This window comes from Actinoplanes sp. URMC 104, from assembly GCF_051386375.1.
GTDB lineage: Bacteria > Actinomycetota > Actinomycetes > Mycobacteriales > Micromonosporaceae > Actinoplanes.
Genome location: NZ_JBPQTO010000004.1, coordinates 1,024,824 through 1,139,051 on the forward strand (window position 1 = coordinate 1,024,824; position 114,228 = coordinate 1,139,051).

General features: G+C 72.5%; 101 protein-coding genes, 3 tRNA genes and 3 pseudogenes (2 of these 107 running past the window's edge). 50 read left to right on the forward strand and 57 right to left on the reverse strand.

Annotation, left to right across the window (positions count from 1 at the left end; all coding sequences use genetic code 11):
- The 4 genes in view from ACSNN8_RS18635 to ACSNN8_RS18650 are tightly spaced (at most 11 nt apart) and all read right to left on the reverse strand, a layout consistent with a single transcriptional unit that may run on beyond the window.
- On the reverse strand, positions 1-1,146 hold the 5' portion of the coding sequence (locus ACSNN8_RS18635; protein WP_436650473.1) for a formimidoylglutamate deiminase. The gene continues 177 nt to the left of window position 1, outside the view; only the first 1,146 of its 1,323 coding nucleotides appear in the window; its start codon is at positions 1,144-1,146; its stop codon lies beyond the left edge, outside the window.
- Positions 1,143-2,315 carry an allantoate amidohydrolase gene (locus ACSNN8_RS18640; RefSeq protein WP_436650474.1) on the reverse strand — a complete coding sequence of 391 codons (1,173 nt, stop codon included), beginning with the start codon at positions 2,313-2,315 and terminating at the stop codon, positions 1,143-1,145. The genes ACSNN8_RS18635 and ACSNN8_RS18640 overlap by 4 nt, the downstream gene beginning before the upstream one ends.
- A complete protein-coding gene (gene hutU / locus ACSNN8_RS18645) occupies positions 2,312-3,952 on the reverse strand; it encodes a urocanate hydratase (protein ID WP_436650475.1) in 1,641 nt (546 codons plus the stop codon). Before hutU ends, ACSNN8_RS18640 begins: the two co-directional genes overlap by 4 nt.
- Positions 3,953-3,963: 11 nt before the next feature.
- A complete protein-coding gene (locus tag ACSNN8_RS18650; protein WP_436650476.1) occupies positions 3,964-4,791 on the reverse strand; it encodes a MurR/RpiR family transcriptional regulator in 828 nt (275 codons plus the stop codon).
- 64 nt (positions 4,792-4,855) lie between these two features.
- Between ACSNN8_RS18650 and ACSNN8_RS18655 the strand changes: the two genes are divergently transcribed.
- Together ACSNN8_RS18655 and ACSNN8_RS18660 are read left to right on the forward strand one after the other, a co-directional pair.
- Positions 4,856-5,533, forward strand: a complete 678-nt coding sequence (locus tag ACSNN8_RS18655; protein WP_436650477.1) for a sulfotransferase domain-containing protein — start codon at positions 4,856-4,858, stop codon at positions 5,531-5,533.
- A gap of 23 nt (positions 5,534-5,556) precedes the next feature.
- The gene (locus tag ACSNN8_RS18660; protein WP_436650478.1) at positions 5,557-6,753 is read left to right on the forward strand and encodes a lycopene cyclase family protein; all 1,197 of its coding nucleotides are present in this window, start codon (positions 5,557-5,559) and stop codon (positions 6,751-6,753) included.
- Here ACSNN8_RS18660 and ACSNN8_RS18665 read toward each other — a convergent pair.
- Positions 6,741-7,397 (reverse strand): nucleotidyltransferase domain-containing protein, encoded by a 657-nt coding sequence (locus ACSNN8_RS18665; RefSeq protein ID WP_436650479.1) that lies wholly within the window; start codon positions 7,395-7,397, stop codon positions 6,741-6,743. The two genes, ACSNN8_RS18660 and ACSNN8_RS18665, sit on opposite strands and share 13 nt — an antisense overlap.
- 25 nt (positions 7,398-7,422) lie before the next feature.
- A complete protein-coding gene (locus ACSNN8_RS18670) occupies positions 7,423-8,856 on the reverse strand; it encodes an MFS transporter (RefSeq protein ID WP_436650480.1) in 1,434 nt (477 codons plus the stop codon).
- A 63-nt stretch (positions 8,857-8,919) separates the two neighbouring features.
- Between ACSNN8_RS18670 and ACSNN8_RS18675 the strand changes: the two genes are divergently transcribed.
- Together ACSNN8_RS18675 and ACSNN8_RS18680 are read left to right on the forward strand one after the other, a co-directional pair.
- A complete protein-coding gene (locus ACSNN8_RS18675; protein ID WP_436650481.1) occupies positions 8,920-9,528 on the forward strand; it encodes a TetR/AcrR family transcriptional regulator in 609 nt (202 codons plus the stop codon).
- A 30-nt stretch (positions 9,529-9,558) separates the two neighbouring features.
- On the forward strand, positions 9,559-10,089 hold the full coding sequence (locus ACSNN8_RS18680) for an N-acetyltransferase family protein (protein ID WP_436650482.1): 531 nt from the start codon (positions 9,559-9,561) through the stop codon (positions 10,087-10,089).
- 60 nt (positions 10,090-10,149) lie between these two features.
- On the opposite strand, the gene ACSNN8_RS18685 is transcribed toward ACSNN8_RS18680, so the two are convergent.
- Positions 10,150-11,112, reverse strand: coding sequence for an expansin EXLX1 family cellulose-binding protein (locus ACSNN8_RS18685; protein WP_436650483.1), 963 nt, complete (start codon positions 11,110-11,112; stop codon positions 10,150-10,152).
- Between the two features lie 83 nt (positions 11,113-11,195).
- On the reverse strand, positions 11,196-11,993 hold the full coding sequence (locus tag ACSNN8_RS18690) for an MOSC domain-containing protein (RefSeq protein ID WP_436650484.1): 798 nt from the start codon (positions 11,991-11,993) through the stop codon (positions 11,196-11,198).
- 138 nt (positions 11,994-12,131) lie between these two features.
- Between ACSNN8_RS18690 and ACSNN8_RS18695 the strand changes: the two genes are divergently transcribed.
- A complete protein-coding gene (locus ACSNN8_RS18695) occupies positions 12,132-14,315 on the forward strand; it encodes an HAD-IC family P-type ATPase (RefSeq protein WP_436650485.1) in 2,184 nt (727 codons plus the stop codon).
- A 3-nt stretch (positions 14,316-14,318) separates the two neighbouring features.
- Here the strand turns inward: ACSNN8_RS18695 and ACSNN8_RS18700 are convergent.
- The 6 genes from ACSNN8_RS18700 to ACSNN8_RS18725 form a co-directional block, all read right to left on the reverse strand.
- Positions 14,319-14,402: transfer RNA gene (locus tag ACSNN8_RS18700), tRNA-Leu, on the reverse strand.
- A gap of 185 nt (positions 14,403-14,587) precedes the next feature.
- Positions 14,588-15,064 (reverse strand): thioredoxin-dependent thiol peroxidase, encoded by a 477-nt coding sequence (gene bcp, locus ACSNN8_RS18705; protein ID WP_436650486.1) that lies wholly within the window; start codon positions 15,062-15,064, stop codon positions 14,588-14,590.
- A 31-nt stretch (positions 15,065-15,095) separates the two neighbouring features.
- A complete protein-coding gene (locus ACSNN8_RS18710) occupies positions 15,096-16,085 on the reverse strand; it encodes a hypothetical protein (protein ID WP_436650487.1) in 990 nt (329 codons plus the stop codon).
- Positions 16,082-16,834, reverse strand: a complete 753-nt coding sequence (locus ACSNN8_RS18715; protein ID WP_436650488.1) for a DsbA family protein — start codon at positions 16,832-16,834, stop codon at positions 16,082-16,084. The genes ACSNN8_RS18710 and ACSNN8_RS18715 overlap by 4 nt, the downstream gene beginning before the upstream one ends.
- Positions 16,831-17,337, reverse strand: coding sequence for a MauE/DoxX family redox-associated membrane protein (locus tag ACSNN8_RS18720; RefSeq protein ID WP_436650757.1), 507 nt, complete (start codon positions 17,335-17,337; stop codon positions 16,831-16,833). Before ACSNN8_RS18720 ends, ACSNN8_RS18715 begins: the two co-directional genes overlap by 4 nt.
- A gap of 78 nt (positions 17,338-17,415) precedes the next feature.
- Complete coding sequence (locus ACSNN8_RS18725) at positions 17,416-17,952, reverse strand: sigma-70 family RNA polymerase sigma factor (RefSeq protein ID WP_436650489.1); 537 nt, start codon at positions 17,950-17,952, stop codon at positions 17,416-17,418.
- A 151-nt stretch (positions 17,953-18,103) separates the two neighbouring features.
- On the opposite strand from ACSNN8_RS18725, the gene ACSNN8_RS18730 reads away from it, so the two are divergent.
- The 4 genes from ACSNN8_RS18730 to ACSNN8_RS18745 all read left to right on the forward strand — a co-directional run bounded on the left by ACSNN8_RS18730 (position 18,104) and on the right by ACSNN8_RS18745 (position 25,779).
- Positions 18,104-19,765, forward strand: coding sequence for a copper resistance CopC/CopD family protein (locus ACSNN8_RS18730; RefSeq protein ID WP_436650490.1), 1,662 nt, complete (start codon positions 18,104-18,106; stop codon positions 19,763-19,765).
- Positions 19,766-19,887: 122 nt separating this feature from the next.
- Positions 19,888-24,630, forward strand: coding sequence for a hypothetical protein (locus ACSNN8_RS18735; protein WP_436650491.1), 4,743 nt, complete (start codon positions 19,888-19,890; stop codon positions 24,628-24,630).
- A 238-nt stretch (positions 24,631-24,868) separates the two neighbouring features.
- Positions 24,869-25,462 carry an oligoribonuclease gene (orn, locus tag ACSNN8_RS18740; RefSeq protein WP_436650492.1) on the forward strand — a complete coding sequence of 198 codons (594 nt, stop codon included), beginning with the start codon at positions 24,869-24,871 and terminating at the stop codon, positions 25,460-25,462.
- Between the two features lie 241 nt (positions 25,463-25,703).
- Positions 25,704-25,779: transfer RNA gene (locus ACSNN8_RS18745), tRNA-His, on the forward strand.
- A gap of 54 nt (positions 25,780-25,833) precedes the next feature.
- On the opposite strand, the gene ACSNN8_RS18750 is transcribed toward ACSNN8_RS18745, so the two are convergent.
- On the reverse strand, positions 25,834-27,906 hold the full coding sequence (locus ACSNN8_RS18750; protein WP_436650493.1) for a sigma-70 family RNA polymerase sigma factor: 2,073 nt from the start codon (positions 27,904-27,906) through the stop codon (positions 25,834-25,836).
- A gap of 209 nt (positions 27,907-28,115) precedes the next feature.
- Here ACSNN8_RS18750 and ACSNN8_RS18755 point away from each other — a divergent pair, with 209 nt between their 5' ends.
- Positions 28,116-29,492, forward strand: a complete 1,377-nt coding sequence (locus ACSNN8_RS18755) for a pectinesterase family protein (RefSeq protein WP_436650494.1) — start codon at positions 28,116-28,118, stop codon at positions 29,490-29,492.
- On the opposite strand, the gene ACSNN8_RS18760 is transcribed toward ACSNN8_RS18755, so the two are convergent.
- Positions 29,438-29,704, reverse strand: coding sequence for a hypothetical protein (locus ACSNN8_RS18760; protein WP_436650495.1), 267 nt, complete (start codon positions 29,702-29,704; stop codon positions 29,438-29,440). The genes ACSNN8_RS18755 and ACSNN8_RS18760 overlap by 55 nt on opposite strands.
- Here ACSNN8_RS18760 and ACSNN8_RS18765 point away from each other — a divergent pair.
- From ACSNN8_RS18765 to ACSNN8_RS18780, 4 genes and pseudogenes are all read left to right on the forward strand, one after another.
- A pseudogene (locus tag ACSNN8_RS18765) lies at positions 29,652-29,786 on the forward strand (RICIN domain-containing protein); the annotation flags it as partial. The gene ACSNN8_RS18760 and the pseudogene ACSNN8_RS18765 overlap by 53 nt on opposite strands.
- Before the next feature lie 88 nt (positions 29,787-29,874).
- A pseudogene (locus ACSNN8_RS18770) lies at positions 29,875-29,976 on the forward strand (RICIN domain-containing protein); the annotation flags it as partial.
- Between the two features lie 75 nt (positions 29,977-30,051).
- Positions 30,052-30,960: a pectate lyase family protein gene (locus tag ACSNN8_RS18775; protein WP_436650496.1), complete on the forward strand. Its 909-nt coding sequence runs from the start codon at positions 30,052-30,054 to the stop codon at positions 30,958-30,960.
- Positions 30,961-31,223: 263 nt separating this feature from the next.
- Positions 31,224-32,434: pseudogene (locus ACSNN8_RS18780) on the forward strand (IS110 family transposase).
- Between the two features lie 57 nt (positions 32,435-32,491).
- On the opposite strand, the gene ACSNN8_RS18785 reads toward ACSNN8_RS18780, so the two are convergent.
- Both ACSNN8_RS18785 and ACSNN8_RS18790 read right to left on the reverse strand, forming a co-directional pair.
- Positions 32,492-34,348 carry a CHAT domain-containing protein gene (locus ACSNN8_RS18785; protein WP_436650497.1) on the reverse strand — a complete coding sequence of 619 codons (1,857 nt, stop codon included), beginning with the start codon at positions 34,346-34,348 and terminating at the stop codon, positions 32,492-32,494.
- A 1-nt stretch (position 34,349) separates the two neighbouring features.
- Positions 34,350-35,066 (reverse strand): hypothetical protein, encoded by a 717-nt coding sequence (locus ACSNN8_RS18790; RefSeq protein ID WP_436650498.1) that lies wholly within the window; start codon positions 35,064-35,066, stop codon positions 34,350-34,352.
- Between the two features lie 151 nt (positions 35,067-35,217).
- Here ACSNN8_RS18790 and ACSNN8_RS18795 point away from each other — a divergent pair, with 151 nt between their 5' ends.
- A complete protein-coding gene (locus ACSNN8_RS18795; RefSeq protein ID WP_436650499.1) occupies positions 35,218-36,042 on the forward strand; it encodes a S1 family peptidase in 825 nt (274 codons plus the stop codon).
- On the opposite strand, the gene ACSNN8_RS18800 is transcribed toward ACSNN8_RS18795, so the two are convergent.
- Entirely contained in the window at positions 36,043-36,582 is a 540-nt protein-coding gene (locus ACSNN8_RS18800) for a glyoxalase superfamily protein (protein ID WP_436650500.1), read from the reverse strand.
- A gap of 163 nt (positions 36,583-36,745) precedes the next feature.
- On the reverse strand, positions 36,746-37,645 hold the full coding sequence (locus tag ACSNN8_RS18805) for a LysR family transcriptional regulator (RefSeq protein ID WP_436650501.1): 900 nt from the start codon (positions 37,643-37,645) through the stop codon (positions 36,746-36,748).
- 66 nt (positions 37,646-37,711) lie between these two features.
- On the opposite strand from ACSNN8_RS18805, the gene ACSNN8_RS18810 reads away from it, so the two are divergent.
- On the forward strand, positions 37,712-38,494 hold the full coding sequence (locus tag ACSNN8_RS18810; RefSeq protein WP_436650502.1) for an inositol monophosphatase family protein: 783 nt from the start codon (positions 37,712-37,714) through the stop codon (positions 38,492-38,494).
- Between the two features lie 37 nt (positions 38,495-38,531).
- Here ACSNN8_RS18810 and ACSNN8_RS18815 read toward each other — a convergent pair whose 3' ends face one another.
- The 5 genes from ACSNN8_RS18815 to ACSNN8_RS18835 form a co-directional block, all read right to left on the reverse strand.
- Complete coding sequence (locus ACSNN8_RS18815) at positions 38,532-39,308, reverse strand: hypothetical protein (RefSeq protein ID WP_436650503.1); 777 nt, start codon at positions 39,306-39,308, stop codon at positions 38,532-38,534.
- A gap of 134 nt (positions 39,309-39,442) precedes the next feature.
- Positions 39,443-39,754: a hypothetical protein gene (locus ACSNN8_RS18820; RefSeq protein ID WP_436650504.1), complete on the reverse strand. Its 312-nt coding sequence runs from the start codon at positions 39,752-39,754 to the stop codon at positions 39,443-39,445.
- A 50-nt stretch (positions 39,755-39,804) separates the two neighbouring features.
- A complete protein-coding gene (locus tag ACSNN8_RS18825) occupies positions 39,805-40,266 on the reverse strand; it encodes a permease-like cell division protein FtsX (protein WP_436650505.1) in 462 nt (153 codons plus the stop codon).
- 76 nt (positions 40,267-40,342) lie between these two features.
- Positions 40,343-42,319, reverse strand: a complete 1,977-nt coding sequence (locus tag ACSNN8_RS18830; protein WP_436650506.1) for an endo-1,4-beta-xylanase — start codon at positions 42,317-42,319, stop codon at positions 40,343-40,345.
- A 199-nt stretch (positions 42,320-42,518) separates the two neighbouring features.
- The gene (locus ACSNN8_RS18835) at positions 42,519-43,760 is read right to left on the reverse strand and encodes a YncE family protein (RefSeq protein ID WP_436650507.1); all 1,242 of its coding nucleotides are present in this window, start codon (positions 43,758-43,760) and stop codon (positions 42,519-42,521) included.
- Between the two features lie 126 nt (positions 43,761-43,886).
- Here ACSNN8_RS18835 and ACSNN8_RS18840 point away from each other — a divergent pair, with 126 nt between their 5' ends.
- From ACSNN8_RS18840 to ACSNN8_RS18885, 10 genes are all read left to right on the forward strand, one after another.
- Positions 43,887-44,417 carry an RNA polymerase sigma factor gene (locus ACSNN8_RS18840; protein WP_436650508.1) on the forward strand — a complete coding sequence of 177 codons (531 nt, stop codon included), beginning with the start codon at positions 43,887-43,889 and terminating at the stop codon, positions 44,415-44,417.
- Complete coding sequence (locus ACSNN8_RS18845; protein WP_436650509.1) at positions 44,410-45,135, forward strand: hypothetical protein; 726 nt, start codon at positions 44,410-44,412, stop codon at positions 45,133-45,135. Before ACSNN8_RS18840 ends, ACSNN8_RS18845 begins: the two co-directional genes overlap by 8 nt.
- Before the next feature lie 150 nt (positions 45,136-45,285).
- Positions 45,286-46,356, forward strand: a complete 1,071-nt coding sequence (locus ACSNN8_RS18850; protein ID WP_436650510.1) for a type III PLP-dependent enzyme — start codon at positions 45,286-45,288, stop codon at positions 46,354-46,356.
- A gap of 112 nt (positions 46,357-46,468) precedes the next feature.
- The gene (gene mptB, locus ACSNN8_RS18855) at positions 46,469-47,878 is read left to right on the forward strand and encodes a polyprenol phosphomannose-dependent alpha 1,6 mannosyltransferase MptB (protein ID WP_436650511.1); all 1,410 of its coding nucleotides are present in this window, start codon (positions 46,469-46,471) and stop codon (positions 47,876-47,878) included.
- Positions 47,875-49,026, forward strand: a complete 1,152-nt coding sequence (locus ACSNN8_RS18860; protein ID WP_436650512.1) for a glycosyltransferase 87 family protein — start codon at positions 47,875-47,877, stop codon at positions 49,024-49,026. Before mptB ends, ACSNN8_RS18860 begins: the two co-directional genes overlap by 4 nt.
- Before the next feature lie 604 nt (positions 49,027-49,630).
- A complete protein-coding gene (locus ACSNN8_RS18865) occupies positions 49,631-50,194 on the forward strand; it encodes a hypothetical protein (RefSeq protein ID WP_436650513.1) in 564 nt (187 codons plus the stop codon).
- Between the two features lie 173 nt (positions 50,195-50,367).
- Positions 50,368-51,141 carry an EAL domain-containing protein gene (locus tag ACSNN8_RS18870; RefSeq protein ID WP_436650758.1) on the forward strand — a complete coding sequence of 258 codons (774 nt, stop codon included), beginning with the start codon at positions 50,368-50,370 and terminating at the stop codon, positions 51,139-51,141.
- Positions 51,142-51,221: 80 nt separating this feature from the next.
- Positions 51,222-51,950 carry an ABC transporter ATP-binding protein gene (locus ACSNN8_RS18875; protein WP_436650514.1) on the forward strand — a complete coding sequence of 243 codons (729 nt, stop codon included), beginning with the start codon at positions 51,222-51,224 and terminating at the stop codon, positions 51,948-51,950.
- 1 nt (position 51,951) lies between these two features.
- Positions 51,952-53,259, forward strand: coding sequence for a hypothetical protein (locus ACSNN8_RS18880; RefSeq protein ID WP_436650515.1), 1,308 nt, complete (start codon positions 51,952-51,954; stop codon positions 53,257-53,259).
- A gap of 392 nt (positions 53,260-53,651) precedes the next feature.
- Entirely contained in the window at positions 53,652-55,109 is a 1,458-nt protein-coding gene (locus ACSNN8_RS18885; protein ID WP_436650516.1) for a recombinase family protein, read from the forward strand.
- Positions 55,110-55,689: 580 nt separating this feature from the next.
- Here ACSNN8_RS18885 and ACSNN8_RS18890 read toward each other — a convergent pair.
- Positions 55,690-56,568, reverse strand: coding sequence for a replication-relaxation family protein (locus ACSNN8_RS18890; protein WP_436650517.1), 879 nt, complete (start codon positions 56,566-56,568; stop codon positions 55,690-55,692).
- A 949-nt stretch (positions 56,569-57,517) separates the two neighbouring features.
- On the opposite strand from ACSNN8_RS18890, the gene ACSNN8_RS18895 reads away from it, so the two are divergent.
- Positions 57,518-57,760, forward strand: a complete 243-nt coding sequence (locus ACSNN8_RS18895; RefSeq protein ID WP_436650518.1) for a GntR family transcriptional regulator — start codon at positions 57,518-57,520, stop codon at positions 57,758-57,760.
- Positions 57,761-57,997: 237 nt separating this feature from the next.
- Here ACSNN8_RS18895 and ACSNN8_RS18900 read toward each other — a convergent pair whose 3' ends face one another.
- From ACSNN8_RS18900 to ACSNN8_RS18915, 4 genes are all read right to left on the reverse strand, one after another.
- Positions 57,998-60,661, reverse strand: coding sequence for a PHP domain-containing protein (locus ACSNN8_RS18900; protein ID WP_436650519.1), 2,664 nt, complete (start codon positions 60,659-60,661; stop codon positions 57,998-58,000).
- A gap of 233 nt (positions 60,662-60,894) precedes the next feature.
- Positions 60,895-61,299 carry a hypothetical protein gene (locus ACSNN8_RS18905; protein ID WP_436650520.1) on the reverse strand — a complete coding sequence of 135 codons (405 nt, stop codon included), beginning with the start codon at positions 61,297-61,299 and terminating at the stop codon, positions 60,895-60,897.
- Between the two features lie 17 nt (positions 61,300-61,316).
- Positions 61,317-63,191 (reverse strand): hypothetical protein, encoded by a 1,875-nt coding sequence (locus ACSNN8_RS18910; protein WP_436650521.1) that lies wholly within the window; start codon positions 63,189-63,191, stop codon positions 61,317-61,319.
- Between the two features lie 413 nt (positions 63,192-63,604).
- Complete coding sequence (locus ACSNN8_RS18915; RefSeq protein WP_436650522.1) at positions 63,605-64,741, reverse strand: DUF222 domain-containing protein; 1,137 nt, start codon at positions 64,739-64,741, stop codon at positions 63,605-63,607.
- 289 nt (positions 64,742-65,030) lie between these two features.
- Between ACSNN8_RS18915 and ACSNN8_RS18920 the strand changes: the two genes are divergently transcribed.
- Positions 65,031-65,501: an NUDIX domain-containing protein gene (locus tag ACSNN8_RS18920; RefSeq protein WP_436650523.1), complete on the forward strand. Its 471-nt coding sequence runs from the start codon at positions 65,031-65,033 to the stop codon at positions 65,499-65,501.
- On the opposite strand, the gene ACSNN8_RS18925 is transcribed toward ACSNN8_RS18920, so the two are convergent.
- From ACSNN8_RS18925 to ACSNN8_RS18945, 5 genes are read right to left on the reverse strand one after another with little or no spacing between them, the layout of a single operon-like run.
- Complete coding sequence (locus ACSNN8_RS18925) at positions 65,491-66,546, reverse strand: VWA domain-containing protein (RefSeq protein WP_436650524.1); 1,056 nt, start codon at positions 66,544-66,546, stop codon at positions 65,491-65,493. The two genes, ACSNN8_RS18920 and ACSNN8_RS18925, sit on opposite strands and share 11 nt — an antisense overlap.
- A complete protein-coding gene (locus ACSNN8_RS18930; protein ID WP_436650525.1) occupies positions 66,546-67,514 on the reverse strand; it encodes a vWA domain-containing protein in 969 nt (322 codons plus the stop codon). The genes ACSNN8_RS18925 and ACSNN8_RS18930 overlap by 1 nt, the downstream gene beginning before the upstream one ends.
- A complete protein-coding gene (locus ACSNN8_RS18935) occupies positions 67,511-68,398 on the reverse strand; it encodes a DUF58 domain-containing protein (protein WP_436650526.1) in 888 nt (295 codons plus the stop codon). Before ACSNN8_RS18935 ends, ACSNN8_RS18930 begins: the two co-directional genes overlap by 4 nt.
- Before the next feature lies 1 nt (position 68,399).
- A complete protein-coding gene (locus tag ACSNN8_RS18940) occupies positions 68,400-69,398 on the reverse strand; it encodes an AAA family ATPase (protein ID WP_436650527.1) in 999 nt (332 codons plus the stop codon).
- A gap of 19 nt (positions 69,399-69,417) precedes the next feature.
- Entirely contained in the window at positions 69,418-70,248 is an 831-nt protein-coding gene (locus ACSNN8_RS18945; RefSeq protein ID WP_436650528.1) for a S1C family serine protease, read from the reverse strand.
- Positions 70,249-70,348: 100 nt separating this feature from the next.
- On the opposite strand from ACSNN8_RS18945, the gene ACSNN8_RS18950 reads away from it, so the two are divergent.
- From ACSNN8_RS18950 to ACSNN8_RS18975, 6 genes are all read left to right on the forward strand, one after another.
- Positions 70,349-70,834 (forward strand): TspO/MBR family protein, encoded by a 486-nt coding sequence (locus ACSNN8_RS18950; RefSeq protein ID WP_436650529.1) that lies wholly within the window; start codon positions 70,349-70,351, stop codon positions 70,832-70,834.
- Between the two features lie 97 nt (positions 70,835-70,931).
- The gene (locus tag ACSNN8_RS18955; RefSeq protein ID WP_436650530.1) at positions 70,932-72,683 is read left to right on the forward strand and encodes a YncE family protein; all 1,752 of its coding nucleotides are present in this window, start codon (positions 70,932-70,934) and stop codon (positions 72,681-72,683) included.
- Positions 72,680-73,138: a sigma factor gene (locus ACSNN8_RS18960; RefSeq protein WP_436650531.1), complete on the forward strand. Its 459-nt coding sequence runs from the start codon at positions 72,680-72,682 to the stop codon at positions 73,136-73,138. The genes ACSNN8_RS18955 and ACSNN8_RS18960 overlap by 4 nt, the downstream gene beginning before the upstream one ends.
- Positions 73,135-73,818, forward strand: coding sequence for an anti-sigma factor family protein (locus ACSNN8_RS18965; protein WP_436650532.1), 684 nt, complete (start codon positions 73,135-73,137; stop codon positions 73,816-73,818). The genes ACSNN8_RS18960 and ACSNN8_RS18965 overlap by 4 nt, the downstream gene beginning before the upstream one ends.
- A gap of 72 nt (positions 73,819-73,890) precedes the next feature.
- On the forward strand, positions 73,891-74,982 hold the full coding sequence (locus ACSNN8_RS18970; RefSeq protein WP_436650534.1) for a hypothetical protein: 1,092 nt from the start codon (positions 73,891-73,893) through the stop codon (positions 74,980-74,982).
- A gap of 105 nt (positions 74,983-75,087) precedes the next feature.
- On the forward strand, positions 75,088-76,671 hold the full coding sequence (locus ACSNN8_RS18975) for a hypothetical protein (protein WP_436650535.1): 1,584 nt from the start codon (positions 75,088-75,090) through the stop codon (positions 76,669-76,671).
- A gap of 18 nt (positions 76,672-76,689) precedes the next feature.
- Here the strand turns inward: ACSNN8_RS18975 and ACSNN8_RS18980 are convergent, their stop codons facing one another.
- Genes ACSNN8_RS18980 through ACSNN8_RS19005 form a run of 6 tightly spaced genes read right to left on the reverse strand, consistent with a single transcriptional unit; the run spans position 76,690 to position 80,808 of the window.
- Positions 76,690-77,844 (reverse strand): hypothetical protein, encoded by a 1,155-nt coding sequence (locus ACSNN8_RS18980; RefSeq protein ID WP_436650536.1) that lies wholly within the window; start codon positions 77,842-77,844, stop codon positions 76,690-76,692.
- The gene (locus tag ACSNN8_RS18985) at positions 77,841-78,380 is read right to left on the reverse strand and encodes a SigE family RNA polymerase sigma factor (protein ID WP_436650537.1); all 540 of its coding nucleotides are present in this window, start codon (positions 78,378-78,380) and stop codon (positions 77,841-77,843) included. Before ACSNN8_RS18985 ends, ACSNN8_RS18980 begins: the two co-directional genes overlap by 4 nt.
- A 57-nt stretch (positions 78,381-78,437) precedes the next feature.
- Positions 78,438-79,265, reverse strand: a complete 828-nt coding sequence (locus tag ACSNN8_RS18990; RefSeq protein ID WP_436650759.1) for a GDSL-type esterase/lipase family protein — start codon at positions 79,263-79,265, stop codon at positions 78,438-78,440.
- 52 nt (positions 79,266-79,317) lie between these two features.
- A complete protein-coding gene (locus tag ACSNN8_RS18995; RefSeq protein WP_436650538.1) occupies positions 79,318-79,578 on the reverse strand; it encodes a hypothetical protein in 261 nt (86 codons plus the stop codon).
- Entirely contained in the window at positions 79,553-80,371 is an 819-nt protein-coding gene (locus tag ACSNN8_RS19000; RefSeq protein ID WP_436650539.1) for a cytochrome c oxidase assembly protein, read from the reverse strand. Before ACSNN8_RS19000 ends, ACSNN8_RS18995 begins: the two co-directional genes overlap by 26 nt.
- Positions 80,368-80,808, reverse strand: a complete 441-nt coding sequence (locus tag ACSNN8_RS19005) for a DUF2243 domain-containing protein (RefSeq protein ID WP_436650540.1) — start codon at positions 80,806-80,808, stop codon at positions 80,368-80,370. The genes ACSNN8_RS19000 and ACSNN8_RS19005 overlap by 4 nt, the downstream gene beginning before the upstream one ends.
- Positions 80,809-81,025: 217 nt before the next feature.
- Between ACSNN8_RS19005 and ACSNN8_RS19010 the strand changes: the two genes are divergently transcribed.
- Positions 81,026-81,469, forward strand: a complete 444-nt coding sequence (locus ACSNN8_RS19010; protein WP_436650541.1) for a hypothetical protein — start codon at positions 81,026-81,028, stop codon at positions 81,467-81,469.
- On the opposite strand, the gene efeB is transcribed toward ACSNN8_RS19010, so the two are convergent.
- Genes efeB through efeU form a run of 3 tightly spaced genes read right to left on the reverse strand, consistent with a single transcriptional unit; the run spans position 81,462 to position 84,684 of the window.
- Complete coding sequence (gene efeB / locus ACSNN8_RS19015) at positions 81,462-82,709, reverse strand: iron uptake transporter deferrochelatase/peroxidase subunit (protein WP_436650542.1); 1,248 nt, start codon at positions 82,707-82,709, stop codon at positions 81,462-81,464. The two genes, ACSNN8_RS19010 and efeB, sit on opposite strands and share 8 nt — an antisense overlap.
- A gap of 2 nt (positions 82,710-82,711) precedes the next feature.
- On the reverse strand, positions 82,712-83,842 hold the full coding sequence (gene efeO, locus ACSNN8_RS19020) for an iron uptake system protein EfeO (protein ID WP_436650543.1): 1,131 nt from the start codon (positions 83,840-83,842) through the stop codon (positions 82,712-82,714).
- A gap of 8 nt (positions 83,843-83,850) precedes the next feature.
- Entirely contained in the window at positions 83,851-84,684 is an 834-nt protein-coding gene (gene efeU, locus ACSNN8_RS19025; protein WP_436650544.1) for an iron uptake transporter permease EfeU, read from the reverse strand.
- A gap of 109 nt (positions 84,685-84,793) precedes the next feature.
- Between efeU and ACSNN8_RS19030 the strand changes: the two genes are divergently transcribed.
- Positions 84,794-85,720, forward strand: a complete 927-nt coding sequence (locus tag ACSNN8_RS19030) for a M56 family metallopeptidase (RefSeq protein ID WP_436650545.1) — start codon at positions 84,794-84,796, stop codon at positions 85,718-85,720.
- On the opposite strand, the gene ACSNN8_RS19035 is transcribed toward ACSNN8_RS19030, so the two are convergent.
- Positions 85,717-86,094: a BlaI/MecI/CopY family transcriptional regulator gene (locus tag ACSNN8_RS19035; protein ID WP_436650546.1), complete on the reverse strand. Its 378-nt coding sequence runs from the start codon at positions 86,092-86,094 to the stop codon at positions 85,717-85,719. The two genes, ACSNN8_RS19030 and ACSNN8_RS19035, sit on opposite strands and share 4 nt — an antisense overlap.
- Before the next feature lie 223 nt (positions 86,095-86,317).
- On the opposite strand from ACSNN8_RS19035, the gene ACSNN8_RS19040 reads away from it, so the two are divergent.
- A complete protein-coding gene (locus ACSNN8_RS19040) occupies positions 86,318-86,986 on the forward strand; it encodes a GAF domain-containing protein (RefSeq protein ID WP_436650547.1) in 669 nt (222 codons plus the stop codon).
- 17 nt (positions 86,987-87,003) lie between these two features.
- Here ACSNN8_RS19040 and ACSNN8_RS19045 read toward each other — a convergent pair.
- Positions 87,004-87,079 (reverse strand) — tRNA-Lys (locus ACSNN8_RS19045).
- Positions 87,080-87,223: 144 nt separating this feature from the next.
- Here ACSNN8_RS19045 and ACSNN8_RS19050 point away from each other — a divergent pair.
- The 5 genes from ACSNN8_RS19050 (at position 87,224) to ACSNN8_RS19070 (ending at position 92,718) form a co-directional block, all read left to right on the forward strand.
- On the forward strand, positions 87,224-88,462 hold the full coding sequence (locus ACSNN8_RS19050) for an Ig-like domain-containing protein (protein WP_436650548.1): 1,239 nt from the start codon (positions 87,224-87,226) through the stop codon (positions 88,460-88,462).
- 125 nt (positions 88,463-88,587) lie between these two features.
- Positions 88,588-89,802 carry an Ig-like domain-containing protein gene (locus ACSNN8_RS19055; RefSeq protein ID WP_436650549.1) on the forward strand — a complete coding sequence of 405 codons (1,215 nt, stop codon included), beginning with the start codon at positions 88,588-88,590 and terminating at the stop codon, positions 89,800-89,802.
- Positions 89,803-89,904: 102 nt separating this feature from the next.
- Complete coding sequence (locus ACSNN8_RS19060; RefSeq protein ID WP_436650550.1) at positions 89,905-90,291, forward strand: hypothetical protein; 387 nt, start codon at positions 89,905-89,907, stop codon at positions 90,289-90,291.
- 186 nt (positions 90,292-90,477) lie between these two features.
- A complete protein-coding gene (locus ACSNN8_RS19065) occupies positions 90,478-91,350 on the forward strand; it encodes an MHYT domain-containing protein (protein WP_436650551.1) in 873 nt (290 codons plus the stop codon).
- Between the two features lie 345 nt (positions 91,351-91,695).
- On the forward strand, positions 91,696-92,718 hold the full coding sequence (locus tag ACSNN8_RS19070; protein WP_436650552.1) for a 3-oxoacyl-ACP synthase III family protein: 1,023 nt from the start codon (positions 91,696-91,698) through the stop codon (positions 92,716-92,718).
- Here the strand turns inward: ACSNN8_RS19070 and ACSNN8_RS19075 are convergent.
- Positions 92,681-93,028 carry a PRC-barrel domain-containing protein gene (locus tag ACSNN8_RS19075; protein WP_436650553.1) on the reverse strand — a complete coding sequence of 116 codons (348 nt, stop codon included), beginning with the start codon at positions 93,026-93,028 and terminating at the stop codon, positions 92,681-92,683. The genes ACSNN8_RS19070 and ACSNN8_RS19075 overlap by 38 nt on opposite strands.
- Positions 93,029-93,058: 30 nt before the next feature.
- Positions 93,059-93,496: a response regulator gene (locus tag ACSNN8_RS19080; protein WP_436650554.1), complete on the reverse strand. Its 438-nt coding sequence runs from the start codon at positions 93,494-93,496 to the stop codon at positions 93,059-93,061.
- Between the two features lie 898 nt (positions 93,497-94,394).
- Between ACSNN8_RS19080 and ACSNN8_RS19085 the strand changes: the two genes are divergently transcribed.
- A complete protein-coding gene (locus ACSNN8_RS19085) occupies positions 94,395-95,318 on the forward strand; it encodes a hypothetical protein (protein ID WP_436650555.1) in 924 nt (307 codons plus the stop codon).
- Between the two features lie 204 nt (positions 95,319-95,522).
- On the opposite strand, the gene ACSNN8_RS19090 is transcribed toward ACSNN8_RS19085, so the two are convergent.
- From ACSNN8_RS19090 to ACSNN8_RS19105, 4 genes are all read right to left on the reverse strand, one after another.
- Positions 95,523-98,138, reverse strand: a complete 2,616-nt coding sequence (locus ACSNN8_RS19090; RefSeq protein WP_436650556.1) for a lipopolysaccharide biosynthesis protein — start codon at positions 98,136-98,138, stop codon at positions 95,523-95,525.
- A 219-nt stretch (positions 98,139-98,357) separates the two neighbouring features.
- Positions 98,358-99,419 carry a magnesium and cobalt transport protein CorA gene (locus ACSNN8_RS19095; protein ID WP_436650557.1) on the reverse strand — a complete coding sequence of 354 codons (1,062 nt, stop codon included), beginning with the start codon at positions 99,417-99,419 and terminating at the stop codon, positions 98,358-98,360.
- 18 nt (positions 99,420-99,437) lie between these two features.
- Positions 99,438-100,181, reverse strand: a complete 744-nt coding sequence (locus tag ACSNN8_RS19100) for an ABC transporter permease (RefSeq protein WP_436650558.1) — start codon at positions 100,179-100,181, stop codon at positions 99,438-99,440.
- 3 nt (positions 100,182-100,184) lie between these two features.
- Complete coding sequence (locus tag ACSNN8_RS19105; protein ID WP_436650760.1) at positions 100,185-101,156, reverse strand: ABC transporter ATP-binding protein; 972 nt, start codon at positions 101,154-101,156, stop codon at positions 100,185-100,187.
- A 77-nt stretch (positions 101,157-101,233) separates the two neighbouring features.
- On the opposite strand from ACSNN8_RS19105, the gene ACSNN8_RS19110 reads away from it, so the two are divergent.
- The 3 genes from ACSNN8_RS19110 to ACSNN8_RS19120 all read left to right on the forward strand — a co-directional run bounded on the left by ACSNN8_RS19110 (position 101,234) and on the right by ACSNN8_RS19120 (position 104,866).
- Complete coding sequence (locus tag ACSNN8_RS19110; RefSeq protein WP_436650559.1) at positions 101,234-102,178, forward strand: helix-turn-helix transcriptional regulator; 945 nt, start codon at positions 101,234-101,236, stop codon at positions 102,176-102,178.
- Positions 102,179-102,659: 481 nt separating this feature from the next.
- Entirely contained in the window at positions 102,660-103,490 is an 831-nt protein-coding gene (locus tag ACSNN8_RS19115) for an LLM class flavin-dependent oxidoreductase (protein WP_436650560.1), read from the forward strand.
- Between the two features lie 620 nt (positions 103,491-104,110).
- Entirely contained in the window at positions 104,111-104,866 is a 756-nt protein-coding gene (locus ACSNN8_RS19120) for an SGNH/GDSL hydrolase family protein (protein WP_436650561.1), read from the forward strand.
- A 3-nt stretch (positions 104,867-104,869) separates the two neighbouring features.
- On the opposite strand, the gene ACSNN8_RS19125 is transcribed toward ACSNN8_RS19120, so the two are convergent.
- Positions 104,870-105,400 carry a GNAT family N-acetyltransferase gene (locus ACSNN8_RS19125; RefSeq protein ID WP_436650562.1) on the reverse strand — a complete coding sequence of 177 codons (531 nt, stop codon included), beginning with the start codon at positions 105,398-105,400 and terminating at the stop codon, positions 104,870-104,872.
- 25 nt (positions 105,401-105,425) lie between these two features.
- Between ACSNN8_RS19125 and ACSNN8_RS19130 the strand changes: the two genes are divergently transcribed.
- Positions 105,426-106,898 (forward strand): beta-N-acetylhexosaminidase, encoded by a 1,473-nt coding sequence (locus ACSNN8_RS19130; RefSeq protein WP_436650563.1) that lies wholly within the window; start codon positions 105,426-105,428, stop codon positions 106,896-106,898.
- 4 nt (positions 106,899-106,902) lie between these two features.
- On the opposite strand, the gene ACSNN8_RS19135 is transcribed toward ACSNN8_RS19130, so the two are convergent.
- Positions 106,903-108,108 (reverse strand): cytochrome P450, encoded by a 1,206-nt coding sequence (locus tag ACSNN8_RS19135; RefSeq protein WP_436650564.1) that lies wholly within the window; start codon positions 108,106-108,108, stop codon positions 106,903-106,905.
- A 155-nt stretch (positions 108,109-108,263) separates the two neighbouring features.
- Between ACSNN8_RS19135 and ACSNN8_RS19140 the strand changes: the two genes are divergently transcribed.
- Together ACSNN8_RS19140 and ACSNN8_RS19145 are read left to right on the forward strand one after the other, a co-directional pair.
- On the forward strand, positions 108,264-110,312 hold the full coding sequence (locus ACSNN8_RS19140; RefSeq protein ID WP_436650565.1) for a peptidase: 2,049 nt from the start codon (positions 108,264-108,266) through the stop codon (positions 110,310-110,312).
- 377 nt (positions 110,313-110,689) lie between these two features.
- Positions 110,690-111,232, forward strand: coding sequence for a hypothetical protein (locus tag ACSNN8_RS19145; RefSeq protein WP_436650566.1), 543 nt, complete (start codon positions 110,690-110,692; stop codon positions 111,230-111,232).
- Here ACSNN8_RS19145 and ACSNN8_RS19150 read toward each other — a convergent pair.
- From ACSNN8_RS19150 to ACSNN8_RS19160, 3 genes are all read right to left on the reverse strand, one after another.
- Positions 111,211-112,194 carry a helix-turn-helix transcriptional regulator gene (locus ACSNN8_RS19150; RefSeq protein ID WP_436650567.1) on the reverse strand — a complete coding sequence of 328 codons (984 nt, stop codon included), beginning with the start codon at positions 112,192-112,194 and terminating at the stop codon, positions 111,211-111,213. The two genes, ACSNN8_RS19145 and ACSNN8_RS19150, sit on opposite strands and share 22 nt — an antisense overlap.
- Before the next feature lie 122 nt (positions 112,195-112,316).
- On the reverse strand, positions 112,317-113,258 hold the full coding sequence (locus ACSNN8_RS19155) for a hypothetical protein (RefSeq protein ID WP_436650568.1): 942 nt from the start codon (positions 113,256-113,258) through the stop codon (positions 112,317-112,319).
- An 11-nt stretch (positions 113,259-113,269) separates the two neighbouring features.
- Positions 113,270-113,890, reverse strand: a complete 621-nt coding sequence (locus ACSNN8_RS19160; protein WP_436650569.1) for a hypothetical protein — start codon at positions 113,888-113,890, stop codon at positions 113,270-113,272.
- 257 nt (positions 113,891-114,147) lie between these two features.
- Here ACSNN8_RS19160 and ACSNN8_RS19165 point away from each other — a divergent pair, with 257 nt between their 5' ends.
- On the forward strand, positions 114,148-114,228 hold the 5' end (the start) of the coding sequence (locus tag ACSNN8_RS19165) for a nitrate- and nitrite sensing domain-containing protein (RefSeq protein ID WP_436650570.1). It continues 3,048 nt past the right edge of the window; only the first 81 of its 3,129 coding nucleotides appear in the window; the start codon lies at positions 114,148-114,150; its stop codon lies beyond the right edge, outside the window.

Sequence of the window (114,228 nt, forward strand, 5' to 3'; positions counted from 1 at the left end):
GGTCCCCGCCGTGCGGACGCTGTCGAGCCGTACGCAGACGAAGTCCGCCCGTTTGCCGACGGCGATCTCGCCGGCGTCGAACCAGCCGATCGCGCCGTGGTTCGCCGCGGCCGCGACCAGCTCGGCGGGAGCGAAGCGTCCCCGCCGCTCGGTCGCGAGCCGGTCGTTCATCTCGAGCCCGCGCAGCTCCTCGAACTGGTCGATCACCGCGTGGCTGTCGCTGCCCAAGCTCAGCCGGGCGCCCGCGTCGGCCAGGCGCCGGGCGGGGCCGATGCCGTCGGCCAGGTCGCGTTCGGTGGTCGGGCAGAAGCACACGTGGTGACCACCGAGGATGTCGATGTCGCGGTCGGTGAGGTGGGTGGCGTGCACGGCCACTGTCATCGGCTGCCAGACGCCGTGCGCCTCCAGCAGTTCGGCGGGGGAGCAGCCGTGGACGGCCCGGCACTGCTCGTTCTCGGCGCGCTGCTCGGACAGGTGCACGTGGACGGGCCGGCCCTCGGTGCGGTACGCGAACGTCGACATCACGTCCGCCGGGACGGCCCGCACCGAGTGCAGCGCCGCGCCGATCCGCGCATGCGGAGCAGAGCGCAGGCCGGCGACCCGCGCGGACCAGCCGTCCAGGTCGCCGTCGCCGTAGCGGCGCTGCACCCCCTCGAGCGGCTTGCCGTCCACCGAGGACGTCAGATACAGCGTGTCCAGCAACGTGATCCGGATGCCGGCGTCCGCGGCCGCGGCGATCAGCGCGTGGCCCATCGCGTTCGGGTCGGCGTACGGGGTGCCGTCCGGTCCGTGGTGCAGGTAGTGGAACTCGCCGACCGCCGTGATGCCGGCCAGCGCCATCTCGGCGTAGACGGCCCGGGCGAGCGCGTAGTAGCTGTCCGGGTCCAGGCCGGCCGCGACGGAGTACATGAGGTCGCGCCACGTCCAGAAGCTGCCGCCGCCCGCGTGCGTGCGCCCGCGCAGCGCCCGGTGGAAGGCGTGCGAGTGCGCGTCGGCGAACCCGGGCAGCACGAGCCCGGGCAGGGACGTGCCCGAGCGCTGCGCTCCGGTGGTCACGGCGGTGATGACGCCGTCGGTCACCTCGATGCTGACGTCCCGGGCGAGGCGCCCGCCCGTCCACGCGTACTCGGCGAAGTGGACCGTCATGTGAGGTCGCCCAGCACGGAGGCCAGCGCGCCGATGCCCGCGACGCAGTCCGCCTCCTCGGCGTGCTCGGCGGGGGAGTGGGAGACGCCGGTGGGGTTGCGGACGAACAGCATCGCGGTCGGCACGTGCGCCGACAGCACGCCCGCGTCGTGCCCGGCGCCGGTCGGCAGGACGGGCACGTCGCCGAGCAGCGAGGCGATCCGCGCTGCGAGCGACTCCTCGAAGGTCACCTCGGCGCTGAACGACTCGGGCGTCACGGTGATCTCGGTGCCGTCGCGGCCGGCCCGCTCGTGCGCCCGCTTCACGATCGCCTCGACCAGCGTGTCGAGTGTTCCGGTCTCCGCCGCCCGCGCGTCCAGCCAGCCGCGCACCAGCGACGGGATCGCGTTGGTGGCGTTGGGCTCGACCTCGACGCGCGCCATCGTCGCGTGCGCGCCGTTGAGCCGGGCTTCCTTGTTCGCGGCGAGCACCGTGTACGCGAAGGTCAGCATCGGGTCGCGCCGGTCCGCCATGCGGGTCGTGCCCGCGTGGTCGCCGATGCCCGTGAAGTCGAACCGCCAGCGCCCGTGCGGCCAGATCGCGCTGGCCACCCCGACCGGCACCTCGAGCGCGCGCCCCTGCTCGATGTGCAGCTCCACGAGCGCCCCGATGCGGCTGGTCAGCCCGGGCAGGCGGCCGGCGGGCGTGTCGCCGAGGGCCTCGCCGAACGTGATGCCCTCGCGGTCGGTCAGCGCGGCGGCCCGCGCCGGCTCGATCGCGCCGGTCAGGAGCCGGGAACCCAGGCACGGTACGCCGAACCGGCCGCCCTCCTCCTCGACGAAGGCGACCACGGCGATCGGCCGCCGCGGCACGTGCCCGCGGCGGCGCAGCTCGTCCACGGCGAGGAAGCCGCTGACGATGCCCAGCGGCCCGTCGAACCCGCCGCCGTGCGGCACCGAGTCGAAGTGCGAGCCGGTGAGCACGGCGTCGTGCCCCCACTGGTCACCCCACCAGGCGAACAGGTTGCCGTTGCCGTCGTCGGTCACCGGCATGTCGCGCCGCGCGGCCTGGTTGCGGAACCAGTCGCGTAGCACGAGCTCGGGCTCCTCCAGCGCGTACCGCAGATAGCCGTTGCGGACCCGGCCGATCGGCGCGATTCCCGACCAGAGCTCGGCAAAGGTCGCCGTCACCGGGCCTCCTGTCGCATGGGGATGTGCACGTGCGCGGCGGCCTCGGACTCGTACCCGGCGTCCACGTGCCGGATGACGCCGGTGCCCGGGTCGTTGGTGAGCACCCGCTCGATCTTCTGTCCGGCCAGCGGCGTGCCGTCGGCCACGCACACCTGTCCCGCGTGGATCGAGCGGCCGATGCCCACGCCGCCGCCGTGGTGGATCGACACCCAGCTCGCGCCGCTGGCGGTGTTGAGCAGCGCGTTGAGCAGCGGCCAGTCGGCGATCGCGTCGGAGCCGTCGAGCATCGACTCGGTCTCGCGGTAGGGCGAGGCCACAGAACCCGAGTCGAGGTGGTCGCGGCCGATCACGACCGGCGCCTTGAGCTCGCCGCTCGCCACCATGTCGTTGAACCGGACGCCCGCCTTGTCGCGCTCGCCGTAGCCCAGCCAGCAGATCCGCGCGGGCAGGCCCTGGAAGGCGACGCGCTCCCCGGCCATCTTGATCCAGCGCGCGAGCGGCTCGTTGTCGGGGAACAGATCGAGCACCGCCTTGTCGGTGGCGGCGATGTCGGCCGGGTCGCCCGAGAGCGCGGCCCAGCGGAACGGCCCCTTGCCCTCGGCGAACAGCGGCCGGATGTACGCCGGGACGAAGCCCGGGAACTCGAAGGCGCGCTCGTAGCCGGCCAGCTTGGCCTCGCCGCGGATCGAGTTGCCGTAGTCGAACACCTCGGCGCCGGCGTCCAGGAAGCCCACCATCGCGGCGACCTGCTTGGCCATGCTGCCGCGGGACCGGTCGGTGAACTCCTCGGGCTTGGTGCGGGCGTACTCGGCAGCGTCCGCGAGCTCGACGCCGACCGGCACGTACGACAGCGGGTCGTGGGCGCTGGTCTGGTCGGTGACGATGTCGACCTCCACCCCGCGGGCCAGGATCTCGCCGAACACCAGCGCCGCGTTGCCGACCACGCCGATCGAGACCGCGCGCTTCTCCTTCTTCGCGGCGACGGCGCGCGCGAGGGCGTCGTCCAGGTCGTCGGCGATCTCGTCCAGGTAGCGCGTCTCGACGCGGCGGCGCAGGCGGGTGGGGTCGATGTCGACGATCAGGCAGACGCCGCCGTTCATCGTCACGGCCAGCGGCTGCGCGCCGCCCATGCCGCCGCACCCGCCGGTCAGCGTGAGCGTGCCGGCGAGCGAGCCGTTGAACCGCTTGGCGGCGACCGCGGCGAACGTCTCGTACGTGCCCTGCAGGATGCCCTGCGTGCCGATGTAGATCCACGAGCCGGCGGTCATCTGGCCGTACATGGTCAGGCCCTGCTGCTCCAGCCGGCGGAACTCGGGCCAGGTCGCCCAGTCACCCACCAGGTTCGAGTTCGCGATCAGCACGCGCGGCGCCCACTCGTGGGTGCGGAAGACGCCCACCGGCCGCCCCGACTGCACCAGCAGCGTCTCGTCGCCGGCCAGCTGGTCGAGCTCACGCACGATCGCGTGGTAGGACGGCCAGTCCCGCGCCGCCCGGCCGGTGCCGCCGTAGACCACCAGGTCCTCGGGGCGCTCGGCCACGTCCGGGTCGAGGTTGTTCATCAGCATCCGCTTGGCGGCCTCCTGCGGCCAGCCCTTCGCGGTGTACGCCGCGCCGCGCGGCGCCCGGATCTCCGACATGTCGCCCTTCCTCACCCTTGAAAGATCTGCCGGCGGGCAGCCGCCGCCTCGAACTGCTCCAGCCGCTGCTGCACCGGTTCGGGGTCGGCGTCGCACATCGCCTGCAGCAGCACCATCGCCATCGCCATCGGCCCCGTGTGCAGGTCGAACACGAGCCGCGTGCCCACCGCGGCCGGCAGCACGACGTCCGCGTGCTCGCCGACCGGGCTCACCGCCGAGTCCGTGATCGCCACCACCGCGTACCCCATCGCCTTGGCCTCTGCGACCGCGTCGAGCGACTCCCTCGGGTAGCGCGGCAGCACCAGCGCCAGCATCGCACCGGCGCCGCTCGCGCGGGCCTGATCGAGCCGGTCCAGCAGCGACGTGCCGCCCGCGTCCAGCACCCGCACGTCCGGGTGCACCTTGCTCGCGAAGTAGCCGAAGTAGCCCGCCAGCGGCGCCGCGGCCCGCAGCCCGAGCACCGGCAGGGTGCTGCTCGCCACCAGCAGAGAGGCCCCCCGCCGTACGTCCTCGAGCCGTTCGAGCTGCTCGCAGAGCCGCCCGAGGTGGACCGCCTCGGCCGCCACCGCCCGCTGCATGGCGTTGCGGTCCTCGCCCCGGTCGCCGTCGCCGTCCCCGGCAAGCTCGCGCAGCACCCGGCGCAGCGCCGGATAGCCCTCGTAGCCCAGCGCGATGGCGAAGCGCGTGACCGAGGGCTGGCTCACCCCCGCCAGGTCCGCGACCTCCGCCGCCGACAGATACGCCACCTTGCCCGCGTGCTCGACGAGGCAGTGCGCGATCCGCCGCTGAGTGGGCGTGAGCCGCACCCCGGCGAAGAGGCTGACCACTCCTTCATTCACAACCTCACCCTATGCATAAAATCTTTCACAGCGCTAGCCCTCCGCCGGTCGTACGGTCGGTGGCGTGCTGGTCTGGGTGGCGTCGTATCCGCGGTCGGGCAACACGTTCCTGCGCATCGTCCTGCACCGGCTCTACGCCGCGGAGACGTCCGTCATCTACGACGTCGACGGCGTCGCCGAGCGGCTGGGCCGCGCCCTCGTCGGAGCCCGCGACCGTCCCGCGCCGCTCGACGAGCTGCGCGCCTCGGGCGAGGTGCACCTGGTCAAGACCCACCGCCCGCGCGACGCGGACGTCCGCGACGACGATCGGGCGATCTGCTTGGTCCGCGACGGCCGCGACGCGCTGGTGTCGTGGGCTCGGCTGGAGAGCGAGAAGGACGGCCACGACTTCCGGACCGAGCTGCGGTCGATGATCGACGGCTCGCGCGGAGCCCGCGGCTGGGGCGAGAACGTGCTCAGCTGGCTGCGACCGCCGGTCCCGCACCGCGTTCCGCTGCGCTACGACGAGCTCGTGCGCGATCCCGCCGGAGCCGTCGCCCGGGTCGTCGCGGCGCTCGGGCTGCCGCTCCGGCTGGTTCCGGGGGCGACGATCCCGTCGTTCGCCGAGCTGCACGCCACCGACCCCGGTTTCTTCCGCCGGGGGCGGACCGGCACGCACCGCGACGAGCTGCCGCCCGAGCTCGAGGAGCTGTTCCTGAGTCGCTCGGAGAACGCCGAGGCGCTGGCGCTGCTGGGCGCGTGACCGGCGCCTGGCAGGCTGGGCGGGTGAGATCACCCGTGGACGTGGACCTGGCGCTGGTGGGCGGCGGTGGCGCGGCCTCGCTCGTGCTGGCGGCGCTGGGGCGGGAGGAGCCGGGCGTACGGGTGGCGATCGTCGACCCCGTGCACAAGCGCGGGCAGGACCGGACGTGGGCGTTCTGGGGCACGCCGGGCACGGCGCTCGACCCGCTGCTGAGCGCGAGCTGGGACGAGGTCGACGTCGTCACGCCGGGCGGGCGGCGGGTGCTGCCGTTGCGGCCGCTGCGGTACGCGATGTTGCGGTCGGCGCCGCTCTACGAGCTGGCCGGGGCGGCCGAGCAGAAGCTGGGCGCGGTGCGCATCACGGCGCCCGCGGGCGGCGTCGCCGACGACGGGGAGCGGGTGGTGATCGCGGGCCCGGACGGCACGCCGCTGGTGCGGGCCGCGTGGGCGCTGGACTCGCGGCCCCGCAAGCCGCGCCGGCCCGGGCGGACCAACTGGCTGCAGCACTTCCGGGGGTGGTGGCTGGAGGCGGACGCGCCGACGTTCGAGCCGGGGCGGGCCGTGCTGATGGACTTCCGTACGCCGCAGCCGGCCCGCGGGGTCTCGTTCGGCTACGTGCTGCCGGTGAGCGACCGGTTCGCGCTGGTCGAGTACACGGAGTTCTCGCCCGTCGTGCTCGGCGGGGACGCGTACGACGAGGCCTTGCGGAACTATGCGGGCCTGCTCGGGCTGGACCTGACGGCGCTGCGCGTGCGCGAGGTCGAGGACGGCGTGATCCCGATGACCGACGGGCCGTTCGACCCGCGACCCTCGCCGCGGGTGGTGCGGCTCGGCACCGCGGGCGGGGCGACGCGGCCGTCGACCGGGTTCACGTTCTCGGCGATGGTCCGCCAGGCCGACCAGATCGCCCGCGCGGTCGCCGCCGGCCGCCCGCCCGTGCCTTCGCCGCCGTACCCGGCCCGGCACCGCTGGATGGACGCCGTGCAGCTGCGGGCGCTCGACCGGGGGCTGGTCGACGGGGTGGCGTTCTTCGACCGGCTGTTCGACCGCAACCCGCCGGACCGGGTGCTGCGCTTCCTCGACGGCACCACCTCGGTCGCCGAGGACCTCACGCTGATGTCGTCGTCGCCGCTGCTGCCGATGATGCGCGCGGCCGCGGGCGACGCCGCCGGCCGGGCTCGCGCCGCGGTGCGCTCCGGCGCCCGGCGTCAGGCGCGGTAACCCTCGAAGAGCGGGCCGCCCGCGCGGTCCAGCACCTCCGCCGCGAGCGCCGACGGGTCGTCGCGGGCCGCCAGCCACCGCTCGGCGAGCTGCGGGTCGAACTCGCGCAGCTCGCGCAGCAACCACTTGCCGTGGCTGAGCCACCGGCCGCCGGCCAGCAGGGCGGTCCGCGCCACCTCCGTCCACAGGGCGGCGGTGAGCACGGCGCGTTCCCCCGGGTCGACGGCGTACGTGTGATCGTCGAGCAGGTCGGTCAGCCCGTACCGCAGCCGGTCCCGCTCGGCCCCGGTCAGCGGAGGCGGCCCCTCGGCGAGCACCCGCGCGCACCGCTGCGGAAGGTCGCCCGGGTCGCCGAGCAGCGGCACGCCGTGCGCGATCATCCGATGCGTGCTGGGCTTGCGCGCCGCGTGCTCCCGGCGCAGGTACTCCGCCAGTTTCTCCGGCGTTTGCACGAACAACTCCACCGGCCAGCCGCGGAAGCGCAGGCTCTCCCGATACCCCGGCCCGTCGGCGAGCAGCACGACGATGTCGAGGTCGGACCCCGCCGTCCGGTGCGGCCCCACCACGCTGCCGGTGAGCAGCGCCCACACCGCCCCCGGAAACCGCGCGGCGACGAGGTCCCGCGCGTCCGCCACCGGATCCATGCCCACCAGGGTCGCAGCCGCCGCTTCACCCGGCGACGACGGGCCGCCGCGTGCGCAGCATCGCCCATCCGACCAGCGCCGCGGCCACCAGCGTGAGCAGGAGGCCGGCGACCGTGACCGCCTGCTCGAACTCGGCGGACTGCCGCGCGCTCCAGGGCGAGGCGCTGACGGCGCCGGTGAACAGGGCCGCCAGGACGGTGCCGGCGACCGCCACGCCGACCCCCGAGGCGACCTCGCCGGCGGTGTCGACGAGGGCCGCACCGATCGACGTACGGTTCTCGGGCAGGCCGCGCAGCACGTTGACGCCCGCGACGGCGCCGACCACGCGGATCGCGGCGGCCACCAGCATCAGCGCGAGCGCCACCCAGACATAGCCGAACCGGCCGAGCAGGCCGTAGACGCCCAGCCCGGCCACGACCGCCGCGGAACTGAGCCCGGCGGCCCGGTCGAGCCCGACGCGATCGACGAACCGGTTCACGAACGGGCCGGCGAGCACCAGCACGAGGACCTGCGGCAGCATCCCGGCGGCGGCCAGCGCGGGCGACCACCCCCAGTCGAGCTGCAGCTGCAGGGTCACCAGATAGCCGAGGCCGGCCACCGCCAGCCCGGTCGCCGCCTTGTGGGCCAGCCCGGCCGAGACCAGCGGCCGCGCGACCAGCCGCAGGTCGAGCAGCGGATGCCGGGCGGCGCGCTCGCGCAGCACGAACACGACCGCGGCGACGAGGGCCGCGGCGGTGACCGTCCACGGCTGCCACGAGCGGGCGCCCTCGCCGACGAACAGGGTCGGCGCGACGAGCGTCAGCACGATCGTCGTGGTGCCCAGCGCGGCTCCGGGGACGTCGAGCGGATCGCGGTGAAGCTCGGTGGGCTCGTCCGCGGCGATGCCGGCCCGGATGCCGACGATGGCGAGGGCGGCGATCGGCACGTTGACCAGCAGCAGGACCTGCCACGGTGCGACGGCGAGCACGAACCCGCCCGCCGTCGGGCCGACCGCGAGCCCGACCAGGCCGACGGTCGAGATGAGGGTCATGGCGCGGACGCGCAGGCCGTTGTCGGCGAACAGCCGGAACGCCAGCGCGATCGAACCGGGGGTGGTCATCGCGGCCGCCACACCCATGGCCGCCCGCACGGCGATGAGCTGCTCAGCGGTGGTGACGAAGGCCGTCGCCAGGCTCGCCAGCCCCAGCAGGGCCAGCCCGGCGAGCATGATCCGTCGCCGGCCGTAGCGGTCGGCCACCGCCCCGAACGCCACCATGAGGCCGCCGAAGACCACCGCGTACGCGCCGGTCGCCCACTGCAGTTCGAGGGTCGAGGCGTGCAGCTCGCGGCCGATCGTGGGCAGCGCGACGGTGAGGATCGAGTTGTCGAGCATCTCGAAGAGGAAGACCGCGGAGAGCCCCGCCAGGGCCACCCAGGCCGCCCGGAGCGTCCCGGGGGCGCGCTTGTCGATCACTGTCATCCGTCGAGCATGCGCCCGAATCTTATACCGAGTCAATAGTTTTACCGGATATATGATGCGGCCATGGGACTTCGGGAGCGCAAGAAGGAGCAGGCCCGCCGGCAGATCTCCCGGGCCGCCACGGAGCTGATCATCGAGCGGGGCTTCGACGCGGTGAGCGTGACCGACATCGCGCTGCGGGCCGGCGTCTCGCGGATGACGGTCTTCAACTACTTCCCGCGCAAGGAGGACATGTTCTTCGACCGGGTCCCGCTGATCCGCGACCGCATCACCGCGGCGGTCCGCAACCGCGCCGCCGGCCGTACGCCGCAGGCCGCGCTGCGCGACCTCGCCCTGCAGCTCGCCGACGAGGACCATCCGCTGCCCGGCTATCCCGTCGACGTGGTGACGTACTGGCGGGTGGCGGCCGGCTCGCCCGCCCTGCGGGCCCGCGCCCGCGAGATCGCCCAGGAGCTCGAGGAGCTGGTGGCCGACCTGCTCGCGGAGGCCGGCGACCCGCGCCCCCGCATGTCGGCGGCGCTGGCCGCGGCCGCGTTCCGGGTCTGCCTGCGCGACGCGGCCGAGCGGCTCGCGGCCGGCGAGACCGGCGCCGCCTTCCTCGCCGAGCAGCGGGCCCGCATCACCCGCGCCTTCGACGTCGCGGCCGCGGCCGCCGCCGAGATCGACCCCTGAGGTGAACTGCCGAGCCCGGAGGATGGCGGGATGACAAGAACGTTCGTGGTCGACCCTCCGCTCACCGCGGAGCTGCGGGAGAGCATCGTCGCGCTCTGGGTGGAGGTAACCAACGCCGGCGGGGCGGTCGGGTTCGTGGCGCCGGTGGACGCGGCCGAGGTGGCGCCGGTGGCCGACGCCGCCCTCGCGGGAGTGCGCGAGGGCGTCGACCGGCTGCTGATCGGCCTGGACGGCGGGGAGCTGGTGGCGCTGCTGTTCGTGGTGAGCAACCGGTTCCCGCTCAAGGAGCACTGGCGGGTGCTCAAGCGGGTCATGGTGACGCCGCGACGGCAGGGAAGCGGCTACGGCGCCGCGCTCATGCGCGAGGCCGAGCGGCTCGGCCGCGCCGCGGGGCTGGAGGCTCTGCAGGTCACCGTGCGGGCCGGCGCCGGCACCGAGGGGTTCTACGAGCGGCTGGGCTATCGCGAGGTCGGCCGCATGCCGGCGGCGCTGCGGGTGGCGCGCGGCGACGACCGCGACGAGATCTATCTGTGGCTGCAGCTCGACGGCTCCCCGGCATAGGGGACGGCCCGGCCGGGCGCGACGGGGGGATCGCGTCCGGCCGGGCCGGTGGGGAACTGCTCAGTTGCAGCGTGCGGCGTCGCCGGCGGTCAGGTCGGCGGCGATCTGAGCGGGCTGGGTGGTGGGGACGGTCGTCGACTCGAGCAGCGTCGCCGCCGCGGGAGCCGAGGTGGTCGGGGCCGGCTTCGGGGCCTTGGTGGGGGCCGCCTTGGCCTTGGGGGAGGCCGAAGTCTTCTCGGCCCGCGGGGTGGCCTTCTTCTTGGGGGTGGTGCCGGACGACGGCTGGCGGACGATGCCGCCGGCGAGCTTGGCGCCGGTCTTCTGGGTCTTCCCGACGGCGAGCTTGATGTTGCCGACGGTCACCGAGTTGCCGTACACGTCGGTGATCTTGACCTTGAAGGGGCCGTTGCCCGCGCCGCTGGGCAGGGTCCAGTAGTTGAAGTCCTCGCGGGACGCCGTCTTGAAGCTGCCGCCCTTGCTCGCGATCTTCACGGAGGCGAGCTGGTTGGCGTGGTTGTCGATCAGCACGCTGAGCCAGTACTGCGACGAGCCCTCCTTGACCCGTACGGAGAGGAAGCCCGGCACGGCCGCGTTCGGCACCGTCTTGTAGGTGATCGGGATGATGCCGTCGGACTGCACGCCGATCTTCTTGAACGCCGTGAGGCTCAGGTCGAGGTGGCCGGCGGGGCACTCCGGGCACGAGTCGATGACCTTGACGCGGGTCTTGCCCTTGGGGCCGGTGACGTCGATGTACGTGCCGCAGGCCGCGCCCTCGGAGTACTGGTTGTGCTGTCCGAGCGCGACGAACAGGTCGTCGGCGGGCGGGCTCGGGAACGAGCAGTTGCCCAGCGTGCCGTCGAGCGAGAAGTACGTCGCCTTGCCCTTCTTGGCCGTGGTGGACGGCGGGGCGGCGCACGCCGAGCCGCTGTTCTGGAGCACGAGCGCGACTCCCAGGACGGCGGCGAGGACGGTGGCGCCGCCGGCGGCGAGCCAGCGGGGCGAGAACAGGCGAGATCCGGTCACGGAGAGGGATCCTGCGCGGCCCGCGACCGTGGCGGCAACTTTCCTAAGACACCCTTAAGGCTCCGGTGGCAGGCTTCACCCGATCATCGGACCTCGATCGGGTCGCCCACCCGTACGGTGCCCGGCATGTCCGGAATCAGGTTGATGGCGAAGAGCAGCCCGTCGTCGAAGCGCCGCCGCTGCCCCAGCATGCGCAGCGGCTGGCGGCCCTTCTCCGCGGTCTCCTGATCGATGGTCGTGACCAGGCAGCGGGAGCACGACTTCGCCGCGCGGAACAGCACGTCGCCGATCCGGAGCCGCCGGCCGAGCCAGCCGTCCTCGGCCCACGCGGGCGCGTCGCCGACCACCAGGTTGGGGCGGAAGCGGGTCATCGGCACCGGCTCCTCGCCCGCCTCGGCCAGCCAGTCGTTGAGCGCGGACAGCGAGCCCTCGTTGGCCAGCAGCAGCGGGAAGCCGTCCGCGAAGCTGACGTGGTCGTCCGGCCGGGCGTGCGACTCGATGACGCGGCCGGTCGGGTCCGCCTGCCAGACCAGGCGGGCGTCGCGGCCGAGGAAGCGGCTGCTCCACTCCTTCTCGGCGACGCGGGCGGGGACGGGGTCCTTGCGCTTGAAGACGCGCACCTGCTCCTCGGCGCCGTCGACCGGCTCGTCCACCGACAGTGACGGCAGGCCCGGTGCGCCCAGTTCGAGGCCGCCCGGACGCTCCGTCACGGTCAGCAGCGCCAGCCGGGGCTCGTCGCGCTGGGTGATGCCCACGCCCTCGGCGTCGACCATCAGCCAGCGGCGGTCGCCCGCCAGGCCCCACGGCTCCACAACGGCGGCTGTGTGCTCGAGGCGGTGACACCCCTTGACCGGGTGCGTGTAGAGGGCCGTTATCCGCATGTCCGAAGCCTTTCACGCCGGGTCCGTCGGCGGCTCGGCGTTCCCGCTCGGGCTGTGTCCCACGTCATGACTCCATCGTCGCCCACCTCTCGACGGCATACCCCCAGGGGGTATACCTTGCGGAGGGAGGTGGTTGTCATGACCCACGATCACGGCGGGCACGAACCGCACGGCGGGCACTCGGGCGGCAAGCACGCGGGGCACGACCCGGACGTGTTCCGGCGCAAGTTCTGGCTGAGCCTCGCGCTCACCGTCCCGCTCGTGGGGACCAGCGACATGGTCATGGAGTGGTTCGGCTACTCGCTCGAGTTCCCCGGCATCGCGTGGACCGGCCCGATCCTCGGGACGGCCGTCTTCCTGTACGGCGGATGGCCCTTTCTCACCGGCGCGCGCAGCGAGATCCGTGACCGCGCTCCCGGCATGATGCTGCTGATCGCGATGGCGATCACCGTCGCGTACGTCGCCTCGCTCGCCACCAGCCTCGGACTGTTCGGGCTCGACTTCTGGTGGGAGCTGGCCGCGCTCGTCACGATCATGCTGCTGGGCCACTGGCAGGAGATGAAGGCGATCGGCCAGGCGCAGGGCGCGCTCGCGGCGCTGGCCGCGCTGCTGCCCGACGAGGCCTCCCGCGTACGGCCGGACGGCACGATCGAACAGGTGCCGGTGGCGGCGCTGCGCGTCGGCGACCGGGTGCTCGTGCGCTCCGGTGCCCGCGTGCCCGCCGACGGCCGCATCGTCGAGGGCTCCGCCGAGATGGACGAGTCGATGATCACCGGGGAGTCCGAGCCCGTTTCCCGTACGCCCGGAAGCCGTGTCGTCGCGGGCACGGTCGCCACGGATTCGGCCGTACGCGTGGAGGTCGACGCTGTGGGCGAGGACACCGCGCTCGCCGGCATCGGCCGCCTGGTCGCCGAGGCGCAGGCTTCCAGTGGCCGCGCCCAGGTGCTGGCCGACCGGTTCGCCGCCTGGCTGTTCTCCGTCGCCACAGCCGCGGCCCTGCTTACCTTCGTGACGTGGTGGGCGCTCGGCGACCTCGACCAGTCGGTGGTGCGCACCGTGACCGTCCTGGTCATCGCGTGCCCGCACGCCCTGGGCCTCGCCATCCCCTTGGTGATCGCGCTGTCGACGGCCCTGTCCGCCCGCGCCGGCATCCTCGTCAAGGACCGCCTGGCGCTGGAGCGCATGCGCGGGGTCGACGCCGTCCTGTTCGACAAGACCGGCACCCTGACCAAGGGCGCGCACACCGTCACCGGCATCGCCGCCACCGCCGGCCACACCGGGGACGAGGTGCTCCGCCTGGCCGCCGCGGTCGAGAGCGACAGCGAGCACCCCTTGGCCAAGGCCCTCGTCTCGGTCGCCCGCACCCGCGGCCTGGCAACTTCCGCCACCGGTTTCCGCTCGCTCACCGGCCGCGGCGTCCAGGCAGTGGTGGACGGCCAGGCGTACGCCGTGGGCGGCCCCGCCCTGCTCCGCGAACTGGCCGCACAGACCGCGGAGGCCCGCGCTGCCGCAGAGCCGCGAACGCCAGCCGTGCAAACGGGGGACGCCGGGCTCACCGAGGCGCGTCCCACGGCCGCGGCCCTCGCCAGTACGCAGTCCGCGGCCGCTGTGGGATTGCGATCGAACGAGCCGCGCATCCCTGACGACCTCGTCGAGCCCGCCGAGGCGTGGTCGCGGCGCGGTGCGGCGGTGCTGCATCTCGTGCGGCTCGGCGACGAGGGGCCCGAGGTGATCGGGGCGTTCGCGCTCGAGGACGAGGTTCGCCCGGAGGCTCGGCAGGCGATCGAGCAGCTCCGGCGGCAGGGCATCCGGAAGATCGTGATGATCACCGGGGACGCCCGGCCGGTCGCCGAGGCGGTGGCCGCGGACCTGGGGCTCGACGAGGTCTTCGCCGAGGTGCTGCCGGCCGACAAGGATCAGGCGGTGGCGGCCCTGCAGGCGCGCGGGCTGACGGTGGCGATGGTCGGCGACGGCGTGAACGACGCGCCGGCGCTGGCCCGCGCCGACGTGGGCCTGGCGATCGGCGCCGGCACCGACGTGGCGATCGAGTCGGCGGGCGTGGTGCTGGCGTCGTCGGATCCGCGCGGCGTCACCAGCGTCATCAGGCTGTCGCGGGCGTCGTACCGCAAGATGGTCCAGAACCTGGCCTGGGCGGCCGGCTACAACGTGGTCGCCATCCCGCTGGCGGCGGGCGCGCTGGCGTGGGCCGGCATCACGCTGAGCCCGGCGGTCGGCGCGGTCCTGATGAGCGCGTCCACCATCGTGGTGGCTCTCAACGCCCAGTTGCTCCGCCGGGTCCGCCTGGCACCGGCGGAGCAGTGAGGGTGCGGAAGGGGGGACTTGAACCCCCACGCCCTTTCGGGCACGGGCACCTAAAACCCGCGCGGCTGCCTATTTCGCCACTCCCGCCCGCTGCGCCCCTCGGGGCGCCACGTCCCAGGCATTCTAGACGCTCGCCGGCGCAGCAGGGGACACCCGCGCACAGCACGGCGGCCGCCTCGCGGATCATGCCGCGTGACAGCCGCCGTGGGCCCGGGAAGAACCGGTGAGGGTCCTGCCGTAGTCATCGGCCGCCGGAGCCCCGACTGTAGGAATCAGTCGATGCCGAGGTCGCGGCGCAGCTTGGCGACGTGCCCGGTGGCCTTGACGTTGTAGAGAGCCCGCTCGATGGCGCCCTCCTCGTCGATCACGAAGGTGGACCGGATGACGCCCATGACGGTCCGGCCGTAGTTCTTCTTCTCACCGTAGGCGCCGTACGCCGTCAGCACGCTCTTGTCTTCGTCGCTCACCAGCGGGAACGTGATCGCGTCGCGCTCGCGGAACTTGGCGAGCTTGGCCGGGCTGTCGGGGCTGATGCCGACGACCTCGTAGCCGGCCGCCTGCAGCGAGCCCAGCGAGTCGCGGAAGTCGCACGCCTGGGTGGTGCAGCCGGGCGTCATGGCGGCGGGGTACGCGTAGAGGACGACCTTGCGTCCGCGCAGGTCCTTGAGGGTGAGCCGGTCGCCGTTGTCGGTCGGCAGGCTGAAGTCGGGCGCGGGGTCGCCGGCGGCGAGCCGGGCGGTCTCAGTCATGGCTCGAACGATAGACCGCCGCGCTGTGGGCTCAAGCGGCGACGGCGGCGGCCTCGGCGGGCTCGGGTGCCTCGGGCAGCGCCGCTCGCAACCGCAGCACGCCGGCCAGCGCGAGCCCCGCGCCCAGCCCGAGGGCGAGCGCGACCGCGAGCCGGGCGACCCACCCCGGCCCCACCGTCGGCGTCACCGCCGCGAAGAAGATCCGCGTCTCGTTGAAGCCGCCGAACAACGCGACCACCGCACCGGCCAGCGCCAGGAAGAACGGCGGGTGGCGGTAGACGGCCGCCAGCCCGAGCAGCCCGGCCAGGATCAGCACCGGCGGCGGGGTCTCCCCGTCGAGCGTGCGCAGCACCGCGTACGCCGGCGGGGCCAGACCGGCGACCAGCGCGAACACGCGCACCGTCCCCGGCCACCGCTGGGCCAGCGCCGCCGCCACGAGGGCCGCGAGCGCCGCCCCGGCCCACCACATCCAGGTCGGCGGCGGCGGTTCCCAGTCGAGCGTGCCGCGGATCTCGTACGTGCTCGTCTGCACGCGCAGGGGCACGGTCCAGTCGCGCAGGCGGTGGCTGCGCGACGGGTCGGCGACGGCCTGCTGCGGGCGGTCGCTGCTCAGCCAGTGCGTCCGCTGGTCGTGCCAGCGCACCGTCGTCGCGTCCGAGATCTTGCGCCAGGACGGCGGCGCGGTGGGGTCGGCGGTGGCCGGCACCGGCGTGTCCCCGGCGAGCGTCTCGTTCACGTACGACGCCGGCGAGTTCACGTTCTGCCAAATGCCGTCGGGCCGGACGTCCAGGTACGGCTCCCCGGCGTACCCGAGGACCTCCACCGAACGGCCCGAGTCGTTGGTCAGCTCGAGCCGGGCCCCGGCCTCGACGGCGCGCACCCGGACGCCCGGCGCCGAGGTGGAGGTGACGCTGGTCCGGTACGCCGTGGCGCCCGGGATGTCGCCGCCGTGCGCGAGCGCGGGCGTGGCCGGCGCGAGCACCGCACCGGCCACGACCACGATCAGCAGCAGCCGTCTCACCCCGCGGCCGCCGTGACGGCCTGGGTGAACACCTCGGTGGTGGGCAGCGTCTGGTTGGGCCCCTCGACCTTCTTACCGTTCACCACGATGGTCGGCGTGCCGTTGTAGCCGCGCGCCGAGAACGTCTCGGTGACCTTGGTGACCCACGAGTCGTACGTCTTGTCGTCGACCGCCTTGGCGAAAGTGTCGCCGAGCCCGACCGACTTGCCCAGCTCGATGAGCTTGGCGTCGTCGAGCCCGTCGCTGCCCTCCTCGGGCTGGTTCTCGAACAGCACGTTGTGGTATTCGATGAACTTGCCGTCCACGGCCGCGGCCGCCGCGGCGCCGGCCGACCTGGTCGAGTACTGCGTGCCGTTCGAGGCGCGGTCCAGGATGGAGACCGGGTGGTAGCGCACGGTCACCTTCTTGTCGGTGACCATCTGCGCGATCGCCGGCCCGGTCTGCTGCTCGAACTGGTGGCAGATCGGGCACATGAAGTCCTCGTAGATGTCGACGGTCACCGGCCCGGAGCCGACTGCGAACGCCGTGCCCTCGTCCACCGCCACGCTGGGGGTGCTCACCTGGGACGCGTCGGTCTTCTTCTCCTGGTTGGCCAGCACGCCCCAGCCGATCAGGCCGGCGATCAGCAGCACCGCGACCACGCCCACCGACGTCCAGATCGTCACCTTGCGGCGCCGGTCGGCCGCCTTCTGCTGCTCGACGATCCGCCTGGCGGCCGCCCGTTCGCGTCCCCTGTCGCCCTTGCTCATCTCTCTCCCAGTGCCGAGCCGTCCAGAAGCAGGCCGTCGAGCGAGAACCTGGTGCGCGGCTTCCACAGCAGAATCCCGGCCAGCGCGAGGAAGCCCACGTCCCGCGCGATGTCCAGGCCGTACTGCGCGGTTCGCCCGCCGGTCAGCTCGCCGCCCTTGCTGAAGCAGCCGCAGTCGATCTGCAGGCCGCGCGCCCATGCCGAGACGATGCCCGCGATGAAGATCACCAGCACCACCGCCGCGATCGCCGCGCTCAGCCGCGTCGCGATGCCGACCAGCAGCAGCAGGCCGAGTGCGATCTCCAGGAACGGCTGCACGGCCCCGATCACCTTGGCGGTGTCGTAGGACATCAGGTCGTACGCGTTCACCGCGCGCGCCGAGGCGGCCAGGTCGGTCACCTTGAGGCCGCCGGCGATCAGGAAGACCGCCGCCAGGCCGAGGCGCGCGAGGGTGGAGATCCACGGCCAGGCCGCCGCGAGCCGGGGCTCCTGCTGCAAGTCCATGGTCACGTCCCGTTAGTCGACACAACTGTCCCGCCGGTTCCCCTCATTCTGCTGGGGTTCGGCTGGGAATCGGCTGAATCAGACGGCGCGGGCCTGCGAGACGGCCGTCACCAGCTCGTCGCGGGCACGCGCCACCCGGGACCTGATGGTCCCCACCGGGACATCCTCCACCTCGGCCGCCTCGGCGTAGGAGAGTCCAAGGACCTGAGTGAGCACGAAGGCCGTACGCCTCTCGTCGCTCAGACGCCCGAGCAGGTCGGCAGTGGTGAGCCGGTGGGCCGGGTCGGGGGACGGCGTGCCGGTCCACGCCTCGGCGGCGAGCCGCGCGTCGAGCCGGCGGCGGCGCACCACCGCGCGCAGGTGGTCGGCGCAGGCGCGGCGGGCGATGCCGAGCAGCCACGTGCGGGCCGTCGACCGGGCCTCGAAGGCGGGCAGCGCCTTGAACGCGCGCAGGAACGTCTCCTGCGTGAGGTCGTCGGCGGAACCGGCGTCGACCAGCGCGGCGCTGAACCGCCAGACCTCCGCCTGGGTGGCGCGGACGAACGCCGCCAGGGCGGTCGCGTCCCCCGCACGGGCGGCGAGGGCGAGCGCGGTGGTTTCGTCCAAGCCGTCCATGGCCCGACATCGTACGCCGGTGATCGCCCGCGACTTTGACCCGCATTGGGCGGGGGTCGCCCCGATCGGGCAGCATGTCGGCATGACCGACTGCACCGGAGCGGGCGAAGCGAGCGTAGGGCCAGGAGGGCATGCCAGTGCCGGCTCAGTCATGATGGTTGATCGTCGCCGGGTTTGTCGCGTTTTCGCGGCTTTCGCGGGGTTGTTGGTCGGGCTGTTCACGGTGCTGGCCGGGCCGGCGGCGCCGGCGAGCGCGCACGCCGCCCTGGTCGGCAGCGACCCGGCGAACGGCACGATCGTGCCCGACGCGCCGAACAAGGTGACGCTCAACTTCAGCGAGTCGGTGCAGCTGCTCGCCGGCAAGATCCAGGTGCTCGCGCCCGACGGCTCCCGCGCCGACCAGGGCGAGCCCACCGCCGACGGCGCCTCGGTCACGATCCCGCTGCGCTCGGGCGGCGGCCGGGGGACGTACCTGGTCAGTTTCCGGGTGATCTCGGCGGACAGCCATCCGGTCGGCGGCAGCGTCACGTTCTCGGTCGGCGCCGCGTCGGCCACCCCCACCGCGACGGTCGACGACACCACCGTGGACCCGGTCGTGCGCGGGCTGATCCCGGTGGGCAAATACCTCGGGTACGCCGGTCTGGTGCTGCTGGTCGGGCCGGTGCTCGTGCTCGCGCTGCTCTGGCCGCACCGGCTGAGCCGCCGCGGTCCCGGCCGCGTGGTGTGGACGGGCGTCGGCCTGGTCCTCGCGAGCACGCTGCTCGGCATCTGGCTGCAGGCGCCGTACTCGACGGGTTCCGGGCTCTTCGACGTCCGCGTGGGTGACCTCCGCGACGTGCTGGGCAGCACGTTCGGCGCGATCATGCTGGTCCGGCTCGGGGTCGTCTGCGCCGCCGCGCTGCTGCTGCGGCCGCTCCTGCGCGGCAACGACGCCGACTCGAAGACCGATCTGGCGCTGCTGGGCGTGCTCGGCGTCGCCGCGCTGGCCACCTGGCCGCTCACCGGGCACCCGACCGCCTCCCCGGTGGCCGGGGTCTCGGTCGTGGTCGACGCGATCCACCTCGCGGCCATGTCGGTGTGGCTCGGCGGGCTGGTCATGCTCGTCGGCTTCCTGCTGCGCCGGGCCGACCAGCGCGAGCTGGGCGCGATCCTGCCGATCTGGTCGCGCTGGGCCGCCACGGCGGTGGCCGCGCTGATCGTGGCGGGCGTCATCCAGGCGCTGATCGAGGTGTCCTCGTTCGACGGGCTGTTCTTCAGCACGTACGGCCGGCTCATCCTGGCGAAGGTGGGCCTGGTGGCGATCGTGCTGGCCGCCGCGTGGCTCTCCCGCCGGCTGGTGCGCTCGAAGGTCGCCGAGGAGTCGCCGAAGCGCCTGCGCCGCATCGTGTGGGCGGAGCTGGCGGTCACGGCCGTGGTGCTCGGCGTGACGTCGGCGCTGGTGCAGATCCAGCCGCCGCGCTCGGCGCAGGCCGCCGAGTCGGGCCCCGTCTCGACCACGGTCACCAAGACGCTGACCAGCCCGAAGATGGCCGTGCAGATCGACGTCTTCCCGGCGGCGGTGGGCAACAACAGCATCCACCTGTACGCCTACACGCCGGACAACAAGCCGCTGACCGTCGTGGAGTGGACCGCCACGGCCGCGCTGGAGTCCAAGGGGATCGAGCCCATCGAGATCCCGCTGCTGCGGATCACCGACTTCCACGCGGTGGGCGACATCGCGCTGCCGGCGGCGGGGGAGTGGACGTTCAAGATCACCGCCCGGACCAGCGACATCGACCAGTCGACGCTCTCCACGACCGTCACCGTCAACTGACCGCTCCGCCCGGATCGTTGTCATTTCGATCAGCGATTTAGCCACTGTTTGACCAGTTTGGGGTTATTTGGATCTGTATGGTCTGGCCAGTACCGCCTGAGCGTTAAAAGGGGGAGAGGCCGATGCGGGTGTTCCGCACCATTCTCGGGATGCTGGCGCTGACCATCGGGTTGCCGTCGCTGCTGGCCGGGGCCGGCCTCTGGGCAGCCATGCAGCACCGCGACCAGGGCGGCGCGTTCAGCGGCGACCTCCAGCGGCTGTCCACGCCGGGCTACGCGTTCGTGATCGAGGACGTGGACCGCCTGCTGCGGACGGACGCCCCCTTCACCAGGATCGGCGACACCGAGCTGCGGCTGGTCGCCCGCAACCAGGACGGCCCCGCCTTCCTCGGCCTGGCCCCCACCGCCGCGGTGCAGCAGTACCTGTCCGGGGCGCCGTACAGCGTCGTGCGCACGGTCGACATCGGCACCGGCGCCCTGCCCGTCGCCACCACGACCGTCACCGGCCGCCAGTCGCCGCGCGGGCTGCCCGGCCACGCCTCCTTCTGGACGCGGATGGACACCACCGGCCAGATCTCGTGGACCCCTGCCGACGTACGCGGTGGCCCGTACAGCCTCGTCGTGATGAGCCCGAACGCCATGTCCGGCCTCCAGCTGCGCGCCACCGCCGAGCTGCGCCCCGGCTGGCTCAACTCGAGCGCCTGGGGCCTGCTGACCCTCGGCACGCTGCTCGTCATGGTCGGCATGACCGTCCTGGCCTGGCCCGCCCGCCGGCGCGAGATCGTCTACGTCGTCGAGCCCAGCCAGGTCCCCGAGCTCATGCGCGCCATCGGCGCCCCCCTGCCCGCCCTGCCCTCCACCGGCCGCCCCGCCGGCGCCCACCGTCCCCGCTCCCTGGCCGACGCCCGCTCCACCTCCGCCCGATCCGCCCCCGCCTGGCCGCCCACCCGCGAGCTGGCTCCGCCCGTCCCCACCTCCCCCGCCCCCGCCCCCTCTTCTTCCCCGGCCTCGCCCACCCTCGCCCCCGCGGCCTCTTCCGCCTCCGGCTCAGCTTCGCCCGTCTCTCCCGCCGCCGGCCCCGGCATGCCGCCGGACCCCGACGAGTACGCCGCCGCCACCGCCATCCCTTCCCGCCCCGCCCCCGGCGAGCCGCTGCAGCTGCTCGGCTCCACCCCCGGCTCCCTGCCCGTAGGCGACGCGCCGTCACCCCTGGCCGTCGAGCTCCCCTCCCGCCGAAGCAGCAAGCGCCGTACCGAGCCCCCCGCCGACATCCCCCTCTTCCAGTCGTCCGCCGTCAACGCCTGGGTGGCCGAGACCGCCCCCGTGCGAGCCCGCGAAACCGAGGCCCAGGCAGCCGCCCGCATGGCCGAGGCAGCCCGCCGCCGCGCCGCCGCCGACCCGGCGGAGACGCCCACCGCGCCTGCCGCCGACGAGGCCGCCGCCAGCTCCGCCGCCCCGGCCGCCGGTTCCGCTTCCCCGACCGCCGGCTCTGCCGCCCCGGCCGCTGGTTCCGCCGCCCCGGCCGCCAGTTTCACCGCCCCGGCCGCCGGTTCCGCTTCCCCGACCGTCGCTGAGGGCGCTGCCCGCTACGAAGCGGCCACCGCGGTCGACGCAGAGGACGCCGCCCGCGCTAGCACCGCCGCTTCGGCGCCTGCCGGTCCGGTTGCTCCCGCTTCGGCCGGCAAGGCCACCGGATCCGCCGCTCCGACGGGCACCGCTTCCGCCGCTCCGACGGCCACCGGCTCCGCCGCTCCGACGGCTGCCGGTTCTGCTGCTGCGGCCGCTGCGGGTTCCGCTGTCCCGGCATCGGCCGGCAAGGCCGCTGGTTCTGCCGCTCCGGCCGCCGCCAGTTCCGCCGCCCCGGCTGCTCCGCAGCCCGCTGCTACTACTGCCGCTCCGGCCGCTGCTGGCTCCGCCTCTCCGACGTCCGCCAACCCGGTGGCTGCCGGTTCCGCCGCTCCGGCGGCGGGAGACTCCGCGAATGCCTCCGCCGCCGGCTCGGCCGCTGCGGCGCGGTCGTCCTCGGACACTGACCCGGCCGCTGCCTCTACCCCGGCTGCTGCTCGGGCTTCCGCCGGTGGGCCGGCCAACTCCGCCGAGAGCACGACCGCCTCGGCTCCGGCGGACACCACCCAGCCGGCCGACTCGATCGACGCGGTGGCCGCTGCCTACGCGGCCGGCGCCGCCGACGCCCGCGCCATCCGCGGGGAGATCGACGCGGAGTTCGCCGACGACCGCGACCCGCGCGTCGCCAACCAGCGCGTCTCGATCGTCACGGGCCCCCGGGCCACCGACTGGACCGCGATGGGCATGCCGCGCACCGAGCCCTCGCGCGGCGACCGTTCTGCTTCGGCCGGCCGTTCTTCGGGCGGCCGTCCCGCCGAGGCCGGTAGTTCCGCTGGCGCCGGTCGTCCGGCCGAGGCCGGTCGTCCCGTCGAGGCCGCCGGATCTGCCGACGGCGGCCGGTCCGCCGACCGTCCCGCGCCGTCCCGTCCTGGCCCGCGCCCGCCCGCCGTCTCGCCGTCCGCTGTTCCTTCGGCCGGGGCCGGTAGGAGTTCCGTGCCCGCGACCGGTTCCAACGGCGCGGCCTCGGGTAGCCACCAGGACACCCCCACCACCGACCGCCCCACGTCTCTGGCCGATACCCGGCCCGCCGGCATTTCGCAGCCCGCCAGCGCGTCGGCGGCGGCGCCCGCGAAGACCATCACCGAGCCGGCCACCTCGTCCGCCAGTGAGGTACGCCCGGCGCGGGGAGCCGACATCGAGCTCACAACCGAACCCGGTCGCTCGGTGTCGGCTCCCGAGCCGGCCTCCGCCCGTCCGTCACCCGGCGCCCGCCCGGCGAAGCCCCAGCCTGGCTCGTCCCCCGCGGGGAACGCCGACGCTGCGCGCACCGCCCAGGGCCCGTCCCTTGACGGGACCGCCGACGCGGCACGCACCGCCCAGTCCGGCTCCTCCCCCGACCGGAACGCCGACGCCGCACGCACCGCCCAGTCCGGCCCGTCCCCTGACGGGAAGGCCGACGCTGCGCGCATCGCCCAGCCCGGCTCGTCCCCTGACGGGAACGCCGACGCAGCGCGCACCGCCCAGTCCGGTCCGGTTGCCGGCGGGAATGCTGCCGCCGCGCGTGCCGTGCAGTCCGGCGCGGATGCCGGTCGTGACGCCGAAGCCGGACGGAACGCTCAGCCGGTCGGAGCCGCGCGGACCGACGCCGGCCGCCACGCGCGGTCGAGTGGGTCCGACGAGGCGACGGTCGCCGCTGACCGGAACGGCGAGGCGACCGCAGAAGCGCGTCAGGTCGACGTGGCCGGCAACGTGGCTGCCTCGTCGCAGGGTGCCGCCGCCAAGCCGCACTCCGGGGCGCGCACGGATGTCGCCGTGGGCACCGCCCGAGTGGAGATGGCGGGCGCGGGGGCCGACGACGCGGCGCGGACCGAGAGTGCTGCCGTGAGCGGTGCCCGCCCGGAGCCCGGCAAGGACTCGACCGACGCGGAGACCGACACGGACGAACGACCGGACGGCACGGGAGCTGCGAAGGCGACGACCGCGCCGGCGCCGCCGCGGCCTACTGTTCCTCGGCCGCCTGCGCCGTCCCGGCCGATGGTGCCGTCGCCTGCTCGGCCCGGCAATGCGGAGCAGCCCGTCTCGGCGGACAGCCGCCCTGGCAGTTCGCGGGACGAGAGCCGCTCCGCCGGTCCGGTCCCGGCGGTCGCCCAGGTATCGCCGGCCGCCCCGCAGGCAAGCCGCGCGCCCGGGCTGGCCCCCGCGGCGGCCACCTCTGACCCGGCCACATCTGCGGGGCAGGCTCGCGTGGCGCAACCGGCCCAGGCGGTTGCTTCCGCGGATGTTCAGACGATGGCCCGCGCCGAGCGCCCCGGCGCCGACCGTGCGTCGTCCGCACCCGCAACCACGTCCGCCTCCCCTGCGCAGCGCCCCAAGCCGGCCACCCCCACGGACAACGGCCGCCCCGACGCAGGCCCGGCTCAGCCGGCAGCCCGGGCCGAAGCCGCCACCCAGGCGGCCTCGCACCCGGAAGCGCAGGCGGCACCGCACGCGGTGGCCGCGGTCCAGACCGCACAGGGCGCGGAAGCTGCAACCCAGACCGCGCCCACCGAGGCGGCCGACCGGGCCGAGGCGGCCGACCAAGCCGAGGCGGCCGGCCGGACCGAGGCCGCGGCCGGCGACGCCGGGAGCGACGAGCAGACCGGTGCCGCCGATCAGGACGCGGCGGCGGGGAAGGGCCAAGGACGGGCGGAGTCGGAGCGGGATTTGTTGGCTCAGGCTCAGAGCCGGGTCGAGGGCGGCGCCCGGGCGTCGTTCGGGGGGCGGCTGCCGGGGGTCGGGCCGGGACGGCCGGCTCCGGCTGCCTGGCGCAAGGCTGCGCAGACGGTGGCGGCGCGCGCGGCGGCGGCAGCGGCGGTCGGGTCGGAACCGGCCGCTGACATGATCGACGACGCGGAGGACGCCGCCGAGGCCAAGCCGGCCAAGCCGAAGGCCAGGGCCACCCGCCGTACGGCGAAGGCCAAGACCGAGGCTGAGGCCGAGCCGGCCGCGGACACCGAGGGCGAGAAGCCGGCCAAGAAGGCCACGCCGGCGAAGGCGGCCAAGGCGGCGGGGAGGACGGCGGCCAAGGCCACCCCGGCGAAGCCCGCACCGCGGACGACCAGAGCGGCCGGCGCGGTGCGGCCGGCCCGGCCGGCGGAGGACGTGCCGCTGCGGACGAGCACGGGGGCCATCCCCGCGGCCAGCGGCACCCCGGCGGGCTGGCTGGCGGCCTACCAGCAGGAGGCGGCCGAGCTGCTGGCGGGCAACACCCAGCGACGCCGGCGCCGGCCCACGACCGAGGACGATCACTCGCAGGACTGATGGGACACGCACCGAAAGGGCCCTCCGCGCTGCCGACGCGGAGGGCCCTTTTTACCGGGGGGAACGGAGTAACCGAAGGGGGGCTTCGTCCGTTAAGCCCAGTTTAGCCCCAAGAGTCGCCGAGTGGGAAGTCCTCGCCCGAAAGCGGACAAACTGCGCCGCTGCGTGCCGCGTGCCCGGACGGGTAACGGGCGACGACGTGACAGCGGTCCATGCCCGGGCGGCGTAGGCTGTCCGGGTGGCTGATCATTTGGTGTGGATCGACTGTGAGATGACGGGTCTCGACCTGGGCAAGGACAAGCTCATCGAGGTCGCGGCCCTGGTCACCGATGCCGACCTCAACGTGCTCGGCGAGGGCGTCGACCTGGTCATCCACGCCGACGACGAGTCGCTCGACGCGATGCCGCCCGTCGTTCGCGACATGCACGCCAAGTCGGGCCTGACCGATGAGGTACGCCGGTCCGCGATCACCATGGCCGAGGCCGAGGAAGCCGTGCTCGCCTACGTGCGGGAATTCGTGCCGAACCCGCGTACGGCCCCGCTGTGCGGCAACTCGATCGCCACCGACCGCGGCTTCCTGGCGCGCGACATGCCGGCCCTCGACGCGTTCCTGCACTACCGCATGATCGATGTCTCCTCGATCAAGGAGCTGTGCCGCCGCTGGTACCCGCGGGTGTACTTCGGCCAGCCCGCCAAGGGGCTGTCGCACCGCGCGCTCGCCGACATCCGCGAGAGCATCCGCGAGCTCGAGTACTATCGCCGCGCGATCTTCGTGCCGCTGCCCGGCCCCGACGTCGAGTCCGCCAAGGCCATCGCCGCCGACCTGCAGTAGGAGCCCGGCCCGCGGCAAGGAGCCCGGCCCGCGGCAAGGAGCCCGGCCCGCGGCAGGAGCCCGGCCCGCGGCAAGGAGCCGGCCCGCGGCAAGGAGCCCGACCCGCGACAAGAGCACGGCCCGGGGCAAGGGCCTGCAGTAAGCCCCATCACCCGACCGTGCCGGGAACCCGCTCGACGCCCCCGCCCGGTGTGTGGCTATGATTGTCGAGCACCACGGGGATGCGTCTCCGTGCGCGATGGTGGTCGTAGCTCAGTTGGTAGAGCACCTGGTTGTGGTCCAGGGGGTCGCGGGTTCAAGTCCCGTCGATCACCCCACGCGGCAAACGAAGGCCCGGTCATTCGTGACCGGGCCTTCGTCGTTCCGACCGGTCACCCACCGTCCATCGAAGCGCCCCCGCCCCCGGTGAGGAACGACGTGGCGGGCAGCCGCCCCGCGGCGGTCCGCGGCCCCTCGGCGCTGGACGGGTCCGTCGACCGGAATCGATCAGCCGAGAAGCCGCTCTGCTGCCAGCTGTTCCCGCTCGCCGTCGACCCCGCGGCCAGCCCGGCGGGCTCCCCGGCGTTGTCCACGGCGACGTTCGCCCGCAGCACGGCCGCGCCCCCGGGCAGGGCGAACCCCGACCCCCGGTTGCGGAAGGCGGTGTTGCCGACCAGCGTCAGCCCGCGCGTCGCGCCGCCGTCGTCGGTGAAGCCGTGGTTGCCGTTGTCCCAGGCGGCGTTGTTCCGCAACCGGTGGCTCGCGGGCGCGCCGGTCAGCACGAAGCCGTTGCCTCCGTTGTCGTACGCCCAGTTGCCCTCGACGACCACGGGGCTGTCGAAGTTGAGGTCGAGGCCCGAGCCGCGGTTGCCGGAGAACCGGTTGCCGCGGACGACGTTGCCCGCCCCGGACCCGAACTGCAGGCCCAGCCCGATCCCGTCGGAGCCGCTGAAGTCGCTGTCCAGCACGCGGTTGCCCCCGGTGCCGGGGTCGCGCAGCATCATTCCGGCCCGCGTGTTGCCGCGCAGCGTGAGCCGCTGGAACACGTTCCCGCGGCACCCCGAGCAGACGTACGCGTGGCTCGTCGCGTTCCTGATCTCCAGGCCCTGCACGGTCCAGTACGAGGCGGTCTGGTCGATGGCCCAGTCGGTGCCCGGCAGCCGGCCCGCGTCGATCACCGGCCGCTCGTCGCGGTAGTTGCTGAGCACGATGCGCCGGGCCGCGGTGCCGCTGGTCGTGATCTCCACTTCCGACGCGAGCCGGTACGTCCCGCCGCGCAGCGCGATCGTCTGGCCGGGCCGCACCCGCGACGTGGCCTTCTCGAGGGTCGCGTACGGCTTGCCGATCGTCCCGTCCCCGCTGCGGTCCGACCCCGTGGGCGCCACGTAGAGGTCCGCCCGCTGCACCCCGGCGCCGATCACCCGCGCGGGCGTCCGGGTGGCGGTGGCCCTGGGCCGGGCCACGGCGCCGGGCAGCGAGGGCCGTACGGCTGCCGGCGGCGGGGCGACGACGGCGCGCGGCGGGTCGAGGGGTGTCTCGTGAACCGCGTACACGATCCCGCCGCCGACCGCGACCGAGGCCACGGCGGCCGCCGCGAGCAGCTTGGGCGGCAGCAGCGACGACGACAGCTTCGCCGAGGACAGGATGCCCGAGATCAGGGCCGCCGGCACCGGCAGCGCCGCGATGCCCAGCAAGAGCTGCTCGGGGGCGACCAGCCCGTGCTGCCCGAGCGTGCACTGCGGACAGTCCCGCACGTGGCGCACGAGCCGCTTGCGCCACAGCGGGCCGGCCACCCCGTCCCACCGCTTCGCCTGGGCCATCAGTGCCGGGCAGCGCGGCCGTGACCGCAGCGCCCGCACGACGCCGCGCGCCGCGTCGAGCTGGGCCTTCATCCGCTGCACGCGCACCGCGGCGTGCTTGGGCTGCACGTCGAGGGCAGCGGCCAGCTCCGTACGCGTCAGCTCGCCCGCCGCCTCCTGCCACCACAGCCCGAGCAGCCGCTTGTCGTCGTCGTCCAGCCACCGGGTGGCCTCGATCAGCTCGCGCCGCTGGTCGGCGACGACCAGCTCGGCGGTGGTGCGCTCGGCGAAGTCGCTTACCGGGTCGGGCACGTCGACGGGCGTCGGCATCGGCCGCACCCGGGTGGTCCGGCGCGCGCGCAGGTGCAGCTGGATCTGCCGGTACGCGATCGCGATCAGCCATGACCGGAAGAGATCAGGCTCGCGGAGGCCGCCGAGCCCGCGGACGGCCCGCAGCATCGTCTCCTGCACGAGGTCGTCGACGTCCGGATGCCCGTCGAGCGCCCGCCCGACGATGTTGTAGATCAGCGGCAGGTGCTCAGCGATCAGCTCGTCGCGCGCCGCCACGTCGCCGTCCTGCGCCTGCCGGACGAGGCGGGTGACGTCCGGAGCGATCTGACTCTGCGTCAACGTGCCCGCCTCCTGCGCGAATCGAAGATTGCCCATGTGCGGGCGGCTTGAGCTGCCGAAAGAGAAATTTTGGCGATTTCTGTTGTCGTCCGACCGGCCGAGCATCTACCAGGGTGCCGCCGATTCCCCGCGGTGGCGACAGCGCAGCGTGACCATCCGGGAGCGCTCCCATCATGCGAGAACCCCTGCGAGAGGACAAGAGGTTGTTCCGATCACCCCTCAGACGGCGCCTCCTCGTCGCCGCCGTGGCGATCACGATCCCCACCGCCGCGATCGCCCACAGCGTCCTGCCGTCGAGCGCGGCGACCCTGCCCGCGGCCGGCGGCGCCTACCAGCTCAAGGTCACCAAGAGCGGCATGTGCCTCGACGTGCCCGGCGCCTCCACCGCCAACGGCGCCCTGCTCCAGCAGTGGGGCTGCACCACCGGCGCGAGCTGGCAGCAGTTCAAGCTGGTGGCCACCGGCTCGAACTACCTGCTGCAGACCGCCGGCGGCAAGTGCGTCGACGTGCCCGGCGGATCCACGACCAGCGGCACGCGGCTGCAGCAGTGGGGCTGCGCGAGCGGGCAGGCCAACCAGCAGTGGCGGCTGGCCGCGAGCGGCACCAACACCTTCCAGATCATCAACGTCGGCAGCGGGCTATGCATCAGCGACAAGGACGCCTCCACCGCGTCCGGCGCCGCGATCGTCCAGGAGACGTGCACCGCCAACACCAACAAGCAGTGGGCGTTCGTGCCGATCGGGTCCACGACCACCGCCACCGTGGCCAAGGACGGGACCGGGCAGTACACGACGGTCCAGGCGGCGATCGACGCGATCCCCGCGAACAACACCACCCGGCGGGTCATCACGATCAAGGCGGGCACCTACCGCGAGATCGTCAGGGTGCCGGCCACCAAGCCGTACGTGACCCTGCAGGGGCTCGGCGGCAGCGCGAGCCAGACGGTGATCGTCAACAACCGCAGCAACGCCGGCGGCTACGGCACCTCGGGCAGCGCCACCGCGTTGCTCGACGGCCACGACTTCGCCGCGAGCAACCTCACGTTCGCCAACGACTACGGCGAGGGCAGCCAGGCGGTGGCGGTCAACCTGAACGCCGACCGGTCGGTCTTCGACAACGTGCGTTTCCTCGGCAACCAGGACACGCTGCTGGTCAACAACAACCGGTCGTACGTCAAGAACTCGTACGTCGAAGGCACGGTGGACTTCATCTTCGGCGGCGCGACTACCGTCTTCCACAACAGCACGATCCACGAGAAGCGCACCAGCGGCGGCCCGATCACCGCGGCCGGCACCGACGCCGCCAAGACGTACGGGCTGCTCTTCTACAAATGCACGATCACCGGCGCGGCGAACAACGTGACCCAGCTCGGCCGTCCGTGGCGCCCCGCCGCCCAGGTCCTCTACCGCGAGTCCAACCTCGGCGCCACGATCAGGACCGCCCAGCCGTGGACCGACATGTCCACCAACTCGTGGAAGAACGCGCGGTTCCTGGAATACCGCAACACCGGCTCGGGCGCCGGCGCCAACAGCAACCGGCCGCAGCTCAGCGACGCGCAGGCCGCCACCTACACCCCGCAGAAATACCTGACCGGCACCGACGGCTGGAACCCGGTCGGCTGAGAGAGGCGCATCGTGAAGAAGAAGATCATCGCTGGGCTGGCCGTCGTCGTGCCGGCCGCCGTCATCGGCATCTCGGTGCTGCCGTCCTCGGCCGCGACGCTGCCGGCCACCGGCGGCACGTACACCCTGGCGGTCACCAGGAGCGGCAAGTGCATCGACGTGCCGGGCGCCTCCACCGCGAACGGCGTGCTGCTGCAGCAGTGGGGCTGCACGACGGGCGCTGCCTGGCAGCAGTTCAAGCTCGTCGCGGCGGGCTCCACCTACCTGCTGCAGAACGTCGCCAGCGGCAAGTGCATCGACGTGCCCGGCGCGTCGACGACCTCGGGCACGCAGCTCCAGCAGTGGGGGGTGCGCGAGCGGGCAGGCCAACCAGCAGTGGCGGCTGGTCGCGAGCGGCACCGACACCTTCCAGATCGTCAACGTCGGCAACAGCCTGTGCATCAGCGACAAGGACGCCTCCACGGCGTCCGGCGCCGCGATCATCCAGGAGACGTGCACCGCCAACACCAACAAGCAGTGGGCCTTCAACCCGATCTCGGCCGCCACGCCTGTTCCGACGGTGAGCGGGCGCGTCTGGCCGTCCACACCGGACGGCTTCGCGTCGACCGGCGGCGGCACGACCGGCGGCGCCGCGGGCCCGACGGTCACCGTGAGCACGATGGCCGACCTGCAGAAGTACGTCACCGCCACCACGCCGTACGTCATCAAGGTGACCAAGGCGATCACCATCACGCCCAAGGGCACCGAGCTCAAGGTGCAGTCGAACAAGAGCATCGTGGGCGTCGGCAAGGCCGGCGAGATCGTCGGCGGCGGGTTCTTCCTCGGCACCGGCGTGCGCAACGTCATCATCCGCAACCTGACGATCCGCGACACCGCGATGACCGAGGACGACCCGGACGACAAGGAGTTCGACTACGACGGCATCCAGATGGACACGGCCGACCACATCTGGATCGACCACAACACGATCACGCGGATGAACGACGGCTCGATCGACAGCCGCAAGGACACCTCGTACCTGACCGTGTCGTGGAACGTGCTGTCGGACAACAACAAGGCGTTCGGCATCGGCTGGACCGACAACGTGACCGCGCGGATGACGATCCACCACAACTGGATCCACGACACCAACCAGCGCAACCCCAGCGTCGACAACGTCGCGCTCGCGCACCTCTACAACAACTACCTGCAGAACATCACGTCGTACGGCAACCTCTCGCGTGGCGGCACCAAGCTGGTACTCGAGAACAGCTACTTCGACAAGGTCGCGAACCCGTACTACAACGACACGTCCGCCGCGCAGCTCAGGCAGAGCGGCAGCATCGTCGCGAACAGCTCGGGCAAGCAGCAGACCAACGGCTCCGCCTTCGCGCCGGGCAGCTACTACTCGTACACCCTCGACCCCGCCGCCACCGTCCCGGGCCTGCTCCGGACGTACGCCGGCCCACAGGCCACGATCGGCCTGTGACGTGACGCCGGCCGGAGTTGGGGAGCTCCGGCCGGCTCACCCCGTTACCTTTTTGATCGTCCCCAGCCGGGGACTGCTCGGTCGCTCGGCCCGGTATGACTTACCGCCCCTGTCGTAGGGATGATCCGGGGGGTGTTGTCGCCGGGCCGGGTGGCGTCGATGGACCGCTGATAGGGACACGGCCACCCACGGTGCTGGGGTAGGTCTCTTCGTAACGTGGCTGCCGGCAGTCGACGCCAGACTGGCGATCGAGATGACGGGTGATGTCGCGGGGAGGCGATGCGGTGCACGGCGACTACCAGGTGTTCCTGGGTCTCGATGTCGGTAAAGAAGGTCACCACGCCGTCGCCCTGGACCGCGACGGCAGACGCCTGCACGACGCGGCGCTGGTCAACACCGAGGGCAAGCTGCGGCAGGTCTTCGACAAACTCGCCAAGCACGGCCCGGTGCTGGTGGTCGTCGACCAGCCCGCCTCGATCGGTGCCTTGCCGGTCGCGGTCGCCCGCGCCTGCGGTCACCAGGTCGCCTACCTGCCGGGCCTGGCGATGCGCCGGATCGCTGACCTGCACCCCGGCAACGCGAAGACCGACGCCCGCGACGCCTATGTCATCGCCGACGCCGCCCGCACCCTGCCACACACGCTGCGCCGCGTGGACGTGGGCGACGACGCCCTCGCCGAGCTGAAAGTCCTGGTCGGCTTCGACGACGACCTGGCCGGGGAAGCGACGCGCCTGGCCAACCGCATCCGTGGCCTGCTCACCCAGATCCACCCCGCCTTGGAACGTGTCTTGGGGCCGAAAGTGCAGCACAAGGCCGTCCTGGAACTGTTGTCGCGCTGCGGTGGACCGGCCGGGCTGCGCAAGGCCGGCCGCCGCAAACTGCTCTCGATCGCGTCCAAGAACGCGCCCCGCATGGGTGAACGCCTCACCGAGCAGATCATGACCGCGTTGGACGAGCAGACGGTCACCGTCCCCGGCACTGCCGCGGCAGAGACGATCCTGCCTCGGCTGGCCGACAGCCTGCGCGACGTCCTGCAACAACGCGACCAGCTCGCCGCCGAGGTGGACAGGATGCTCGATGCGCACCCTCTTGCCCAGGTCCTGACCTCGATGCCCGGCATCGGCGTCAGGACCGCCGCCAGAATCCTGCTCGAAGTCGGCGACGGCAGCGCCTTCGCCACCCCAGGCCATCTGGCCGCCTACGCCGGCCTGGCCCCAGTCACCCGCCGCTCCGGCACCAGCATCCGCGGCGAGCACCCGAGCCGCGGTGGCAACAAGCAGCTCAAACGCGCATTTTTCCTCGCCGCGTTCGCTGCCCTGGCCGACCCGTCAGCCGCGCCTACTACGACCGCAAACGCGCCCAAGGCAAACGCCACAACGCCGCCCTCATCTGCCTGGCCCGACGCCGCTGCGACGTCCTGTTCGCCATGCTCCGCGACAAAGTCCCGTACCAGCCTCGGCCAGCCACCACTTGACCAAACCCATAGGGACACCCCCCCGGCGGCAGTGAGCATCGGCGGCACGAAGGGCGGTCAGCCGCGTTCCGACAGCGCCCTGAGTCGTTCGAGCAGCCGGGCGGCGTCGGCGGCCAGGTCGCCGGCGGCGCCCGGGAAGTAGCCGTGGGCCCGCGTCCACCAGCGGACGTAGCGGCCCAGCTGGCGGATCGTGGAGTCCACCGGGAACGGGTCGTCGGCGGGCCACTGCGCCCGGGTGCGGCGCACCAGCTCGGCCAGGTGCAGCTCCGCCTCGTCGAGCTCGCGGGGCCGCCCGGCGAACGGGGCGAGCAGCAGCAGCTCGGCGATCGAGCCGGGCGCCCACGCGTCGTCGTCGCTCACCGCCGCCTCGCGGGCCGCGTACCACTGGCCCACCCGGGCGATGCGACCGGTGAGCGCGGCCTCGAGCGACAGCGCCTGCACGCCGTGCCAGTGCTGGGACAGGTTGTGGGTGAAGCCCTGCACGTACCAGCGGTGGGCCTCGGCGAGCGCCGTGCGGGCCGCGTCCGGCAGGCGCCGGTGGAACGACAGCTCGGCGGACCGCTTCTGCGCGCTGCCGAGCAGGCCCAGGTTCTCCAGCCGCGCGACCTCGGCCGGCGCGGCGATGGCGCCCTCGACGTAGCGGGTCAGCGAGGCGATCCGCGCGGTCAGGTGCTCGGCCACCGTGTCGTACGCCCCCGGGTCCTCGACACCCTCGTTGACGAGCCGGTCTGACCACATCTGGGCGGTGCGCAGCGAGGCCATCTCGGCCTGCATCGCCACCTCGTAGAGCCGGTCCTGATAGTCCTCCGGCAATTGGACGTACGCCACCAGGCCGGCCCAGTCGTGGGCGGTGTCGGCGCCCTCGCGGTGCAGCTGCGCGCGGACGTGGTGCAGGGCTGCGCGCACGTCGTCGCCGGCCAGCAGCCGGTCGTAGAAGTGCCGGACGAACGTCCGCGAGCCGGCGAAGGTGAGCGGGAACTGCGAGGCCAGCACGACCGGCACGCCCGACTCGTGCAGCGCGTGGGCCAGGCTGCCGCCGCCGGTCACGCTGTTCGACTGGTTGCCGCCGTCGCACACCGCGAGCGTGACGACGACCGGGGCGGGAACGATCGACCGGATCTCGTCGCGCAGCATCGCGGGCGTCACCCGGGCGATCGACCGGTCGTCGTCGGCGAACAGCGCGACGCCGAACTCCGGCTCGTACTTGTCGCCGGCCTCGCAGCCGTGCGCGAGCACGTGCAGGTGGGTGTAGGGGCGGCCCTCCGCGGCGGCGGCCTGCGCGGCGTTGCGGATCCGGGGCAGGCTCGCGCGGTCCAGAGTGGTGAGCATGCGGCGGCTGTCGCGCACGGCGTCGGCCAGCCCCGCCACCGGAAGCGGCTCGCTCCAAGGCTTCAGCGCGTCGCGCAGCGCGGCCCGGTGGTCGTCGACCGGCACCGCCTTGCCCGCGCCGGCCGGGGAGGCGGCGGCGAACAGCACGCGCGGCTTGGACCACCAGACCTGGCGCTCGCCGTGCGCGCCGGTGCGCACCCGCCGGGTCAGCACCAGCGGCGGGTCGGACAGCGCGAACACCGGCCGTCCCTGCGCGTCGGTGGCCAGCTCGAACGGCAGCGCGCTCAGCTCGGCCGCGTTGGTCACCAGATCGATCTGTACGGGCTCGTCCTGCGCCACACACGTGCCGAGCACGCCGGTGACCACATCGGACAGCAGAGCGAGGGCCTCGTCGCGGCGGCCGCCGTCGGCTTCGACCGCGTAGCGCAACTGGTCGAGGCGGCGCATGAGCTCGACGTGTCCAATGGGGATCCGCACCTCGGTCACCGGCTCGTTGCCGCGCGCCCGCAGGAACCGGTCGCCGCGGCGCAGCATGCCGGAGCGCTGGTCGTCGAAGCGGAAGAACTCGATCAGCTCCGACCGCATGTCAGACGTCGTCCTCCAGGTCGCCCGAGGACTCGTACTCGATCAGGTCCTCTTCGGACTCCGCGCCGAGAATGTCGGTCGCGCCGCCGAACAGCCGCAGCTTGAACAGCCGCAGCCCCAGCACGCCGCTCGCGCCGAGGACCTCGAGGCCCGCGGCGTCCTCGCCCGAGAGCGTGATGCCGCCGCGCACCTGGCCCAGCTCGAGCAGGTGCAGCACGTCCGCGGTGGCGCTCAGCTCGAACGTCGAGCCGGCCCTGCGCGCGGAGATGACGGTGCAGCCCTCCCCGGTGTACGTGGCGGACACCACCCGGTAGCGGCGGCGCCAGCCCTCCGCGTGGCGCAGGGCCTCGCCGACCCGTGCCACGTCCTCCATCGAGGCGACCGTCAGCACGGGCGCGTCGATGTAGAACGAGTCCTCGCGCGCGAACTCGATGCGGATCGACGCCTCCAGCTGCACCAGCGGGATGGTCGGCACCTCGGCGCCGGCCAGGAACTTCGTGACGCGGGTGCCGTCGGAGCGGAAGCGCAGCCGGGTGGGCGCGCCCGCCGCGGTGGCGAACGAGACCCCGTACTCGGCGATGTTGCCCATCTTGACGAAGACGCCGTCGCTGATGACGCCGTAGTCGCCCAGCGCGAACGTGTTGGTCACCGGCATCCACGCCGCGTGGACGTCGAGCTCGGAGTGCAGGACCTTGCTGAACTTCCGTGCGGTGCCCATGAATTCATCCTGGCCCGGCGCGTGCGCCCGGCACAACGAACGGACGCCGATATGACCCCGGTGTTATCAATTGACATCGATATGACCCGGTGCGAGGGTACGGGCGATGCACCGTGATCCGGTGCACTCGACCCCCGCAGAAGGGAACCCCATGCGCGTACGCCGGGCATTCGCCCTTGCCGCAGCCGCGGTCGCCGCCGTCACCTCAGTGGTGGCCGGCGCGGCCCCGGCCCAGGCTGTCGCCGCTCCCACCCTCGCTTCCACGATCGCGCTGAGCAACTGCTCGGCGTCGCTGGTGCGCTACCCGTCGTCGGTGAGCAGCGACCGGGCGATGATGCTGACGAACGGCCACTGCTACGAGGGTGGTTTCCTCGCCGCCGGCCAGGTGCTGCAGAACCGCACCTCGTCGCGCTCGGGCACGCTGCTCAACAGCACCGGCGGCTCGCTGGGCACCGTGCGCGCCGACCGGGTCCTCTACGCGACGATGACCGGCACCGACGTCACGCTCTACCGGCTGACCAGCACCTTCGCGACCCTGCAGAGCCGGTACGGGGTCACCGCGCTGACCATCGCGAGCAGCCGCCCGGCCGACGGCTCGAGCATCACGATCCCGTCCAGCTACTGGAAGCGGATCTGGAACTGCAAGATCGACGGCTTCGTCCCGCAGCTGCGCGAGGGCGACTGGACGTGGCGTGACTCGATCCGCTACGACGCCAACTGCGACACCATCCACGGCACCTCGGGCTCCCCGATCGTCAGCGCCTCCACCGGCCAGGTCGTCGGCATCAACAACACCGGCAACGACGACGGCGAGCGGTGCACCGTCAACAACCCGTGCGAGGTGGCCGCCGACGGCACCGTCACCGTGTCGCAGGGGCAGAGCTACGGCGAGCAGACGTACTGGTTCACTACCTGCCTGACCTCCACCCGCACGATCGACCTCAACAAGTCGGGCTGCCTGCTCACCAAGCCCTGATCAGCCTCGCCCGGGCTGGGCGAACCGCAGCACGTTGCCGTACGGGTCGATCACCTCGAAGGTCGGCCCGCCCGGCGCGTCCACGTCGAGGCCCGGCCGCATCCGCGCGCCGGGTCTCGCCAGCAGCTCCTGGCGCAACCCCTCGACGTCCGCCACCGGAATCCACACCACGCCGTTGGGGCTGCCGTCGCCGTGGTGCTCCGACAGGTGCAGCACGGCCTCGGAGCGCGACACCTGCGCGTAGACCGGCAGCCCCGGCTCGAACCGGTGCTCCCAGTCCAGCCGGAAGCCGAGATGGCCGACGTAGAACGGCAGAGCCGACGCAACAGACATCACCCGCAATACGGGTATGCCCGCGCCGATCTCGGGGCGCTGCGAGCCGGTGAGGGCCGCGGCAAGCACGTTCCAGTCCTTGGCGCCCACCTGATGGGCGATCAGCTCGAGCGCGAGGCTGTGCGGGATCGGCACGCCCGCCGCGGCCAGGTCGTCGCGCAGCAGCCGGGCGAGTCTCTTGGCGTGCTCGGAGCCGGTGGAGGTCATGGGTCGGCTTTCTCCGCGTGCGTGCGGCCGATGCTCGCGTTGCCGGCGGACGACGCGGTATTCGCAGCCGAAGCCCGTCATGGTGTTCCGGTGCGTTCACCACACCCTGAAGGGGCGCGAGCGGCCGGCCGCACCGAGCCGCACCCAGCCTATACCCGCCACGCTAACCACCGAGGACGGTCGTGAAGGCGGCGCGGACGCGGTCGCGCAGCCAGGCGTGGGCCGGGTCGGTGTCGTAGCGCTGGTGCCAGCCGCAGATCACCGGTGCGGGCGGCAGCGCGATCGGCGCGGCCACGACGACCAGGCCGAACGCCTCGGCGATCGGGCGGAAGGTCAGCTCGGGAGCGGTCAGAACGGCATTGGTGCGGGCCACGACGTGCGCGGCGGCGGCGGTCGTGCCGACGGCGGCGAGTACGCGGCGGCGCAGCCCGTGGGAGGCGAGGATGTCGTCGACGGGGTCGGTGAGACGGCCGCGGCGCGACACCAGGACGTGCTGCTGCGCCGCGTACGCGGTCAGGTCCAGGCCTTGCGCGGACGGGTGCTGCCGGCGCAGCGCCACGACGAAGCGGTCCCGGCCGACGAGCTCGTGGCGGATCTCCGGCAGGGCCGGGACGGCGGCGCCGATCTCTAGGTCGACCCGGCCGTGCCGCAGCTCGTCGGTGTCGGTCGGAGCCTCGGCGAGGAACCGCAGGCGTACGCCCGGCGCGTGCGCTTCGACGTCGGCCAGCAGCGCCGGGGCCAGTGCTGTGGCCAGCGCGTCGTGGCACTGCAGCGTGAAGACGCGGTCCAGCCCGGCCAGGTCGAGCTCGCGGCTGGGCGCCAGCACCGCCTGCGCCTGATGCAGGAGCTCGCCGACCTGCTCCCGGACGGCCAGCGCGTACGGCGTCGGGGTCATCGTCCGCCCGGTGCGCACCAGGATGTCGTCGCCGGTCAGCCGGCGCAGCCGCCCCAGGCTACGGCTGACCGCCGGCGACGACAGGCGCAGCCGCTGCGCCGCCCCCGCCACGCTTCCCTCCTCGAGCAGCGCGTCCAGCACGGTCAGCAGGTTCAGATCCAGTTGCATGAAGGTAAATCTTACCTTGTCAACGTTGCACTGGACTTCATCGGTGGCCGCTCCGACAGTGGAGTCATGACCACAGATCACCAGCTTCTGACCGACGCGACGAACGCCGTCCACGCCGCCTCGGCGACCCTGACCCGTCCGGCGAAGACCCCGGTGACCCCGGACGACTTGTTCGCCGCCCTGCACGCCAACGACGCCTCCGTGACCGCGTCGCTCCGGCCGGCGCTGACCGCCGCGCTGCCCGGCTCGCAGTGGACGTCCGAGGAGCACGGCTCCGGCCCGATGCCCGGCGGCGACTGGTGGGTGGTCGACCCGGTGGGCGGCAACATGAACCTGGTGCAGGGCATGCCCGACTGGAACGTCGGCGTGAGCCTGGTCCGCGACGGCCGCCCGGTGCTCGCCGTCCTGCACGCGCCCGTGGCGGGCGAGACGTTCACCGCGCTCGCGGGCGGCGGCGCCTTCCTCGACGGCGTGCCCGTCAGCGTCTCCGCGAAGACCGACCTCGGCCTCGCCCTCACCGGCACCGGCCAGGCCAGGCCGAACCGCGAGGCCGCGAACGCCCGGCGGGTGGGCGCGGCGGTGGCGGCGATGATGCAGAACGCCCTGTACGTCCGGGCGTCAGTGCCGGTCGGCCATCAGCTCGCGCAGGTCGCCGCGGGCCGCATGGACGTGCACTGGCAGTTCGACAACCTGCGCTCGCACATCGCGCCGGTGCTGCTCGTGCGCGAGGCCGGCGGCACGGTCACCGACCTGGACGGCAAGCCGTGGCAGATCAGCAGCGACGGCTACCTGGCGGCCGCGCCGGGCGTGCACGCCGCCGCCCTCGACGTCCTCCGCGGCGTGCGGTGACCGTGACGATCACCGTGTGGGGCGCCTCCGCGGCAGGCTAGCGCCAGACGGCGGCCACCGCGGGCTCCGCGGCCGGGACCACGATGCCCGAGCCCGCGGGCAGCCGGCGGCGCAGCCCGGCGGCGCGGGCCGAGGCGGTCCAGGACTCCTGCCGCAGGCTGTCGCTGGTGCGCCGGGCCAGCTCGGCGTCGTGCCGCGCGGCCTGCTCGGCGGCGACGGCGCGCTCGTAGCGGTCGCGCAGGTGCCCGGCCGAGGCGCGGAACACCACCAGCTCCTGCTCCAGCGGGTGCAGGCGGGCGTCCCACCCGGCGCGGCCGGCGAGCGCGTCGGCGACCGCGGCGGCGGGCAGCCAGCCGTTGTCCGCCGCGGTGCGCACGGCCTTGTGCAGGAAGCGCTCGCGGGCCGCGTACTCGGTCGGGGTCTGCGCGCTCCACGGCGTGCGGAACGCCGCCCCGGCCAGCCGCGTGCGCAGCCGGGCGTCGGCGTCGAGCCAGGCCTGCCACGCGATCGCCACCTCGTCGGAGGCCGTCTCCCACCGCTCCTGCCACCGCTCGGCGGCCAGCGCGGCCCGGTCGGCGGCGACGCGCACCTCCTCGGCGAACTGCGTGGCCGCCAGCGCCTCGAGCTGCGCCGCGCGCCGCTTCTCGCCGCGCTCGCGCAGCACCGAGAACGTCGAGCACAACGTCTGCCACGGGTTGCGCATCGCCTGCGGGCTGGCCAGCAGCAGCATGGCCGGCAGCGTGAGGATCCACAGGGTCGCCCAGATGGCGGCCGGGGCCGGGGTGGTCAGCAGCATTTCCGCAACAACGTTCATCGCCAGGTCGTCCTGTCCGCTCAGAGGTCCGCGTGTCGTCTCGGGGAGCGCCTCGGGGAAGCGCAGGAGCGCCGTCCACATCGGAGGGAGGGCGCGCAGCGACCACCGGACGGCCGGGGGCCGTCAGCGTGTGGTCAGGCGAGAACGAACGGGGGAGCGCGGGATCCGCTGGGCCCGGAGACGAACTGGGCGGAGAGGTCGCGCGTGCGGTCGGCGACGGGAGCGCCGGGCGTACGGGCGGAGGCCGCGTCGGACGACGCCGGGTCGTCCGGAATGTCGGCAGTGGACCCTGCGGGCGTGGCCGTCGCGGGGGAGGTCGTGCTGTGGGTGACCCCGGCGAGGACCGGACCGGCCGCCTGCTGGGGCACGGCGAGGCCGAGCGTCAGCAGCAGGAGCAGGGCGGGCAACGATCGCAGCAGAGCGCCGCGCAGAGAGATCGTTGCCATGTCCCCAATGTACCGATCCGATCACCGAAGTCCGGACGCCACTCCGAAGATCACGTGCTGGGCTTGACGAGGTTCCGGCACTCCTCGACGGTCATGCACTGCATGACGACGTCCTGCACGCCGGGCAGGCCCTCGATGGCGGCCTGCCCCGTGTCGCGCACGTGCCGGGCGGCCTTCGCGTCAGCCATGCGGACCTTGAACGACTGCGGCAGCGAGGTGGGCGTCAGCTTCTCGACGAACTCCGGGTTGTCGGCCCACAGCTTCTTGAACTTCTCGTACGCCTCCGCACTGCTCTCGTAGGTGACCTCGGCGACGTCGGGCAGGCCGCGCAGGTGCGCCTCGACGGCCGCCTTCTGCTGCTCGGTGACGTCGTCGCGCAGGAAGACCGCGAACCCGACGTCCGAGTCCAGCACCTTTTCGAGCTCCTCCTGCTCGGAGTCGCGGAACAGGCCACACCCGGCCAGGCCGAGCATGACGAGCAGGGAAAGGACGGCAGTCAGCAGGCGGCGCACGGCTGGGAACCCTAACAGCGCGGATGAATGCGTGGGGCCCCGCGAAGCGCCCGGGGCCCCACGCCTCACCCGCCGGTCAGCCCGCCCGGCAGGTCAGCGACGGCCAGGTCCAGTTGCCGCCGTGCTGAACGGTGAAGCCGAACGTGTTGCCGCTGCCGTTGGGCCGCGCGGTCATCACCAGGCCCGTGCTGTCCCAGCTCACCGACGCGTTCCAGGTCGCGATGACCTTCTGCGGGGAACGGAGGCTCACGGTGACGACCCAGTTGGAGGCGCCGCTGACGGTCACCGAGCCGTTGAAGCGGTCCGACCACTTCTGACCCTCGGCGTACGTCGCGGTGCACGCGCCGCCGCCCGGCGGCGGGGTGGTCGTGGGCGGGGTGGTGGTCGGCGGCGTGCTGCCGCCGTCGGGCGCGACGGCCCGGCCGGTGGACGGCGAGATCATGCCGGCGCACAGGCCGCGCTGGGCCAGCCCGGCCGCGATCTGCGGGATCGCCGCGATGGTGGTCGCGTAGTTGTCGTGCATGAGGATCAGCTGCCCGTTGGTGAGCGTCGAGGCGGCCTGCACGATCTGCGCGGTGCTCGCGCCGTTCCAGTCCTGCGAGTCGACGTCCCAGGTGACCGTGCGCAGGCCCAGCGCCGAGGCGGCCGACTGCAGCGTCGCGTTGGTCTCCCCGTACGGCGGCCGGAAGATCGTCGGGGTGCCGCCGCCGGCGTTGCGGATCGCCGTCTGGGTGCGCGACAACTCCGAGGTCATGTCGGCCTGGCTCAGGGTCAGCATGTGCGGGTGGGTGTAGCTGTGGTTGCCGACCCACATGCCGGCCGAGACCTGGGCGGCGACGAGGCCAGGGTTGGCCGCCGCGTTCTGGCCCATGTTGAACATCGTGGCCCGCAGACCGTTGCTGCGCAGCGCGTTCAGCAGCTGGGTGGTGGTGTTCGGGTTCGGTCCGTCGTCGTAGGTGAGGCCCACGTAGCCGTTGCGGCACGCGTTGCCCGCCGGTGGCGTGGTGGCCGGGGCCGTGGTGGCCGGAGTGCCGGGCCCGGCCGCGTTGAGCGCGTCCAGCGTGGCCGTGTACGCCGCCTTCTTGTTGCCGCTGTTGTCGAACAGCAGCGGGGTGTCGCTCGCCCGCCACGAGTCGCTGTCCCGGACGCCCCAGACCGTGATGCCGGTGCAGCGGGCGACCGCCAGGCACGCGTTCACGACCGTGCGGTACTTGTTCGCCTGGTCGCTGCCGGAGCCCTGGATGTCCAGCTCGGTGATCTGCACGTCGACGCCGAGCGCGGCGAAGTTCGACACGGTGGTCTGGAAGTTCGACGGCACGGGGTTGCCGCTGTTGAAGTGCGCCTGGAGGCCGACGCAGTCGATCGGCACGCCCCGCGACTTGAAGTCGCGCACCATCGCGAGCACCGCCTGCGTCTTGGCCGCGCTCGGGTTGTCGATGTTGTAGTCGTTGTAGCAGAGCTTGGCGCCGGGGTCGGCCGTGCGCGCGGCCCGGAACGCTGCCTCGATCCAGTCGTTGCCCGTGCGCTGCAGGTTCGAGTCGCGGCGGGAGCCGTCACCGTTGTCGGAGAACGCCTCGTTCACCACGTCCCAGGCGTACACCTTGCCCTTGTAGTGGGTGGCGACCTGGGTGACGTGGTTGAGCATCGCGTTGCGCAGCGTGGTGCCGCTGAGGCTCTGCATCCAGCCCGGCTGCTGCGAGTGCCAGGCCAGCGTGTGGCCGCGCAGCCGCTTGCCGTTCGTGGTGGCCCACTGCGCGATGCGGTCGCCGCTGGAGTAGTTGAACTGGTTCTGGTTCGGCTCGGTGGCGTCGAGCTTCATCTCGTTCTCGGCGGTCACCATGTCGAACTCGCGGTTCGCGATCGTGGTGTAGGTCGTGTCGCTCAGCTTGCCGGCGCTGATCGCGACGCCGAAGTAGCGGCCGCTCTGCTGCGCCGAGGCGCCGAGCGTGCTGGCGGCGTCGGCGGCGGGCGCGAGGGCGACCGCGGCGGCGCCGGTCAGCAGTGCCGCCGTGGTGGTCAGCAAGAGGGATCGAGGACGGATCCGTCTGGTCACGGGGATTCACCTTCGTCGTGGTCGGGGGAGGCGGCGGACCGGACGGCCGGTGGAAGCCGCACGGTCCGCCGCGTGATCGACGATCGTCGTTGCGCTCCATCTTGGGAGCGTACCCACGGGTGAGTCAACCGTTAGTTACGACGAAGTTTCACCACCTCAAGGCGCATAGGGCGAGAATGCATCGGCCGGAACTTTCGGTTCACAGCACGGAAAGTAGCTCGGTCAGACCCTCGACCCGGGCCCGTCCGGCGAGCCGTCCGGAAGCGGCGTCCAGCCAGACGACCTCGTCGTCCCCGCCGGCGTAGAGGAAGCGGCGGCCGCCCGGAGAGGTGCCGCCGCCGGCCGCCAGGGCGCGCCCGAGCCGCAACCCGCGGGCGGGCGAGGGCAGCGTCCACGTGTCGAGCACACGGTCGTCGCCGCGGTCCAGCACGGACACAGTGGAGCCCGCAGCGGCGTACACCCGCCCGTCCGGCCCGAGCGCGAGGCTCGCGAGCCCGCCGCCGGCCGGAATCCGCACCACCCGCTCGATCGCCATCGTCGCGGCGCCGGCGTAGGCCAGCGACCCGGAGGCGGTGTCCAGCACGACGATGTGCTGCCCGTCCGCGGCCAGCGCGTGCCCCTCGGCGGGCCCGTGCCCGAACGGGTCCGGCAGGTCGAGGCAGTACGCCCACCGCTCGGTCAGGTGCAGCACGTGGACGAACGCGTGCACGTGGCTGCGCGTCCCGCCGAGCAGGTTGCGGGTGTGCTGGTGCTCGGGCTGGTGGGTGTAGAGCGTGTAGAGCGTCTGCCGGTCGGGGGAGTGGACGGCCTGCCGGCCGCGGCCGCGCATCCGCTCCTCGGCGCCCGCCGGCACGGCCTGCTTGTCCCTGGTGAGCAGCGGGTACAGCTTGCCGTCGGCGAAGTCGAGCAGCCGCACGCGGTAGTGGTCGGGCTTGCCGGCAGGCAGCCAGTCGAGCACGAACAGCCCGGTGCGGTCGGAGGTGAACGCGTCCGGCTCGACGCAGCCGGGCAGGTGGAACTTCTGCGGCAGGGACCCGGTCGTCACCAGCAGCGACGAGGTGGTGCGGCCGGTGGGCGGCTCGGTCGCGGGCGTGGTGGCCAGCACGCACGCGTCACCGGACTCGGCGACCACCCGGGGCACCCATCCACCCCCGAACTTGTGCTCCTGGAGGGATGCCCCGGTCGCCGCGTCCAGCCGCCGCAGGCCGTCGTCGTCGGCGACGTACACCGCCCGGCCGTCCCGGCTCGCGGCCGACCGCGCGCCGATCGGGCGGGTCTCGCCGCCGCTGAGCCGGACGACGCCGTTGCGGCTGCCGGCCAGCAGCACCTCGGGCACCGGCGCGGGTCCGGCGGCGGCCGGCTTGGGCTCGCGGCAGCCGGCCAGGGCGGAGGCGGCGAGCACGCCACCGGAGAGCGTGAGGAACGAGCGGCGTGTGGTCATGCCCGGTCGACACCGCGGATCGCATCGGGGTTCCCGGAACCCTTTCGCCGCGAGCGGTGTCAGTGCAGTGTCGGTGCGACGAAGGAGCCGGGGCTGAAGGCCATCGAGATCGACGACGCCACGGCGGTGAGCCGGGCACGGGAGGGCGACCTGGGGGCGTACGAGCTCCTGGTCGCCCGCTACACCGTGCCCGCGCACCGGGCCGCGGTGCTGCTCGGCGCGGGTGACGACGCCGACGACGTGGTGCAGGAGGCGATGGTGAAGGCGTACCGGCAGTTGTCGCGCTACCGCGGCGAGTCCGGCTTCCGCCCGTGGCTGCTCGCCATCGTCGCGAACGAGACGCGCAACCTGCACCGTTCCCGCCGGCGTCGCGACGGCCTCGCGCTGCGCGCCGTGTCCGCGACCGAGCCGCTGCCGGACGCGCCGGACCCGGCCGACACGGTGCTCGCCCGCGAGCGGCGCGAACGGCTGGTGGCCCGGCTGCGGCTGCTCGGGCAGCGCGACCGCGACGTGCTGGTCTGCCGGTTCCTGCTCGACCTCAGCGAGCAGGAGACGGCCGCCGCCCTCGGCGTCGCCAAGGGCACGGTCAAGTCGCGGACGGCCCGGGCCCTCGCCCGGCTTCGCGAGCAGCTGGCGCAGGAGGTGCCCGATGCCTGAGCGCGACGACGAGCTGATCGCGGAACTGCGCGAGCTGGACACCTGGCTGGCCGTGCCCGACGCGGCCGACCAGCGCGCCGCGGTGCGGGCCAGGCTGGCGGTTCCCGTACGCCGGAGCCGGTGGAAGGTCTTCGTGGCCTCCGCGGCGGCCGCGCTCGCGGTGACCGTCGTGGCCGTGGAGCCCGCGCGCGCCGCCGTGACCGACGTGGTCGTCTCGGTGCTGCACATCGCGGGCATCGAGGTGCGCCGCTCGGACGATGCGGCCGCGCCGAACCCGCGGCCCAGCCCGCTGCCCTCGACCGGCGAGGTCACCCTCGAGCAGGCCGAGCAGCGCGCGCCCTTCACCGTCCTGCTGCCGGCCGACCTGGGCGCCCCCGAGCGGATCGAGCTCGCCGACCCGGACGAGACCGGATCGCCGCGGGTCGTCAGCGCGCTCTATCGCGGCGGCACGGTGCGGTTCGACCAGTTCGCCGGCTCCGCGGCCATGTTCTTCAAGCAGGCGGCGCAGGCCGAGTGGGTGGAGCTCGGCGGCGCCATGGCGGTCTGGCTGCCCGGCCCGCACACGCTGACCTACGTCGACCGCGCCGGCAAGGAGCGCACCGCGACCGCCCGGCTCGCCACGCCGACGCTCATCTGGGAGAAGGGCAGCGTGACGTACCGCCTGGAGGGTTTCACCGACCTCGCCGAGGCGCGCAAGGCCGCCCTGTCGCTGGGCTGAACCGAACCGGCACGTCCCCGCAACCACGCAAAGCATCGACGGAAGTACGCTGAGTGTCGTCGTAGCCCCCGTCCTGGAGGACACGCCATGACAATGACCGCACCTCAGCAAGTGCCGGATCTGCAAGGTACGGATCGGACGCCGTGCCTGGTGATCGACGTCGACGTGGCCCGCAAGCAGTACGACCGCATCGCGAGCGCCTTTGCCGGGGCGCACGTGCACTACGCCGTCAAGGCCAACCCCGAACTGCCCCTGCTCGAAGCGCTCGTCGCCGCCGGATGCCGGTTCGACGTGGCGAGCCGGGCCGAGATCGACCTGTGCCTGGCGGCGGGCGCGGCCTCGGGCGATCTCAGCTACGGCCACCCCATCAAGAAGAGCGAGGACATCGCGTACGCGTACGACCGCGGGGTCCGTCTGTTCGCCTTCGACAGCGAGGGTGAGCTCGACAAGATCGTGAAGCACGCGCCCGGGTCCTCGGTGCTGTGCCGGGTGCTCGCGTCCAGCGACGGGGCCCGGTGGCCGCTGTCGCGCAAGTTCGGGTGCGTGCCCGAGATGGCCGCCGAGCTGCTCAAGGTGGCCGCGCTGCGCGGGCTCGACCCCGCCGGGGTCGCGTTCCACGTGGGCTCGCAGCAGCTGCACCCCGACCGCTGGGAGCCCTCGATCGCGACGGCCGCGTGGATCTTCAAGGTGCTCGAGCAGTCGGGCATCACGCTGCGGATCCTCAACGCGGGCGGCGGCTTCCCGGTGTCCTACCGCTCGCCCGTGGCGCCGATCGACTCGTTCGCCGACGCCATCCACGCCGCCGTCCGCCGGCACTTCGGGCACCTCGCCCCGTCGCTCATGATCGAGCCCGGGCGGTACGTCGCGGCGCCGGCCGGCGTGCTGCACACGCAGGTCGTGCTCGTGGCCCGCAAGTCCTACGACGACGAGGCGCGCTGGGTCTACCTCGACGTCGGCCGCTTCGGCGGGCTCGCGGAGACCGAGGACGAGGCCATCCAGTACGAGCTGTCGACCACCCGGCAGGGGCCGAGCGGCCCGGTGATCCTGGCGGGGCCCACCTGCGACAGCGTCGACATCCTCTACCAGCACGCCCCGTACGATCTCCCGCTGGACCTGGCGGCCGGCGAGGTGATCCGCATTCACGGGACCGGGGCCTACACGGCCACGTATTCGTCGGTGGGCTTCAACGGCCTGCCGCCGTTGCGGACGGTCGTCTCCTAGATCCGCCCCGGAGGCCGCCGGCGGGTGCCCGCCGGCGGCCGGTTCCGTAGCCGTCACGTGCGGGACGGCATCCGGTCCCCGCGGCGACACCCTCCCTTGCGAGGGTGCTGCGGTGCTCAAGGATCGGAGTCTGTCCGCCTCGCGTGCCGCCGGGTTCGCCGGGTCCTGTCTGGTCATGCTCGGCGGGCTGGGCGCGGGCGCGCTGCCGGTGGGCATCCCGTTTTTCGCGGGCCTGGAGCACGTACGGATCGGGCTCGTCGGCGTCTACAGCGGCCTGGCGCTGCTGCTGCTCGCCTGGTGGTGGCACGGGCGGGCCGGCCGCGCCGAGGACGTCCGCGCCACGTGGGCGACCCTCGCACTGTGGGCCGCGCCGCTGCTGGTCGCGCCGCCGATGTTCAGCCGCGACGTCTACAGCTACCTGGCCCAGGGCGTGATGCTCGGCGAGGGCTACGACGTCTACCGTGCGGGTCCGTCCGCGCTGGGCGGCTTCTTCGCCGACCAGGTGCCCGAGATCTGGCAGCACACCCCCAGCCCGTACGGGCCGGTCTTTCTGCTGGTCTCGAGGCTGGTGACCGCCCCGATCGGCGGTCACCTGCTCACCGGCGTCCTCGCCATGCGGCTGCTCGCCGTCGCGGGTCTGGCCCTGATCGCCTCCGTGCTGCCGGTCCTCGCGCGATCGGCCGGGGTCCGGCCGTCCGCCGCGCTGTGGCTCGCCGTGCTCAACCCGCTCGTGCTGATCCACTTCGTCGGCGGCGCGCACAACGACGCGCTGATGGTGGGGCTGCTCGCCGCCGGTCTGGCCGCCGCGGTCCGCCGGATGCCGATCGTCGCCACGCTGCTGGTGGTGACCGCCGCGCTGGTCAAGGCCCCGGCGGCGCTGGGCCTGGCGGCGGTCGCGGTGATCTGGGCCGCGCGGCTGCCCGGCCGGCTCCCGCGGCTGCGCGCCTGCGCGGCGGTGGGGGCGACGGCGGCGGCCGCGACCGGGTTGCTGACGCTGATCGCCGGCACCGGGTACGGCTGGATCACCGCACTGGACACCCCGATCTCCCCGCAGAACCTGTCGCTCACCGGCGTGCTGGGCCGCTGGACCGCGACCCTGCTGCGCGACGACGGCGTCGGCGACGTCTTCGTGATCGGCTTGTGGCGCTGGCTCGGCGTGCTCGCCACGCTGATCGTCGCCGGTCTCGTGTGGACGTGGCTGGGCCGGCTCGGGCCGCTCTACGGCCTCGGGATCGTGCTGATGGCCGTCGTCGCGTTCGGCCCCGCGCTGCGCCCCTGGTACGTGATCTGGGGCCTGGTGCCGCTGGCCGCGGCCGCCGGGCAGCGCTGGGTCCGCCGCCTGCTCGCGGCGGTGTGCGCGGTGCTGGCGCTGGTGGTGCTGCCCGACGGTTTCGCCGCCGACCTCTCCCGCTTCCTGCTCGCGACGCTGGGCGCGCTCCTCGGGACAGCGGCCTTCCTGGGCGTACGCCTGGCGGCCGCGCCCGCCGTGCACAGGCTCGCGACGGCGAGGGCGTCCCGGTGAAGCGCCTCCACGTGCTGATCGTGGTCCTCGCCACCGTGGCCGTCGGCGTCTTCCTCGTGACGGTGCCGACCTTCCGCGAGTTCTTCGACCTGGGCGTCTACCGCGGCGCCGTGCGCTCGTGGCTGCTCGACGGCGGCGCTCTCTACGACTACCTCTACCAGGACACCCAGTACGGCTTCACCTATCCGCCGTTCGCCGCGCTCGTGCTCAGCCCGCTCGCTCTGACCAGCTGGCCCGTCGCCGTCGGCCTGAGCATCCTCGCGAACGCCCTGGCCGTGGCCCTGCTGCTGCGCTGGTTCCTGGTGCCCGTGGTGCGCCGCCACCACTGGCCGGTGCCGTTCGTCTGCGCGCTCGGCTTCCTGGCCGTGCTGGTGTTCGAGCCCGCCCGCGACAGCTTCAGCTTCGGCCAGGTCAACCTCGCCCTGCTCGCCCTCGTCTGCGCCGACCTGCGCGGCCTGCTCGCCGGCCGCCGCTGGGCCGGCGTCGGCATCGGGCTCGCCTGCGCGATCAAGCTGACCCCCGCCGTGTTCATCGGCTACCTGCTCGTCACCCGCCAGTACCGCGCCGCCGCCGTCGCCACCGGCACCGCAGCCGGCGCCACCCTGCTGGCCTTCATCCTGGCCCCCGCCACCTCCGCGCAGTTCTGGCTGGGCGCACTTTGGGACACCGGCCGCGTCGGCCGCCTCGAGTACGTCTCCAACCAGTCGCTGCGCGGCGTCGCGGCCCGCCTGGACCTGCCCTCCGCGTGGTGGCTCGCCGCCGCCGCGTTCGTGCTGGCCGCCTGGTTCCTGCGCGTACGCCGCGGCGGCCGCCCCGACCACGTCGCCGGTTTCGCCGTCACCGGCGTCGTGGCGTGCCTGATCAGCCCCGTCACCTGGGTGCACCACCTGGTGTGGCTGCTCCCGGCCCTGTTCCTGCTGCTCGACGCCGCCCTGCGCGCCGGTTCCCGCCGCGCACTGGCCGCGCCGGCCGCCGTCTACGTCGTCCTGAGCAGCAGCGTCGTCTGGCTGTGGTGGGCCGGAGCGGACGGCCTCCCGGCTGCCCTCGGCAGCAACACGTACGTCTGGGTCAGCCTCGGCCTGCTGTTCGCCGTCCCCTTCCGTGCAGCCGTCGCTCCCGGCCCGCTCGCTCGGGCCGACGCCGGGTGAGCGCCTCGTCTTGTACGCAGAGTTCCGATTCGCTTTCGCTTGGTGGCGGGGCGGACGGGGCGCCGGTCAGGCTGCTCTCCAATCACGGAGTGGCGACCTCGAGTGTGGTCATCGCCGGACTGGTGCGGGTCTACATCGTGCACCGGACGCGGTTGCGCCGGCACCCCAGTGATCCGTACGGACCTGAAGCGACGACCGACCGCGTATACCCGCGGTACGACGGCCGTTTCCCACTGCGACCGCCTTCCAGGCCGAGCGCGGGGCGTCGGCGCGGGCGGCAGCCCGGACGACGGGACTGATGGGCGGCCGGCACGCATCGCACCGTCGTGCGGTCCGTGGAGCGTGACCGGGACGGACATCGCCGGGTCGAACTCTGCGGTGGCGGCGCGGCGCGTCGACGGCCGGCGCCGACACCGCCGACGACCGCGAGGCGGCGGCGTGAGCACGGTGGACGGCTCCGCCGTGCTGGCGGACCGGGAACGAGGTGCTCGTCCGGTCCGACCAGATGGCGATGATCTTTGGGTATCCGACGGAGCGCTGCGGCTCACGCCCGAGACGCTTCACCCCGCCGAGCGCGAGGGGATACCGAGGCGGTCGACGCGGCGTGGAACCAGTGCCGTCGGGCAAGGTCACATTCCGAGCGGTCCGGCCGCACGGCGGTGTCTACTACGTGCACTGCCACCTCGAGATCCTGACGATGGCGGGCCGCTCGTCGGGAATCTTCGCCTCCGGCCAGGACGTCACCGCGCTCGAGCGGGCGCGGCAGGAGAGCCGCAGGCTGGCCACGCGCAACGCGATGCTGTGCTCCGACGTGGCGGCGGAGGACCTGCTGACCCGCCTGCACACCCGGGACTACTTCACCGACGAGGTCGACCGCGGACGGCGCACCGCGGACGGCGCCCTGGTCGTTGTGGCAACCGAGCCGACGACCCGGCTGCCGGTCGACCTCGCCGACGAAGACCGTGACCGGTTGGCCGCGGCCATCGGCGAGCTGCTGCGTGCCGTCTCCGGGGCCGAGGTGACCTGTGGGCTCGCCGATCCCGGCCTGTGGGGGGTGCTCGTCACCCGGCTCGACGAGCGCGCCGAGGCGCCGAAGTTCCTCGCCGCGCGCCTCGTCGACACGCTGCGGCGGCACCTCTTCAGCGTCCACCAGGAGACGCTCGCCTGAACACCTGGGCGGCCCTGGTCCGCTTCGACGGCGGCGTTTCCGCCACGGGCTTCGACCTGCCGGTCGACGGCGAGCACGCGGCACGCGAGGCGCGTCGCAGCGCCAGTGCCGTCCACGTTCTGCAGGAACCGCTGCAGGACGGCGAGCCGACCGACCGCTGCCGTGCGCGCGTCCTGCGCGCGGTGTCGGCGAACAGCTTCGCGCTGTACGCGCAGCCCATCGTCGACCTCGGGCTCAACAAGGTCACCCGGCACGAGATCCTGCTGCGGGTGCGCGGCGAGAACGGCGAGATCACTGCGCCCTGGGCCTTCCTTGACATGGCCGAACGCGTGGGCGAGATCCTCGCCGTGGACCGGTGGGTGATCGACCATGCCCTCGAACTCGTCGGCCAGGGCGCGCAGACCTCGCACTACCAGGTCAACATCTCCGGCAAGTCGCTGGCCGACCCGGGCCTGCTCACCTATGTGACCGAGGCGATCCAGCGGCACGGGGTGAAGCCGGACTGCCTCACCTTCGAGATCACCGAGACGGCGCTCATGGAGAACCGCAACGCGGCGCTGGCCTTCGCCACCGGCATCCGGCAGATGGGTTGTCACCTCGCGCTCGACGACTTCGGGACCGGCTACGCCGCGCTCGCCTACCTGAAGCACTTCCCGGTCGACCTGGTCAAGATCGATGGGACGTTCGTCGTTCACCTCGTCCGGTCGCCGACCGATCAGGCCCTCGTGTCCAAGCTGGTGGAGCTGTGCCACACGCTGGGCATCCGCGTCGCCGCCGAGTGCGTGCCCGACCGCGAGACCGTCGAGCTGCTGCGCGGCTACGGGGTCGACTTCGCCCAGGGCTACCGGTGCGGTCGGCCGGTGCCCATCACGGCGAGCCTGCCACCGGAGACCCACAGCATCGAACTCGAGCTCCGCTTCCCGCCCCGCCGTACGGCAACGGGTTGACGGTCACCCGCCCAGCGCGTCGCAGGCCGGAACGATACCCGCAAGATCGCGGCAACTTTCGCCGCGTACGGTTGCCGACCGTGAACCCCGTCGTGGAGGTCGATGACCTCACCAAGTCGTTCCCCACCGCCGGGGGAGACGCCGTGCCCGTGCTGCGCGGCATCAGCCTGCGGGTGCCGCCGGGCGAGTTCCTGGCCGTGGTCGGGCCGAGCGGCTCGGGCAAGTCGACCCTGCTCTACTGCATGTCCGGGCTCGAGGCGGCGACCACCGGCCGCGTCCGCATCCTCGGCCGCGACACCGGCACGCTGAGCCGCGGGGCGATTGCGAAGCTGCGCCGTGACCACCTCGGGTTCGTCTTCCAGACGTACAACCTGATCCCGTCGCTGACCGCGCGGGAGAACGTCGCGCTGCCCGCCCGGCTGGCGCGGCGCCGCATCGGGAGCGCCGAGGTCGACCACGCGCTCGCCGAGGTGGGGCTGGCCGAGCGCGCCTCCTACCGGCCGTCCGCGTTGTCGGGCGGGCAGCAGCAGCGGGTCGCCATCGCGCGCGTTCTCGCCGTACGCCCCGATGTGGTTTTCGCCGACGAGCCGACCGGTGCGCTCGACACGGAGTCGGGAGCCCAGGTGCTCGATCTGCTGGCCGGCGTCGCGAAGCAGGGGGAGGGCCGCTCGGTCGTGATGGTGACGCACGACCTCGAGGCGGCCGCGCGGGCCGACCGCGTTCTGGTGCTGCGCGACGGCGTCATTCACCGCGAGCTGTCGCACCCGCGCGCCGACGACGTCTTCGCCGCGGTCGCCGGAGCGTCCTGACGTGCTGCGCCTGATCCTCAGCGACCTGGTCGCGAACGCCCGCATCTGGCTCGGCGCGCTGCTCGTCGCGGCGGCCACGGCAGCGGTGGGCGCGGTCGTGGCGAGCGACATCCAGACGGCGGTCGCCGTCGGCGGGTCGGAAGCCCTGGCCCTGTACGGCATCAGCGGCACGGTGGCGGCTTTCACCGTCATCACCGCGCTGATCGTGGTCGGTGCCGTCACCAACCTCACGGTCACCCTGCAGCAGCGCGGGTACGCCCTCTGGCAGCTCGTCGGCATCCGGCCCGGCCTGGTGCGCCTGGTCGTGACGACCCAGCTTCTCCTGGTGTCGCTCCTCGGCAGTGCGGCGGGCTGCCTCTTGGCCGTCCCGATCCTCGAGCCCCTCTTCCGGTACGCCTTTGCAGGCTCGCCGGGACTGTCGGCGCTCAGCCCGGCGTTCGGACCGGCCGGCGCCGTGCCCGTGGTGCTTTTCGTGACCTTGGTCGTCACCGTCGGCGGCTTCCGCGGTGCCAGACGTGCCGCGCACACCGCTCCGCTGCAGTCGCTGCGGGACACCGAGCTGCCGGACCGCCGCATGACCGTGGGCCGTTGGGTGGGCGGCCTGGCCACGTTGGCGATCCTCGCCGCCGTCGTGGCGCGCCTGCCCAGCACCGGCCTCGACACGATCTCGGTTCCGCTGATGCTGATCGCGCCACTGACCGCCGGGGTGCTCGCCGCGTTCGGCCCGCTCTTCCTGGCCCGGCTCGTGCGCGGGTGGACGTCGGTCGTCCCCGCCTCCGCCTCCGCCGCCTGGTACCTGGCCCGCAGCAGCACCGCCGCGAACGTCGGCCGCAGCACCGCCACGATCAGCCCGCTGATGGTCGCGATCGCGCTGGCCGGCGGCCTCTACGCGGCGAACGGCGCGGCCGGCGCGGGCTCCGGCGACCTGACCACGGGCTCGGTCGTGCTGCTCGTAGGCGGTCCGCTGCTGCTGGCCGTCCTCGGCGCGGTGGCGACCATCTTCATGTCCAGCCGTCGCCGCGAGCGCGAGTTCGCCCTGATCGTCGCCGCCGGCGGCACCCCGTCCGTGGTCCTGACCGCCGCCGCGGCCGAGGCCGTCATCTACGTGGGCACCGCCCTGCTCCTCGGCGCGGCCGCCGTGGCCACCGCCACCGTGATCGGCGCCTGGGTCGCCCACTGGTCGTCCGCCGGCGTGCTGCCCTCCCTCACCGTCGCGGCGCTCAGCCTGATCCTCGTGCTGGCCGCCACGGTTCTGCCCACGCTCGTCGCCCTGCGCCACGAGATCCCGCGCGTCCTCGCCCCCGAGTGAGGAGGCGCGGCGCGGTGCCGGCCATGGGCCGTCGGCGCGCCGCTGCTCCCGCGCCGCTGCTCCGGATCCGCGGCTCCCGCGCCGCCTCACGGAGTCCGGCCGGCTTCGGCGGGGTGGAACGGCACGGCCGGCTCGCGTACCCGACGTGTGCGGTGCGATCCCGGTGATGGCCTATTGGCGTGGGTGGTAGAGGTTGCGACGCGGATGTTGGTCGGGGTCGACATGCGGCGGAGGGATGAACTCGGGCCGCCGGTCGGCGCCGAGGCGGATCTGCCAGCCCGCGGTGGAGTGGTGGATCAGGCGGTGGTGCCGGCGGCACAGCAGCACCAGGTTCCTTATGTTTCCGTAGTTGGCAAGGTCGATGTATGCCAGCTGCTAGCACCCACCCGGCAGTGACAGGCCGGGAGTACCTGCGGGTCAGTCAGGACCGGTCCGGGCGTGAACGGTCACCGGAGGAACAGCACCAGGACCATGTGGGCGTCGCAGCCGAGCGCGGTTGGACGCTGGGTGCGCCGTACCGGGACATTGGATCGGCGTCGCGGTACGCGGCCAAGGCGCGTGAGGGCTTCGACCGGCTGATCGCTGATCTGGAAGCGGGTCGGTTCGGCGCGGACGTGCTGTTGTTGTGGGAGGGGTCGCGCGGCTCGCGGCGTACCAACGAGTGGGTGCGGTTGATCGAGCTGTGTGAGGACCGCGCGGTGAAGATTCTCATCTTCACCTATGAGCGGTTGTTCGATCCGGCCAACCCGTACGACCGGGCGGATCTGCTGGAATTGGCGATCAAGAGTGAGCTGGCGTCGGCGGAGACGTCGAAGCGGACGCGCCGGGCGGCGGCCGCGACGGCTGCGGCTGGGCGTCCGGCGGGGCGGTGCCCGTACGGCTATCAGCGCCGCTACGACCCGGTCACCCGCAAGCTGGTCGAGCAGGTCGAGGAGCCGTCGGAGGCGGCGGTGGTCCGGGAGCTGTTCGAGCGGCTGCAGGCGGGACACTCGCTGCGCTCGGTGGAGCGTGACTTCCGGGAGCGGGGTATCCGGACGCGGACCGGTTTGGTGTTCAGCTCGCAGCATCTGCGGTCGCTGGCGATGAATCCGACCTACAGCGGTCAGCGGGTCCACGATCCAGGACGGTTGTCGGGGCACACGTTGTCGGCGCACGCGACGTTCACGGAGGCGGTGTGGCCGGCGTTGGTGACGCGGGCGGTGTTTCTGGCGGTGCGGCGCAGGCTGACCGCGCCCGAGCGGGTGACGACGCGGCCGGGCCGGGCGGTGCATCTGCTGTCGATGATCGGTGTGTGTGATGTCTGCGACGGCCCGATCGCGGCCCGCAACAGTGATCGGGGCCGCGAGTACGTCTGTCACCGTAAGAGCTGTGTGCGGATCGGTTACGACGAGCTGAACACGTTCGCGGAGGCGGCGATCATCGACTACCTGTCGAGGCCGGAGAATCTGGCGTGGCTGAACATTGGTGGCGACGACGATGCCGCGCTGCTGGCCGTGCGTGATCAGGTCGCGGAGATCCAAGCGGAGCTGGACGATCTGGCCGATCAGGTGGGAGCCGGGCAGATCACGGCGGCCCTGGCGGCTCGGGCGGAACCTGCGATCCTGGCCCGGCTGAAAGCGGCGCAGGCGCGGGAGGCCGAACTGACCACTCCGGCACCGCTGCGCGATTTCCTGACACCGGGTGCCGACGTCGTCCGGCAATGGACGGCGGCGCCGATGCCCGCCCGCCGGGAGTTGGTGCGGTTGCTGTTCTCCCCGCAGGCTTGTGGCCAGCTACGGGTGCGCCGGTCACCGTCGAAGGGTCACCGCCGTCCGGTGGAGCAACGGGTGTGGTGGAAGACCGCCGATTGATTTCTGCGAGCCTCCGCGACGGGCGGGCACCTGGTCTGTCAGGTGCCCGCTGCGCGGTCTGTCAGGGTGATTTGCGGTGCGGCGTGAGTAGTGCGGCGACGGTGTCGCGCTGGTCGTCGGTGAGTGCCGGCCATTGGTCCACGGCGGCGGCGACGTGGGACATGTAGTGCCGGTCGCGTAGTGCGCGGCGTAGGCGTTCGGTGGGTGGGTCATCGCCCGGGCGCGGCCGTGCGATGGCTGCGAGCTGGGCCGTCCGGTCGGTCGGGCGGTCTGGGTCGGTGTCGGGGCAGGTGGTGTCAGGGTCCGGCGTGATGGTGTCGGGTGGCGGTGCACCGTGCGTCGCACGGCTTAGTCGTGCGGCATCACGGCGTGAGGCCATTTCCCTCCTGGGTGAACGGTCACGACGGCGGGTCTGGTGGTCAGGATCATGACGGTTCTCCTTCGGTGATCGATCCGGCTCGTCGTGGGCCGGGAGCTTCGTTGATCGCCCTTCGTGTTCTGACAGCCCGCGCGCGAGGCGCAGACCCCGGTGGCGATCGGGTTCATGCGACGTTCCGGTTTCGGGCGGTGATAGCGGCGCTCAGCGCTGCCAGCGGCAGCGTCGGGCCGGGGTGGTGGTGCAGCCACCACACCGGTCCGGCCGGGTCGTCCGGCGCCGGTGCGAGGCTGCGGGCGGGCGCGGGCCGTCTGGACGGTGGTGCACGGCGGTGGCGGCCGGGTAGCCGATGTGGGCGTCGCTGAGGGCCTCGTGCAGGTGGCGTTCCCGGGCGGTGCTGGGCAGCCAGAACAGCACCGGCCACAGGTTCCCGGTGACGCGGGCGAGCCGGTGGTAGCCGTCCATCTTGTCGACCAGCCGGGTCAGCGGTTCGGTGCCGGTGTCGTATTCGAGGAAGAAGGCGGTGGTGCCGTGCCGGTCGGTGAGGATGCCGTGCCCGTCCGGGCGCACGCTGGGTCGGTAGGCCAAGGCGGTGGCGTTGACCCGCTCACCGGCCGCGGTGGTGATGAACGCTCCGGGCTGTTGGCAGCGGGCGGGCGGCCACCAACGCTGCAGTTGGGCGTCGGGGTGGGCGCGGGCGTGTGCGGCCAGGCGGGTGAAGAAGTCGTTGACGCCGAGCAGGTGGGGCAGGTTGGCCCGGTTGGTCAGCTGCCAGCGTCGTTGCCGTGCCGCGTCGCGGCGCGGGACCGGCTCGCCGCGTTGGGCGGCGATCACGTCGGCACCTAACTGGGCGAGCAGCCAGTGGTACGGCCACGAGCCGCCGTCCGGGCGTTGCGGCCGGAACCGGTCCACCACCCGCCAGGCGAGCAGGGCGCGCAGGCGTCGTTGGGCGAAGTTGACCGACGGGAACAGCGCGGCGGCGATCTGCTCGGTGGTCAGCACGCCGTGGTCGGCCAGCCAGCCGAGCAGGATCAGGTCCCGGCCGGTCAGGGCGGACTGCACCCGCAGGATCGGCTCAGTCACCGGCACCACCGCCGGCATCGGCGCGTCTCCCCCACTGGGGGACCCCTGACAGAGGGTCAGTCGCGGCAGCACTGCGGTCATGGAGGGGTGGTCTGAGCTGCACTGTCAGGCCTAAAAGCGGGTCCGCGTGGGGGTCCTGATCAAACGGGACACCCACGCGGCTACCCGTTGGGACATCCAGCGGGACGGCGGAAACAACCGAACCCCGGCATCGGACAAGGTGCCGGTGACAGAAACGATTCGAGTTCAACAGAGGCTCCGTAGGGCATCGGCGGGCGGTGGACGGCCGACAGCACGTCATTGCCCGACGCCTGAGCAGGCGCAGACCTGATGACTCGCGTTGTGGCCGTGAGGAGCAGGTGCCGACACGCGCGCGGACACGCGCCGCCGACGGCCTGTTGGCCGTGGTGCACGCATCCGGCGCGTGCCGGACACCGGGGCTCAACTCACCGGTGTGGGTGCCTGATTCGGGGTCCGCCCGATCACCGGAGCCGCCCGATGCCAACCAGCCGCCAAACGGTCCTCAGACCCGTGAACCGGCTTGCTCACTTAAGGCTGCATAGGCACGGGTCCCAGCGGACCGGCGACCGGCCACACGGGATACGCCATTTAGGAAACGCCCGCCTGGCCCCGGCGGCCAACCGCATTCACGGCTTCCTCAGATGAAGAACACTTCCGGGGGCAGGTGTTCGCGAGATCCAACCCGTGGCGCATTGGGCATCGAAGCCTGGCAGCGTCCGCCACGGCCTACGGGCCCCGTGCTCGACCTCCCAGCACGGGGCCACGCCGCCAATGGCAACCGCAGGTCACCGCTGGATCATCGCTCGCCATCTCCTGCGAGCGCGGTGGTGCAAGACCCACGCTACGAATCTTGTCTCCTCTTGTATACCTTCGTATCGCCTCGTAGCTGCCGATAGGGGTACGTGACCCACTTCGTAGGTTGGCGATCGTGAGCCAGCGACCGGTACGCACCGACGGGCCCGTGCCCGTCTACGTCCAGATCGCCGACCACATCGAGGAAGACATCAAGGCCGGACGGCTCCAGCCGCACGACCGCATCCCCACCGAAAGCGACATGCACGCCGAGTGGGGCGTAGCCAGAACCACGGCACGACGCGCCGTCAAGCTCCTGCGAGAACGAGGACTGGTCTACACCGTTCCGCAGCGAGGGACATTCGTAAGCCCGAAGTGATCACGACCGTTCGCTAGCGTACGGTTTCCGATGCAGAGTCGGGAACGCCAATTGTGCAGGTACGCGGACGCGAAGCACTCCGGACGCTGCGACGGCGGCCAGCTCGGCGACTCACGTCCGCTAGTCACGATGAGTATCGGGCCGCAGGGCCGAGGATCGCACACATAGCTTTCCTCGAGTGATGGCGCCCCAACGCAAATCTGCGCCGGATGGGCGCCCGAGCGGGATCGCCGAATGCTATTTCATCGACGAGCCCAGCTTGACGGTCCGGCGCTTGAAGGGCACCGGGCCGCCTTCGAGGTGATACAGCGTCAGCGCGTTGAGGTCGTGACGTTCCAGGGAACCGGTTGCCTCGACGACGCCATTCTTCGCGTCCGAAGTGAGGGTGATGATCATTTCGGCGTCGGCGGAGACGACGAGGCCGGGGCTGCGGGTGGCGAAGATGTACTGCCGGCCGCCGCGCAGGTCGCGAAGTTTCGCCACGAGGTATTCCTCGATCCATGGGGCGTGGAGGGCGTCCTCGGGCTGGTCGATGATCAGCGGGTCGGTGCCGTCGGCGAGGGCGATGATAAGGATCGCGGTGCATTTCTGGCCGTGGGCGAGCCGTTCGATCGGCACGTAGCCGTCGTTGGCGTGCTTGCGGAACTCGACCGAGAGACCGTCGTGCAGATCGAGGGTCTGCAGCCGCAGGAAGTCCTCGATGGCGCCCTTCTCCCGAACGTGTTCGAACAGGGTCTCGATGTGCTTGCGCTCGGCACCGGTGGCGGTGCACACGCCGTCGACATCATCGGCGAGGAACGAGCGGACCAGTTTCACCGGCAGGGTCTTCTCGCAGATCATGCGCAGAACTGGGCCACGTAGGTGGGAGCCCTTGGCGATGGCCGTGAGGTCGGCCAGGTAGTCCGAGTCGTCGTTCTCGGAGAGCATCTTGATCCGGACGATGCCGCCCATCAGCTTGTTGAGCGCCTTGATCCGGTCCTCGCGCCGCTTCCGACGCGCCTTGCGCGCCTCGATGAGCTCGGCGATCAACTCTTCCCGGTACGAGGTGGCCGTGGCCAGGTTCGGTACGAGCTCGTCATTGAGTTGGGTGTGCTGCGCGTCGAGCTTCGCCTTCTCGGTCTGGAGTTCGACGAGTCGGGTGCGCAGCGCGGCGAGGCCCTTGTTGTCGACGTCGATGCGGCTGACCGCTTCGGCGAGTTCCCGGTCGAACGTCTGGTACCGCTCGAGCCACTCCTGCCGGATGGCCACCAGCTCCTTGTTCACCGCCAGCAGGGCCTGGGCCAGCTGCGCGTTGGCCGCCTCGATTGCCTCGCGCAACTGCGAGTACGCCGCCTGCGCCCGCTGGTAGAGATCCTGGTTGTCGGCGATGGCGGCCGAACCCCGAAACTTGTCCCCGCCGTCCGTACGGGCGGTGACCTTCAGCTCGGGGATGCCGACGACCGGCTCGAAGAGGGCCTTCTCCGCGCTCCACTTCGCCTGCATCTTGATGGTCTCGCCGTCGAACAGACCGGACAGTTCCGCCAACCGCTTCTCGACGTCCGGCAGGGTCTCCAACCTGGCGCGGACCTGCGCGATCTTGGACTCGAGCGAGCCGATGAGCCGGCCGTTGTCGTTGAGCCGGCCGACCGCGTCCGTTTCCCGGACCTCGAACTCGGTCAGGTCGAGCGCGGCGTCAATGAGCGCCATACGGCCGACCGGCGTCCGGGCGTACTCGATCACCTCACTCTGCGAGAATCCGGTGATCGCGATTCGGCCGGACAGGCCGGTCAGCTGCTCGGTGTCGCCGATGAACTCCGGCTGGGTGGAGCCGTCCTCGAAATACGCTCGGCGCACGAGGCACCGCGCGTGGCCGCGGGTGAGCACGACCTCAACCGTCGAGCCGGAAGTGAGTGCGTACTTGAGCCGGGAGTCGACCTCCTTGCGGACCTGCGGGAAGTCGCCGGTGTCGGTCTGCTGGTCGAGGGCGAACCGCACCAGTTCGATCAGCAGCGACTTGCCGGCGCCGGTCCCGCCGAGCAGGCAGTTGAGGTCGCACGAGAACTGGAACTGCTGCCCGTCGAGGAACCCGCCGTTCACGGTCACCGACTCGATCACCGTGTGCTCCGGCGCTCCGGGCTCGTCTAGGCGGACCCGCAGGGCCGGATCCGCCAGCGCGTGCCGCAGGCCGCACAGGTCGGGACGTGACGCCTTGATCCAGGTCCGGCGGTGGCCGATGCCGTGCAGGACATGCCAGCTCGCGCCTGGGGCAGTGGTGTCGGAGCTGCGGACGACCGCGAGTTCACGCCGGCCGTTGACCCGTGCCTTGACCTTCTCGGCCTCGGTGAGGTCGACGATCTCGACCGCGCCGATGGCGCCGTCGAGCAGGGTTTGGTTGATCCGGTCGGCGACGGCGAGGCGGAGCAGGCCCTTCTCCCGGTCGGCGTGCGCCGGGATCGCCAGGCCGCCCCGGGCGGAAATGATCTTCGCGGTGTCGGCGAAGCCCTTGTCCAGGGCCTTGTGCAGGTCGCCGTGGTCGGCGCGGACAACGCCGAGTTCGACGAGCACGTCCTCGAGGTGCTCCGCCGGGGTGCCCTCCTCCCAGATGGCGAGGAGATGCCCTTCGGCCGTGCTGAGCTCCAGACCGGGCAGCACTACGAGGATCGTGTCGACGGCGGCCTCGGCCATCCTGTCGCACCAGCGAGCCGTGTTGTGGTCAGTGACGGCGATCGCGTGGAGTCCAGCGGCGATCGCCGCGTCGACGATCTCTCGGGGCTCGCTCGCGCCGTAGGTGTGCACGTCGACATCACCCGAGGCCGGCGTGTGGACATGGAGGTCGACAGCCCAGAACCGCGCGGGTCCGTGCTTCGCACCCGCCGGCGATGCCGCCCGGCCGCTCTCCGTTGGTGCCGTTGCTGACGTCAAAGCACTCGCTCCGTGATCATTCGCCGCCGTCTAAGCGTTCGGCTCGACACCCTAACGGTCAGTGAACTGAAGAAGAGGGACGACACTCGCCCATACGTCCGAACAGGCGCCAACCGGATGAAGCCTCACCGGACCATCGGCTCGACCAGGCGTCCGATCCGCCGAGACGTTCCGGCTCGGCGGGGTGGTCGGCCGCACCGGTCAACGACGAGGCCAACCACCCGCACGTTCCGTTACCGAGTCGTCCTTGAGCCCGCCAGTCTTCCGCCGCTGAAGGCCGGCAGTCGCATCGTGTCCAACGGCCGCAGCACCGCGCCGACGCGTCCTTCGATCCGGCGAACGAGACTCACCTCAGTATCCGGGATCACCGGCACCACCATCAGGCGGGTCCAGCGTGCGGCCCGACCGGTCCGTACATGCTCCTGGATACGGTCGTCCACGCCGGCCAGCCCGGACCGGACCGCGCTCCCGACGTATCGGACGGCGTTGTTCGAGTCGGCCGCGATATAGACGGCCGTCACGAACTCCGACCACAGCTTCTCTTCGACGATCTGCAGCAGCGTCGCAGCCGCCGGTACCCGCCGCAGAAGAGCTGGTCCGGCGAGGTCGCAGGCGGTGTCATACGCCTCTGGGCTCAACGCCCGCCCTCGGCGGGTCACTCCTCCTCCCCGCTGCCGTCCAGATCCGCCCGCATCCGATTGGCGCGGCGCCGCGCCAGTCGCCACTCCGAGACGAACTCGGAGACCGCGGTGAACATGTGCCTCATCTCGGGGTCGTCGTAGCCCTTGGTGTCGACCAAAGCCACGCCCTCGTTATCGACGACCTCGTTCACGTCGATCGCCGCGGCGTGCAACTCCTCGAGGTGGTTACGGAACTCCGCGATCGCGGCGGCGAACATGTCCTCGGGGCTCTCGTGCGTGACGCTCTGCTCGTCGGAGATCTCCGCGAGCTCCCGCAGCCGACCGGCCGTCAGCTTCTCGGCCCGCTGGAAGCGCCTGTTCCTGGGCATCGTCCCGTCGGGCAGCTCCTGCGGGTCGCGACCCGCCCGGCCGTCAAGCACGACCTGGCACAGCTGGCGGAGGCCGCCCTCGGACCTCGTCATTTGCCGGAGGATCTGCTGAGGCTCGGTGTTGCTCCCACGCCCACCGAACTCGGAGCGGGTCAGCAGCTGAGTCTTCGCCGCGACCAGGTGGTAGCTGGCGAGCGTCGCAAGCTCTGCGGTGGCCGGGCCGACGCCGTCCACATCGTCGAGTTCGTCTTCCGCTTGGGCCAGGAGGTCGAGCGGCTCCGAGCGGGACAGCTCGACGCTACGCAGGGCCGACCAGCGCCACGCCCGTTCGAGCGCAGAGCGCAGCGCCGTGAGCCGCTTGTCCGCGGGGAAGCCGCGCAGGGCGACCTCGGCCGCGAGTTGCGTGCGGTCGTCGACCTTCGGCCGTGCGCCCGTGAGGTCGATGATCGCCTCGTTGACCGCGCGCGCCTGTCGCGTGTTCGCCTGGGGGTTCAGTGCTCCACAGGCCAGGACCGCGAGTTCGTCGTCGAGGAGATCGTGGTCGCGGTCGGTGCCGTCGACGATGTCGCGGATCTCCTCGGCGGTCATCTCCCCGACGGCCGGCAACAGGTCGCGGTGGTAAAGCTTGTCGACCGCGGCGTTGGCCTTGGCGTTGAGCGTGGTCGCGGTGGTGAAGTTCATCGGCGGTGCCATGTGCAGGTGCGCCACGAACCGCCGGCGGGCTCGGTCGTACTCGCGCGAGGCGTTGAAGTCGATGATGACCCGGGCGTTGGGCATGATCGAGCAGCGGACCTTGCGGGCCTGATCGTCGGTGACGTCCTCGCTGTTGGCCCACTCGGCCAGGTTGCGGTGGAGAGTGAGCGCGCGACGGCTTCCCGGCCGCAGGTTCCAGACCGCGTCCTTGAAAGTGATCCCGAGTCCTTGATGAGCAGCGACGGTGCGGCCGAACCCATCTGTGGACTCCAGGACGGTCACCGGCCCGAGGTCGGTGGTCAGCCGCAGGAAGCTCAGCCATCCCGGGGTCTCGATGCCGCGGTCCTGGATGGACGCGACATGCGGGTTGTGCGCGGCCATGTCGGCGATCCTCGGCGCCATCTGGTCGATCACGTCCTCGGCCGAGTCCATCTCGAAGGTCAGTAGCGGCTGCCCCTCCAACGCCCCGAACCTGGGCATGTTGATCGTGCCGCGGGCGTGCTCGCCCTCGAATCGGATGTTGTCCGGCGACGGCACGATCCGCCACGTGACGACGTCGAACTCGACGTACGTGAACTCGTCCGTGCCGAACCGCTGGACCTTCGGCGCGCGTAGAGCCCGCCGGAGTTCCTGCTGGTCGGCGGCGGCGTGAGCAAGCGCTTCAGCGAGTTCGTCGCTCAGCCCCGCGGCTGTGCCGGCCGCGACGCTCTTGGCGATCACCGCCGTCGACGCGGGTGGGCGCAGCCGCGCGCCAATTAACTGGTGATCAACGATGTCCGAGTCGTCCGCGGAATCCGGCTCGACGGGAGATGTGGAAACGAGTGCCATGGAAGTCCTCCTCGGCGCTGACTTGCTCACCACGATGGTCAGCAGAAGGGCGAGGACCCGGTTCGACACGGCACCGTCTCCCCACCTGTCCCTCTCGGCCGGGTGGCCGTCCAGGGTGTGTGGCGCGTCGCCGACTCACGCTCCTGCAGGGCACCCGCCGATCTGTGACGGGTGGAGCCTTGGCCCGGCCGGGACCTCGAAGGAGATCAAGCGACCGAACTGGAGACGACGATCCAGCGACGTGAACAACTAGCGAGGTAGGCTAGCAGATCCGCTCGCGTGTCACCGTCGATAAAGTTCGGGGCGGCCACACCGCCGCCTAGGGTTCGGTTAGAAGAACGGCCCGATACCTCGAGCGTCAAGCGACCAACAAGCACCGCCGCTGTCTAAAAGCGATCTTCGCTCGTTCCCAACTAGTGAGACCTGTGGTTGTCCAGGCTGGTGTGTCCGCCGGCGGTCCGGGCGGTGATGTGGTGGGCGTCGGTCCACCGTGGCGGGCGGTCGCAGTCGGGGAACGCGCAGCCGCGGTCACGAAGGCTCAGAGCCCGGCGCAGGGGGCCGGTGACGAGCCGGTGGGAGCGGCCGACGTCGAGCACGTGCCCCGCGCCACCGAGCACGGCGGGCAGGATGCGGGCGTCGCAGGCCAGTCGCCGCACCGCCTGGGCCGGCAGCCGTGCGCCGGAGTCGGTGGCGGCTGCGCCCAGGGCGCGAGCGAGCGGATCGTACGCGACGGTGACGGTCAGCTGGGTGGGCTCGCCGCCGCTGTCGGGAAGCTCGCCGGTGCGCAACGCCAGCCGGCAGACGTCGACGAGCGCATCGGCGCGTCGCTGCGCCGGGCGTCGTTCATCCTCGGGACCGGGCGCGCACAGCGGGTCGAGGGCGGCGTGCACGAGGGCCGCATCCTCGACGCCGAGCGTTCCCGAAAGCCGGACCAGCCCGTCGACCGGGGCGGACAGCGTGAAAGCGCGGGCCTGGTGGGCGCGGGCCTCCTGCCGGGCCAGGGCGATCTCGTCGGCGCGCTCGGCGATGTGCGGGGCGACGTGGGCCAGGATGCGTTCGCCGACCCGGCGGAGCTGGTAGGCGGGCAGCCGTCCGGCCATGTCGATCAATGTGGTGGTGGCCTGCTGGACTATCCGGCCGGCCTCGGCCGCGCTCACCTCGTCGAGCTCCGCCAGGCCGGCGGCGACAGTTTCGCCGGTGGCGGCGATCACGGCGGCTTGGGGGACGTCCACCAGGCCGTCGAGCAGGGCCTGCTCGGCCTCGGGCTGCCGGTGCAGGACGTCGGCGCGCTCGGCCAGCCGGCGGGCCGGGATCGGATCGATCGTCAGCCGTGCGCGCAGCCAGCCGGTGGTGGTGCGCTGCCCCTGCCGGGCGGGCAGACCCCTGGCGGTCGCCTGCTGCACCAGCCGGATCTGCAACGCGGCGGCGGCCTGTTCCAGCCGGTGAGCCGCCTGCAGACAGTCGGCGACCTCGTCGTCGGCGAGCGGCCACAGCGGGGCCGCGGCGAGCTTCGCCGCGTCCTGCCCGAGTTGCTGCACAGCTGCCAACATGCGTCCATCTTCGAACACCTGTACGACACTTTTTCCGCGCGGCTTCGCGATGGAGAGATCCATATCCGCCATGTGCAACGAGGGGCAAATGGCAGACCGTGGGCGGCCGAAATTTCCTCGATCGCTCGGCAGGAATTAAGTGAGGCCGGGCGGCAGCTGTCCTGGCGACTGAACGAGTGCCGGTCGGCGGCGGCCGCCCGCAAACCGTCGAGATCGGACCCGCGCGAGGGAGCGCGAGGGAGCGCGAGGCGCGCGAGGGAGCAAGTCCTCCGGCGGCTAGGGTCGCGCCATGACGGCCGGGGACTTCATGGCGACACTGCCGCGCAAGCTGGTCGGCGCGGGCGCGCTCATCACCGACGCCGCCGGGCGGCTTCTGCTGGTGGAGCCCACCTACAAGGACAGCTGGGAGATCCCCGGTGGCGTCGTCGAAGCCGGCGAGGCACCCCGCGCAGCCGTGCGTCGGGAGCTCACCGAGGAGCTGGGTCTGGACCTGCCCGTCGGGGGTCTCCTGGTCATCGACTGGGTGGAGGTTCCGGAACGGCCCGACGGGCTGATGCTGGTCTTCGACGGCGGGGTGCTGGCGCCCGAGCAGGAGGCGCGCATCACGCTGCCCGCCGACGAGCTGCGCAGCTGGCGCTGGTGCACCGAGGCGGAGGCCGCCGACCGGCTGATCCCGAGGCTGGCCCGCCGGATGATCGCGGCCGCGCAGGCACGGGCCGCGGCGGCCACGGTCTATCTGGAGAACGGCTTCAGGTCCTGACGCCGGGGGCGCGCTGCCACCAGAGCGAGAGCCCGACCGCCGTGACGACGAGCAGCGAGGCGGCGAGCACGAACCAGAACGTGATCTCGACGTCCTGCTTGCGCAGGTCGAACTCGCGCGGCAGGTCGGTCAGCACGTCGACGAGCTGGTCGGCGTCCTCGGCGCGGAAGTAGCGCCCGCCGGTGGTGTCGGCGACCTGGGTCAGCGCCTCCTCGTCGATCTCCATGTTGCGTCCGCCGCCGCGGCCGCCGCCCCAGCCGCGGCCGCCGCCGAACGGGCTGTCCCCGCCGATCTGGTCGGCCGTGCAGACCATCGGCGCGGGCTCGGTCGTGCCGAAGCCGATCGTGTAGACGCGCAGCCGCCGGGCCGCCGCCTGCTGTGCCGCGGTCACCGGGTCGACGCCCGTGGTGTTGGAGCCGTCGGTGAGCACCACGATCGTGTCGGGCTCGAAGTCGCCGAGCTGCCCGGGCGCGTCCAGCTCGACACCGGTCTTGGCGACCCGCGGGTTGCTCTCCGCGATGGCGTCGATCGACGTGAGGATCGCCTGGCCGATGGCGGTGCCCCGGGCCGTGCGCAGGGTGTCGATCGCGTCGAGCAGCGAGTCCTTGTCGGTCGTGGGCGCCACCAGCAGCCCCGCGATGCCGGAGAACGCGACCAGCCCGATCCGCGTGCCGTCCTCCTGCTCGCGGACGAACTTGCGCGCCGCGTCGGTGGCGACCGTGAACCGGTTCGGCTCCACGTCGGTCGCGCACATCGAGCCCGAGACGTCGATCGCGAGCAGGATCGAGGTGCTGTTGGACGGTACGGACACCGACGCGTGCGGCCGGGCCAGCGCGAACCCCAGCGAGAGCAGCCCGGCCAGGAACAGGAACACCGGGATGCGACGGCGCCAGGACGTACGGCCGGGAAGCGCGGCACGGATCAGCGCGACGCTCGAAACGGTGATCGCCGCGCGCTTGCGCCGCCGGTTCAGCCACCAGCGGATCGCCAGCAGCAGCGGCACGGCGAGCAGCGCGAGCAGAGCCCACGGCCAGCTGAACGACATCAGACGATCCTTCCGTGCCAGCGGGTGCCGAGCACGGCCCCGAGCAGGAGCAGCAGCAGCGCGGCGCCGGCGAACGGCGCGGTCAGCTCCAGCGGCTCCTTCTTGGCGGTCAGCCGCAGGTCGATCGCCTTGGTGGTGTCGGTGAGCGTGTCCGCGTCGCCGGCCGGCAGGTACGCCCCGCCGGTGGTCTGCGCGACCGTGGTGAGCAGCGACTCGTCGAGCGCCGTGCCCAGCTGGAAGCCGTCCACCTCGACGGTCGCGCCGCGTTCGGTGCCCACGCCGACGGCCTGGATGCGCACCCCCGCGGCGGCCGCGAGCTCGGCGGCGGCCGTCACGTCGGGCCCGCCGGTCTCCTGGCCGTCCGAGAAGATCACGATCGTCGCCGAGGGCCAGTAGCCCAGCTCGGGCGCCGGCGCGCCGTCCTCGGGCAGGGCGACCGGCTTGCCGGTGATCGTGCCGAGCCCGACCAGGATCGCCTGCCCGAGCGAGGTGCCGCCGCCGGCCGACAGCCGTCCGATCGCGGTGAGCGCGGCCTGGTGGTCGTCGGTCGGCGCCTGGGTGAGCAGCGCCTGGTCGCCGAAGACCAGCACCCCCACGTCGACCGTGCCGGGCTGGTCCTCGACGAACTCCTTCGCTGCGGCCTGCGCGGCGCCCAGCCGGGTCGGCGACACGTCGTCGGCGCGCATGCTGTTGGACACGTCGAAGGCGAGCAGCACGGTCCCCGACACCCGCGGCACGGTGACCTCCGCCTGCGGGCGGGCGAGCCCCACGAGCAGGATCGGAAGAGCAATCAGGATCAGCGCGTACGGGAGATGGCGGCGCACCCTCGCGAGGCGGGAAGCCGGGCCGCCGAACCCGGCCGCCGCGAGCGCAGCCGTACGCCGTTTCTGAAGCCGGCCGTACGCCACCACGGCCGCAGCCGTGACCAGCGCGGCGACCGCGAGCAGCGCGGGGTACAGGAAGGTCACCGGCGCCCCCCTCCCGAACGGCGGACCAGGTCGATCAGCGCGGCGAGCAGGTCCTGGTCGGTGGTGATGCGCCGGGCGCTGACCCCGGCCCGGCGCATGCCCTCGGCCAGTTCGGCCTCGCGGGCCCCGGCCTGCTCGGCGAGGCGGCTGCGCAGCAGCGGGTCGCTGGTGTCGACCAGCAGCTGCTCCCCGGTCTCGGCGTCCTCGACCAGGATCACGCCGAGGTCGGGCAGCTCGACCTCGGCCGGGTCGACGACGCGGATCACCACGACCTCGTGCCGGTGGGTGAGCCGGGCGAGCGGCCGGTCCCAGCCGGGGTCGCCGATGAAGTCGCTCATCACGAAGACCAGGCTGCGGCGCTTGGCCGTGGTGGTGGCGGCCAGCCGCAGCATCGCCGAAAGGTCGGTGGTCGTGCCCGGCTTGCCCTTCGGCGTCTCGCGGAGCAGCTCCCGGGTGATGCGCAGCACCTGGTCGCGGCCGCCGCGGGGCGGGATCACCTGGTGGCTGTGGTTGTCGTACAGGATCGCGCCGACCCGGTTGCCGCCGCGCGAGATCAGCCGCGCGACGCTCACGGCCAGCTCGGTGGCCGTGGACTCCTTGCCCGCGCCCCGGCCGAACCGCATCGACGCGGACCGGTCGACCACCAGCCACGCGGTGAGCTCACGGTCCTCGGTGTACTGGCGCACGTACGGCTCGTCGAGCCGGGCCGTGACGTTCCAGTCGATGTGGCGGACGTCGTCCTCGGCGGAGTAGAGGCGCAGGTCGGTGAAGTCGATGCCGGCGCCGTGCCACACCGTGCGGTAGTTGCCCTGCAGCCGCCCGTCCAGGCGGCGGCCGAGCCGCCACTCCAGGCGCCTGAGCAGCTTCTCCGGGGCGGAGGCCATGTCAGCGCCCGCGTCCGGCCGGTTCCGGGATCGCCACGTTGGCCAGCACCTTCTGCAGGATCACGTCGGCGGTCACGTCGTCCGACAGCGCCTCGTAGGAGAGCACGAGCCGGTGCCGCATCACGTCCAGGGCCAGGTCGGTCAGATCTTCCGGTACGACGTACTCGCGGCCGCGGATGAACGCGAGCGCGCGGGCGGCGAGCACCAGGCTGATCGAGGACCGCGGGCTGGCCCCGAACGTCACGTACCGCGCCAGGTCGGTCAGGCCGATGCGCGCCGGATCGCGGGTGGCGTGCGCGAGCTGCACCGCGAACTCGATGAGCGACGGGTCGACGTACACCTGGTCGGCCTGTCGTTGCAGCCCGACCAGCGTCTCCGGGTTGATGATGCGCCCGATGACCGCGGCCGGCAGCAGCGCGCGCTCGACGACGACGAACTCCTCGGTGACGCTCGGATAGCCGACGATCACCTTCATCATGAACCGGTCGGTCTGCGCCTCGGGCAGCGGATAGGTGCCCTCGGTCTCGATCGGGTTCTGGGTGGCCATGACCAGGAACGGATCGGGCACCATGTGGGTCTCGCGGCCGATCGTGACCTGGCGTTCCTGCATGACCTCGAGCAGCGCGGACTGCACCTTGGCGGGCGCCCGGTTGATCTCGTCGGCGAGCAGCAGGTTGGTGAACACCGGGCCGAGCTGCACCTGGAACTCGCCGGTCGGCTGGTGGTAGACGCGGGTGCCCACGATGTCGGCGGGCACCAGGTCGGGGGTGAACTGCACCCGGTGGAAGTCGCCGCCGATCGCCTCGGCCAGCGACTTCACCGCGAGCGTCTTGGCCAGCCCCGGCACGCCCTCGACCAGGATGTGCCCGCGGGCGAGCAGCGCGACCAGCAGCCGCTCCAGCAGCAGGTCCTGCCCCACGATGGTCTTCTTGACCTCGTAGAGCACCTTCTCGATCGGCCCGGCGGAGGCGGGCGGGGCGTCGGGCCGGTGATAGTTCATGCGTCCGTCCTCGGATCTCTCACAGTGGTGGGTTCTGCCCGTCGCCCTCACCGGCGCCGACCGCGGCCCCGATGGGGACCGCGAAGCCGATGCCGATGAAGGTGCCGGCGTCGGTCGGGTTCGCGAGCGCCACCACGATGCCGATCACCCGGCCCTGATCGTCGATGAGCGGGCCGCCGGAGCTGCCCGGGTTGACCGCCGCGTCGAACTGGATCAGCCCCGCGATGTCGCCGCCCTCGTCGCGGCTCAGCGTGCGCTCGAGTCCCGAGACGACGCCGCTGGTCGTGGTGGCGGTCAGGCCGAGCGGGTTGCCGATCGCCACCACGGCGTCGCCGACCGCCGCGCCGCCGCCGAGCACAGCGGGCACGAGAGTCTCGGGCAGTTTCTGCGGCTTGAGGGTGGCGATGTCCTGCGCCGCGCTGGAGTTCGCGACCGTGGCCGGCGACTCGGTTCCGTCGGCGTACGCGACGGTGATCGTGCGTGCTTCCCGCACCACGTGGAAGGCCGTGAGGATCGTGCCGTCGGCGTTGACGATCACGCCGGTGCCGCTGTCGTTGCCGGCTTTGATCAGCACGACCGAGGGCCGCAGCGCCTGGTAGACCTCCGACACGGTGAGCGGCGCGCCGGAGGCGGACGGCGAGGCGGAGGGCAGCGATCGGGCCGGTGCGTCCGCTTCGTCCCCGCCGGGCCACAGCACCACGGCCGTGATCGCGAGCGCCCACACCGCCACCGCCGCGATGGCCAGCTTGCGCCGCAGCTCGGCGCGCTTCCACCAGGGCGGGGGCTTCGGCTCCACGGCCTCCGGGGGCGGGTCGCCGCCGCCGGCGGGACGGAGCACCTCCATCTCCATTCATCGACTGTAGGAGCGATTTCCCGAAGTTGGCCCGGGGCCGGGTCAACGTTGCGGTCGTTGTCCGTTTCATCCCGCCCGGCGCGGGCATTGCGCCCGTATGAGCCAGGCCGCCGTGCACACGCGCCCGCACACCCGGCTCGCGCTGGCGGGGTTCGGCGCGGCCGTTTTCGTGGCGGCCGCGATCGGCGGGCTCGGAGTGGCCGGCACCAGCGCCGAGTACAACGGCCTGCGACAGCCCTCGTGGGCGCCGCCGTCGGCGGTGTTCGGGCCGGTCTGGACCGTGCTCTACGTGATGATCGCGCTGGCCGGGTGGCTGGCCTGGCGGCGCGTGGGGTTCACGGTGCCGCTGTGGCTGTGGACGGCGCAGCTCGTGCTCAACGCGATCTGGACGCCGCTGTTCTTCGGCGCCGGTCAGTACGGGCTGGCCTTCGCGGACATCGCGGTGTTGTGGCTGCTCATCGGCGCGACCGTGGTCGCCTTCCGGCGTGTGCGGCGGCCGGCCGCGGTGCTGCTGCTGCCGTACTGGGCCTGGGTCACGTACGCCTCCGCGCTCAACCTGAGCATCTGGCAGCTCAACACGTGAGCGTGCCAACTTGGGTCCGCAGACCTTCCTAAGTGGCCCGATGTCACCGCATGATGATCGCGGGGACACTATGAGTGAAACTGGGCTACCGCAGAGTGTGTTGACCGAGATCGGCAGTCCGATCCGGGAGTCTCGGCTGACCGCGGTCGACGAGCTCGCCCGGATGGCGTGGGGCGCCGACCTCGCCATGGCCGCCGCCGCACGGCGCGCCCTCCAGCAGCTCATGGAGGACGACAGCCGCAGCGTCTCGGCCGCCGCAGCCGCGGCCCTGGAGCGTACGGCCGTGCGCGTCGACCCGGACCGCATCGACTTCGGCGTGGTCGCCGCCGAGACCCCGCGGCTGGTCGCCGACGTGCGCGTCGACGGGCCGCCGCTGGCCGTCGCGGGCGCCACGGTCACCGTCTCGGGTCCGGGGCTGCGCGCGATGATCCACGACCGCACGCTGCGGATCATGTGGCTGCCGCGCTCCGACTGGCTGGACGGCTCGGTCACCGTCCGCGGCCCGGCCGGCTGGGCCGACGTGCGGGTCACCGGCCAGGTGGCGGAGGCCTCGGTCCCGTTCGCCACGTCGGCGGCCGCGACCGTTTCCGACCAGACCCGGGCGTACGGGACCTCGCGCGGCGCCGAGCCCGAGGGCATGCGGACGTACGACGGGGGCATGGTCGCCGGTGGCTACGGCCCCGCCCGCGTCACCGTGCTGCCCGCGCCTCCTCCGCCCGCGCGCCGCCAGCTCGGCACCACGGTGCTCGTCGCGATCCTGACCACGCTGGTCGTGCTCGGCGGCGCGGGCGTCGCGATGGCCGTGCTCAACGACGGCGGCGGCGCCGACACGCCGCTGGTCGCCGCGCCCACCCAGCCCGTTCCGGCGCAGCCGACGGCGTCGGTCCAGGCCGCCGACCCCACGCCGCAGGTCACGCGGGTCCCGCTCGCCGCGCGGGTCCGCAGCCTCGCCAGCCCCGCCGTGATCGGCACGATCCGCGTCGGCGCCGAGCCCGAGGGCGTGGTGGTCTCGCCCGACGGCCGCACGGTGTACGTGGCCAATCAGGGCAGCCGCATCCTGTCGGTCGTGGACGCCGCCACCCGCAAGGTCACGCCGGTGCAGCTGCGCAACAAGCCGCGGTTCGTGACCACCTCGCGCGACGGCAACACGGTGTTCGTCTCGATGTACGAGGACGACAAGCACACCGGCAGCGGCGTCGCGGTGGTCGACGCCCGCAGCCGCAAGGTCGTGCGCTACCTCGACACCGGCCACATGCCGTACACACTGGCCGTCGCGCCCGACAACCGGCTCTGGGTGCCGATCCACAGCGACGGCCGGCTCGAGATCTTCAGCCCCGGCACGCTGCGGATGGAGGCCGAGCTGCCGGTGCGGCCCAACCCGCACGCCGTGGGCTTCGCCGGCGACCAGATGCGCGCGTTCACCGCCAACCACGAGTCCAACGCGGTGTCGGTGATCGACATGCGCACCAACAAGGTGATCGAGAGCATCGCGGTGTCCAAGGCGCCGCACAGCATCGCGGTCTCGCCGGAGGGGCGGATGGCGCTGGTGGCGGGTTACGAGGCCGACACCGCCAACCTCATCGACGCGGTCACGCTCAAGCGCACCGGGCCGTTCAAGGTGGGCCGCGACCCGCAGAGCGTGGCGTTCTCGGCCGACAGCCGGTACGGGTACGTGGTCAACGAGGGCAGCGGCACGGTGTCGGTGCTCGACGGGCGTACGGGGGCGGTCACCGCCACGGTCCGGGTGGGCGCGAGCCCGCGGACGGTCGGGGTGTCGCCCGACGGCCGGTTGGCGTACGTGTCCAACGGCGGCGACGACACGATCTCCGTGCTGCGGGTGGGGGAGTGAGCCGGCGCGAGGGCGGTGCCGGTGAGGTGCTGGTCCGGCGGCTGTTCGCCGAGCACGGCGCTGCCCTTCTGGCGTATGCGACGAGGCTGACCGGCGACCGTGCGCCGGCCGAGGAGGTCGTCCGCGAGACGCTGGTGCGGGCCTGGTCGGAGCCGGCCGCGCTGAGCGGGGAGCGGGGTGCCGTACGCGCGTATCTGTTCGCGATCGTGCGGGGGGTGGCGGCGTCGCGCGGGCGTGCCGTGCCCGACGGGCCGATGGAGATGCTCGCCGCGATGGGCGCGATTCCGGCCGAACACCGCGAGGTGTTGAACCAGTTGTACTTCCAGGGTCGTGACGTCAAGGAGGCGGCGGCGTCGCTCGGCCTACCGGCCGAGACCGTGAAGTCCCGCAGTTACCAGGCGTTGCGCCGGCTGCGGGAGGCGCTCGCCGGTGAGCCGATGGGAGCGGCCGGATGAGCGGTCACCAGACCGAGCAGCTCGGGGCGTACGCCCTGGGTGTCCTCGACGACGACGAGTGGGCCGCGGTGCACGCCCACGTCGAGGACTGCCCGCAGTGCCGGCGCGAGGTCGGCGACCTGCGCGCTCTGGAGGAACGGCTCGGCGAGATCCCGCCGGAGGCGTTCCTGGAGGGCCCGCCGCCAGACGGCGACGTGCTGCTGCACAGGACCCTGCGCCAGGTGCGCGAGGAGCGGCGCGGGGAGAGCCGGCGGCGTGGTGCGCTGTGGACGCTCGCGGCGGTGGCGGCCGCGCTGATCGCCGTCGCGGCAGGCCTGTTCCTCGGCCGGTCCACCGCCTCCACCGAGCAGCTCGCCGGGCCGCCCGCGGCGGTGAACCCGCAGACGCTGACGGCAGCCGACGCGGCCACCGGCACGTCGGTAAACGTCACGGTGACGCCCGCGGCCGGCTGGGTCCGGCTGCGTGCCACAGTTGCCGGGATTCCCGCCGGCTCGCAGTGCCGGCTCTACGTCGTGGCCCGCGACGGCTCGCGCGAGTTCGCCGGAAGCTGGCTGGTCAGCGACGATGTGGCGGCCGACGGCACCACCGTGGACGGCAGCGCGCTGGTGGCTCCGGCGGACGTCTCGGCGGTGCAGGTCGAGACGTATGCGGGACAAGTTCTCGCAACCGCCACTATCTAACAAACCGCCCGGCGCATATCATCGGATCGTGATTGCTCGATCGACCCAGCGTCACGGAACCTGGCTGGCGCGATGACTGGCGCGGGCTGGTTCGCGCTGGCGATCACCGTCTTCGGGTCGCTCTGCTACGCGACCGCCTCGATCCTGCAGGGCGTGAGCGCCCGCCGCAGCGTCGGCACCGCGCAGACCATGGCCCATCCCCTCTACCTGGCCGGCATCTTCTTCGACATGCTCGCCTGGGTCGGCGCGATCGTCGCGTTGCAGACGCTGGCCGTCTACGTCGTCGAGTCGATCCTCGCGGGCTCCCTGGCCCTCACCGTCATCGGCGCCCGCGTCGTGCTCGGCTCCCGCCTGCGCCGCCGCGACGCCGTGGCGGTCCTGGTGACCATCGCTTCGCTGACGTTCCTGGCCTTCTCGGCCGGCGCGCAGGACGAGGTGCACACCTCCGACGAGCTGCGCTTCGCCCTCTGCGGCGCCGCCGCCGCGATGGTGCTGGTCGGCTATGGCGCCACCAAGGTCAACGCCCCCGGCGGCGTCCTCGCGGCCTGCGCCGGCCTCTCCCTGGGCGGCGCCGCCCTGGTCGGCCGCTCCCTGCCGCTGCCCGAGTCCGCCGGCGCCGCCGAGACCGCGCTGGCGCTGGTCACCGAGCCCATGACCGCGGCTTTGCTGGTCTTCGCCGGCACTGGCATGACCCTGTACGCCAGTGCCCTGCAGCACGGCGACGTCGGCCCGGTCACCGCCATCCACTGGACCGCCGAGGTGATGGCCCCGTCGGTCGTCGCCGTGGTGTTCCTCGGCGACACCGTCCGCGAGGGCTGGCTGCTCCCCGCCGGCGTGGCCTGCGCCCTCACCGTCGGCGCCGCCGTCGTGCTGGCCACCGCCCCCGCCACCCACGCCACCCACGTCGAGGCCCCCGAGGAGGAGGCCGTTCCCGCCGGCCCGTCCGCCCTGGCCCCGCAGCCGCCGCGGCCCGCGCTGGGAGCCCCGCCCCTGCCGGTGCTGCCCGAGCCGTCCGGCGAGCGCGTCATCTGGTGGGGCCCACCCCCCATCTGGCGTCCCCCGGACCGCGGGCGCCCGGTCGAGCCCACCTACCGCGCCTTGGCGCTGCCCGCGGCCGCCGCGCCCCGCTTCGTCTGGGCCGCACCACCCGCGCGCCGCCGCTGAGCCCGGACTGCGGCGGCAACGGGGACGAGAAGGGGACGACACCGTACCGTCGTCTATGGCATGATCGCGGCTCCGCACCCCCGTCCGATCGCCGCAGGGATCACCATGCTCTCTCTCGTCAAGCGTGCCCGCCTCGGCCGCGTGCTGGCCCTCGCCGTGGTCCCAGCGCTGCTGCTGGGCGTGGGCGGCGCCGCCGTGGCAGCCACCCACACCCTCACCGTCACCGTGCTGAACCGCAACGGCGCCAAGGTCAAGGCGGGGTTGCAGCTGATCGACGTCACGACCGGCGCGAACTACTCGGCGAGCTCCGGCGCCGCCAAGAAGCTGCCCAAGGGCACGTACGCCGTCCTGACCTCGGTGACCACCGGCAACACGATCACGTTGTCCGGCAAGGCCGCGAAGGTGTCCGGCTCGACCAAGCTGACGATCGACGCCCGGCAGGGCAAGGGGGTCGGGCTCGCGCTGAGCCCCGCCCCGACGGGCCTCGAGCGCTCCATCACCATGCGCATCTGCGCCAAGGCCAGCGCGAGCACCGGCGTGGAAGCGTCCGCCTTCCCTGGCACGAAGCTGTACATCGTCCCGTTCGCCTCGAAGTACCTCGGGTTCGCGGCGCTCGGTTCGTGGACCGACCACTCCGGCACCTCCACCGGCTACGCGGTGCTGCACCAGGCCAACGGCGTGCCGGGCGGTCTGGGCCGGACGTTCAGCCGCAGCCAGCTGGCCACGGTGAAGGTGGTGCAGAAGCGCGGCCCGGCCGGCTCGATCTACTCCGACCTGGCGATGCAGGCGATCACCGGCGGGTGCGGCAACGACCTGTACGCCGGGCTGGGCGGCACCGACCGGCCGACCGCCACCAACGTCCTGGTCTCGCCCGGCACGTGGCACGTCCGGGTCGAGTCGTCGGCGGCCACCAAGTCCGGCCAGACCTACAACATCGGCGGCTACTTCGCCAAGCGCACGGTCAGCGCCGGGAAGTCGTACCAGCTGAACTTCTTCAACTCGGCCTGGGGCCCCAGCGCGCAGCTGCCGGTCACGATCCGCGGCCGGATCATGTTCGGGCTCAACGAGATGTTCGCCGACCCGGGATACCCCCGCGACGGCTCGGTCGAGGGCGGCGACAAGGCCCTGGCGACCCTCCAGTTCGGCGGGAAGACGGTCACCACCAAGCAGGACAAGGGCTGGGAACCGGACCTGACCCACATGTACTACACGGTCAAGAAGGCCGGCTGGTACACGCTCACCAACACCGCCACCCGCTACTACCCGGAGATCACCTATCCGTCCGGGATGCTGTCCACGACCAGCCGGGTGACGTACCGCTTCCAGAGCAAGCCGAACGCCAGCGCGCTGGCCGGGGTCTACTCCGTGCACCTGCTGCCCACCGGCCTCAGCCTGACCAACAGGGCCAAGGCCGGTAGCAGGACCAAGGTCGCCATCAGGTTGCTCCGGGGCGCGGTCGACCCGGACGCCAAGCGCGGCACCGACCCGAAGCTGAGCAGGATGACCGCGCAGATGTCCCCCGACAGCGGCAAGACGTGGCGCGCCGTGCCGGTCTCGAAGGTCGGCGGCACCTGGTACGCGACCGTCCCCAACCCGAAGACCAGCGCCGTGGCCCTGAAGGTCCGCGCCACGGTCGCCGGCGGCGCCTACACCGAGGTCACCGTCTTCCGGGCGTACGGCATCGGCTGATCCGACCTCCGGCCCGGCTCAGCACTGCCAGGCGCGGGCTCCGACGGTGCCGTTGTCGTCCACTGTCTGCACGTGGCCGACGACCAGGCCGGTGTCGGAGACACCCCGGGCGGTGGCGAGCTGGCCGCGCGGAGCGGGCAGGGTGACGGGCTTCGTGTCGCGGAACAGCTTGCCGGCGGCGAGGATCCAGCCGCTGCTGTTGACGCCGTCGCCGGGACCGTCGGCGGTCAGGCGGGTGTACTTGCCGGTCGTCAGGTTCCAGCGGACGGGGGAGCCGTCGCCGCCGGCGGGCCAGACGCCGCCGGTGGCCCAGGTGCCGGCGGCGGCGTACGCCACGGAACCCGAGCCGGCCGGGGACTGCAGCCGCCGGCCGTTGCCGTGCTCGTCCCACGCGTACGGGACCCGGGCCATGCCGTCCTCGTAGATGCCGCCCACGATCGTGCCGTCGTCGGTGATGTCGTAGACGTGAGCGCCCGCGGGCAGGGGCAGCTTGACCGCGGCCGGGGCGCCCGCCTTCCAGAGCAGCGCGATGACGCCCTCGCCGCCGGAGTTGCCCTGCGGCTCGGCGTTGATGACGATGTCGCCCGCGGCGTTCATGACCGGCACGGGATAGACGTGCCAGGAGCCTGTGGGCGTACGCATCCGGGTGTATTCGCCGTTCTCGTAGCGCACGACGTAGTCGCGGTTGCCCTCGCTGGCGAGCCCGGCCACCACGCCGCGGGCGTTCACCGAGCTCAGCTCGAGCGAGGGGGCGTCGGTGGGGAGAGCCTTGGGCACGCCGTCGGTCCACAGGATCGGGCGGAAGTTCTGGCCCTCGAACCAGTGCCCGATGACGTAGCGGCCGGTCGGGTCCACCCCGTCGGCGGCGGCGCCCTTGGCCCCGGTGGGAGCGCGCAGCGTCGTCGTGCGGCACTTGACGGCGGCGGGGGAGGCCGGGGACGACGAGGACGGCGCGGCCACGGGCGCCGGGGGCGCGGTGGGCGTTCCTCTCACGACGGCGGGCACCGCCACCAGAGCGCCGGTCGCGAGCGCCACCCCGCCCGCCGCCTGCCACGAGCGGCGGCGAAAGGAGCGGCGCCGGCCCGCGTCCACCAGCGCGTCCACCTCGAGCCGGCTCGGCGGCGGGGTGATGGCCTCGAGCCTGTCCCGCAGCTGCTGTTCGTCCTCGTTCACGATCGTTTCCCCACTTCGTCCTTCGGAGCCGTGCGGACGGCCGGAACCGGATCGAGCGCCCCGCGCAGGTTCTGCAGGCCGCGGGCACACTGGCTCTTCACGTTGCCGGTCGAGCAGCCCAGCGCCTCGGCCGTCTGCTCGACGGTCAGGTCGCCGAAGTAGCGCAGCACCACCACGGCGCGCTGGCCCTTGGGCAGCGCGCGCAGGGCGGCGGCCAGCGCGTCCCGTTCGCCGAAGCCCTCGTCGGCCGCGGGCATCGCCTGGGCCGTGTCGGGCACGTGGTCGCCGAGCAGCACGCGCGACCACCGCCGGCGCCGCTCGTCGAGGTAGCGGCGGACCATGATGCGGTGCACGTACGCGTCGAGGTTGTCGGCCGCGGCCGCCCTGCGCCAGTGCACGTACAGCGCGGTGAGGGTGGCCTGCACGATGTCGTCGGCCTGGAAGCCGTCCGAGCAGAGCATGTACGCCATGCGGTGCAGGCGCGGCAGCCGCACCCGCACGTATTCGACGTACTCCTGTTCGTCCTGGGCCCGCATCCGTTCCTCCCCGTCCTTCTCGCCTGTATGTCGGCGCCGGAGGTGTGAGAGGTTGCGTTACTTCCAGGAATATGTCACGTCGGCGAGCTCCGCCTGGCCGCGGGCGTTGGGGTGGAAGTAGTCCACCTGGTTCACCAGGTCGAGGCTGAAGCTGGTCTCGTGCACGTCGTCGTCGAACCGGCAGCGGGAGCCGTACGCGTCGCAGGCCTGCGCGAGCTCGGCGTTGTAGTCGTCGATGCGCTCGCGCACCTGCCGGCGCTGCGCGTCGGTGGACGTCAGCATCGCGGGGCAGATGTCGAAGCGGTTCCAGGCCCGTACGGCGCGGTCGTCGTTGCGGCCGAGCTGCCAGAGGCGGTACAGGTCGGGAATGCTCGCCACCATCACGGTCGCCTTGGGCAGGCCCTTGCGGAGGCGGGTGAGCCCGCGGTCGATCTCGCGGCGGAACGTGGCGACCGAGGTCATCCCGGCGGGCGACGGGGCGCACGCGTCGTTCGCGCCGATGAGCACGGTGACGTACTGCGCCTTCATGTCGACGGCCTGCGCGGCCTGGGTGGCCAGGGCGCCGGCCTCGGCGCCGGGCCGGGCGAAGTTGCGCGCCCTGTTCCTGATCTTCGGGTTCTTGGCCAGGATGCGGCGGTAGTGGCTGTCCACGGCGTCGGCCGTGCCCGTCGACCACGAGTTGCGGCCACACACGACGTACGCCCCGCAGCTGCCGAAGCCGGCCGTGATCGAGTCGCCGAGCGCGGCCATCGAGGACGGATAGCCCTTCGCGGCCGGCCCGGTGGGCTCGGAGTCCGGGCCGCCCGCCCCGCCGGCCCCGGCCTCGCACGCCAGCGCGAAGACGGCGAGCGTGCCGAGGACGGCGAGATGCCAGCGGCGGACCATCGGGCCTCCCGAGTGACGGATTGCAATCACTCAGGCACGATATGTCATGCCGTCAGCTCTCCGTGCGGAAGAGTTCCCCGCGCGGCACCGAGAGGGTGACGGTGGCGGGCTCACCCTCGACGGACTCGGCGATCTGGTCGCCGGACGCGTAAACGTCGTTGGAGAGGAAGCCGGTGCCGTCGATGCGGAAGTAACCGGAGGCCTGCAGGCGCTCGGCGATGCCCGCGGCCACGTCGGGGCGCACGGTCGTGCCCGGCATCTGCACGGCGGTTACCTTGCCGACGTCCTCACCCGCCGAGTCGGCGACGGACATGCCCACGTTCACCCGGGCGATCGGCAACGGCTGCGTCGGAGTCTCTGGCTGCATGGTCCCTGAGTTCCCCGGCCGGGCCCGCGGAAACCAGCCGCCACGCCGGCCGGGCGCCCGCCGGCGCCGGGAACAGCTCGCGGAAGAACAGCACGATCACGGTCAGGTGCAGCAGGTCGCCGCCGTAGTACATGATCTGCGCGCCCGCCTCGGCGTCGGCCGCCGGCACCCCCGCGGGCGGGTGACCGAACAGGTGCTTGGCCAGGATGCCGTGCGCGGCGACGAAGGCGAGCAGCACCGTGCCGCGGGTGAGCGGCCCCGGCCGGTGCGGCGCCGGGTCGCGCCCGACGATCGACGCGGTGAACAGGTAGCCGGCCAGCAGCAGATGCGCCTGCACGAGCGGGTGCGCCATGGCGGCGTACAGGCTGGTCGTGGAAAGCAGCCACAGCCCGCCGGCGTCGAGCACGGCCGCGGTCACGGGATGGGTGAGGAACCGGACGGGACGCGTCCGCAGCACGCGCGCGACGCGACGGGCCGGGCGCACCGGCAGCGCCCGCAGCAGCAGGGTGACGGGCCGGCCGAGCACCAGCAGCAGCGGCGCGCCCATGCCCAGCAGCAGGTGCGCCGACATGTGCGCGCGGAAGTCGTGGTGGTGGCCGAACCCGGCCGCGGCCGCCGCGGCGAGACCGGCGTACCAGGCGAGTGCGCGCCCGGGCGGCCAGCCGGTGCCCCGGCGGCGCAGCCGGGCCGTCGCCGTCCCGTACGCGATGGCGGCGCCCAGCAGCAACGCCGTGATCAAGCCCGCACCGCCACGCGCGACCGGGCGAGCAGCGCCACCCCGGCGGCGATGAGCAGCGCGGCGATGATGTTCCAGGTCCAGTCGTACGCGGTGAGGTCCACGTCGTACCGGATCTGGTGCAGCCCCATGACCTTGTGCTGCACCGTGCCGTCGTACAGCTGGAAGACGCCGGCCATGGTGAGCAGGCCGCCCCACCACGTACGGGGATGGAAGTCGCCCCGGCGGCGCAGTGTGGACAGCAGGTACAGCGAGGCCACCGTGGCGAAGAAGCTGACGGCGTGGAAGAGCCCGTCCGAGATCAGCCCCACGGCCGGCGTCGACTTGTCGTAGAAGTGATGCCAGTGCAGCAGCTGGTGGAAGATGGTCTCGTCGGCGAACGCGGCGATCCCGAGACCCAGCAGCGCCCCGGACAGGATGTTGTTCGATCTCGATGTCACGGCCGGGCGCGTACCCGCGGAGATGGCGGGAAAACGGACCCGGTTGGAGCCCGTGCCGCCGGGTACGCCGAGGACACCGACGACTGCCCGGGCACTCGTCCGGTCTCCGACCTTCCTCCAGGGCAGGTGCGACGGCGTCCTCCCTCCCGGCCCGGGGACGCCGCCGCACCCCCTTCAGACGCACCGCACAGCCGACAATCGCGACTACGCTGACGGTGTGAACGAGGACGTCACCCAGCACAGCGATGACGCCGCCGAGAAGGCCCGCAACCGCCTCGCCGAGCTGCGCGAACGCCGCGCCGAGCTGGCGCAGCGCCGGCGCGAGGTCGAGGACCAGATCCGCGAGGGGCACGGATCGCCGGCCGGCCGGCTCGCGTCCGCCCGCGAGCACGTCGACCGGGCGCGCGAGGCCGCCGCGTCGGCCGCCGATCGCGCCGGCGACGCCGAGGAGTCGTCGGCCCTCGTCCACGAGCGCGCCGCGGCGCTGCACGAGCAGCTCGCCGACGAGGGCGTGGGCGACCCCGAGACCCACCGGCAGCGCGCCGCGGAGCATCGGCGGGCGGCGGCGGCCGACCGCGAGGGCGCGGAGCACGACCGGGCCGAGGCCGAACGCTTCCGTCAGCTGGCGGCCGGCGACGAGGAAGCGCCGGCGGTCAGCTGAACAGCGCCCGGCCCCAGAAGTCGTCGGGGCCGGTCAGGCCCGGCGGGCAGGCGAAGACGGCGCTGGAGACGTGCCGGATGTACTCGTTGAGGTCGTCGTTGGCGGCGAGGCTGCGTTGCACCGGGATGAACGCCGTCCGCGGGTCGCGCTGGTAGGCGATGAAGAACAGCCCGGCGTTGAGGCGGCCGAGGCCGTCGGAGCCGTCCACGAAGTTGTAGCCGCGGCGCAGCATCCGGGCGCCCTTGTTGGTGTCCGGGTGGGCCAGCCGCATGTGCGAGGTGGTGGCCACCAGCGGCTCGCCGTCGGCGCCGACCGCGGTCAGGTCGGGCTCGTCGAACTCGCCCTTCGCGCCCAGCGGCGCGCCGGTTCCCTTGGTGCGCCCGATGATCGCTTCCTGCTCGGCCAGCGAGCTGCGGTCCCACGTCTCGATCAGCATGCGGATCTTGCGGGTGACCAGGTACGAGCCGCCGGTCATCCAGTCGGGGCCGTCGCCGGGCTGCACCCAGAGGTGCTCGCGCAGCAGGTCGGTCTGCTCGGCCTTGAGGTTGCGGGTGCCGTCCTTGAAGCCGAACAGGTTGCGCGGCGTGGCCTGGCCGGCCGCGGTCGACGACGTGCGCCCGAAGCCCAGCTGCGACCAGCGGACGCTGACCGTGCCCATCCCGATGCGGGCGAGGTTGCGTACGGCGTGGACCGCCACCTGCGGATCGTCGGCGCAGGCCTGGATCGCGATGTCGCCGCCGGAGATGGCGTCCTCGAGCGCGTCGCCGGTGAAACGGGGGAGCGGCTCCAGCGCGGCGGGCCGCCGGTCGGCCAGAGCGAACCGGTCCTTGCGGAACAGGTCCGGGCCGAAGCCGATGGTGAGCGTGAGCGAGGAGGCGGACAGGCCGAGCGCCTCGCCGGTGTCGTCGGGCGGCGCCTCGGGCACACCGTCGACCGCGCCGATCTCGCCCGCGTCCCGGCCGGCGGTCATCCGCGCGGCCGCGGCCGTCCACTCCTTGAGCATGCGGACCAGCCGGTCGCGGTCCTTGGTGATGACGTCGAACGCGACGAAGTGCAGCCGGTCCTGCGCGGGCGTGACGATGCCGGCCTGGTGCTCGCCGGTGAACGCCACGCTGTCCGAGACCGCCTTGGCGGGCTGGTCGCGGGTCAGCGCGACGCCGCCCGCGATGCCGGCCGCGCCCGCGCCCAGGCCGGCGCCGGCGAGCGTGAGAGCCCGCCGGCGTGACACCCTCCACGCCATGGTCAGGCCTTCTTCGCGACGACCGCGGCGACCTTGCTGATCGGCTCCGCGAGCGCGTTGATGGCGTCCGACAGGGCCTTGAGGTCGGCCTGGGTGAGCTTGTTGTGCAGCTTCCAGCCGTCGCCCTCGCGGTGCTTCGTCAGCGCGGCGTCGACGTTGGCGAACTCGGTGTCCAGCGTCTTGACCAGCTCGGGGTCGCGCTCCTCGAGCACCGGGCGCAGCGACGCGATCGCGGCCTTCGAGCCCTCGACGTTGGCGTTGAAGTCCCACAGGTCGGTGTGCGAGTAGCGGTCCTCCTCGCCGGTGATCTTGCCGGAGGCGACCTCGTCGAGAAGGCCCTTGGCGCCGTTGGCGAGCTGCAGCGGGGACAGCTTCTCGGCGTTGGCCTTCTGCACGATCTCCTTGACGTCGGCCATCAGCTGGTCGGCGATCGGCCCGTCCTTGCTGATGTCGGGCTTGGCGGCCCACAGGTCCTTCTCGATGCGGTGGAAGCCGCCGAACTTCATGCCCTCCTCGGTGACCTCCTCGCGGCCGTCGATCCGCGGGTCGAGGTCGCCGAAGATCTCGGCCACCGGCTCGATGCGCTCCCAGTAGGTGCGCGCGATCGGGAACAGCGCCTTGGCCTCGTCGACCTTGCCGGCCTTGACCGCGGCCACGAACTCGGCGGTCCTGGTCTCCAGCGCGCTGGTCTGGCTCTTGACGTAGCGCGAGTAGCTGGTGGTGGCGTCGGCGAGCTTGGCGTCCTCGGTGAGCGCGGGCGCCGAGCCCGAGACGGTCAGCGCGCTCCGGATGCCCTTGCCGATCATGCCGGGCTTGCACGCCGTCTCGTACGTGCCGGCGGGCAGCTCGACGTGCAGGTTGCGCGACAGCCCGGGCGCGATGTTCTCCACCTCGGCCATCACGCGGTCGCCGGGGGCGTACACGTAGAACTCGGTGACCTTCTGCCCGCCGTTGGTGATGGCGAACACGCTCGTGCCGGCGTCCACCGTGGTCCGGCCGACCTCGCAGCTGGAGTCGGTGGCCTTGACCGCGATCGGGCCACCGGCGGCCTCGTCCGTGCTCGAATCGCCGGAGCCGCAGGCGGTCAGCGAGCAGACCGCCACGACGGCGAACAGAACGGGGGATTTGCGCACTGCGACTCCTATGACTGCACGGGAACGGCGGCCGGCTTCTTCGCGGCCGGTTTGAGGAACAGGAAGAGCACGGGTACGGCGTAGAGCACCCATGCCGTGACCTCGAGCACGGTGGCGGTCGGGGTGACGTTGAACATGCCGGTGAGCAGCGCGGTGTACCAGGCGTTCGGGTCCAGCGCGCCGCTGATGTCGTACGCGAGGGTGTTGAGGCCGGGCACGACGTCGGCCTCCTGCAGGTCGTGCACGCCGTACTTGAGGATGCCCGCGGCGACGAGGATGAGCAGCACGCCGGTCACCGTGAAGAAGACCGTCAGGTTGATGCGCACCGCGGTGGCGTACATCAGATAGCCGAGCAGGACGGCGGTGACGATGCCCCCGAGCAGCGCGTAGAGCGGGCCGCCGTTGATGCTCGCCCCCTGCACCGCGGAGTAGAAGATCAGCGAGGTCTCGAGCCCCTCGCGGACCACCGCGAGGAACGCCATCAGCGCCACCGCCAGCGAGCCGACGGCGAGGGCGTCGGTGAGCTTGCCGCGCAGCTCACCGGCGATCGAGCGGGCCGCCCGCCGCATCCAGAAGATCATCCAGGTGACGAAGACCACGGCCAGGATCGACGTGATCGCCTCGAAGAGCTCGCGGTGCTCGTACTTCTGCAGCAGCGTGGTCGAGGTGTAGCTGAGCAGCCAGCCGAACCCGACCGAGAGCACCACGGCGAGGCCGACGCCGGCCCAGACCTGCGGCAGCCGGTCCTTGCGACCGGCCTTGACCAGGAAGGCGATGACGATGCTGACCACCAGCGTGGCCTCGAGGCCCTCGCGCAGGCCGATGAGGTAGGTGGCGAGCATCGACGTCCTTTCCGGTAAGGCGTGCCTAACCTTGCTGCTACAGACTGTAGATTAGGGATGGCTTCCCTAACTGTCCAGGGGCCCGATCGGCCCGTGCGACACTCCAGGGATGTTCGACCACTTCGTTGTGTCGGTCGTGATCTGCCCGGTCGTCGTCGCCCTGACGGTCCGCTGGCTGGCGGGTCGCCTGCGCCCCGAGGCCGCGGTCACCTTCCTGGTCCGCTCGCTGGCGATCGCCGCCGCGGCGTGCCTGACGACGCTCGCCGCCTTCGCGGTCAAGGCGGTCGCCGAGCTGTCGGTGACGGGTTCGCTGTTCCACTTCTCCGACCGGGTCGTGCGCGCCGACACCGCGGCCGAGCCGTGGGTGTCCTGGCTCTCGGTGGCGCTGGCCGCCGCCGCGGTGACCGGCATCACGCGGGTCTGGCACGTGCACCGGCGCGACGTCGCGTACGCCCGCCGGTGGTCCGCTCTGCCGGCCCGCGACGGCCGCGTGGTCCTGCTCGACGACGACCGCGCCGAGGCGTTCGCGGTGCCCGGCGCCGACGGCCGGATCGTCGTGACCACCGGCATGCGCGCGGCCCTCGACGACGGCCAGTACGCCGCGCTGCTCGCCCACGAGCGGGCCCACCTCGAGCAGCGGCACCACCGCCTGGTGCTGATCGCCCGGCTGGCGGCCGCCGTCCACCCGGTCTTCCGCCTGCTCGACCGCCAGGTGGACCTGCTGGTCGAGTGCGCCGCCGACGAGCGCGCCGCCGCCGAGGTCCACGACCGCCGCACGGTCGCCCGGGCCATCGCCGCGGCCGCGCTCGTCGCGGGCGGCGCGCACGGTCCCGGCCACCTGCGGATGGCTCCCTCGTGGCGCGACCTGCGCCGCGCCGGCGTGGTCCCGCGCCGGGTCGCCGCCCTGGTCACCCCGCGCCGCGCGATGCCGCTGCTGCTGCTCGCGGTCCCGTTCGCGGTGGCCGTGTTCTCGGTCGTCTGGACCGGCGAGTGCGTGCTCGACCTCGGCGAGCTGCTCTACGCCGCGCGGCTCTAGCCGTCCTCGCCGAGCAGCCTGCGCAGCAGCTCCTCGTCGCCCGGGCGCAACTCGTCGACGAACCGGCGCAGCACCGTCGACCGGTCCGTGCCCGCGTCGAGCAGCGACCCCATCTTGCGCGCCACCACGGAGGCCACGTCGGTCAGCGGCGCGTACCGATAGGAGCGCCCGTCGCGGTAGCGGGCGAGCAGCCCCTTCTCGCACATGCGGGTCAGCACCGTCACCACCGTGCTGTACGACAGCGGAAAGGCCAGCCGCCCCATCACCTCGCGCGGCGGGAGCGGCCCGCCGGCGGCCGTCAGCACCCGGAGCAGCTCGGTCTCCAGCGCACCGGCAGGCCGGCGCCCGGAAGTCTCTTCCCCCTCGGCCGGCACCGTCGCAGCATAGCGAGATCACCCCAGCGCCCGGACCGCCCGGTGTGGACCGTCCGAGGGCGGCCCCGCCCGGGTGAACCGAGCTCGGGCAGCGCCCACCCCGAATCGTGGTGCGGGCCGGCGTGCCAATGTGGTCGCCGGGAGCGGTCGGGGAAGCGGCAGGCCGGGCCGGTTCGGGTAGCCTCAAAACGTCGGCACCTTGCTGTCGGCCGAGGTGGTGACCATGATGGATCGCTCCGGTGGCCCGGCGGCGTCCGCAGACGGTGACCTCAACCGGGTGCACCAGGGGCTGATCGACGCGGAGATGCGTGCCAGCCGCCGTGCCGTTCTCGCCGAGTTCCGTCATCGGTTGCGCACCGACCCGCAGACCCTCGTCGCCGGGGACTTCCTGGCCGTCGCCGACCGGTCCGTGGTGCGCACGGCGATCATCATCGCCGCCGGGTCGGTGGCCGACGCCCGTGACCTGCAGATCCCGGACCCGCGCACGGGCCTTCTGCGCATGGTCCGCTACCACGGGCTTCCGCCCGCGTTCCTGAGGTACTTCGCGGCCGTGAACGCTGCCGTGCCGTCGCCGTACGGCACCGCCCTGGCCACCGGTGAGCCTGTCCTGATCGACGACATCACCACCAGCGTGATCCTCGCCGGGCAGCCGACCCTGGACGTGATGCTCGCCGCCGGCATCCGCGCCCTGCACTCGTACCCGTTGCACGACAGGCGCGGTGCCCTGCTCGGGATGCTGACGTTGCACTACCGCACCGTCGGCCGTCGCCCCGGCCGGAAAAGCCTCGCCCGGGCCGCGACCCAGGCCTTGACCGAGGTCGAGGCGCAGGCGCCGGCGCCCGCCGAGGCTCGGAGCGGAGAAAAAGTCAGGGCCGTCCAGCCCGGGAGCTGAACGGCCCTGATGCAACCTGGTGCGCCGCGTAGGACTTGAACCTACAACCCGCGGATTAAGAGTCCGCTGCTCTGCCAATTGAGCTAGCGGCGCTCGTCGGCAACGGAGAAAACGTTAGCACGCCCCTCGACGATCTCCGAAATCGCCCCCGGGTGGCCCCGCGCTGCCCGGACGGAGGACTCGGCCCCTTGCATCCATGAGGCAAGATGTGCCGCGCAAACCTGAGAGGGGCTCAACATGCGGCGCACGTTGGTGGCAGTGGTGGCGATGGCGGTGATCACGCCGGTCGCGCTGGTGGCGTGCGGCAAGGACGACAAGCAGCCCTCGGCCTGGGTCGGCACGCCGTCCGCGAGCGCGAGCGCGGGCCCGTCCGCCACCGGCCGCGAGGAGTCGGCGACCGTCCCGATCGACCTGGCGGTCACGCCGGCAGCCGGCAAGACCGACGTCCCGGTCAGCGCCGAGATCGGCTTCAAGGTCGCCGGCGCCAAGGTCACTCAGGTCACGCTCAAGGACTCGAAGGGCGCCGCCGTCGCCGGCGCGCTGCGCGAGGACGGCACCGCGTGGGTGCCCGCCGCGCCGCTGAAGACCAAGCAGAAGTACGTGGCCAGCGTCGTCGCGACCACCGACAGCGGGCAGACCGCGACGAAGTCCACGACCTTCACCACGATGGGCAAGCCCGGCCGCAGGACCGGCACCGGCCTCTACCTGTTCGACGACAAGACGTACGGCGTGGCGATGCCCGTCGTCGTCGAGTTCAGCCCGGGCATCAAGAAGGCCAACCGCGCCGAGGTCGAGCGCCGGCTGTTCGTCACCACGTCGCCGGCCCAGCCGGGGGTCTGGTCGTGGACCAGCAACGGCACCCAGGCGTACTACCGGGGCCCGGAGTTCTGGAAGCCCGGCACCACGCTCAAGGTCCGTGTCGCCCTGGGCGGCCTGCCGACCGGCGGCGGACGCTACGGCGACCGGGACCGCAGCGCCACCGCGAAGATCGGCCGCAGGTTCGAGATGAAAGTCGACAACGCGTCCAAGAAGATGACCGTGCTGCAGGACGGCAAGACGATCAAGACGATGCCGGTCAGCCTCGGCAAGAAGAGCACGCCGTCGTCGAGCGGCACGATGGTGGTGATGGACAAGCTCGTCCACACGATCTTCGACACGACCGCCGAGCTCGGGCCGGAGGAGGGCTACCGCACGCCGATCGACTACGCCCAGCGCCTGACGTGGAGCGGGCAGTACATCCACGCGGCGTCGTGGTCGGTCGGCGACCAGGGCCGGCGCAACGTGTCGCACGGCTGCGTCAACGTGTCACCGTCCAACGCGCGCTGGCTCTTCGACCGCACCCTGGTGGGTGATCCGGTCACCGTCAAGGGCACCGGGAACGAGCTGGCGTACGGCAACGGGTGGACGCCGTGGGACAAGCCCTGGTCCGAGTACGTCAAGGGCAGCGCGCTGCCGGTGCCCGCGTCGCTCAAGTGACCAATGTGGCAGGTGGGCCGGAATCGGACACCCGCGTGAGTCAAGCGGCACGATTCCGGGATTGGTGACGCGGGAAGATAAAGGCAGTATTGGGCGCCGGGGAGAAACGACGCCGTGAGGGGATCATGAAGATCTGGGGATTCAAGAGGGCCGCGGTCGCGCTGGTCGCGACGAGCGCCCTGCTCACCTCGGCCTGCGGCGACGGCGACGACAAGTCGTCGGAGTGGCAGGGCGGCGCCGCCAAGCCCGGCAGCAGCGCCGCGGCGCCGGGCACGCCCGAGGCCCTGCCGAGCACGGTGTCGGTCGCCTCACCGGCCGCCGGCGCCAAGAACGTCGAGGCGATCAGCTCGATCAAATACACGACCGAGGACGCGCAGGGCACCACCGTCAAGGTGACCGACGCCGACGGCGACGAGGTCGAGGGCACGCTCGACAAGGACGCCAAGACGTTCACGCCCGCCAAGGCGCTGCCCTGGGGCACGAAGTTCACCGTGACCGTCACCGGCCCCGAGGCCGAGGGCAAGAACAACACCGCGACCAGCTCGTTCACGACGATGGCCAAGCCGTCGAAGCTGATCCGCGTCTCGAGCTTCATGGGCGACGGCCAGACGGTCGGCGTCGGCATGCCGCTGATCATCCGGTTCGGCCGCTCGATCCCCGAGAGCTACCGCGACGACGTCGAGCGCCGCATGAAGGTCACCGCCACCCCGGCGCAGGTGGGCACCTGGCACTGGACCAGCCCGACCGAGGTGCACTACCGCCCCAAGGTCTACTGGAAGGCACACTCGAAGGTCTTCTACAAGGTCGCGCTGCAGGGCGTCCCGCTGGGCAACGGCTACTACGGCCGCTCGGACCTCACCGTCGACCTCAAGATCGGTCGCTCGTTCGTCATGACGGTGTCGAACAAGACCAAGCAGATGACGGTCAAGCAGGACGGCAAGGTCATCAAGACCATCCCGGTGAGCCTGGGCAAGCCGAGCACCCCGTCCTCGAGCGGCACGATGGTCGTCATCGAGAAGAAGAAGCACACGATCTTCGACACCACCGATGAGCTCGGCCCCGACGAGGGTTACAAGACCCCGATCGACTTCGCGCAGCGGATCACGTGGAGCGGCCAGTTCATCCACGCCGCGCCCTGGTCCGAGGGCAAGCAGGGCCGCACGAACGTCTCGCACGGCTGTGTGAACGTCTCGGAGAAGATGGGCGCCTGGCTGTTCGACCGCACTCTCATGGGCGACCCGATCACGGTCACCGGCACCGAGGAGAAGCTGAAGAACGGCAACGGCTGGACCGACTGGAACGTGAGCTGGGAGGAGTACAAGAAGGGCTCCTACCTCTGAGCTGAGCGACGAGAGGCCCGGTCCGCGGTGGACCGGGCCTTTTTGCTGCCGTGCGCCGTGAGCCGCCCGTAATCTGGCGAAGTGCCGCGTTTCCTCGGATTGATGACGGCGGTTCTGCTGACCGCGGCCGGCTGTGGCGACGCCGCCGAGCCCGCCCCACCGCCGGCCGCGTCACCGCAAGCCTCGCCCGCGCCGTCCTCCCCGCCTCCGGTCGACGACCCGCCGGGCACGCTGACCTGCGCCGGGCTGTCCGCGGCGATCGCGGACGCGAGCCTGATGACGCCCGGGGTGGTCGACGCCATCGTGCGGGCCAGCGCCACCGCCGACGCCCCGGTGGCCGACGCCGCCCAGCGACTCGCGACCGCGTACGCCTCAGCGGTCGCCGCCGCCGGAACCGAGAACGAGCCCGACGCCGTGGCCGCCGTGGGCGCCGCCGCCTCGGACATGTCCAGTGTCTGTTCGGACAGCGGGCTGAAGACGGTCGGTTGATCACCTGAGGCGATCCGCGGAGTTCTAATCATCGACGGCCCTGACCTGCGGCTCGATGCCGTCCGACTCCGATTGTTCGACGGGCTGTGGCCGTTCCGTGACCCGACCATGGTCACAATCCCTTTCGGTCTCGACCGAGACTGCACCATGCATCCTTGCCGGCGGGGCACCTCAGAAGGAGAACCGATGGCTCAGATCCATCACTTCGACCATGGGTGGATCACTCCCACCGTCAGCTACGTGCTGTCCGTGCTCGGCTCGATGCTGGGTCTGACCTGCGCCGTACGGTACCGGTCCGCGAACGGCCGCGGCGAGCGCATCTGGTGGCTGGTGCTCGCGTCGGTGTCCATCGGCGGCACCGCGATCTGGAGCATGCACTTCGTCGCGATGATGGGCTTCAGCGTGGTGGGCACGCCGATCCGGTACGACGTGGGGCTCACCGTGGCCAGCGCGATCATCGCGGTGATCGCGGTCGGCATCGGCCTCACGATCGCCCTGCTCGGCAACGGAGCCCGCAACCTGCGCATCATCACCGGCGGCGTCGTGGCGGGCCTGGGCGTGGCGGCGATGCACTACACGGGCATGGCCGCGATGCGGCTGCACGGCGACGTCTCGTACGGGATGACCCGGGTCGGCCTCTCGATCGGCATCGCCGTCGTGGCCGCGGCGGTGGCGCTCTGGCTCGCCGTCACGGTGCGCCGCCCGCTCGTGATCTTCGCCGCCGCGCTGGTCATGGGCATCGCGGTCAACGGCATGCACTTCACCGGCATGACCGCCATGTCCGTGGACACGGATGCCACCACCGGCACGCTCCCCGGCGCCACCGCGACCGGCATGCTCGTGCCGATCGGGCTGGCCGTCGTCTTCGGCATCCTCGGCCTGGCGTACGCCCTGATGTCCGCTCCCACCGAGGAGGACCGCGCCGCCGCTGCCTACCTGGCGCAGCGCCGGGAGGAGGCGGCCGCCCGCATCCCGCGGCAGGCCGGGCCCGGCACCACGCTGAACGGCGGCGGGCTGAGCTCCGGCTCATGGACGTATCGGGACCGTTCGTCACATTGATCGTTGCGGCGCCTCGGTCATGGCGTCGGATGCAGGACAGAAGGGCCGGCCGCCGTGCCGGCCCTTCGTCGTGGGTGAACCTATGCCGAGTTGTGACGGAGCACTCCGTGCGTCCGATCACGCCCGGATTGTCGACGCAGAGTAATAACGATCTCCACGGAGCGAACGATGGCGGTCCCTTTCCGCCCCACTTGTTACCGCCGCGTTTCCTTCGTCGCAACGGGTGGGCCGATCGGGTGATCGCGGGCGTCCGCACGGCCGTACGATCTTGCCTGCCTGTCATAGCCTAAACCCGATAGCCTCTTTCGCGCAGAGGTGGGCGAGTTCGAATCGAGTGGGGGCAACATGAGCGTGGGCATCCTGGGTACCGGCTCGTATCTGCCGGCCGAGGTGGTCACCAACGACGATCTGGTGCGTCTTGTGCCGGATGCCGACCCCGAGTGGGTCAGCCGCAAGACGATGATCCAGGCGCGTCGTTTCGCCGCCCCGCACGAGGCCGCCTCCGACCTCGCGGCGCAGGCCGCGCGGGAGGCTCTCGACAACGCCGGCCTCGAGGCCTGCGACATCGACTACCTCATCGTCTCGACCTCCACCGGTGACTCTCCGCAACCACCGACGTCGACGCTGGTGCAGCACAAGATCGGCGCGAACCGGGCTGCCTGCTTCGACATCAACGTGGTCTGCGCGGGCTTCGTCTTCGGCGCCGCGCTCGCCAACAGCCTGGTCGCGATGAACCCGACCGCCAAGGTGCTGGTCATCGCGTCGGACATCTACTCGCGGATCCTCGACTTCGGCGACCGCCGCACGGCCGTGCTGTTCGGCGACGGCGCCGGCGCCGCGGTGGTGGGCAAGGTGGCAGACGGCTACGGCTTCGTCGACATGGAGCTGGTCTCGCGCGGCGAGGCGAGCGAGCTGATCCACGTGCCCGGCGGCGGCAGCCGGCTGCCCGCCTCCGCCGAGACGGTGGCCAACGGCGACCACTACTTCAAGATGAACGGCCGCGGCGTCCGCGAGTTCGTCAACAGCGGCGTGCCGCCGGCGTTCGAGGTGCTGCTCAAGCGCGCCGACATCGACGTCGACGACGTCACCCACTTCGTGCCGCACCAGGCCAACGGCGTCATGCTGGCCGAGCTGGTCGAGGCGGCGGGCCTGACCGCGGCCACGACCCACCTGACGCTCGACCGCTACGGCAACGTCGGCAGCGCCTCGGTGCCCGTCACCCTCGACGAGGCCAACCGCAAGGGCGCGCTGAAGGACGGCGACATCGTGCTGATGGCCGGCTTCGGCGGCGGCATGTCGGTCGGCGCGGCGCTGGTCCGCTGGGGTGGCACTAGCGCGGCTGCACGAGCCAGTTCCACGCACGCTTGAGCGTGTTCGCGAGGTTCTCGTCGGCCACCCGCGCCGACGGGTCCTCGCTGGGCTCCGGCAGATCGGCGGCCGACACGGTGATGAGCGCCCCGCGCTCGAAGAGGCCGCCGACCTGATCCGCGGGCGCGAACCGGTGCCCCTGCGGCGTGTCGATGATGAGGCCGTGGAAGACGTCCTGGTGGTCGTCGGCCAGCACGTGCTCGACCTCGCCGGCGCGCGCGCCCGACTGGTCGAAGACCGGCGTGCCGTCCTTGAGCACGAGGTAGGCGACCGGCGCGCCGAGGTCCTCGGGAGCTTCGTTCTCGGTCATGGCGCTACCCGTACCCCGGGGTGCGCGCGGCTATGCTTCCGGCTGCGTGGGCAGGGTCGCAACCTCGCGGTAGAACCGGTTGATCTGCCGTACGGTGCCTTCGAACTCGTCGAGGGTGAACGGCTTGGTCACGTACGCGTTGGCCCGGTGCTCATAGCTGGCGACGATGTCCGGCGCCGCGCCCGAGGTCGTGAGGATCACCACCGGTATCGCCTTGAGCTGGTCGTCGGACTTGATGGCCGCGAGCGTCTCGCGGCCGTCCATGCGCGGCATGTTGAGGTCGAGCAGGATCAGGTCGGGTCGCAGCGCCTGCGCGTAGTCGCCCTCGCCGCGCAGGTAGTCGAGCGCCTCACGGCCGTCGGCCACCCGGTCGACCACGGTCGACGCCTCCCCGCCCTCCAACGCCTCCGCAATCATGAGGGCGTCGGCGTCATCGTCGTCGACGACGAGGATCTGCAGGCTGCGCACGGTGGGCCCCTTTGGTTGCTGTGCCGCAAGCATAGGGGTAGTTGCTGAACCCAACTACGTCCGGGCACATGAATTTCCACCCGGCGCGTCCTCCTGGCCAACCCCTGGTCCCACCCGCCCCGACGCGAGGCGAAACCGCCCGGTTAAGACGCCCCGCCGATCGACCCGCACGAGCATTCCCTCCTCCTCCAGCCGCGTCAGCCAGGCCCTGATCCTCCTTCCGCCCCGCCTGCCGCGCGCCGCCCGCCTGCCGCTCGTTGCGCCGGCGTCTGCGGAACCCGCGAGCCGCGCGACGAGCGGCTCCGCCCGCGCTACTAAAGCGACTGCAGGCTGCATCCGCGGCTCACGGCCGGAGCGTTCCTGTCTGGCGCTGCATGCCGCATGCAGCGTCGCTGCCGGACCCTTGCCTTGAGCACCACTTCCCGGGCTCCGCGGCCAACTCGGCGCGCTCGCCCACGTCGATCTGCCGCGCGAGCCCACCAACCAAAGCTTCATGCATGCTGCATCCCCGCACTGGGGCGACCTTAAGGCGGGCGTATGCCGGGCGCGTGGGTGAGAGTCCGGCCGCGGGCATTATTCGCGGTTTATATCGCCTGGTGAGGCGCTATTCGATCTTGAATTGACGATGACGGCTGCCATTGCGGAAGGCGATCTCCGCGGGAGAAACGCCGGACTCGGCGGCATCGTCTTTTCGGGCCACCACGCCTAAACATTTAGTACAGGAAAGTGGAAATTGCCCCGAAACGCGGCCCAGAAGCGCGGCAGGATCGGTCTGCCGACATAGTGTCCGGTTTGTCGGTTGTGATTCGACCGGAACTCATCAGTCAGTGGAGGATTTGAGATGAACAACAGTCGGCGCATCGGGGCCCTCGTAGCTACCGCTACCGCGGCTGTCGGCATGGCTGCGGTCACCGCGACGGCACCCGCTTCGGCTGCCCCCGCGAAGGGACCGCAGCCGGCTTCCAGCTGGCTGGGCGCGGTCAAGGCCAACGCGGACAGCTGGGTCAAGATCTACTGGCGTACGGACCGCAAGATCTGTGACGTCGAGGTGCGCGTCAGCGGCCACGACGTGGACGTGGACTACCCGGGCAACCGGCGGTCGACGTCCTTCACCCGGGGCGACGAGCTGCGCGCAGGCCGTACGGACTTCACCGCCGTCCGCGTGAACCCCGACTTCGAGCGGGCCGGCATCGCCCGCCTGCGGGCGACCATCGCCTTCGACACGTGCGGTTTCCGCGACCGCACCCAGTTCAAGACGTTCTCGCTGGCGCTCCCGGTGCTGCGCAACAACGGCCCGCAGCGCCCCGACGGCCCGGGCAACCACGGTCGCCCCGGCAACGACGGTCGCCCCGGTAACGACGGTCGTCCGGGCAACGATGGCCGCCCCGGTAACGACGGTCGTCCGGGCAACGATGGCCGCCCCGGTAACGACGGTCGTCCGGGCAACGATGGCCGCCCCGGTAACGACGGTCGTCCGGGCAATGACGGTCGCCCCGGTAACGACGGTCGTCCGGGCAATGACGGTCGCCCTGGCAACGATGGCCGTCCGGGCAACGATGGCCGTCCGGGCAACGATGGCCGTCCGGGCAACGATGGCCGTCCGGGCAACGACGGTCGTCCGGGCAATGACGGTCGCCCCGGCAACGACGGTCGTCCGGGCAACGACGGCCGCCCGGGCAACGACGGCCGCCCCGGGCGTCCGACCGCCGGCCCGACCACCAGCCCGACCGCCTCGCCGACCACCAGCCCGACGGTGACCCCGTCGGTCAGCGTGACGGTGACGGCGTCGGCCGGCGCGTCGACCGGCCACTCCCGGCACTGAGGCAATCCCTCGCCCCACGCGCGGGGATGCGTACGGAAAAAGGTGGCGGCGCACACCCAGCGCCGGGACATAGCGGGCGCTCCGGCGCCGGATGAAGCAGAGGGCGGCGCAGGCCCGCCCAGGACAGAGCGGCGACACGATCGCCGGACATAAGAAGCGGCGCCCGGTCCACCAGGACCGGGCGCCGCTTCGTGAGGCGGACGACTACGCGACCACGAGAACCTGGGTCTCCTCCGACGACTCCCGGCGCGCGTTCATGATCAGGCTGGCCGGGTCGGTGAGGACCATGTTGAGGGCCGTCGAGATCAGGTTGGGGTCGAACGTCGAGGCGTGGAACGTCGCCTCCAGGTGCAGCACGCCGTTCATCTCGCTGGTGGTCAGCGTGACGCCCTCGGGGCTGTTCAGCGTGGGCACGCTCAGGTTGACCCGCCACTCGGGGCCCACCGACCAGGGCAGGTCGCCGAGCAGGTCGTGCCGGCCCTGGTTGCTGAAGGTCAGCCGGGGCCGGGGCGGGATCGCCAGCTCCGACGGGTACGGGTCGGGCATGCCGGGTGCGCCGTCCAGCGCGATCTTGCCCTCGCGCAGCACCATCATCGTGAGGATGCGGCCGGTGGCGAGCTCGTGCTTGATCGTCGTGTTGACCGACGCCGGGTCCATCATGTTCTTCGGCGACAGGTACGGGCCCATGCAGAAGTTGCTGTCGATCCGCGTGTCCTTGTCGAGGAAGCGCCGGCCGTCGGCGAGGAACGTCGCGCCGCCGGTGTCGGGCTTGAGCCCCAGCTGGGCCAGCGCCGCGGTGAACGCCGCGAACGTGATCGCCGAGGTGGTCACGCCGGGCGAGTACTCGTCGCGCCACTTGCGCATGAGCTTGAGCGTCTCGGCGGAGCGCGCCGAGCGTACGGTCAGGTTCGGCTGCCACTTGCGCATGCGGGTCTCTTCGGGCTCCGGCGGGCGGGCGAAGCTGATGCCCTCCTTCCACCGGGCGGGCTTCATGCCGAACTGCTTCCACCAGGCCTTGGGCAGCGCCATGCTGTTGCGCTCGAGCGGCGGGATCACCGCGGCGCGGCCCTGGCTGGCGGCCAGCACGATCTCGTGCAGGAGCTGGTTCACCGGGCCGGCGTCGCCGTACGCGTGCGAGACCTTCATGGCGACGTAGCCGGCGCCGACGAGGATGCGGATCGGGTGCACCCCGCGCGGCTCCGACTGCAGCTTGCGGGTCATGCCGTCCATGTCCAGCGACCAGTCGCCCGAGTCCTGCACCGCGCGGTGCACGAACTGCGCGAACTCGGCGGCGTCCATGTGCTCCCAGCGGGCGCCGACGCGGTCGAGCTTCGACACGGCGCGGTGCTTCGGGTCGGCCGCGTGCAGGCCGATCAGGGCACGGCGTACGCCGTCGACCGTCACGCCGTAGAGCGGACCGACCGTACGGATGTACTCCAGCGGCAGCCACGCGCGCTCGTGCAGCGTCATGACCGTCGTGTTGGCGCTGTCACCTCGGCGCTTGGCCCCGCCGAACACCACGCGCAGCACCGTCGGGGCGACCAGGACGGTCTCGACGCCCATCACGATGGCGACCCACATCACCAGGTCGTTCAGCCCGCCGGTGCTGCCGCCATACCAGGCCGCGCCCAGTTCGGCCGCGCCCGCGAACAGCGAGAAGACGCCGGCGCTGCGCACCTTGTCCTGCACGCGGGAGATCGCCATGAAGAAGTGCAGGAACACGAACGGCACGTAGGTGAGCGCGAGGATCTTCAGCGCGTCGCCGGCGGTCTCCGCGTACGCGGCGCCGAACAGCGACATGATCGGGTTGGCCAGCAGCGAGACCAGCAACGCGACCGGCACGCCGCCGCCGAGGCAGATCAGCAGGCCGATGCGCACCTTGGAGGTCAGCGCCCGCTTGTCGCCGCTGGCCACCGCGAACAGCGTGAGCGCCACGTTGCCGGGCACCATCGCGAGGAACGACAGCACCATGAACGCGGTGTAGAACGACGCGTTGGCCTCGGCCGACAGCACCGCGGTCACGACCAGCGGCAGCGAGGCGCGCGGCAGGTACGTCGCCAGGTTGAGCAGGTTGTGGTCGAAGGTCGACTTGCCGCGGCCCTTGAGCAGCGACAGCCGCGGGCGCAGCGAGTCGATGATCCGGCGGCGGCGCAGCGCCACGCTGAGGATGGCCGTCGAGAGCACGATGCCGGCAACCCACGTGAGCAGCAGCTCGTTGCCGCTGAGGGTGATCGGCGCGAGGGCGAGGCCGCCCAGGATCGCCAGCTTGATCACCGAGAACCACGCGTTGCGCATCAGCTGCAGCGGGCCCTTGAGCAGGCCCACCAGCGCTTCGTCGAGCACCAGCGTGACCGCGTTGATCGCGATGCCGATGACGAGCAGCACCGTGCCGACCGTGCCGCCGAGCGCCTCCTGCAGGCCCGGGATCCACAGCTGGGCGACCACGACGTAGACGATGCCGCCGACCGTGGCGGCGCTGCCGGCCACGAGCAGACAGGTCGTGATCAGCTCCCATTTGGGGCCGCGCAGCTGGGACAGATCGGAGATCAGCATGGTGCCCATGCCGAACATGCCGATCGTGCCGATCAGCGTCATGGCGGACACCGCCGCCGACGCCTGACCCACCGCCTCGGGAGAGGCCGTACGAGCGGCCACCCACCAGTAGGCGAACCCGAACAGCGACGTGATCGCCGTCGTGGCGATCAACGATCCGGCGTTCAGGAACAGATCGACGTGCCCCTTGAGGGCCGTCAGCACGCCGCTGCGCCGCTTGGCCGGCTTGACCTGGCCCTGCGGTGCGGCGACCTGAGTCGCGGTCACACAACCTCCCCACGGAACGACGAGCAAACGCTACTTACTCGCCGGTTTCGATGGCTACGGGAGAGCGGCCGATCCTCCGCGTACTGTCCGGTGTGGACGCTCATTGAAGCGGCGGATCCGAGTGGCCGTTCGGTCGATACTTGGTGCTCGTGAGGTCCCAGACGCATCATCCGGCACCCGCGCAACCCGTCCGACCGTCACCCATGGTGACGTGGATCATCACAACCAACCCGCTCGTTTGAACCGCCAGAAGAGGCCGCTACAGACGAGAACAATTATCACAATGGTCACCCAGAACCCATACCGGGAGTCGAGTCCGGGCATGTTTGCGAAGTTCATCCCATAGATCCCCGCGCCCACTGTGGGGACGGCGGCGACGGCGGCCCAGGCGGCGATCATGCGCATGTCGTCGTTCTGGTCGAGGGTGACCTGGGTGAGCCGGGCCTGCAGGATCGAGTTGAGCAGGTCGTCGAAGCCGGCCACCCGATCCGCGGCCCGATCGAGCCGGCCGCGCACGTCGACGAAGTACGGGCGCAGGCCGGGCGGCACGTCGGTCGCCTCGAGCAGCGCGGCGAGCGGCTCCTGCAGCGGCAGCACGGCCCGCTTCAGCTCGACCATCTCGAGTTTCAGTTGGTAGAAGTGCGCGACCTCGGCCGAGCGCCGGGTGGCGAAGGTTTCCTCCTCGATCCGCTCGAGGTCGCGCTCCACGTCGGCCGCGACCGTGAGGTAGTCGTCGACCAACCGGTTCGTCACCGCGTACGCCACCGCCCAGGGGCCGGCCCGCAACAGCGCCGGCCGCTTCTCCAGCTCCTGCCGCACCGGCCACAGGGCACCGGCCGGGCCGTGACGGACGGTGATGACGAACCACGACCCGATGAGCAGCGTCACGTCGCCGGTGTCGACAATCTCACTCGTGGCCGTCAATTCGTCGTGCTCGACGTAGCGGGCGGTCCGCACGACCAGCCGGGTCACGTCGCCGATCGTCTCGACCACCGGCCGGTGCCCGCCCTGCGCGGTCTGCTCCACGACCAGCTCGTGCAGGCCGAACGCGTCGGCGACCGACCGCATCGTCGCCGCGTCCGGCTCGTGCAGCCCGAGCCACAGGAACTCGCCGCGCCGCTGCCGGGCCTCGGTGTAGTGCAGGGCGCCCGGTTTGCGGGCGCCCGCCCGGTAGACGGCACAGTCGACCACCGCGTGCGGATTGTGGCGGCGTGCCGGGGATGCGCCGGTGTGCGGCCGCGGAGCGATCGCCTCGACGAGCCGGCCCAGGATCTTGAGCATCCGCCGAAGGTAGCGGGCTCAGTCCGAGCGGCGCATCGCCCGTACGCCGACGGTGAGCCCCAGCGCCGCCACCGCGCCCGCGGCGATCAACCCGCCGAGCGTGGTCGCCGTCCAGATGTCGCCGTTGAACAGCGCCCGCTCGGCGTCCACCACGTAGCTCAGCGGGTTCGCCCGGGCGAGCGCGCGCAGCCACCCCGGCCCGTTGTCGATCGGCAGCAGCACGCCGGCGAGCAGCAGCAGCGGGAACAGCACGGTCTGCTGCACGGTCCAGAACAGCCACTCCTGGTTCTTCGAGGCAAGCGCCAGCGTGTACGACAGCGCGCCCAGCCCGGTGCAGAAGGCGGCCAGGATCAGCAGCCCGAGCAGCGCCCCCGCCACGTTGAACCGGAAGCCGAACGGCAGGCACACGACCACGATGAGGGCGGCCTGCGCGAACATCGGCACGATCTCCTTGAGCGCCCGCCCAATGAGCAGCGCGGGCCGCCGCAGCGGGGTGACCAGCATCCGCTCGTGCGACCCGGTCTGGATCTCGAACAGCAGGTTCGAGCCGGTCATCGACGAGGCGAACAGGCACGACATCACGATGATGCCGGGCACGAACCACTGCAGCGCGGTGCCGTCGTCGTCGGGCAGCAGCGGCGTGAACAGCGCCAGGAACACCAGCGGCTGCACCATCGAGAAGATGATCGTGAAGGGGTCGCGCAGGGTCGGCCGCAGCTCGCGGCTGAAGACGGTACGGGTGTCGCTGATCAGCGTGGTCACGGCTCAGACCTCCACGAGCTCGGTGGTGCCGGCGTTGTCCGGTACGGCCCCGCCCTCGCGCAGGCTGCGGCCGGTCAGCTTGAGAAAGACGTCGTCGAGGGTGGGGCGGATCACCTCGACCTCGGCCGCGGGCAGGCCGGCCGTGCGCAGCTCGTCGAGGATCCCGGGCACGCGGCGGGGCGCGCCCTGCGCCGTGACGAAGAGCCGGGTTCCCGTACGGCCGGGGCGCAACGCCGCCAGCCGGGAAGCCGCCGCGGCCGCGTCCGTCTCGGCGTCGAAGCCCAGCACGATCCGATCGCCCACGTGCTCGGCCTTCAGCCGGGCCGGGGTGTCGTCCGCGATGATCCGGCCGTGGTCCACCACGATCACCCGCTGGGCCATCGAGTCGGCCTCGTCCAGGTAGTGGGTGGTCAGCACGATCGTGGTCTCGTGCCGGGCGCGCAGGGCGAGGATGTGCTCCTGCAGGTTCGCCCGGTTCTGCGGGTCGAGGCCGGTCGACGGCTCGTCGAGGAACAGCAGCCCCGGCTCGTGGATGAGGCCCATCGCGATGTCCAGCCGGCGGCGCTGCCCGCCGGACAGCGACGACACCCGGCGGTCGGCCACCTCGCCCAGCCCGAGCGAGTCGACCAGCTCGGCGGCCCGTGCGCGGGCGGCGCGCACGCTCAGCCCGTACGCCCGTCCCTGGCTGATCAGCTCGTCGCGCCCGCGCTGGCTGTGGCCCGCGCCGTTGCCCTGCCCGATGAAGCCGATCCGCAGCCGCACCTCGCGCTGGTGGCGCACCACGTCGTAGCCGGCCACCCGGGCCGTGCCCGCGGTCGGCGGGATCAGCGTCGTCAGCATGCGCAACGTGGTCGACTTGCCCGCGCCGTTCGGCCCGAGCAGCGCGACCAGCTCGCCCGCCGCCACCGTCAGGTCGATGCCGTCGACGGCGCGTACGTCCTTGAAGTGCTTCGTCAGCCCACGTGTCTCGATCACGTTCGTCTGCTCCATGTCTCCGACGCTAGATTGGCTTGCGGACACTTTCTGACCTCAATGCGGCGGAGTCTGAATTCATGGCGAACACGAGTGCCCGGATGCTGCGGCTGCTGTCGTTGCTGCAGACCCACCGCTACTGGCCCGGCGCGGAGCTCGCGGACCGGCTCGAGGTGAGCCCGCGAACGCTGCGCCGCGACGTCGACCGGCTGCGCGAGCTTGGCTATCCCGTCGACGCGAGCCGTGGAGTCGCCGGCGGCTACCAGCTGCAGGCCGGCGCCGCGGTGCCCCCGCTGCTGCTCGACGACGAGGAGGCGGTGGCGATCGCGGTCGGCCTGCGCACCGCCGTGGCCGGGTTCGACGAGACGTCCGTACGGGCCCTGGCGAAGGTCATCCAGCTGCTGCCACCCCGCCTGCGGCGCCGCATCGACGCGTTGCGCGCCGTCACCACCCCCGGCGTCCTGGGCGGCGGCGGCCCGGCCCTGGACGCCGGCGCGCTCACCACCATCGCCATGGCCTGCCGCGGCGAGGAACGCCTGCGCTTCGACTACACCCCGCGGGACGGCGAGACCTCCGCCCGCCACGTCGAACCCCACCGCCTGGTCCCGCTGGGCCGCCGCTGGTATCTCATGGCCTGGGACCTCGACCGCGGCGACTGGCGCAGCTTCCGCGTGGACCGCCTGGCAGCCCCCACCCTGACCGGCGCCCGTTTCCGCCCGCGCGACATCCCCGGCGGCGACGCGGCGGCCTGGCTGCGCTCCCGCATGTCGCGGATTCCCTCCCGCTACGACGTCGCCGTGGTGCTGTCCACGGACGCGGCCCACGTGCGGTCGCTGATAGGCCACTACGGCACGGTCGACGACCTGGCGCCCGGCTCGTGCCGCATGCACATGAACACCGACGACCTGGGCTGGCCCGTCATGGTGCTGGGCGTGCTCGGCGTCCCCTTCACCATCGAGTCCCCACCCGAGCTGCGCGACCGGGTGCGCGAGACCGCCAAGACCCTCCTCCGCGGCGCCGCGTGACTCCGGCTCCGCGGGCCGTCCTCTCCTCTACGCGGCCGCTCCCGCCCTGCGCGGCCGCTCCCGCCCTGCGTGGCCGCTCCCGCCTTGCGCGGCCGCTCCCGCCCTGCGTGGCCGCTCCCGCCCTGTGCAGCCGCTCCCGCCTTGCGCGGCCGCTCCCGCCCTGCGTGGCCGCTCCCGCCCTGTGCAGCCGCTCCCGCCCTGTGCGGCCGCTCCGGCCTTGCGTGGCCGCTCCCGCCCTGTGCGGCCGCTCCCGCCCTGTGCGGCCGCTCCCGCCCTGCGCGGGCCGGCCTTCTCTGTCGGCCGCTCTCTCCTCGAATCGGCCGTTATGGACGGATCGGCGCCCCCGTGGCGCCGATCCGCACGAATGAAGCTATCGGCCACCTCCGACACTTTTGCCGCATGATTAAGCATCGGCTTATATAAGAATCACCAGATGTCGGCCGGGACGAAAAGTGTCAGGGGGCCGGTGCAGAATCGGGCCATGACGATCATCGGTGCGATCTTCCTGCCGTCGAACCCGCCCGAGTCGCTGCGCGCGGTCGCTCAGGCCGCCGACTCCGCCGGCCTCGACGAGCTCTGGATCTGGGAGGACTGTTTCCGCAACGGCGGCCTCACCGCCGCGACCGCGGCCCTCGCCTGGACGGAGAATCTGCGCGTCGGCATCGGCATCATGCCGGTTCCGTTCCGCAACGTCGCCTCGCTGGCGATGGAGCTCGCCACGCTGGGCCGCATGTTCGGCGATCGTGCGGTGCCCGGCATCGGCCACGGCGTCCAGGACTGGATGGGCCAGGTCGGCGCCCGGGCGGCGTCGCCGCTCACGCTGCTCCGGGAATACGCGACGGCGCTGCGCGACCTGCTCCACGGCGAGGCGGTCACCGTCTCGGGGCGCTACGTCAAGCTCGACAACGTACGCCTCGACTGGCCGCCCGCTGTTCCGCCGCTGCTCGCGGTCGCGGCGGGCGGGCCCAAGACGATCGCGCTCGCCGGCGAGGTCGGTGACGCGGTCGTGCTGGCGGGCGGCACGTCGCCCGCCATGGTCGCCGAGACCGCCAAGACGGTCACCGACGCGCAGCTGGTCGTCTTCGTGCCCGCCCTGACCGGCCCCGACGCGGCCGAGCGGCTCGCCGCCGACGCCGAGCGATACAACGCGGAGTACCCGGGCCTGTCCGGCAGCCCCGCCGAGATCGCGGCCGGCGTGGACGAGTTCGTGGCCGCCGGCGCCAGCCGGGTGATCCTCCAGCCCGTGCCCGACGAGGACCCCGAGGCTTACGTCCGTTTCGTCGCCGAGCAGGTGAAGCCCCTGGTCAAGTGAGTCCACCACCCAAGTGGTCGCCGTCGGCCGCGGCAGCATTCGAGGCGGCGCCGCCGTGAGGGCGGGGCCGCAGTAGAACGGGGCGCCGTCGGCCGGCACCCGCTGTCGGCTGGCACCCGCTGTCGGTCGAGGCCGCTGTCGGCTGGCACCCGCTGTCGGTCGAGGCCGCTGTCGGCTGGCACCCGCTGTCGGTCGAGGCCGCTGTCGGCTGGCACCCGCTGTCGGTCGAGGCCGCTGTCGGCTGGCACCCGCTGTCGGTCGAGGCCGCTGTCGGTCGGCACCCGCTGTCGGTCGAGGCCGCTGTCGGCTGGCACCCGCTGTCGGTCGAGGCCGCTGCCGGTCGGCCGCGGTGGGACGGGCCGCTGTCGGTCGGCCGCGGTGGGGCGGGCCGCGTGGGACGGGCCGCGGCGGGTGGGGTTTCGTCGGAGAGCGCCGGGCATCGGGGGAGGCTGTGACCGGCGGCGCGCGCCTATGACGCCGGTCGCTAATGGGTCGCGCGCCGAACGCCGTTCGATAGCCTCGGACGGTGTGCCCGGACGTGTGGGATCAGGGCACAGGGGCGAGGCGGATCAAGCGCGACGGCCGGTGACGGCCGCGGCGGGGCGCGGTGGGAGGTCGGCGTGACGCGGTATGTGGCGATCGGGGACAGCTTCACCGAGGGGGTCGGCGACGACCTGCCGGACGGCTCGGTCCGCGGCTGGGCCGACCTGGTCGCCGCGGGGCTGGCGGCGGGTGAGGGCGCGACCGTCCAGTACGCGAACCTCGCCATCCGCGGGCGGCTGCTCGAGCCGATCGTCGGCGAGCAGCTCGACGCGGCGCTGGCGCTGTCGCCGCGGCCCACGCTGCTGACACTCAACGGCGGCGGCAACGACATGATGCGGCCGGGCGGCGACATGCTGCGTCTGGCCGAGCTGACCGAGAAGGCCGTGCAGCGGTGCGCCGAGGCCGGCGTGCGCGTGGTGCTGCTCAGCGGCGCGGACCCGTCCGACCGGCTGCCGTTCGGCGCGGTGATGCGCCGCCGCGGCGAGGCGCTGACGCAGGCGGTCATCGAGATCGTGCAGCGGTACGACATCACGTTCGTCGACGTGTTCCACGACGTCGAGATCCGGCGGGCCGGCTACTGGTCGCCCGACCGGCTGCACCTCAACGCCGCCGGGCACCGCCGGGTGGCCGGGCTCGTGCTCAATGCGCTCGGGCACGGGGCGGCCGCGCACGTGATCGACCCCGGTCCGGCCGAGAGCCGCCGGGTGCTGGCGGAGGCCCGGTATTACCGCGAGCACGTGCTGCCCTGGCTCAACCGGCGGGTGCGGGGGCGTTCGTCGGGCGACAACCGTACGGGAAAGTTCGTCGATTGGGTCGACATCGAGCCCGCGTGAGCGTCAGGGCAGCGCGCGCCGGCGGATGTGGTCGTCGTGCCACTGGGCGCCGACCAGGAAGCGCTTGGTGCCGACCACCTCGAAGCCGTGCTTGGCGTAGAACTTCGCGGCCCGGACGTTCTGCTGGTTGACCCCGAGCCAGCAGGACGAGGCGCCGGTCCCGGCGGCCGCGGCCAGCGTCGCCGTCATCAGGGCGGCGGCCGCGCCCGAGCCGTGCCGGTCGGGCGCCAGATAGAACTTGCTCAGCTCGATGCTGACGTCGTCGATCACGGCAGCCACGTCGGGGTCCTTGATCGGCCCGTCGACCAGCATCGAGTAGCCCACCGGCTCGTCGTCGTGGACGGCCAGCAGGAGGATGCGGCCGGGGTCGGCCAGGTATCCGCGGAAGCTCGCCACGGACAGGTGCGTGGCGATGAACGCGTCGATGTCGGCCTGCAGCGTTCCGGGCGGGCAGGCGAGCCCGAAGGTCCGTGCGGCGAGATCGTGCAGCAGTTCCGTGTCGGCCTCTCCGGCGCGACGGGTCGTGATCGACATGGAAAGACAGTTTAAGGTTCTGGGCGTGCGCGCTCCCACGATGAGACACCTCGGCGACGTGATTCCCCTGCCGGCGTCGGTCCGGCCCGATGCGTCGGCCGATTTCCGGATTCCGGCCGATGTGACGGTCGGCGCCGCCCCGGCGGCCGCCGCGATCGCCGACGAGCTGGCCGGCCTGCTGCGCCGGGCGACCGGCTTCCCGGTGCCCCGCGCAGGCGAGGGCGGCAGCGTCCGGCTGCTGCTCGACGACGAGGCGGACGGTGGCAAGTCGCCGGAGTCGTACCGGCTCGACATCGCGGCCGACGGCGTCACGCTGCGCGCGCCCACGGCGCAGGGCCTCTTCGCGGGCGTGCAGACCGTGCGCCAGCTGCTGCCCGTCGAGGCGGCGGCCGAGGTGGTGCTGCCGGGCGGACGGATCGAGGACGAGCCCCGCTTCCCCTACCGCGGCACGATGCTCGACCTGGCCCGGCACTTCTACGGCCCGGCCGACGTGCGCTCGTTCATCGACACGATCGCCCAGTTCAAGATCAACCACCTGCACCTGCACCTCACCGACGACCAGGGCTGGCGGCTCGAGATCGAGGGCTGGCCGCGCCTCACGGAGGTCAGCGGCGGCGCGGGCACCGGCATCGACGGCGCGGGGCCCGGCTTCCTGACCGCCCGCGAGTACACGGACCTGGTGGCGTACGCGGAAAGCCGGTTCATCACGATCGTGCCGGAGATCGACATGCCCGGCCACGTCAACGCCGCCCAGCTCGCCTACCCCGAGCTGACCTGCGACGGGGTCCCGGTGCAGCAGCGCACCGACCCCGAGGTCGGCTACAGCTCGCTCTGCGCCGGCAAGGAGGAGACGTACGCCTTCGTCGAGGACGTGATCCGTGTCGTCGCCGCGCTGACCCCGGGGCCGTACCTGCACATCGGCGGCGACGAGGCGCTCAACACGACGGCCGAGGACTACCGCACGTTCCTGACCCGGGTGCTGCCGCTGGCCGGCAAGTACGGCAAGCGGGCGATCGGCTGGCACGAGATGGCGGCGGTCGACCTGCCGCCGACGGCCATCCCGCAGTACTGGCGGATCGAGCCGGCCGACGACGGGGTGGCCCGGGCCGCCGCGGCGGGACATCAGGTGATCATGTCGCCGGCCGACCGCAGCTACCTGGACATGAAGTACGACGACACGAGCCCGCTCGGGCTGGACTGGGCCGGCGTCGTCGGCGTCGAGCGGTCGTACGACTGGGACCCCGCCGACCGCCTGCCCGGGGTGGGGGAGGAGTCGCTGCTCGGCGTGGAGGCCCCGCTCTGGTCGGAGACCCTGCGCAGCCTGGCCGACGTGGAGTTCATGGCGTTCCCGCGGCTGCTCGCGATCGCCGAGATCGGCTGGACGCCGCGCGCCGGCCGCGACTGGCAGTCGTTCCGCCGTCGCCTCGCCGAGTTCGGTCCCCGCCTGGCGGCGCAGGGCGTCAACTTCCACCGCTCGCCGGAGATCGACTGGCGGTGACCGCTCAGGGCACCACGATCTCGAGGTCGCCGCGCACGCGGGCCGGGATGCGGCCCAGGTCGATCGACGTGTCCTGCGGGGGCAGGTAGTAGTCGAGCTTCGCCAGCCGCTGCACCAGCGTGCTCAGCACGGCGATCGTGACCTGCTCGCCGGGGCAGCGGTGGCCGGTGCGCGGGTCGCCGCCACCCTGCGGGATCAGCTCGAACGCGCCGACCGGCCGGCCCAGGAAGCGCTCGGGGCGGAACTCGTACGGCTCGGGCCACACCCGCGGATCGTGGTGCTGCCCGTAGACGTCGAGCAGCACCATCGTCCCCTTCGGAATGCCGACCCGCTGGAACGTCAGGTCCTCGCGGGCCCGGGCGCCCAGGAACGGGGCGAACGGGTAGAACCGCCGCAGCTCGTGGACGAACGCCGTGGTGAACTCGTCGTCGCCGGCGCGCAGCCGGGCGCGGCCGGCGGGCCAGCGGTCGAGCGCGTGTCCCGCGAAGGTCACGAACCAGGTCACCGCCGTGGTGGGGCGGATGATGTTGATGAGCTCGACGGCGGCCGTACGGGCATCGAGCAGCGACCCGTTCTCGGTGTGGTGCGCGACCCGCGAGAGCGCCGTGTCGGCCGGCGGCCGGCTGCGCGCGTCCTCGATGAGCCGGGCGAAGTGCTTCTCCTGACGCCGCCGCGCCGCCCGGGCACGGAAGTGCCGCGGCCCGGCGGTCGCGAACCCGTCCACCATCGCCACCAGATCGGCGGTGAGCGCGTCACGGTCAAAGGCATCTTCCGGTACGCCGGTCCAGCGCGTCACGGCGTCCGCGAGCACCTTGGCCGTCTCGTCGAACAGCGACACCGCGTCGCCGCCGCGCCAGCCGTCCGCCGCCTCGTCGAACACCTTGCCGGTCAGCGCCGCCAGCGTGTCGATGCCGTCCTCGTGCATGAGCAACGCCACGAACAGCGCCTTGCGGGCCTTGTGCGCCTCGTCGTCGAGGGTGTGGACGCCCTTGCCGAACAGCGTGCTCACGACCGGCTCGGGCAACGCCGTGCGCCGCTCGAGGTGACGCTCGTCATAGAAGAAGCGGGCCGCGTCGGGCCCGCTGATCGCGACCGCGCGCATCCCGCCCAGACGCATCGGGATCGGCCGTCCGTGAAAGCGCCTCCGCAGGTCGGGCAGCCAGGCATAACCCTTGGCGGCGAACGGCACGGTCTGATCGGGAAGCGCCATGGCAGTCCGTATCCCCTCCCGTGACGGCACGAAACCGGCTCGAAAATCTTCCTTATTTTTCCCTCCGGCGGACTCGGCGTCTGCGATTTCCGTCGGAGGGCGGCCCTAGGCTGGGCCGGTCATCGAGGTGGACTGCGACAGCGGCGGAGGTAAAGGTGCAGCGGGAGGCGGAGGCAGCCGACCCGGGCGTACGGTCGTCGGCCGCGCGGTCGGTGGCCATGCTGGCCGGCTTCCTGGCGGTGGCCTGGCTGCAGGTCGCCGCGGTGCTGCTGGCCGTGTGGCTGGTGCTCGAGCTGCTGCCCGGCACGCTCGCGCTGCAGGTCGCCGTGCCGCTGGTCATCGCCGCGGCGGGCCTGCTCTGGTGGGCGACCGTACGAGCCCTGCGGCTGCGCCGTCCCGCCCCGGCCGGGGTGCCCGTGCTGCGCGAGCACGCGCCCGCGCTCTGGTCGATGCTCGACGAGGCGGCCGCCGCGGCAGGCGTCAAGCCGCCCGACGGCGTGACCGTCGTGGCCGGGGCCGGGGCCACGCTCTCCGAGAGGCTGCGCCTCGGCGGCCTGCTGGGCGGCCGTCGCGAGCTCTACCTGGGGCTTCCGCTGCTGCAGGCGTGGGACGAGTCGCGGCTGCGGGCCGTCGTCGCGCACGAGCTGGCCCACGGCTCCCCGGCGCTGGGCGGCCGGTTCGCCCCGGCGGCCCGGCGCGGCCGCGTCGCCCTGGGGCGCATCGTCCCGCGCATCCCCGCCCGCAGCCCCGCCGGTCCGCTGCTGCGCGCGTGGGCGCGGTGGTACAGATCGGTCGACACCCCGCACAGCCGGGCGCAGGAGCTGGCCGCCGACCGGGTCGCGGCCTCGTTCGCCGGCCCCCGCGCCGCGGCCGCCGTGCTGCGCGACGGCCCCGCGCTCGAGGGCATGCAGCAGCTGTTCCACGCCGAGTACCTCAGCCCCGGCTGGCAGACCGGCCTGGTGCCCGACGACATCTTCGGCGGCTTCCTGCGGGTGCTGGCCGCGCGCCCCGACGACGTGGCCCGGCTGCGCGCCCGCGATCCCGAGCCGCCCGGCGAGTGGGACCCGCACCCGCCGCTGTCCGAACGCCTGGCCGCCCTGGCCGCCGTGACCCCGGAGGGCCCCGAGCCGCCCGAGCGACCGGCCGGCGACCTCGTGCCCGACCTGCCCGGGCTGGGCCGGGCGCTGCAGGCGGTCGCCTTCCCGGTGGGCGGGCGCGCGGTCGTGGGGTGGGACGAGTTCTTCGGCGTCGCGCGCCTGGCCGAGATGGAGCGCGAGGCCGACGCGTCGCTGCGCGCGCTGTCCCACGCGGCCGGCAGCCCCGTGACCGGCGCCGCCGAGGTGCTCGACCTCGCCGCCGACGGCCGCCTGCGCAAGATCGCCGAGACCGTGTTCGGCGACCTGCCGCCCGAGGAGGTGTCCGCCCGCGTCACCGACCTGATCGGCCTGCTGCTCGCGCTGGCCGCCCTGCACAGCGGCGTGGCCCGCTGGCGGCACAGCTGGACGGGCACCGCCGAACTGGTCGCGATCGACGGGTCCTATCTGGAGCTGCAGGCGCCCGCCGAGATGGCCGGCGACCCCGCCACGGTCGAGCGGGCCCGCGAATGGCTGACCTCGCTGGGCATCGACCTGACCGCCCGGGCCGGCGCCACCCGCCACCACTCCGCCCGCGTCCCCGTCCTGGGCGGCGTGGTCGGCGTCCAGGTCGACGGCGCCCGCACCGACCTGCTCGTCCTCGAGACGGGCTTCGTCCTGCTGCCCGCGCTGCCCCGCTCCCGCCACCACGAGGCCAAGCGCCGCCTGACCCGCCTGGCCGCCGAGGGCGTCCTCCCCGACGGCTCCCCAGCCGGCGCCACGGGTGCGCCCGCCGACACCAGCGCGCCGATCGGCAGCGGAGACCCATCGGCCGATGCGCCCGTCGCCGTGGGTGCGCCTGCCGCCGCGGGTGGGTCGGTCGGCGCCGGGGAAGCAGTCGGCGCGGGAAAGACGGCGACCGCGACGCTGACCGAGACCGCCGGGCACCGGTTCGTGCCGTTCGCCGACGTCGCCACCGCCTCGGCCACCCGCAACGGCCGCCGCTCGTGGGAGATCAGCCTGCGCGACGGCGGCACCCTGACCGTCCGCACGACCCTCGACTCCGAGGAGCTGCCCGGCGGCTGGGCCGCCCTCGACGACGCCGTCGCGTTCCTCACTCGCACGCGCTGACCGCCGGGCGGCGCGAACCGCCCGTCCTGGCTCCGTGGCGTCCTCGCTGGCAACGCGATCAACTCCGGGTTGTGCCATATCTGCCCTGCGCTGTGGCGCTCCTCACGCAGCGCCATACCGCGCAGATGCCGGCGTTCCGAACCGCACGCGCCGACCGCACGGCGTCGCCGGAGCCCCCCGACTCTCTCCAGGTGCCGCACGCTGGCTGAACGGTTCGTGCTTCTCGACATGCGGGTCGGGTGGGCGACCAATGAGCGACCAGTCCGTCACCTCGGGTCACAATGGCATCGCGGAACGTTCGCTTTACCGCTCCCGATAACGGGTAGAGAAGTGCCCAGCATCGGCGGGATGATCCCAGCGAGGCGGGGAGGCCAGACATGGAGCGGGGACCGATGGCGCTCTTCGGGGCGATCGTCGCGGTCGGGCTCGGGCCTGCCCTGTGGATGGGCGTGCAGCTCGGCGCGGTGCAGGAGAGCCCGGTCCAGCCGCCCGCCGTCAGCGAGCAGCGCGCGGAGCAGGCCGGGCAGGAGCTGCTCGGCGGCACCGGCGCCGGCGCGGCGGCCGACGACACCCCGGTCACCGGCACGCGGCCCCGCAGCGACGCCCGCCCGTTGACCACCTCTCCGTCGGCGAAGCCGTCGCCGAGCGCGAGCAGCAGTTCGCCGACGCCGTCACCCACGAGCACCTCGGTGACGACCGAGCCCGAGCCGACCACCGACGGCCCCACGACCCCGCCCACGGAGTCGACCACCGAGCCGACGACCGGCCCGACCGGCACCACCGAGCCGCCCGTCGAGGACGAGACCGGCTACCCGACCCTGCCGCCCGAGGACGACCCGGACGAGGACGAGCCGACGTACGCGGACCCGGCCCCGTACGGCCATGGCAACCGCGGCGACTACGTGGCGGCCGGCAGGTAGGTCGCGGCCAGCCCGCGCGCCGTCGCGGCGAAGCACTCGCGCAGCTCGGGCGGCTCCAGCACCTCCGCCTCGGCGCCCAGCTTGAGCAGCTCGATGTGCCCGTGCCGCACCGACTCGATGGGCACCCGCGTCACCAGCCACCCCGACTCGTCGGGCTCCCCGGCCTCGGCCCGCGCCACCCGCGACATCTCCGGCGGGAAGACGTACGCCATCCGCTCGAGCGCCGCGACCGTCATGCGGACCGTCGCCGTCGCCGTGTAGACGCTCCGCTCGTACCGCTGGGTCCACTCCCGCCAGAACGCGGCCAGCTCGAAGCCCTCCGGACGCCGGGCCGGCTCGTCGAGCAGCTCGGCGTCCAGGATGCTCGACACCCGGTAGGCGGTCGTCCGCGTGTCGGTGGCGGCCACCAGATACCACCGCCCGGCCTTGAGCACGACGCCCAGCGGATGCAGCGTCCGGGTCACCTCGCGCGGCGCCTTCCACCGCCGGTACCGGATCTCCAGCCGGCGCCCGCTCCACACCGCGTCGGCCACGGTCGACAGGTGCGGCACCGGCTCGTCGCCGCGGAACCAGCCGGGCGCGTCGAGGTGCAGCCGCTCGCGCACGCGGTCGGCCCGGTCGGCCAGCTCGCCGGGCAGCGACGCCCGCAGCTTGAGCTGCGCGGCCGCCAGCACCGATCCCAGCCCCAGCTCGGCGGCCGGCCCGGGCATCCCGGCCAGGAACAGGGTGCCCGCCTCGTCGGAGGTCAGGCCGGTCAGCCGGGTGCGGTACCCGTCCAGCAGCTGGTAGCCGCCGGCCGGTCCGCGGTCGGCGTAGACCGGCACGCCCGCCGCGCCGAGCGACTCCACGTCGCGGTACACCGTGCGCACCGACACCTCGAGCTCCGCGGCGAGCTCCTGCGCCGTCATGCGCCCCCGGGTCTGCAAGAGCAGCAGGAGCGAAAGCAGGCGGTCGGCGCGCACCCTCGCACGGTAACGCCGAAGCACGGTGACGCCGAAGCACGGTAACGCCGAAGCACGGTAACGCCGAAGCACGGTAACGCCGAAGGGGGAGCCGGCGGCTCCCCCTTCGGTCGACGGATCTCTCAGAGCGCGATCAGGCGGTTCAAAATCTCCCGGTACGCGCGCAGCTCGACACGCAGCTTCTCCGTGTCGTCGGCGTTGCCGCCCAGCTTGTCCCGCTGCGCCTTGAGGGCGCTGGTCAGCCTGTCCACGGCGTCGCCGACCAGCGTCGCGGCCTCGGCGGTGGCCTCCTTGGGCTCGTCCACGAAGCGCAGCTGGATCTCGCGGAACCGCTCGACGAACGAGTCGCCGTCGGGCAGCAGCCGCTCCCCGGAGGAGTCGCCGGTCGTGGCGGGCGCCGGCGTGGAGGGGGCCGTGGCGGCGGGCGCCGGGGCCGCGGCGGGGGGAGCGGTCGTGGCGCCGACCGGCACGGCGGCAGCGGCGGCGACGGGCCCGGCCGGCGCGTCGGGCGCCCGCTGGAAGTCCTCGCTGTCGCGCAGCCCCTCGGCGCCCTGCCGGTCGCCCTCGAGCGTCTGCCCGGTGGCCGGGTCGACCGCGCGCGGGCTGTCGAAGGTGCCGTCGTCCTCGAGGGCCGCGTCCCTCGGCCGGTCGCCGTCGAGCGGCCGCCCGGTGGCGGAGTCCACCGCTTGCGGGCCGTCGAAGGTGCCGTCGTCCCGCACGGTGGAGTCGCCGTCGAGGGGGCGCCCGGTGGCGGGGTCGACCGCGCGCGGGCTGTCGAACGTGCCCTCGTCCCGGACCGTCGCGTCCGGGGAGTCATCGTCGGTCAGCGGCAGGTCGACCGGCGAGTCCGGGGCCCGGTCGCCCGCGGGGTGCGAGCCCTGCCGGGTGCCCTCCGGCAGGAAGACGGTCCGGTCGGGGTCGGCGTCGGCCGGGTCGCGCGGCGCGTCGCTCCACGGCGAGCCGGCCCGCTGCGGCGGTATGCCCACGGGCTCCGACGACACGGGACCCGTACGGTCCGGATCGGTCTGCGTCTCGGTGTCTTTCTCGTTGGAGAAGAACTTCATGGCGGTGGCTCCTAGCGGCTGGTGTCGCGAGCGGAGGAATCGTCGGCGGCCGGCCGGGGAGCGGGAGCCGCCTCTGTTGTATTGATACCGGTTGACGGCACGGGATCGGTGCCCAGCAGGTCGGCGAAGAGGGCCCGATAGTGCACCAGCGCCTGCCGGAGGTCCTCGGTGTTCGCCTCGCCCGCGCTGTTGCGCCGGCTGATCTCGTGCGCCTCGCGGTAGTGCTCGAGCGTGCGGGCGTGCTCGACGGACAGCGTCGCGAGCCGCTCGTCGTACTCGCCGGTCGGGTAGCCGCGATCGGTGATGAGCCGGGTGACCAGCTCGTCGGCGGCCGTGACGGCCGACGAGGGGTTGTCCACGAACTGGATCTGCACTTCCTCCCAGTTCGCCGCGTAGGTGCGCTGCGCCTCGGGGGACAGCGGCTTCAGTTCGAGCTCGGCGTGCCGCTTCTCGCGGTCGCGGAGCTCCTTCTCGGCTTCGGTGCGGCTCCCGGTGTCGGCGACCACCCGGTCGTACTCCGGTCCGAAGGTGTGCTGCAACTGCTTGCGCCGCATGACCTGAATGCCGTAGACGACCGCGGCGATCACGACCAGGATGACGACGATGAGGACGATCAAGGCTGTGGGGGACATCGGGCCTCCTCCTTATCCAGACCCGGTATTCCCAACACCGGTGCGCCGTCAATCCCCTTTGCGCACCCGTGTTTCCGGTTGATCTCGTTCCGGTGGGTCACTGCCCGGTCACAGTGTCATAAGGACGACCGGGCGCGGCGTGCCGATGTCGGTGCCCATGAAGGACTTAAGGGCTTTTTTCGGTACGCGACGCCGGTGGCTCGCCCGGACGGTTTTCCGTATCCTCCCCAGGGCGTACGCCGGAAGAGCGGAGCCCGATGAAGAAGCGATACTGGTCGATCCGTTCGAAGATCGTCGTGCTGGTCGCCGTCCCGCTGACGGCCCTGTTGGTCCTGTGG

Coding starts and splice junctions, on each gene's coding strand:
- hutU (WP_436650475.1), bottom strand. CDS start 3,952: ATGTCGGAGATCCGGGCGCCGCGCGGCGCGGCGTACACCGCGAAGGGC.
- ACSNN8_RS18665 (WP_436650479.1), bottom strand. CDS start 7,397: ATGGATCCGGTGGCGGACGCGCGGGACCTCGTCGCCGCGCGGTTTCCG.
- ACSNN8_RS18670 (WP_436650480.1), bottom strand. CDS start 8,856: ATGACAGTGATCGACAAGCGCGCCCCCGGGACGCTCCGGGCGGCCTGG.
- ACSNN8_RS18675 (WP_436650481.1), top strand. CDS start 8,920: ATGGGACTTCGGGAGCGCAAGAAGGAGCAGGCCCGCCGGCAGATCTCC.
- ACSNN8_RS18680 (WP_436650482.1), top strand. CDS start 9,559: ATGACAAGAACGTTCGTGGTCGACCCTCCGCTCACCGCGGAGCTGCGG.
- ACSNN8_RS18690 (WP_436650484.1), bottom strand. CDS start 11,993: ATGCGGATAACGGCCCTCTACACGCACCCGGTCAAGGGGTGTCACCGC.
- ACSNN8_RS18695 (WP_436650485.1), top strand. CDS start 12,132: ATGACCCACGATCACGGCGGGCACGAACCGCACGGCGGGCACTCGGGC.
- bcp (WP_436650486.1), bottom strand. CDS start 15,064: ATGACTGAGACCGCCCGGCTCGCCGCCGGCGACCCCGCGCCCGACTTC.
- ACSNN8_RS18715 (WP_436650488.1), bottom strand. CDS start 16,834: ATGAGCAAGGGCGACAGGGGACGCGAACGGGCGGCCGCCAGGCGGATC.
- ACSNN8_RS18720 (WP_436650757.1), bottom strand. CDS start 17,337: ATGGACTTGCAGCAGGAGCCCCGGCTCGCGGCGGCCTGGCCGTGGATC.
- ACSNN8_RS18725 (WP_436650489.1), bottom strand. CDS start 17,952: ATGGACGGCTTGGACGAAACCACCGCGCTCGCCCTCGCCGCCCGTGCG.
- ACSNN8_RS18730 (WP_436650490.1), top strand. CDS start 18,104: ATGATGGTTGATCGTCGCCGGGTTTGTCGCGTTTTCGCGGCTTTCGCG.
- ACSNN8_RS18735 (WP_436650491.1), top strand. CDS start 19,888: ATGCGGGTGTTCCGCACCATTCTCGGGATGCTGGCGCTGACCATCGGG.
- ACSNN8_RS18750 (WP_436650493.1), bottom strand. CDS start 27,906: ATGGGCAATCTTCGATTCGCGCAGGAGGCGGGCACGTTGACGCAGAGT.
- ACSNN8_RS18785 (WP_436650497.1), bottom strand. CDS start 34,348: ATGCGGTCGGAGCTGATCGAGTTCTTCCGCTTCGACGACCAGCGCTCC.
- ACSNN8_RS18790 (WP_436650498.1), bottom strand. CDS start 35,066: ATGGGCACCGCACGGAAGTTCAGCAAGGTCCTGCACTCCGAGCTCGAC.
- ACSNN8_RS18795 (WP_436650499.1), top strand. CDS start 35,218: ATGCGCGTACGCCGGGCATTCGCCCTTGCCGCAGCCGCGGTCGCCGCC.
- ACSNN8_RS18800 (WP_436650500.1), bottom strand. CDS start 36,582: ATGACCTCCACCGGCTCCGAGCACGCCAAGAGACTCGCCCGGCTGCTG.
- ACSNN8_RS18805 (WP_436650501.1), bottom strand. CDS start 37,645: ATGCAACTGGATCTGAACCTGCTGACCGTGCTGGACGCGCTGCTCGAG.
- ACSNN8_RS18810 (WP_436650502.1), top strand. CDS start 37,712: ATGACCACAGATCACCAGCTTCTGACCGACGCGACGAACGCCGTCCAC.
- ACSNN8_RS18815 (WP_436650503.1), bottom strand. CDS start 39,308: ATGAACGTTGTTGCGGAAATGCTGCTGACCACCCCGGCCCCGGCCGCC.
- ACSNN8_RS18820 (WP_436650504.1), bottom strand. CDS start 39,754: ATGGCAACGATCTCTCTGCGCGGCGCTCTGCTGCGATCGTTGCCCGCC.
- ACSNN8_RS18835 (WP_436650507.1), bottom strand. CDS start 43,760: ATGACCACACGCCGCTCGTTCCTCACGCTCTCCGGTGGCGTGCTCGCC.
- ACSNN8_RS18845 (WP_436650509.1), top strand. CDS start 44,410: ATGCCTGAGCGCGACGACGAGCTGATCGCGGAACTGCGCGAGCTGGAC.
- ACSNN8_RS18910 (WP_436650521.1), bottom strand. CDS start 63,191: ATGGCACTCGTTTCCACATCTCCCGTCGAGCCGGATTCCGCGGACGAC.
- ACSNN8_RS18915 (WP_436650522.1), bottom strand. CDS start 64,741: ATGTTGGCAGCTGTGCAGCAACTCGGGCAGGACGCGGCGAAGCTCGCC.
- ACSNN8_RS18920 (WP_436650523.1), top strand. CDS start 65,031: ATGACGGCCGGGGACTTCATGGCGACACTGCCGCGCAAGCTGGTCGGC.
- ACSNN8_RS18925 (WP_436650524.1), bottom strand. CDS start 66,546: ATGTCGTTCAGCTGGCCGTGGGCTCTGCTCGCGCTGCTCGCCGTGCCG.
- ACSNN8_RS18935 (WP_436650526.1), bottom strand. CDS start 68,398: ATGGCCTCCGCCCCGGAGAAGCTGCTCAGGCGCCTGGAGTGGCGGCTC.
- ACSNN8_RS18940 (WP_436650527.1), bottom strand. CDS start 69,398: ATGAACTATCACCGGCCCGACGCCCCGCCCGCCTCCGCCGGGCCGATC.
- ACSNN8_RS18945 (WP_436650528.1), bottom strand. CDS start 70,248: ATGGAGATGGAGGTGCTCCGTCCCGCCGGCGGCGGCGACCCGCCCCCG.
- ACSNN8_RS18950 (WP_436650529.1), top strand. CDS start 70,349: ATGAGCCAGGCCGCCGTGCACACGCGCCCGCACACCCGGCTCGCGCTG.
- ACSNN8_RS18965 (WP_436650532.1), top strand. CDS start 73,135: ATGAGCGGTCACCAGACCGAGCAGCTCGGGGCGTACGCCCTGGGTGTC.
- ACSNN8_RS18970 (WP_436650534.1), top strand. CDS start 73,891: ATGACTGGCGCGGGCTGGTTCGCGCTGGCGATCACCGTCTTCGGGTCG.
- ACSNN8_RS18975 (WP_436650535.1), top strand. CDS start 75,088: ATGCTCTCTCTCGTCAAGCGTGCCCGCCTCGGCCGCGTGCTGGCCCTC.
- ACSNN8_RS18985 (WP_436650537.1), bottom strand. CDS start 78,380: ATGCGGGCCCAGGACGAACAGGAGTACGTCGAATACGTGCGGGTGCGG.
- ACSNN8_RS18990 (WP_436650759.1), bottom strand. CDS start 79,265: ATGGTCCGCCGCTGGCATCTCGCCGTCCTCGGCACGCTCGCCGTCTTC.
- ACSNN8_RS18995 (WP_436650538.1), bottom strand. CDS start 79,578: ATGTCCGTCGCCGACTCGGCGGGTGAGGACGTCGGCAAGGTAACCGCC.
- efeB (WP_436650542.1), bottom strand. CDS start 82,709: ATGGCGTGGAGGGTGTCACGCCGGCGGGCTCTCACGCTCGCCGGCGCC.
- efeU (WP_436650544.1), bottom strand. CDS start 84,684: ATGCTCGCCACCTACCTCATCGGCCTGCGCGAGGGCCTCGAGGCCACG.
- ACSNN8_RS19030 (WP_436650545.1), top strand. CDS start 84,794: ATGTTCGACCACTTCGTTGTGTCGGTCGTGATCTGCCCGGTCGTCGTC.
- ACSNN8_RS19040 (WP_436650547.1), top strand. CDS start 86,318: ATGATGGATCGCTCCGGTGGCCCGGCGGCGTCCGCAGACGGTGACCTC.
- ACSNN8_RS19050 (WP_436650548.1), top strand. CDS start 87,224: ATGCGGCGCACGTTGGTGGCAGTGGTGGCGATGGCGGTGATCACGCCG.
- ACSNN8_RS19055 (WP_436650549.1), top strand. CDS start 88,588: ATGAAGATCTGGGGATTCAAGAGGGCCGCGGTCGCGCTGGTCGCGACG.
- ACSNN8_RS19060 (WP_436650550.1), top strand. CDS start 89,905: ATGACGGCGGTTCTGCTGACCGCGGCCGGCTGTGGCGACGCCGCCGAG.
- ACSNN8_RS19065 (WP_436650551.1), top strand. CDS start 90,478: ATGGCTCAGATCCATCACTTCGACCATGGGTGGATCACTCCCACCGTC.
- ACSNN8_RS19070 (WP_436650552.1), top strand. CDS start 91,696: ATGAGCGTGGGCATCCTGGGTACCGGCTCGTATCTGCCGGCCGAGGTG.
- ACSNN8_RS19075 (WP_436650553.1), bottom strand. CDS start 93,028: ATGACCGAGAACGAAGCTCCCGAGGACCTCGGCGCGCCGGTCGCCTAC.
- ACSNN8_RS19085 (WP_436650555.1), top strand. CDS start 94,395: ATGGCTGCGGTCACCGCGACGGCACCCGCTTCGGCTGCCCCCGCGAAG.
- ACSNN8_RS19095 (WP_436650557.1), bottom strand. CDS start 99,419: ATGCTCAAGATCCTGGGCCGGCTCGTCGAGGCGATCGCTCCGCGGCCG.
- ACSNN8_RS19110 (WP_436650559.1), top strand. CDS start 101,234: ATGGCGAACACGAGTGCCCGGATGCTGCGGCTGCTGTCGTTGCTGCAG.
- ACSNN8_RS19115 (WP_436650560.1), top strand. CDS start 102,660: ATGACGATCATCGGTGCGATCTTCCTGCCGTCGAACCCGCCCGAGTCG.
- ACSNN8_RS19125 (WP_436650562.1), bottom strand. CDS start 105,400: ATGTCGATCACGACCCGTCGCGCCGGAGAGGCCGACACGGAACTGCTG.
- ACSNN8_RS19135 (WP_436650564.1), bottom strand. CDS start 108,108: ATGGCGCTTCCCGATCAGACCGTGCCGTTCGCCGCCAAGGGTTATGCC.
- ACSNN8_RS19145 (WP_436650566.1), top strand. CDS start 110,690: ATGGAGCGGGGACCGATGGCGCTCTTCGGGGCGATCGTCGCGGTCGGG.
- ACSNN8_RS19155 (WP_436650568.1), bottom strand. CDS start 113,258: ATGAAGTTCTTCTCCAACGAGAAAGACACCGAGACGCAGACCGATCCG.
- ACSNN8_RS19160 (WP_436650569.1), bottom strand. CDS start 113,890: ATGTCCCCCACAGCCTTGATCGTCCTCATCGTCGTCATCCTGGTCGTG.